Annotated in this window: 91 protein-coding genes; 46 read left to right on the plus strand and 45 right to left on the minus strand. The window is 66.7% G+C overall.

Annotated features, from left to right (window positions below; all coding sequences use genetic code 11):
- Positions 1–604: ATPase, T2SS/T4P/T4SS family (locus tag OM513_RS14420; RefSeq protein WP_264945196.1), on the minus strand; the 604-nt coding region annotated here is incomplete at its 3' end.
- 321 nt (positions 605–925) lie between these two features.
- Here OM513_RS14420 and OM513_RS14425 point away from each other — a divergent pair.
- Positions 926–2911, plus strand: coding sequence for an FTR1 family protein (locus OM513_RS14425; protein WP_264945197.1), 1986 nt, complete (start codon positions 926–928; stop codon positions 2909–2911).
- Between the two features lie 17 nt (positions 2912–2928).
- Here the strand turns inward: OM513_RS14425 and OM513_RS14430 are convergent, their stop codons facing one another.
- A complete protein-coding gene (locus tag OM513_RS14430; RefSeq protein WP_452653677.1) occupies positions 2929–3330 on the minus strand; it encodes a MerR family transcriptional regulator in 402 nt (133 codons plus the stop codon).
- Positions 3331–3405: 75 nt separating this feature from the next.
- Between OM513_RS14430 and OM513_RS14435 the strand changes: the two genes are divergently transcribed.
- The 12 genes from OM513_RS14435 (at position 3406) to OM513_RS14490 (ending at position 17405) form a co-directional block, all read left to right on the plus strand.
- Positions 3406–4056, plus strand: a complete 651-nt coding sequence (locus tag OM513_RS14435; RefSeq protein ID WP_264945321.1) for a cation transporter — start codon at positions 3406–3408, stop codon at positions 4054–4056.
- Between the two features lie 134 nt (positions 4057–4190).
- Complete coding sequence (locus tag OM513_RS14440) at positions 4191–4535, plus strand: hypothetical protein (RefSeq protein ID WP_264945200.1); 345 nt, start codon at positions 4191–4193, stop codon at positions 4533–4535.
- A 62-nt stretch (positions 4536–4597) separates the two neighbouring features.
- On the plus strand, positions 4598–5860 hold the full coding sequence (locus OM513_RS14445) for a TolC family protein (RefSeq protein WP_264945201.1): 1263 nt from the start codon (positions 4598–4600) through the stop codon (positions 5858–5860).
- The gene (locus OM513_RS14450) at positions 5857–7023 is read left to right on the plus strand and encodes an efflux RND transporter periplasmic adaptor subunit (RefSeq protein WP_264945203.1); all 1167 of its coding nucleotides are present in this window, start codon (positions 5857–5859) and stop codon (positions 7021–7023) included. The genes OM513_RS14445 and OM513_RS14450 overlap by 4 nt, the downstream gene beginning before the upstream one ends.
- Positions 7024–7162: 139 nt before the next feature.
- Positions 7163–10468: an efflux RND transporter permease subunit gene (locus OM513_RS14455; protein WP_264945204.1), complete on the plus strand. Its 3306-nt coding sequence runs from the start codon at positions 7163–7165 to the stop codon at positions 10466–10468.
- Positions 10468–11607, plus strand: coding sequence for an IS110 family RNA-guided transposase (locus tag OM513_RS14460; protein WP_264945206.1), 1140 nt, complete (start codon positions 10468–10470; stop codon positions 11605–11607). Before OM513_RS14455 ends, OM513_RS14460 begins: the two co-directional genes overlap by 1 nt.
- A gap of 255 nt (positions 11608–11862) precedes the next feature.
- Positions 11863–12210: a DUF190 domain-containing protein gene (locus tag OM513_RS14465; RefSeq protein WP_264945207.1), complete on the plus strand. Its 348-nt coding sequence runs from the start codon at positions 11863–11865 to the stop codon at positions 12208–12210.
- Between the two features lie 103 nt (positions 12211–12313).
- The gene (locus OM513_RS14470; protein WP_264945208.1) at positions 12314–13000 is read left to right on the plus strand and encodes a ZIP family metal transporter; all 687 of its coding nucleotides are present in this window, start codon (positions 12314–12316) and stop codon (positions 12998–13000) included.
- A 43-nt stretch (positions 13001–13043) separates the two neighbouring features.
- Positions 13044–15584: a heavy metal translocating P-type ATPase gene (locus tag OM513_RS14475; RefSeq protein WP_264945209.1), complete on the plus strand. Its 2541-nt coding sequence runs from the start codon at positions 13044–13046 to the stop codon at positions 15582–15584.
- Positions 15581–16060: an SRPBCC family protein gene (locus tag OM513_RS14480; RefSeq protein WP_264945210.1), complete on the plus strand. Its 480-nt coding sequence runs from the start codon at positions 15581–15583 to the stop codon at positions 16058–16060. Before OM513_RS14475 ends, OM513_RS14480 begins: the two co-directional genes overlap by 4 nt.
- Positions 16057–16332 (plus strand): hypothetical protein, encoded by a 276-nt coding sequence (locus OM513_RS14485; RefSeq protein ID WP_264945211.1) that lies wholly within the window; start codon positions 16057–16059, stop codon positions 16330–16332. The genes OM513_RS14480 and OM513_RS14485 overlap by 4 nt, the downstream gene beginning before the upstream one ends.
- Before the next feature lie 242 nt (positions 16333–16574).
- Complete coding sequence (locus tag OM513_RS14490; protein WP_264945212.1) at positions 16575–17405, plus strand: nucleotidyl transferase AbiEii/AbiGii toxin family protein; 831 nt, start codon at positions 16575–16577, stop codon at positions 17403–17405.
- Positions 17406–17525: 120 nt separating this feature from the next.
- Here the strand turns inward: OM513_RS14490 and OM513_RS20780 are convergent, their stop codons facing one another.
- Entirely contained in the window at positions 17526–17753 is a 228-nt protein-coding gene (locus OM513_RS20780; protein WP_319951619.1) for a GDCCVxC domain-containing (seleno)protein, read from the minus strand.
- A complete protein-coding gene (locus OM513_RS14495) occupies positions 17746–18114 on the minus strand; it encodes a mercuric transporter MerT family protein (protein ID WP_264945214.1) in 369 nt (122 codons plus the stop codon). Before OM513_RS14495 ends, OM513_RS20780 begins: the two co-directional genes overlap by 8 nt.
- A gap of 85 nt (positions 18115–18199) precedes the next feature.
- Here OM513_RS14495 and OM513_RS14500 point away from each other — a divergent pair, with 85 nt between their 5' ends.
- Entirely contained in the window at positions 18200–18607 is a 408-nt protein-coding gene (locus tag OM513_RS14500) for a MerR family transcriptional regulator (RefSeq protein WP_264945216.1), read from the plus strand.
- Between the two features lie 458 nt (positions 18608–19065).
- On the opposite strand, the gene OM513_RS14505 is transcribed toward OM513_RS14500, so the two are convergent.
- Together OM513_RS14505 and OM513_RS14510 are read right to left on the minus strand one after the other, a co-directional pair.
- Positions 19066–19842, minus strand: a complete 777-nt coding sequence (locus tag OM513_RS14505; protein ID WP_264945218.1) for a hypothetical protein — start codon at positions 19840–19842, stop codon at positions 19066–19068.
- A gap of 43 nt (positions 19843–19885) precedes the next feature.
- Positions 19886–20566, minus strand: coding sequence for a type II secretion system protein (locus OM513_RS14510; protein ID WP_264945219.1), 681 nt, complete (start codon positions 20564–20566; stop codon positions 19886–19888).
- A 47-nt stretch (positions 20567–20613) separates the two neighbouring features.
- On the opposite strand from OM513_RS14510, the gene OM513_RS14515 reads away from it, so the two are divergent.
- Both OM513_RS14515 and OM513_RS14520 read left to right on the plus strand, forming a co-directional pair.
- On the plus strand, positions 20614–21381 hold the full coding sequence (locus tag OM513_RS14515) for a hypothetical protein (protein WP_264945220.1): 768 nt from the start codon (positions 20614–20616) through the stop codon (positions 21379–21381).
- The gene (locus tag OM513_RS14520) at positions 21381–21950 is read left to right on the plus strand and encodes a hypothetical protein (RefSeq protein WP_264945222.1); all 570 of its coding nucleotides are present in this window, start codon (positions 21381–21383) and stop codon (positions 21948–21950) included. Before OM513_RS14515 ends, OM513_RS14520 begins: the two co-directional genes overlap by 1 nt.
- Here OM513_RS14520 and OM513_RS14525 read toward each other — a convergent pair.
- Together OM513_RS14525 and OM513_RS14530 are read right to left on the minus strand one after the other, a co-directional pair.
- Positions 21947–22867 (minus strand): HEPN domain-containing protein, encoded by a 921-nt coding sequence (locus tag OM513_RS14525; protein ID WP_264945224.1) that lies wholly within the window; start codon positions 22865–22867, stop codon positions 21947–21949. The genes OM513_RS14520 and OM513_RS14525 overlap by 4 nt on opposite strands.
- 235 nt (positions 22868–23102) lie before the next feature.
- Positions 23103–24392 carry a type II restriction endonuclease gene (locus OM513_RS14530; RefSeq protein ID WP_264945225.1) on the minus strand — a complete coding sequence of 430 codons (1290 nt, stop codon included), beginning with the start codon at positions 24390–24392 and terminating at the stop codon, positions 23103–23105.
- Positions 24393–24598: 206 nt separating this feature from the next.
- On the opposite strand from OM513_RS14530, the gene OM513_RS14535 reads away from it, so the two are divergent.
- The gene (locus OM513_RS14535; RefSeq protein ID WP_264945227.1) at positions 24599–25069 is read left to right on the plus strand and encodes a YybH family protein; all 471 of its coding nucleotides are present in this window, start codon (positions 24599–24601) and stop codon (positions 25067–25069) included.
- Between the two features lie 261 nt (positions 25070–25330).
- Positions 25331–26410, plus strand: a complete 1080-nt coding sequence (locus tag OM513_RS14540; RefSeq protein ID WP_264945229.1) for an acyltransferase family protein — start codon at positions 25331–25333, stop codon at positions 26408–26410.
- A gap of 250 nt (positions 26411–26660) precedes the next feature.
- Here OM513_RS14540 and OM513_RS14545 read toward each other — a convergent pair whose 3' ends face one another.
- The 11 genes from OM513_RS14545 to copC form a co-directional block, all read right to left on the minus strand.
- The gene (locus tag OM513_RS14545; protein ID WP_264945230.1) at positions 26661–27032 is read right to left on the minus strand and encodes a copper-binding protein; all 372 of its coding nucleotides are present in this window, start codon (positions 27030–27032) and stop codon (positions 26661–26663) included.
- Positions 27033–27043: 11 nt separating this feature from the next.
- Entirely contained in the window at positions 27044–30184 is a 3141-nt protein-coding gene (locus OM513_RS14550; RefSeq protein ID WP_264945232.1) for an efflux RND transporter permease subunit, read from the minus strand.
- The gene (locus OM513_RS14555; protein WP_264945234.1) at positions 30181–31410 is read right to left on the minus strand and encodes an efflux RND transporter periplasmic adaptor subunit; all 1230 of its coding nucleotides are present in this window, start codon (positions 31408–31410) and stop codon (positions 30181–30183) included. Before OM513_RS14555 ends, OM513_RS14550 begins: the two co-directional genes overlap by 4 nt.
- Positions 31407–32672, minus strand: coding sequence for a TolC family protein (locus OM513_RS14560; protein ID WP_264945236.1), 1266 nt, complete (start codon positions 32670–32672; stop codon positions 31407–31409). The genes OM513_RS14555 and OM513_RS14560 overlap by 4 nt, the downstream gene beginning before the upstream one ends.
- Before the next feature lie 120 nt (positions 32673–32792).
- Positions 32793–33068: a hypothetical protein gene (locus OM513_RS14565; protein WP_264945237.1), complete on the minus strand. Its 276-nt coding sequence runs from the start codon at positions 33066–33068 to the stop codon at positions 32793–32795.
- A 96-nt stretch (positions 33069–33164) separates the two neighbouring features.
- Positions 33165–33557 (minus strand): hypothetical protein, encoded by a 393-nt coding sequence (locus tag OM513_RS14570; RefSeq protein WP_264945239.1) that lies wholly within the window; start codon positions 33555–33557, stop codon positions 33165–33167.
- Between the two features lie 70 nt (positions 33558–33627).
- Complete coding sequence (cueR, locus tag OM513_RS14575; protein WP_264945241.1) at positions 33628–34014, minus strand: Cu(I)-responsive transcriptional regulator; 387 nt, start codon at positions 34012–34014, stop codon at positions 33628–33630.
- Positions 34011–36359: a heavy metal translocating P-type ATPase gene (locus tag OM513_RS14580; RefSeq protein ID WP_264945242.1), complete on the minus strand. Its 2349-nt coding sequence runs from the start codon at positions 36357–36359 to the stop codon at positions 34011–34013. Before OM513_RS14580 ends, cueR begins: the two co-directional genes overlap by 4 nt.
- A gap of 85 nt (positions 36360–36444) precedes the next feature.
- Complete coding sequence (locus tag OM513_RS14585; RefSeq protein ID WP_264945244.1) at positions 36445–37113, minus strand: class I SAM-dependent methyltransferase; 669 nt, start codon at positions 37111–37113, stop codon at positions 36445–36447.
- Positions 37114–37138: 25 nt separating this feature from the next.
- Positions 37139–38074, minus strand: coding sequence for a copper homeostasis membrane protein CopD (gene copD, locus OM513_RS14590; protein ID WP_264945245.1), 936 nt, complete (start codon positions 38072–38074; stop codon positions 37139–37141).
- The gene (copC, locus tag OM513_RS14595; RefSeq protein ID WP_264945246.1) at positions 38074–38445 is read right to left on the minus strand and encodes a copper homeostasis periplasmic binding protein CopC; all 372 of its coding nucleotides are present in this window, start codon (positions 38443–38445) and stop codon (positions 38074–38076) included. The genes copD and copC overlap by 1 nt, the downstream gene beginning before the upstream one ends.
- Here copC and OM513_RS14600 point away from each other — a divergent pair, their 5' ends adjacent.
- From OM513_RS14600 to OM513_RS14640, 9 genes are all read left to right on the plus strand, one after another.
- Positions 38446–38895, plus strand: coding sequence for a hypothetical protein (locus OM513_RS14600; protein WP_264945247.1), 450 nt, complete (start codon positions 38446–38448; stop codon positions 38893–38895). It begins immediately after the preceding gene.
- Positions 38892–39332: a periplasmic heavy metal sensor gene (locus OM513_RS14605; protein ID WP_264945249.1), complete on the plus strand. Its 441-nt coding sequence runs from the start codon at positions 38892–38894 to the stop codon at positions 39330–39332. Before OM513_RS14600 ends, OM513_RS14605 begins: the two co-directional genes overlap by 4 nt.
- Entirely contained in the window at positions 39329–39898 is a 570-nt protein-coding gene (locus tag OM513_RS14610) for an RNA polymerase sigma factor (RefSeq protein ID WP_264945251.1), read from the plus strand. Before OM513_RS14605 ends, OM513_RS14610 begins: the two co-directional genes overlap by 4 nt.
- Before the next feature lie 126 nt (positions 39899–40024).
- Positions 40025–41965 carry a copper resistance system multicopper oxidase gene (locus OM513_RS14615; protein ID WP_264945252.1) on the plus strand — a complete coding sequence of 647 codons (1941 nt, stop codon included), beginning with the start codon at positions 40025–40027 and terminating at the stop codon, positions 41963–41965.
- A complete protein-coding gene (locus OM513_RS14620) occupies positions 41962–43161 on the plus strand; it encodes a copper resistance protein B (protein ID WP_264945253.1) in 1200 nt (399 codons plus the stop codon). Before OM513_RS14615 ends, OM513_RS14620 begins: the two co-directional genes overlap by 4 nt.
- A gap of 43 nt (positions 43162–43204) precedes the next feature.
- Positions 43205–43813, plus strand: coding sequence for a c-type cytochrome (locus tag OM513_RS14625; RefSeq protein ID WP_264945254.1), 609 nt, complete (start codon positions 43205–43207; stop codon positions 43811–43813).
- Between the two features lie 43 nt (positions 43814–43856).
- Complete coding sequence (locus tag OM513_RS14630; protein ID WP_264945256.1) at positions 43857–44303, plus strand: DUF305 domain-containing protein; 447 nt, start codon at positions 43857–43859, stop codon at positions 44301–44303.
- Positions 44304–44328: 25 nt separating this feature from the next.
- Positions 44329–45054 (plus strand): PepSY domain-containing protein, encoded by a 726-nt coding sequence (locus OM513_RS14635; protein ID WP_264945257.1) that lies wholly within the window; start codon positions 44329–44331, stop codon positions 45052–45054.
- 63 nt (positions 45055–45117) lie between these two features.
- Positions 45118–45561: a DUF411 domain-containing protein gene (locus OM513_RS14640; RefSeq protein WP_264945258.1), complete on the plus strand. Its 444-nt coding sequence runs from the start codon at positions 45118–45120 to the stop codon at positions 45559–45561.
- Between the two features lie 15 nt (positions 45562–45576).
- Here OM513_RS14640 and OM513_RS14645 read toward each other — a convergent pair whose 3' ends face one another.
- Complete coding sequence (locus OM513_RS14645; protein WP_264945259.1) at positions 45577–45813, minus strand: hypothetical protein; 237 nt, start codon at positions 45811–45813, stop codon at positions 45577–45579.
- 220 nt (positions 45814–46033) lie between these two features.
- Here OM513_RS14645 and OM513_RS14650 point away from each other — a divergent pair, with 220 nt between their 5' ends.
- Both OM513_RS14650 and OM513_RS14655 read left to right on the plus strand, forming a co-directional pair.
- Entirely contained in the window at positions 46034–46366 is a 333-nt protein-coding gene (locus tag OM513_RS14650; protein WP_264945261.1) for a hypothetical protein, read from the plus strand.
- A 16-nt stretch (positions 46367–46382) separates the two neighbouring features.
- Positions 46383–46928 (plus strand): SRPBCC family protein, encoded by a 546-nt coding sequence (locus OM513_RS14655; RefSeq protein ID WP_264945262.1) that lies wholly within the window; start codon positions 46383–46385, stop codon positions 46926–46928.
- 194 nt (positions 46929–47122) lie between these two features.
- On the opposite strand, the gene mgtA is transcribed toward OM513_RS14655, so the two are convergent.
- Genes mgtA through OM513_RS14675 form a run of 4 tightly spaced genes read right to left on the minus strand, consistent with a single transcriptional unit; the run spans position 47123 to position 53540 of the window.
- Entirely contained in the window at positions 47123–49699 is a 2577-nt protein-coding gene (gene mgtA, locus OM513_RS14660; RefSeq protein ID WP_264945263.1) for a magnesium-translocating P-type ATPase, read from the minus strand.
- Positions 49700–49741: 42 nt separating this feature from the next.
- Positions 49742–50653, minus strand: coding sequence for a ribose-phosphate diphosphokinase (locus OM513_RS14665; RefSeq protein WP_264945264.1), 912 nt, complete (start codon positions 50651–50653; stop codon positions 49742–49744).
- Complete coding sequence (locus OM513_RS14670) at positions 50650–52179, minus strand: thymidine phosphorylase family protein (protein ID WP_264945266.1); 1530 nt, start codon at positions 52177–52179, stop codon at positions 50650–50652. Before OM513_RS14670 ends, OM513_RS14665 begins: the two co-directional genes overlap by 4 nt.
- Positions 52176–53540 carry an MBL fold metallo-hydrolase RNA specificity domain-containing protein gene (locus OM513_RS14675; protein ID WP_264945268.1) on the minus strand — a complete coding sequence of 455 codons (1365 nt, stop codon included), beginning with the start codon at positions 53538–53540 and terminating at the stop codon, positions 52176–52178. The genes OM513_RS14670 and OM513_RS14675 overlap by 4 nt, the downstream gene beginning before the upstream one ends.
- A gap of 179 nt (positions 53541–53719) precedes the next feature.
- Here OM513_RS14675 and OM513_RS14680 point away from each other — a divergent pair, with 179 nt between their 5' ends.
- From OM513_RS14680 to OM513_RS14725, 10 genes are all read left to right on the plus strand, one after another.
- The gene (locus tag OM513_RS14680; RefSeq protein ID WP_264945270.1) at positions 53720–54727 is read left to right on the plus strand and encodes a hydroxyacid dehydrogenase; all 1008 of its coding nucleotides are present in this window, start codon (positions 53720–53722) and stop codon (positions 54725–54727) included.
- Positions 54728–54901: 174 nt separating this feature from the next.
- On the plus strand, positions 54902–55261 hold the full coding sequence (locus tag OM513_RS14685) for a Rossmann-fold NAD(P)-binding domain-containing protein (RefSeq protein WP_264945271.1): 360 nt from the start codon (positions 54902–54904) through the stop codon (positions 55259–55261).
- A gap of 136 nt (positions 55262–55397) precedes the next feature.
- Positions 55398–57041, plus strand: coding sequence for a PAS domain-containing sensor histidine kinase (locus OM513_RS14690; RefSeq protein WP_264945272.1), 1644 nt, complete (start codon positions 55398–55400; stop codon positions 57039–57041).
- Complete coding sequence (locus OM513_RS14695) at positions 57031–57651, plus strand: response regulator transcription factor (protein WP_264945273.1); 621 nt, start codon at positions 57031–57033, stop codon at positions 57649–57651. Before OM513_RS14690 ends, OM513_RS14695 begins: the two co-directional genes overlap by 11 nt.
- A 102-nt stretch (positions 57652–57753) precedes the next feature.
- The gene (locus OM513_RS14700; protein WP_264945275.1) at positions 57754–58161 is read left to right on the plus strand and encodes a response regulator transcription factor; all 408 of its coding nucleotides are present in this window, start codon (positions 57754–57756) and stop codon (positions 58159–58161) included.
- A 172-nt stretch (positions 58162–58333) separates the two neighbouring features.
- Positions 58334–58999, plus strand: a complete 666-nt coding sequence (locus tag OM513_RS14705) for an RNA polymerase sigma factor (RefSeq protein WP_264945276.1) — start codon at positions 58334–58336, stop codon at positions 58997–58999.
- A 187-nt stretch (positions 59000–59186) separates the two neighbouring features.
- Entirely contained in the window at positions 59187–60137 is a 951-nt protein-coding gene (locus OM513_RS14710; protein WP_264945278.1) for an HlyD family secretion protein, read from the plus strand.
- A 19-nt stretch (positions 60138–60156) separates the two neighbouring features.
- Positions 60157–61836, plus strand: coding sequence for an ATP-binding cassette domain-containing protein (locus tag OM513_RS14715; RefSeq protein ID WP_264945279.1), 1680 nt, complete (start codon positions 60157–60159; stop codon positions 61834–61836).
- The gene (locus OM513_RS14720) at positions 61833–62930 is read left to right on the plus strand and encodes an ABC transporter permease (protein ID WP_264945280.1); all 1098 of its coding nucleotides are present in this window, start codon (positions 61833–61835) and stop codon (positions 62928–62930) included. Before OM513_RS14715 ends, OM513_RS14720 begins: the two co-directional genes overlap by 4 nt.
- Positions 62931–62932: 2 nt before the next feature.
- Positions 62933–64033 carry an ABC transporter permease gene (locus OM513_RS14725; RefSeq protein WP_264945281.1) on the plus strand — a complete coding sequence of 367 codons (1101 nt, stop codon included), beginning with the start codon at positions 62933–62935 and terminating at the stop codon, positions 64031–64033.
- 96 nt (positions 64034–64129) lie between these two features.
- Here the strand turns inward: OM513_RS14725 and OM513_RS14730 are convergent, their stop codons facing one another.
- The 4 genes from OM513_RS14730 to OM513_RS14745 all read right to left on the minus strand — a co-directional run bounded on the left by OM513_RS14730 (position 64130) and on the right by OM513_RS14745 (position 68519).
- Complete coding sequence (locus OM513_RS14730; protein ID WP_264945282.1) at positions 64130–65188, minus strand: type II glyceraldehyde-3-phosphate dehydrogenase; 1059 nt, start codon at positions 65186–65188, stop codon at positions 64130–64132.
- A 26-nt stretch (positions 65189–65214) separates the two neighbouring features.
- Positions 65215–65664 carry a hypothetical protein gene (locus OM513_RS14735; protein ID WP_264945284.1) on the minus strand — a complete coding sequence of 150 codons (450 nt, stop codon included), beginning with the start codon at positions 65662–65664 and terminating at the stop codon, positions 65215–65217.
- 147 nt (positions 65665–65811) lie between these two features.
- Positions 65812–66831, minus strand: coding sequence for a copper resistance protein B (locus tag OM513_RS14740; protein WP_264945285.1), 1020 nt, complete (start codon positions 66829–66831; stop codon positions 65812–65814).
- On the minus strand, positions 66828–68519 hold the full coding sequence (locus OM513_RS14745; protein ID WP_264945286.1) for a copper resistance system multicopper oxidase: 1692 nt from the start codon (positions 68517–68519) through the stop codon (positions 66828–66830). Before OM513_RS14745 ends, OM513_RS14740 begins: the two co-directional genes overlap by 4 nt.
- Before the next feature lie 304 nt (positions 68520–68823).
- Between OM513_RS14745 and OM513_RS14750 the strand changes: the two genes are divergently transcribed.
- Positions 68824–69477: a Bax inhibitor-1/YccA family protein gene (locus OM513_RS14750; protein WP_264945323.1), complete on the plus strand. Its 654-nt coding sequence runs from the start codon at positions 68824–68826 to the stop codon at positions 69475–69477.
- A 120-nt stretch (positions 69478–69597) separates the two neighbouring features.
- On the opposite strand, the gene OM513_RS14755 is transcribed toward OM513_RS14750, so the two are convergent.
- Both OM513_RS14755 and OM513_RS14760 read right to left on the minus strand, forming a co-directional pair.
- A complete protein-coding gene (locus tag OM513_RS14755; protein WP_264945287.1) occupies positions 69598–70896 on the minus strand; it encodes a glycoside hydrolase family 130 protein in 1299 nt (432 codons plus the stop codon).
- Between the two features lie 21 nt (positions 70897–70917).
- Positions 70918–72201 carry a glycosyltransferase family 4 protein gene (locus OM513_RS14760; RefSeq protein WP_264945289.1) on the minus strand — a complete coding sequence of 428 codons (1284 nt, stop codon included), beginning with the start codon at positions 72199–72201 and terminating at the stop codon, positions 70918–70920.
- 269 nt (positions 72202–72470) lie between these two features.
- Here OM513_RS14760 and OM513_RS14765 point away from each other — a divergent pair, with 269 nt between their 5' ends.
- Entirely contained in the window at positions 72471–73715 is a 1245-nt protein-coding gene (locus OM513_RS14765; protein WP_264945290.1) for an SAM-dependent methyltransferase, read from the plus strand.
- Between the two features lie 74 nt (positions 73716–73789).
- Here OM513_RS14765 and OM513_RS14770 read toward each other — a convergent pair whose 3' ends face one another.
- Entirely contained in the window at positions 73790–75358 is a 1569-nt protein-coding gene (locus OM513_RS14770) for an ABC1 kinase family protein (RefSeq protein WP_264945291.1), read from the minus strand.
- A gap of 148 nt (positions 75359–75506) precedes the next feature.
- The gene (locus OM513_RS14775; RefSeq protein ID WP_264945293.1) at positions 75507–76142 is read right to left on the minus strand and encodes an RNA polymerase sigma factor; all 636 of its coding nucleotides are present in this window, start codon (positions 76140–76142) and stop codon (positions 75507–75509) included.
- A 198-nt stretch (positions 76143–76340) separates the two neighbouring features.
- Here OM513_RS14775 and OM513_RS14780 point away from each other — a divergent pair, with 198 nt between their 5' ends.
- From OM513_RS14780 to OM513_RS14795, 4 genes are all read left to right on the plus strand, one after another.
- A complete protein-coding gene (locus OM513_RS14780) occupies positions 76341–76715 on the plus strand; it encodes a hypothetical protein (RefSeq protein ID WP_264945294.1) in 375 nt (124 codons plus the stop codon).
- Between the two features lie 91 nt (positions 76716–76806).
- Positions 76807–79242 (plus strand): phosphoenolpyruvate synthase, encoded by a 2436-nt coding sequence (gene ppsA / locus OM513_RS14785; protein WP_264945324.1) that lies wholly within the window; start codon positions 76807–76809, stop codon positions 79240–79242.
- Between the two features lie 13 nt (positions 79243–79255).
- Positions 79256–79909: an NAD(P)H-dependent oxidoreductase gene (locus OM513_RS14790; protein ID WP_264945295.1), complete on the plus strand. Its 654-nt coding sequence runs from the start codon at positions 79256–79258 to the stop codon at positions 79907–79909.
- A gap of 59 nt (positions 79910–79968) precedes the next feature.
- Complete coding sequence (locus OM513_RS14795; RefSeq protein ID WP_264945325.1) at positions 79969–80730, plus strand: HAD-IIB family hydrolase; 762 nt, start codon at positions 79969–79971, stop codon at positions 80728–80730.
- Between the two features lie 98 nt (positions 80731–80828).
- Here OM513_RS14795 and OM513_RS14800 read toward each other — a convergent pair whose 3' ends face one another.
- The 13 genes from OM513_RS14800 to OM513_RS14860 form a co-directional block, all read right to left on the minus strand.
- Complete coding sequence (locus OM513_RS14800; RefSeq protein WP_264945297.1) at positions 80829–81788, minus strand: 1-phosphofructokinase family hexose kinase; 960 nt, start codon at positions 81786–81788, stop codon at positions 80829–80831.
- Positions 81785–82537: a DUF6629 family protein gene (locus OM513_RS14805; RefSeq protein ID WP_264945298.1), complete on the minus strand. Its 753-nt coding sequence runs from the start codon at positions 82535–82537 to the stop codon at positions 81785–81787. The genes OM513_RS14800 and OM513_RS14805 overlap by 4 nt, the downstream gene beginning before the upstream one ends.
- A gap of 62 nt (positions 82538–82599) precedes the next feature.
- Complete coding sequence (locus OM513_RS14810) at positions 82600–83844, minus strand: NRAMP family divalent metal transporter (RefSeq protein WP_264945299.1); 1245 nt, start codon at positions 83842–83844, stop codon at positions 82600–82602.
- 104 nt (positions 83845–83948) lie between these two features.
- Positions 83949–84719: a polyphosphate kinase 2 gene (ppk2, locus tag OM513_RS14815; RefSeq protein ID WP_264945300.1), complete on the minus strand. Its 771-nt coding sequence runs from the start codon at positions 84717–84719 to the stop codon at positions 83949–83951.
- Between the two features lie 89 nt (positions 84720–84808).
- Complete coding sequence (locus OM513_RS14820; protein WP_264945301.1) at positions 84809–85321, minus strand: DUF1269 domain-containing protein; 513 nt, start codon at positions 85319–85321, stop codon at positions 84809–84811.
- A gap of 33 nt (positions 85322–85354) precedes the next feature.
- Positions 85355–86026, minus strand: coding sequence for a methyltransferase family protein (locus tag OM513_RS14825; RefSeq protein ID WP_264945326.1), 672 nt, complete (start codon positions 86024–86026; stop codon positions 85355–85357).
- 16 nt (positions 86027–86042) lie between these two features.
- Positions 86043–86333, minus strand: coding sequence for a DUF2933 domain-containing protein (locus tag OM513_RS14830; RefSeq protein WP_264945303.1), 291 nt, complete (start codon positions 86331–86333; stop codon positions 86043–86045).
- A 58-nt stretch (positions 86334–86391) separates the two neighbouring features.
- The gene (locus OM513_RS14835; RefSeq protein WP_264945304.1) at positions 86392–87627 is read right to left on the minus strand and encodes an MFS transporter; all 1236 of its coding nucleotides are present in this window, start codon (positions 87625–87627) and stop codon (positions 86392–86394) included.
- The gene (locus OM513_RS14840; RefSeq protein WP_264945328.1) at positions 87624–90008 is read right to left on the minus strand and encodes a heavy metal translocating P-type ATPase; all 2385 of its coding nucleotides are present in this window, start codon (positions 90006–90008) and stop codon (positions 87624–87626) included. Before OM513_RS14840 ends, OM513_RS14835 begins: the two co-directional genes overlap by 4 nt.
- Before the next feature lie 118 nt (positions 90009–90126).
- Positions 90127–90297 (minus strand): hypothetical protein, encoded by a 171-nt coding sequence (locus OM513_RS14845; RefSeq protein WP_264945306.1) that lies wholly within the window; start codon positions 90295–90297, stop codon positions 90127–90129.
- Positions 90298–90399: 102 nt separating this feature from the next.
- Entirely contained in the window at positions 90400–92985 is a 2586-nt protein-coding gene (locus tag OM513_RS14850) for a cation-translocating P-type ATPase (RefSeq protein WP_264945307.1), read from the minus strand.
- An 83-nt stretch (positions 92986–93068) separates the two neighbouring features.
- Positions 93069–94658, minus strand: a complete 1590-nt coding sequence (locus tag OM513_RS14855) for a tyrosine-type recombinase/integrase (RefSeq protein ID WP_264945308.1) — start codon at positions 94656–94658, stop codon at positions 93069–93071.
- A gap of 256 nt (positions 94659–94914) precedes the next feature.
- On the minus strand, positions 94915–95304 hold the full coding sequence (locus OM513_RS14860) for a hypothetical protein (protein WP_264945310.1): 390 nt from the start codon (positions 95302–95304) through the stop codon (positions 94915–94917).
- 130 nt (positions 95305–95434) lie between these two features.
- On the opposite strand from OM513_RS14860, the gene OM513_RS14865 reads away from it, so the two are divergent.
- Positions 95435–96967, plus strand: coding sequence for a sodium:solute symporter family transporter (locus OM513_RS14865; protein ID WP_264945312.1), 1533 nt, complete (start codon positions 95435–95437; stop codon positions 96965–96967).
- Positions 96968–97119: the final 152 nt, after the last annotated feature.

Here is a 97119-nt window from a genome sequence, read left to right on the forward strand (position 1 = left end):
AGCGCAACGACGAGCGCACCAGGTCGGACAGTGTCGCGACCCCTTCCTTGGTTCGCATCGCCACCAGGTTGGGCGCGGTGCATTGCAGCTCGCGCGTGTCCTCGATCAGAACGATGCGGTCGCTGGTGCCGGAGATCTCGGCGAGCAGGGCGTTGGTGAGCGTGGTCTTGCCGGTGCCGGTGCCGCCCGCGACCAGGATATTTTCGCGGCCGACGACGCTGGCGCGAAGCGACGCGCATTGCCCGGGTGAGATGATGCCGGTGGCCACATAGTCATCGAGGGTGAAGACCGCGACTGCGGGCTTGCGGATGGCAAAGGCCGGCGCGGTTACCACCGGCGGGAGCAGGCCTTCGAAGCGTTCGCCGGTTTCTGGAAGTTCGGCCGAAACACGCGGGGAGCGGCCATGGACCTCGCTGCCGACATGGTGTGCGACCAGCCGGATGATCCGCTCGCCATCGGCGGCCGAGACCATTTCTCCCGTGTCGGCGAGCCCGGTGCCGAGGCGATCGACCCAGAGCCGCCCATCCGGATTGAGCATGACCTCGACGATTTCGGGGTCGTCGAGCCAGACGGCGATTGCAGTGCCAAGCGCCGTCCGCAGCATGCGCGCACCTCGGCGCGAGGCTTCGGATCGGGATGGGGCTGCAGTCACTGTTGGGGACCCTGGCTTCGGGCCGGGGCGAGGTTGCTCCGGCGACAGGGCTGACTAAGGAGTGAGGAAAATCGGCAGACGCAACAGCAACTTGCAGTCGTCGTGGTCTAGCGAAGGTTTAGAAACGCTCGGCGGCCCGCCATATCAATTTCTGCCGGGTCTCCGCGTCGTCGAGGGTGAGCAGCACAGCCTCCCGAATCACCAATAAAATTGCTTGACCCTGTAGCGGGTCGAGGGTCGATAACGCGAAGCATTCTTAACTAGAGTATTCCCATGGCCTTGACCGCGGCTGTCCCGACCCATCGCACCTACTCGACTGCAGCGCGTCGGGCTTGGCTTGCCTTCGTAACCGTCCTCACGTTGCTCTGTGCGGGGCCGGTATGGGCGAAGGACGCGGACGTGCAGACCACTTGGCGGCTCCTCGACTATGTCGCCGTCGACTATGGCGGCGCGGTCAGCGGCGGGCGCGTCGTCAGCACGTCAGAATTTGCCGAGATGAACGAGTTCGCGGGCCAGATCGTCTCGCGGCTGGGACAGCTTCCGGACAAGCCGGCGAAGGCAGGCTTGATCCGCAGCGCAAACCAGCTGCGCGCTTCGGTTGCCGCGAAAGCCGAGCCATCCACCGTTGCATTGCAAGCGAGATCTCTCGCCGCGGCGCTGCTTGCCGCCTATCCGGTCCCCCTGGCACCGACATCGATGCCAAACCTCGACCGAGGCGCGGCGCTCTATGCTCAGAATTGCTCCTCCTGTCACGGCGCTGCCGGGGATGGCCACGGGCCGAACGCCGCCAAGCTGAATCCACCTCCAATCGCGTTCACGGACGGGACGCGGGCGCGCCAGCGCAGCCTGTTCGGCCTGTATCAGGTCATCACCCAGGGCCTCGACGGTACCGCGATGGTAAGCTTCGATTCTCTGCCGAGCGACGATCGCTGGGCCTTGGCATTCTATGTCGGCGGCTTTGCCTTTCCCCAGCCGCAGGCCGCCCAGGGCGAATCGATATGGCGCGACGATGCGGCAATTCGTGCGCGCTATCCCAATCTTGCCGCCTTTATCGGCGCAACCCCGGCGTCGCTCGCCGCCGATCTCGGTCCGGGCAAGGGCGACGCGGTCACGGCTTATCTTCGCCGCCATCCCGAAGCGATCGCTGCGGCGCCGACAGGGTCGCTCAGCCTGACCCGCGAACGCCTCGCCGCGAGCCTCAAGGCCTATGCTGCCGGCGACCGGAAAGCGGCCTCCAACCTTGCGCTTTCCGCTTATCTCGACGGGTTCGAACCGGTCGAGCCGATCCTGCGCGCGCGCGACGCCGCCCTGATGGCGCGGATCGAAGGAGCGATGGGCGACCTGCGCGCGGCGATCAGCGCCGGCAGGCCGCTGGCCGAGGTCGAGGCGTCCAACAAGCAGCTCGCCATCCTGTTCGGCGAGGCCGAAGCTGCGCTCTCGCCGGATCGCGCCAGTGCCGCGTCGACCTTCTTCGGTGCGTTCGGCGTACTGCTTCGCGAAGGCCTCGAAGCCTTGCTCATCGTCGTCGCGATGATCGCATTCCTGCGCAAGACCGAGCGGTCCGAGATGGTCGGATTCGTCAATGGCGGCTGGATCGCCGCGTTGGCCGCGGGCGTCCTGACCTGGATCGCCGCGACCTACCTGATCTCCATCAGCGGCGCCTCGCGCGAGTTGACCGAAGGGTTCGGTTCGCTGTTCGCCGCGATCGTCCTGCTGACCGTCGGAATCTGGATGCACGCCAAGAGCAATGCGGAGTCCTGGCAGCGATACATCAAGGAGAAGATGACGAACGCGCTTTCCCGCCGTTCGGGCTGGTTCCTGTTCATCCTCGCCTTCGTCGTCGTGTACCGCGAGGTGTTCGAGACGATCCTCTTCTATGCGGCGCTTTGGGCCGAAGGGAATGGCGGCGCGCTACTCGCCGGCGCCGGTGCCGCGGTCGGGCTCCTTGCCCTGATCGCCTGGGCGATGCTGCGGTTCAGCACTCGCCTGCGGATCACAAAGTTCTTCGCCTGGAGCGCGATCCTGATCGCGGTCCTGACGGTAGTGCTTGCAGGCAAGGGCGTGGCGGGCCTGCAGGAAGCCGGGATCATCGGCGTCCAGCCTTGGGCCTGGGTCCCGCGCATCGAAGTCCTGGGGCTTTTTCCGACAATGCAAACCGTGCTGGCACAGGCGATCGCTGTGGCGATTCTCGTCATCGGCTTTTGGTGGAACGGCCGTGGAAATGCGGAGGGCAGCGAGGCCAGGAAGGTTGCCGCTTAGCCGGAGCCAAGTGACGATCAGTGGGTTGCGGTCGAGGGACCGAGCGCCTCGATGATGCGGCACTCGGAAATGGCGCCGTGGCCGCACTGGCTGATAATGCCGTCGAGTTCGCGCCGGAGCGATTGCAGGTCGGCGATCTTCCGGTCGATCTGCGACAGATGCTCGCGCGCGACGATATCGACCGCGCTGCACGGCTGGTCCCGGTCGTCCGCCAAGGTGAGCAAGGCGCGGACTTGGTCCAGCGTGAAGCCGAGGTCCCGCGCGCGCCGCACGAACGACAGGCGCGCCAGGTGAGGATGCGAATAGTCGCGATAATTGCCTTCGGTCCGCTCGGGCGCCGGCAGCAGGCCGATCTTCTCGTAGAACCGTATCGTCTCGACCTTGGTGCCCGTCGCGCGGGCGAGTTCACCGATTTTCACGATTTCGCGCCTTGACCCTCTAGTGACTTCAAGGTCCATATGGGCCGCCGTACCGCTCCCGTCGAGGTGAACGACATGGTTTGCAGCAGCTGCGCCTCCGAGGCGACCGACCCCCGAGCCGACAAGAGATGGCGGACGGTCCTGTGGATCGCGCTCGCCGTCAATCTGACGATGTTCCTTGGAGAAATCGTCGCGGGCATCGCGTCGGGCTCGCGCGCGCTTCAGGCGGATGCGCTCGACTTTCTTGGCGACAGCGCGAATTACGCCATCAGCCTTGGCGTGGCCGGCATGGCGCTGCGCTGGCGCTCGCGCGCAGCGGTCGTGAAGGGCGCGACCATCTTCGCGTTCGGTGCCTATGTTCTGGTCACGTCGATCGTTGCCGCGCTGGGTGACGGCGTGCCGCGCGCGGAGACGATGGGGATCGTCGGCGCGATCGCCCTGGTGGCCAATGGCGGCGTGGCACTGATGCTGTATCGATACCGCTCGGGTGACGCGAACATGCGGTCGGTGTGGATTTGCTCGCGCAACGACGCGATCGGCAATCTCGCGGTCCTGGCAGCGGCAGTGGGCGTATTCGGCACCGGGTCGCAATGGCCCGATCTTGCAGTCGCAATGGTAATGGCAACTCTCGGGCTATGGGGCGGCGCACAGATCCTGCGTCAGGCAAGTATAGAGCTACGTAATCCCGCAGATCATCAAGTAAAACCTCAAACAATCCCGACTTGATCCTTGGTGATGAAATAACATGTTCCGCCTTGGCCCGAATCAACTTTCGGATCGCAATAAAATGATTGTGACCAGCTAATATCGTGCCGAAAAGGTCTTCCGCACCCTCTCGCGTTCGGCTACAGCGCGGCCCAATGCGCAAACTGCTGGCCTCGATCGCAAGCCTGATGCTGGTCCTGACCCTGTGGTCGGGATTCCAGGCATCGACGGCCTATGCGGCGGAAACCGTTGGCTGCATTACGATCGTCGATGGCGACGCCGCGGGCCATACCCCCGGCGACGCGGATGAGGTGCCCGGCGACAGCGACAAGGCAACGCCGCATCACCACAACGTCAATCACAGCCACGAACTGGGCGTTCCGGTTACCCAGCCGATCGCCATGCCGTTCGTGCGCACGATGATGAAGGCCGGCATTGCGCCGAGCGCGCCTCCGGTCGCCTTCACGCCCAACCGCAACCTGCGGCCTCCGATCGCCTGACTTCGCCGTCCCCCTGCGCCTGATGCGCGGGGATTTTGCGAACGTCAGGGAGAATCCCAATTATGTCTCGTCTCATCGCGGCGCTTCTCGCCGCGGCGTCCTGCGCAAGTGTTGCGCAGGCGCAGACCGCACCGCCCGTAGAGGCGCGTGAGGTCACCACACTCGATCAAGCGCTCACGCTCGCGGGCGTGTCGTCCCCCAATGTCGAAGCCGCCGAAGCCGGTGTCAGCGCAGCCGAGCAAGGCCGCAATGTCGCACGTCTCCGCCCAAATCCGAGCGTCTCGGTCGAAGTGGAGAATGTCGCCGGAACCGGCCCCTATGGGGGCATCGGCGAGTCCGAAACGACGGTCGGCTTCTCCCTTCCGCTCGAACTGGGTGGCAAGCGCGGCGCCCGTGTCGGTGTCGCCAATGCCCGCATCGATCGGGCTCGTCTCGAAACAGCGGTCGTGTCGGCGGATCTGCGGCTGCGCGTCACGCAGCTCTATATCGTCGCGGTCGCCGCCGAGCGCCGCCTGACGGTCGCCCGTGAGCAGCTTCGTATCGCCGAAGAAGCGCTGCGGGTCGCTGCGGATCGGGTCATGGTCGGCGCGACCTCACCGATCGATGAGCAGCGCGCCCAAGTGCAACTCGTCAACGCGCGCACCGAGGTTGAGCGGGCTGAGCGCAATGTCGCGGTCACCCGGAGCAATCTGGAACGCCTGATCGGCCAGCCGATCACCGGCGACCTAGACCAGCCATGGTTCGACCGTACCGGCACCTTTGGACCGACGGCGGCGATCAATATCGAAGGCACGCTCGCCTATGCGGTGGCGACATCGGACTATTCGATCGCCGACGCCAATGTCCGGCTAGCGCAGAGCCAACGCATGCCCGACCTGACGCTCAGCGCCGGCACCCGCCGCATCGAGAGCAGCAACAGTCAGGCGATGGTGTTCGGCGTCTCGGTGCCATTACCTTTCTTCAACAGGGGAACGGCAAGCGTCGCACAGGCGAATGCCGAGCGCGGCCAGGCGGATGCGAGGCGGCGTGGCGTGCGCCTCGATGTCGATACGCAGATCGCCGACGCCATCGCCGACCGCGACAATGCAGCGGCTGCGGTTCGCGCTTCGGGCCCCGCGCTCGAAGCGGCGATCGAATCCGCCCGGATCGCCCGGGTTGGCTACGGTCAGGGCAAGTTCGACCAGCTGATCCTGATCGATGCCGAACGCACCCTCCTCCAGACACGCATCGCCCAGATCGATGCGCTCGCCGCCTATCATGATGCCGAAGCCCGCCTGGCGCGCCTGACGACGCCGGCTCCTTCGATTTCCGGAGACACGCAATGAACTTCAATGACAAGCGCCTCCTCGGCGGCGTGAGCGCGGCCGTGCTCGTCGCCGCTGTCGGCGGCTTCTCGGTTGCCCGCCTGACGGCGCCGTCCGCGCCGGTTACCCAAGAGGCTCCCAAGGCCGAACCTGCCAAGGCGGAAGCGGCGCCCGACAGCGTCACCATGACCGCCGAGGCGATCAAGTCGGCAGGCATCGAGACCGAAACCGTCAACGCTGGTGGCCTCGGCGCCGAGGTCGTCGCACAGGGCACGGTCACTGCATCGCCAAACGGCGAAGCGGTGGTAACCGCCAGGGCGGGCGGCGCGGTCATCCGCGTCTTCAAGCGCCTCGGCGACAGCGTCCGTGCGGGCGAACCGCTCGCGATCGTCGAGAGCCGTGATGCGGCGCAGCTCGCTTCCGAGCGGACGGTTGCCAATGCCCGAGCCGAGCTGGCCCGCAAGAATCTCGAACGCGAGCGGTATCTGGTGCGGCAGCGCGTTTCGGCGCGGGTGGATCTCGAACGTGCCGAGGCGGACTATGCCGCGGCACAGGCCGAGGTGCGTCGCGCCCAGGTTTCCGCTGGCGCGGCCCGTGTCACCAGCGATGGTCGCGGCGTGATCGTCACGAGCCCGATCTCCGGCCGGGTCACGGTTGCCACCGTGACGCTGGGTGCGTTCGTCCAGCCGGAGGCGGAACTGTTCCGTGTCGCCGATCCGCGATTGGTCCAGGTCGAAGCGTCCGTGGGCTCGGTCGATGCAGCCCGCATCGCACCGGGTGATAGTGCAGTCGTGGAAATGCCGAACGGTCGCACAGTCAACGCGCGCGTCCGCGCGGTGACCCCGACGCTGAACGGCGAGACCCGCGCCGCGACTGCGGTGCTCGACGTCGATGGTGGGGAGCTTCAGCCCGGTCTCGCGGTCCGCGTCCGGCTGAAGCCGAGCCGCGGCGAAAGCTCGACGGCGATCGTCGTGCCCGAGGAAGCCGTTCAATCGGTCGAGGGCCGCGACGTCGTGTTCGTTCGCACTGCCGCCGGCTTCAAGGCAGTTCCGGTATCGCTCGGCCGCCGCAGCGCGGGCCGGGTCGAGATCCTGAGCGGCCTGTCGAACGGCCAGACGATCGCGACGCGCCAGGCGTTCCTGCTCAAGGCGGAGCTCGGAAAGGGCGCCGGTGAAGAGGAATGACACTGGCGACAGCGCCCCGAGCGACAGCAGCCGGGCATAGCGCCCGGCCGGCTGCCGGCCTCGACCACGCCGCTCCGTACATCATCGCGTCCTGCGTCGCCTGTGCCGACGCGGTCGACCCGCCATTGGGAACGAACCCATGATCGCAAGTCTAATCGGACTATCCGTCCGCGCGCGCTGGGCAGTGCTTCTGCTCTTCCTAGCCGTCGCCGGCATCGGTGTCTGGCAGCTCACCAAGCTGCCGATCGACGCCGTCCCCGACATCACCAATCGACAAGTCCAGATCAATACCGTCGAACGCGGCCTCTCGCCGATCGAAATCGAGAAACGCGTCACCTTCCCCATCGAGACCGCACTGGCCGGCATTCCCGGCCTCGAGACGACCCGGTCGCTCTCACGCAACGGGTTCAGCCAGGTCACCGCGATCTTCACCGACCAGACCGACCTCTACTTCGCCCGCCAGCAGGTGAGCGAGCGCTTGACCCAGGCCCGGGATTCACTCCCGGATGGCGTGCAGCCGCAGATCGGGCCGGTCACCACCGGCCTTGGCGAAGTGCTGATGTATTCGGTCGACTTCGCCAATCCCGGCGGCAAGGGCGCGACCATCAAGGACGGCCAGCCCGGCTGGCAGCGCGATGGCAGCTTCCTCACCCCTGAGGGCGACAGGCTGGCCGATGACGTTTCGCGCGCCGCGTACCTCAGGACCGTGCAGGACTGGATCATCCGACCCCAGCTGCGCACCGTGCAGGGCGTTGCCGGCATCGACTCGATCGGTGGCTACGCCAAGCAATATGTCGTTGAGCCCGATCCGGTGAAGCTGTCGAACTACGGCATCTCCTTCTCCGAGCTGGCCAAGGCCCTGGAAGCCGCGAACCTCGCGGTCGGCGCCAACTACTTCAACCGCGGCGGCGAGGCGTTCCTCGTCCGCGCCGACGCCCGTATCCGCGATCTCGACGAGATCACCGATGCCATCGTCGCGACGCGCGGTGGCATCCCCGTCGCCATCAAGGACGTCGCCAACGTCCGGATCGGTGGCGAACTCCGGACCGGCGCGGCCAGCATGAACGGCCATGAGGCGGTGATCGGCACCGCGCTGATGCTGATCGGCGAGAACAGCCGTACCGTTGCCGGCGCGGTCCGCGACCGTCTCGATAGCATCGCGAAATCGCTTCCGCCCGGCATCAAGGTCACGCCGGTTCTCGACCGCTCGAAGCTCGTCAACGCGACCGTCTCGACCGTCCAGCGCAACCTGGCCGAAGGCGCTATCCTCGTCGCTGCGGCCCTGTTCCTGCTCCTCGGCAACTGGCGCGCCGCGCTGATCGCCGTGCTCGTCATCCCCTTCTCCTTCCTGATGATGGCGATGGGCATGAACGCCTTCCGGGTCCCCGGAAACCTGATGAGCCTAGGCGCATTGGATTTCGGCCTAATCGTCGACGGCGCCGTCATCATCATCGAGAACTGTCTGTTCAGGCTGGCGCATCGACAGGAACATGAAGGCAGGTTGCTGACACTTCGGGAACGCCTCGAAGAGACGATGCGGGCCAGCCAGGAGATGATAAAGCCGACTGTGTTCGGTCAGGCCATCATCCTCCTCGCCTTCGCGCCTCTGCTGATGTTCACCGGGGTAGAGGGCAAGACCTTCTCGCCGATGGCCATCACCATCATGCTGGCGCTCGTTGCTGCCTTCATCCTCGCGCTCACGCTGGTCCCGGCGCTCGTCGCGCTGCTGATCCGCGGCAAGGTCGCCGAGAAGGAAGTCTGGCTGATCGCCAAGTCGAAGACGCGCTATATCCCACTCCTCGAGCGGGCCGTCGCCAAGCCCTGGCCGTTCATCGGCGCAGGGTTCGCGTTCTTCGCTGCATCGATCTTCGTGTTCGGCTTCCTCGGGCAGGAGTTCATTCCCCAGCTCGACGAGAAGAATGTGGCGCTGGCCTCGACGCGCGTTCCCTCGGTCGCCCTTGAACAATCGCTGATGATGCAGCGGGGTGTCGAGCAGGCGGTATCGAGCCTGCCCGAAGTCGAGCTGATGTTCTCGAAGACGGGTACCGCCGAAGTCGCAACCGACCCGATGCCGCCCAACATTTCGGACGGCTTCGTCATCCTGAAGCCACAAGAGGAATGGCCCGCCGGCGTCAACACCAAGGCCGATGTCCTGGCCCGCATCGAGAAGGTATCGGGCGCCAAGCTCGGCCAGGTCTATGAAGTCAGCCAGCCGATCCAGCTGCGCTTCAACGAGCTGATCGCCGGTGTCCGCGGCGATGTCGCGATCAAGCTCTATGGCGACGATCTCGACAAGATGGGCGCTACCGCGACACGGATCGTCGCTGCGCTCCAGACCATCCCGGGCGCGGCCGACGTGAAGGCCGAGCAGACGAGCGGCTCGCCGACGCTGGAGGTCAATTTCGACCGCGCGGCGATCGCCCGGTTCGGGCTCACCGTCGAGGAGGTCGCCGATACGGTCGCCGCCGCGATGGGCGGGCGCGAAGCGGGACTGGTGTTCGAGGGCGACCGGCGCTTCGAGATCACCGTCCGCGTGCCCGATACGACGCGCCAGAGCCTCGACGCGCTCGCCAACCTGCCGGTCCTGCTTCCCAACGAAGTGAGCGGCAAGCGCGAGTCCGTGCCGCTGTCGCGCGTGGCGCAGTTCCGGTTCAGCGAAGGGCTGAACCAGATCAGCCGCGAGAACGGGAAACGCCGCGTCGTCATCCAGGCCAATGTGCGTGGTCGCGACGTGGGTTCGTTCGTCGCCGAGGCCCAGGCCGCGGTCGACAAGGTGGCGCTTCCGGCGGGCTCCTATCTCGAATGGGGTGGGCAGTTCCAGAACCTGCAGGCGGCGTCGCAGCGCCTGTCGATCGTCGTGCCGCTCTGCTTCGCGGTGATCTTCGGCCTGCTCTACATGGCGCTTGGCGGACTCTCGCGGGCGGCCGCGGTGTTCCTCGCGGTGCCGTTAGGCCTCGCCGGTGGCGTGTTCACCCTCGCAATGACCGGGATCGCCTTCTCGGTATCCGCCGCGGTCGGGTTCATCTGCCTTGCGGGCGTCGCGGTGCTCAACGGTCTCGTCGTCATGACGGCGATCCGCGAGCGGCTCGATGCCGGCGTGGAGCTCAGCCGGGCGATCATCGAGGGCACCACCGAGAAGATGCGTGCGGTGGTGATGACGGGATTCGTGCCGGCAATCGGCTTCGTGCCGATGGCGCTGGCCCACGGCACCGGCGCCGAGGTGCAAAAGCCGCTGGCGACCGTCGTCATCGGCGGCCTCATTGCGGCGACCATCCTGACGCTGCTCGTCCTCCCTGCGATTTCCAAGGTCGTCCTCGGTTGGGGCGAACGCCTGGCGGCGCGGCGTGAGGAGCGCGTGGCGGCGCAGGGCAACACCCAACCCGTAGAGCAAGGAGACGGCATGAAAGCGGTCGAAGCCAATGACGGGACGGGAGGCGCGGGCTGATGTTGGTTGCCGCGCACAAGCATCCGTGGGTCGTTGGCGGCCGGTCGATGGGCTTGGTGCCCGTCGCCGGTCACGGAGGTGTTTTCATGCCCTACGACTATCACGTCGGCGTCGACTATCACAAAGCCTATACCCATCTCGTCGTCCAGGACGGTGCGGGCCAGACGCTGCGCAGCGGGCGAGTGAAGAACGATCCACGGTCGCTTGCCGGCTTTCTGTCGCCCTATCTCGAGAACAGCCATGCGGTGATGGAGGCGACCCGCAACTGGACGGTGATGTACGACTGGCTCGACGAGCTGTGCGACGATGTCGTGCTCGCGCATCCGGCCAAGGTGAAGGCGATCGCGGAAGCGAAGATCAAGACCGACAAGATCGACGCGACCATCCTTGCCCATCTGCTGCGCGCCGACCTGGTGCCCGTAGCCTATGTGCCCGGCGAAGCGGCCCGCACGCTGCGCCAGGCTTTGCGCGAGCGGATGTTTTACGTCCGCCTGCGAACGATGGTGAAGAACCGGGTCGTGACGATCTTCGACCGCTACCCGGAACAGACCCGGGCGCTGCGCGAGGTGACGGACCTGTTCGGCAAGGCCGGCCGAGCGCATCTGGCGGTGCTGAGCGTGTCGGAGATCGACCGCATTCAGATCGATAGGTCGATCGCCTTCATCGACGACATCAACGGCCACATCCGTACGGCCGAGGCGACGATCCGGGCGTTCAGCAAGGGCAACGCCGATGTCCGGCGGCTGAAGACCATACCAGGGTTGGGTGAGTTCTTCGCCCGGCTCGTGGCCGCCGAGATCGATGACATCGGCCGCTTCCGCTCGGCCGCGAAGCTTGCCGCCTATGCCGGGCTGGTGCCATCGACCTATTCGAGCGGCGGCAAGACCTTCCACGGCCGGATCATCAAAGCCGGCAACAAGTGGCTGCGCTGGGCCTTCGTCGAGGCTGTCGCGCCCGCCGTTGCCGCCGATCCGATCCTCAAGTTCGATTACGAGCGCCTGAAGGCGACCAAGGGCGCGAACCGCGCCAAGGTCGCCGTGGCGCGCAAGCTTCTGACGATCGCCTACCAGGTGCTGCGTGACGAACGCGATTACGAGCGCCGTGATGGGCGGCCGTCAAACGAATCTCGGCTGTCCTGATGGTCATTTAGCGGGTCCCGCAATGCGGGGCCGCGCTCCCAAGGAGAGTGGGAAGTCGAGGCCGAACGCCGATTTGTGACCGGAACCCCAGCCGGGGATGCGGGGCACGGATTGGAGATTGGTTGAAGAACCAACGGAGGCGGGCGCCCGTCTCCGAGCAGAGCAACTCGTCCGCTCGGCGCCGACGGACAGCAAACGAACGGATCCACGAGGAAGCGCCACCCGGCTCAACCTCTTGCATCCTTTCATTGGAGAATGACAATGCAGAACCACAGGCTCCTTCGCATCTACACCGACGAAGCCGCCTATTTCGGGGACCGCAAGGTCCTCGAGGTAGTCGCCAGTCGCGCGCGCGATGCGCATCTGGCGGGCGCGACGATCCTGGAGGCGCTGATCGGTTTCGGCCATTCGGCGCACCAGCACCGCCGCCATGTTCTCGAAAGCGATCGCTCGGTCGTCATCGAGATCATCGACGCGGAGGAAAAGCTGCGCAGCTTCGCGGCAACGCTCTCCGACGTGCAGGGCATAGGTCTGATCACGCTCGAAGCGGTCGAAGTGCTGGGTGGCAACACCGCACTCCTGACCGGTACGGACGCGGCATGATGAGGGGACGCGGCACTCGGTCGCGCGGCTCGGTCGAGCCGCGATCGGCGGGTGCTGCGTCCTCGCCCGCCAATTGCGCATTTGACCAGCAAAGGAGGGCCCGGTGCCAGTTCTGAGCTATACCATCATTCCGCTCCTCGCGATCCTGCTCGGGTCGATCGTCGCGGTCATTCGACCGCCAGGTCCACGGGTGGTCAGTGCGATGCAGCACCTCGCCGCGGGTGTGGTGTTCGCTGCCGCGGCGACGGAGATCGTGCCGCAAGTAATGCACGGCGCCTATACGACCGCAACCCTGCTCGGTGGCGCGCTCGGCGTGATGACCATGCTCGGCCTCAAGGCCTTTGAAGGCCAGTTTCGCGGGCCGGCGGCACTGCTCGGCGCCATCGCAATCGATATTGCCCTCGACGGTCTTGTGCTCGGCCTCGCGTTCGTTGTCGGCACCAAGGCCGGCCTGCTCCTCACCATCGCCCTTACTCTTGAAGTGCTCTTCCTCGGTCTCACCCTCACGACCGAGCTTGGCGAGACGATCCGCTCCAAGGCCAAGATCATCTGGATCGTCGGCGCGATCGCGCTGCTCATGCCAGGTGGCGCCGCGCTCGGCCTGTCGGTTGCCGAACTGCCTGCCCCGATCATCGTCGGCTTCCTGAGCTTCGGCCTCATGGCCCTGCTTTACCTCGTCGCCGAGGAGCTGCTCGCCGAAGCCCACACCAAGAAGGACACACCGCTGGTCACCGCGATGTTCTTCGTCGGTTTCCTAGCCCTCCTGCTGATCGAAGAGACGCTCGGATGAGCACGCCACGCGTTCACGAAATTCACCCGGAAGGATCGAATCTATGAGCGCCAAGCTCCGCCTGGATATTCCCGTCATCCTGCCAGAGGTCCCCGACGCCGCCGACGCTTGCGTTGGAAGGTTGATGGGCGAGCTCACCGGCAGGCCCGGCATCGAGCAGGTTCATGTCGTGAAGGGCGAAGCCCCCGAGGCTCCGGCGCAGCTATGCGTTCACTACGACCCGGACACGCTCTCGCTCGCCCGGATCAACGACATTGTCGTCGGCGCCGGCGCCAAGCTCACCGAGGCGTTTGGGCATTTGGCCTTGAATGTCGACGGCATCGGCCATCAGCGCAAAGCGCGCAGCGTCTCGGAGCAGCTCATGCGCGTGAAGGGCGTGCTGGAGGCGGAAGCCAGCGCGGCTGGCATGATCCGGATCGAGTTCGATCGCGACGCGGTCACCGAAGAGGCGCTACGGAGCTTTCTCGGCCAGCTTGGCATCCATGAGCGCCAGGGGCGCGTCGTCAAGCAGCCCTCCGCAGCAAAGGATCATGCCGAGGCGAAGCCAGGTTCGGCGCATGCGCACAAGCCCGGCGAGAAACACGATCATGGCGACCATGACCATGACCATGGCGATGCCGAAGGCGGGCACGACCATTCGCACGGCGGCATCTTCGGGCCGAACAGTGAACTGATCTTCGCGCTGCTGTGCGGTGCCCTGCTCGGTATCGGCTTCGGAATCGAGAAGCTTGTGGCGACGCCGGCATGGGTGCCGCTCGCCTTCTTCATCGGCGCCTACGGGTTCGGCGGCTTCTTCACGCTGCGCGAGGCGATCGACAATCTGAAGCTGAAGCGCTTCGAGATCGACACGCTGATGCTGGTCGCCGCGGCAGGCGCCGCAGCTCTGGGGGCCTGGGCCGAAGGCGCGCTGCTGTTGTTCCTGTTCAGCCTCGGGCATGCGCTCGAACACTACGCGATGGGTCGCGCCAAGCGGGCGATCGAAGCGCTGGCCGAGCTTGCTCCGCAGACCGCCTTGATCCGCCGGGATGGCAAGGAAAACGAGATCCCGGTAGAGGAGCTGGAGATCGGCGACACCGTGATCGTCAAGCCCGACGAGCGGATCGCTGCCGACGGCTTCCTCATCAAGGGCACCAGCAGCGTCAATCAGGCGCCCGTCACCGGTGAGAGCATGCCGGTCGACAAGCGGCCGGTCGTCGACCACGCCGCCGCGACCGCTGCCCCTGAAACCCTCGAGTCCGCCTACCGGGTCTTCGCCGGCACGATAAACGGCAGCGGCCTTATCGAGATCGAGGTCACAAGGAAGTCGAGCGACAGCGCACTCGCCAAGGTGGTCAAGATGGTGAGCGAGGCGGAGACGCAACGCTCCCCGACCCAGCGCTTCACCGACCGCTTCGAGCGCATCTTCGTGCCCTCGGTCCTCGCGCTCACCGTCGCGTTGCTGTTCGCCTGGGTCGTAGTCGACGAGCCGTTCCGCGACAGCTTCTACCGTGCGATGGCGGTGCTGGTCGCCGCCAGCCCCTGCGCGCTCGCGATCGCAACGCCGAGCGCCGTCCTGTCGGGCGTCGCTCGGGCCGCTCGCGGCGGCGTGCTGGTTAAGGGTGGCGGACCACTGGAGAATCTCGGCTCGCTGAACGCCATCGCGTTCGACAAGACCGGGACGCTGACCGAAGGTCGGCCGCGCATCACCGACGTCATCCCGGTCGACGGCGTATCCCAGTCGGACCTGCTGTCCATCGCCGTCGCAGTCGAACGGCTGAGTCATCACCCGCTGGCGCGCGCGATCGCCGAGGACGGGCTCGACCGCGTTGGCGATCTGGCCATTCCGACCGCGAGCGATCTGGAGAGCCTGACCGGTCGCGGCGTCCGCGCGAAACTGGACGGCGCGACGATCCTGATCGGCAAGGCCGAGATGTTCGGCAGCGACGGTGTTGCCCCGCTCTCGGCCGAGATGTCGGACGCGATCGCGAAGCTGCGCTCGGGCGGGCGCACCACGATGATCGTGCGACGCGACGACAAGGATTTGGGCGCCATCGGCCTGATGGATACGCCGCGCAAGTCCGCCAAGGATACCCTCGCTCGCCTCCGCAAGCTCGGCATCACGCGGATGATCATGATCTCAGGAGACAATCAGAAGGTCGCCGAGGCCATCGCCGCCGAAGTCGGGATCGACGAAGCGATCGGCGACCTGATGCCCGAGGACAAGGTCGATGCGATCCGCAAGCTGCGCGACAAGGGCAAGGTCGCGATGGTCGGCGACGGGGTCAATGACGCGCCCGCCATGGCCAACGCCACGGTCGGTATTGCGATGGGAGCCGCGGGCTCGGACGTGGCTCTCGAGACCACGGACGTGGCGTTGATGGCAGACGATCTCGCCCACCTGCCGTTCGCGGTCGGCCTCAGCCGCAGCACGCGCGCAATCATCCGCCAGAATGTGTTCGTCAGTCTCGGCGTCGTGGCCCTGCTCGTCCCGGCGACGATCTTGGGCCTCGGCATCGGCCCGGCGGTGGCAGCGCACGAAGGTTCCACGCTGCTGGTGGTGTTCAACGCGCTTCGGCTGCTGGCATATCGGGACCGCGGCGCGTGATCGCGGTCGAGAACGAGATCGCCGTCGCCGCGCCGCCGGCTAAGGTCTGGCGGATCCTGACGGACTTTCCCGGCTACAAGACTTGGCATCCGTTCATCCGCCTGACGGGCGAGGCCAAGGCCGGGGCGGAGATCGATTATGAGTACACCAGCGACCTGCGCACCGGCCGCAAGCGGCATTCGCCGGGCAAGATCACCCGTCTTGAACGCAATGTCGCATTCGAGTGGGCCATGGGGATCCGCCATTTCTTTGAGCAGGTAGAACGCTACGAGCTGGCGCCGCATCCGCTCGGCACCAGGCTGCACCATCGCGTCGAGTTTCGGGGGATGGTCGGCTTCCTGTTTCGGGGCCGCCCGAGCCGAGCGAGCCACGCCCGCATGTGTAAGGCCGACGATGCGCTTCGCACTCTGCTTGCGGGCAAGAAGCCATCGCCCGCCAAACCACCAGCCCGTAACGGCAGGAAGCAGCGCCGATGACCGGCGATGGCGGAGAAGATCGGCCCACGCCCCCGCGTGCGCGCGCGAACGGCGGCCGGCAGTGGTCCGAAGACGAGGATGCGCAATTGCGCGCGCTCATCGCCGCACGCGAACCCCCGGCCGCGATCGCCCGGCGGATGCAGCGGACGCAGGATGCCATTCGCGGGAGAGCCGGCCAGCTCGGTCTCGCGGTACCCTCACCACTACGGCCCTGGCGCAGGCATTGGGGCCGGGCGCTGCGCGAAGAGCTTGATCGTGAAATCGACAAGTAGATTAGAGATCCGGGGACCCGGCCTCGGCAGACGGCGACCGAGCCGCCGGCGACAGCATACCCGCCAGCAGAAGCGCCACGCTGTCGCATCCGGGACCACATCAGCCGGACGGCTCGCCGGCATCGGCCGAGCCTCGTTCACCGGTCCCATCGACATCCTCCGAAATCTCGTTCCTCAGCCGCGGCCCGAACTCCATGCGCCGGTTGAGGGTTTCGACGAACCGCTCCCAGCGTTCCCTGCCCATGGCCTGGGCCGCGGCAAGCGCGGTGTTTCGCGACGATCTCGGCGAAGCCTATTCGGTCGAGGATTTGCAGGGGATGACCGGCAAGAAGCGGGAAAAGGCGCTCGATGCCATTCGCGAAGCGTGCGAGGCCTTCATCAACGGCAGCATGCTCGACAATCTCACGCGGATCGCAGCCGAGACGTCGGAGCGAAACGGCATCGCCACGGGCCAGCTGACGATCGTGCCCGACGACAAGGACAAGCAGACCCTGCTCGTCCGCTATCCGACCGCCACCGACTATGACGCCTATATCCCCAAGGCCGTGAAGATCGAATCCGGCGCCAAGTCCGCGCTCGACCCGAATTCGATCCGCTCGATCCGCCCCTATCTCGAGCTGGACGCGCCGGGCCTCGATCTGGAAGTCCCCAACGTCACCGTCGTCGATGCCGAGCGGACCTTCTGGGACAAGATCGTCATCCTGCACGGCCTGCGCCACTGGTATGAATCCAAGGATGCGTTGCGCGGCGGCGGCAACCGTATCTCGCGGCACTATTACGACCTCCACGAACTGATGCAGGCGCCGCTGGGCGAGCAGGCGATCGCCGATCCCGCGCTGGGCGCGGACTGCGTCGCGCACGCGCGCATGTTCTTCAATCGCCCGGCATTCGACCTGGCGAGCGCGGTGCCGCCGACCTTCACGCTCATGCCCGAGGGCGAGATGTATGACGCGCTGAAGCTGGACTATGCGGCGATGTCGGGCATGATCTTCGGCCCGGCGCCCAGCTTCGAAGCCGTTTCCGAGAGCATCGCTGAACTGGAACGGCGGGTGAATACGGCGAAGGCGAGCTAAGCCAAAATCGCATCAGTTCCGTGCATGGCCGTAGGTCGCGCGGGCGCAGGCGGTAGCCGCGCCATTTCCAAATCACGCTCCCGACCTCGAGGAACCGGCGGCTTGTTTGGTCATCGACCGTTAGGTGCAACAGGAGGCATCCGGTCCGGCGAGCTGGATAGGCGGGCATGGCACGGTGCCGTATGAACAAAATACACAGCAATCGCCGGCCTTCGGCCGCAGGAGCGCCCCGCAGCCGGTGCAATCATAGAAGAACTGGCAAGCGTTTGTCGGCATCGTCTCCGACTTCACCGCACCGCAAAGTGGACAGGTGAGGATCGATTGGGGAATGAAGGTGCCCTCAGACATAGGCATAGCCAAGGTATAGGAGGGTCGCGCCGACCAAGAGACCGATGAGGAGAATCGCGCGTATGGCGGGCGCTGTGCATACGCCATCGGGTCCGCAGGTCATCGCCACGCGCTGCTGCCGCCAGAGCAGGATCGCGCCGCCGATCAGGAAAAGAGCGCTCAAGCTCAGCAGGAGCGTCCGATAAGGGCTTGCCGCAGAGGCAATGCCACCGAGCCATCCGGCGCCCAGGCCGGCGGTGGCGAGCAAGATGGGCAGCGCGCAGCAAGATGCCACGCCGAAGGCAGCCGCTATTCCACCGACCGTCAGAAACGCAGCGCCTCTCGCTCCAGAAGAATGGCGCAACTCAGGCGGTTCGGACATGATGGGCGGCTCCTTGTGATCGATGGAATCGCATCCTACCGTCTGTAGCGGCTACAGACTCAACCCCCAATATCGAGCGACGGAAATGACCCTATCGGAGACCATTGCGATCGGAGAATTGTCGCGTCGCACGCGATGCAATATCGAGACGATCCGCTATTATGAGCGCATAGGACTCCTGCCCAAAGCCGCGCGTCGGGGGCGGTACCGCAGCTTCGGCCTTGTGGACGTCGAGAGGCTGCATTTCGTCCGGCGCGCAAGGGAACTGGGCTTCACAATCGACGAGATTCGCGCGCTTCTGGGTATTGCCGCCGCCGATGACATTTCATGTGAGAACGCCCGCACAATTGCCGCCTCGCATCTGAACCAGGTTCGCGCGCGAATCGCGGACTTGAGGCGCATGGAGCGAGTGCTTGCCGACACCGTTCGAGCCTGTAGCTCAGGGGAGCATATGGGGTGCCCACTGATCAGCACATTGTCCGCGATTCGCTGAACCGTATCGGATCATTGCCCATAAGCCGCCGCCAATGCCCCCGGTCCGGCGATCGTCTGACGATGCGGCAATCGGCTATGCACTGACGGTCGCACATCCGGATCCTTGCCGTCAGGTCATCGCCTGGGGCTGAGAGATGCCTCGACCGTTCCTCCACGATGGCAAGGTAGCGGGACGCTTTCGCGCATCGCTTCCCCACAGTCGCGGGTCGCTGGCGAGCGACCACCGATCGCCGCCGCCATCATCCCGATCACGATGCTGCTGCGGAGGTTTGGAGTGCTCCGCGTCTCAGGGCTATACCGCCGCGGGTATGCGACAGCGTGACCGCCGCTCCCCCTTCCCGGAGCAGCCCCGGGGGCGTTGCGGGGGCCAGCCCCCGCAGAAGGGGTATGGCGAGACCCAGGCTCGCCATCAGGGGAAAGCCTTCCCCTTTCCGGCATCATGCAAGTCCTGAAGGCTCAGTCCTTGCTCGGGTCGCCGGGCGAACGGTAGCCGAAATCGGTCTTCATCTCGGCATCGAAAGACCAGTTCTGGACATCGAGCGAGTCCATGAAGCCGGGCACCTCCCCGGATGAGAAAAACGCCTTGGGTTCGAAGCGGCAGCCTCCCACGGAATCGGCAAATTCATCATCGTCGAACAGCCGGTTCAATTCCACGTTCAGCCGGTCGGATGCCTTGATATAGGCCCGCTCGGTCAGCGCCTGAGCATGTTCAAGCAGCCGGTGGAGCGCATACGCATCCTCGGCCCGCAGCAAGCGGCGCTCGTTCGGATAGCTGATCCCCATCGTGTCGTCGCCGAGCACCAGCACCACGCGATAATCCTCCCACGCCCCGCCCGAAACATAGTGCGCGAAATGCTGGTCGCGCAGCGCCAGGATCCGCTCATGCTCGGCGCGCAGCTCGACCGGCAGCCCGCCGCGCAGATCGAGCGTGCTGCGGTCGCGTCCCTGGCTGTGAACCGCGCGGGCGTAGAGAAACAGCGCGGTGACAAAGAGCGAGGAGCATAAAAGGCCCTGGGATTCGGTCGCCGGCTCGCCGCGCTCGCGTTGCGCGGCAAGCACCGTCTGCTGGTCAGACAGGAGATGCATCGTGGTGAGCGCGCGATGCAGATCGAAGCGGATCGACACCATCGAATGGGCATTGCGCACCAGCTTGCCGAGCAGCTTGTAACGCGGATCGCCACCATGGGCCTCCACGAAGCTGCGCAGATCGATCAGCAGCGGCGCTTCCGGCATGGCGGATCTCAGCGCCCGCCTGGGCAAATGCAGCCCATGCCCCTCACCGCGGCGCGGCGATCTGCAAGTCGAGCCGGGCGATCTGCGAGCGCAGCGACTGCACCCATTGCTGCTGGGCGCCCCGCAGCACGCGGAGCGCCTGCTCCACCTCGCCGACGCGTTCGGTCGCCTCGACCTTGGCGGCGGCACAGCGCGCCTCGATCTCCGCCCAGGCCTCGTCCGAGAAGTCATGATCCTCGTCATGCTGAAAGTTGTGATCGGCCCAATGCGCTTCGCCGAGCGTGGCGACCAAGCGGTCGAGCACCGTCTTCAGCGCCGTCTTGGCGGCCTCGATATCGGCATGCTCGGTGTCGCGCAGCGTCACGAGATACCAGTCGAGCACGCTGTGCAGCATGCTTTCGAGATGATGCGCGTCCTCGGCTTCGATCTCGACCGGCTCGCCGATCGGATCGCTGGTGACGCGGTCCGCGAACGCCATCGGCTCGCGCACTGCTTTCTCGACCTCGGCGTAGCGCTGGAGCGCATCGCGCAGCAATGTCGCCAGCGTCTCGCGGTGGGAAATGCGCGCCTGAAGGTTGCTGTCCTTCAGCTGCCGCCAGACAGGAATGCCCGCAACCACAGCAACGCCGATGGCGACGATGCCGGTCAGCAGTGTCTGGAAGTCGTAGATGAAACAGCCGATGCTGCTCAAAATACAGTGGCTCGTCTGGCTGCAGATCGTCATGCGGTCTCCTAGCCTAGGCAATACGGCCAATGGTGGGGAGTGAACAGATGGGCGGCAACACCTTCGGCCTGACCGACCGCGACTATGCGGTGTTGCTCCTCGGGGACGCCGATCTCGAAGCGCAACTTCGCGCCATTCGCGGCCAGTTGCACCAGCATGCCCAGGCGGACGCGGCACTTCAGGACGACATCAAGGATCTGGCCGAGCGCGCGAGCAAGGCCTCGGGCGAATATGGCATGCACCTCGAAAATAGCTGGGTCGACGAGATGCACGGCTCCGTGTTCCAGGACGCGGCGCAGTCGGCGTCGGCGATCGGAATGCTCGCGCCGCTCCTCGAATCGCTGTTCGTCGGTATCTTCGGGGGCATTCGGGATATTGAGCCGCCCGTGAGGCCGGTCGCGCTTGCCGGAACGCGGGCGACCCGCGCCAGCGATCCTGACTTCTGGGACCCGCATTTTGTGTTCAGCGCGAAGGGGAAGAAAAGCAAGGATGTGCTCCGCGGAATCGTGCAGCTGATCGAGACCACCGGCCTCGCGCCCCGGATGCCCGCCGACTATGCGCAGATGCTCGGCGCGATCTTCGGCTACCGAAACAAGATGCTCCATCACGGCTTCGAATGGCCTCCGGCCGAGCGAACGAAGTTCGAAGCGACGATCGGGCGGCAAGGATGGCCGAGCAACTGGTTCGACCGTTCGCAGACCAATGGCGAGACCTGGATCATCTACATGAGCGATGTGCTGATCCGCCACACACTGACCCGGATCGACGAGATGCTCGACGGCATCGGCGCCTTCATTCAGGCGCGCTATCCCTGATGACGGACCCGGCCGACATCGTCATGCAATTCCGGCGCGAGCCGCTGCTGCTCCCCTGGCCGGCGGACGGTAATCCCGGCGCCTTCCTGCAATTCGAGACCGGGGCCCAGTGGCGCGACTTCGTCGCCGGGCTGGGCATCGACCCGCGCACCCCCGCCATCGTGCGCGCCAAGTTCGATCGCGCGCAGCGGCTCTATCTGTTCGGCTGGATCGACTTCAACCTGATCAAGGCCGGCGAGCTGGCGGCGCTGATCGCGTTGGAGCTGGCGCTGATGGACCGGTACGGCGGCGCCATTCCCAAGCGAAAACGCAGCTTCTCGACATTGCTCCAGCACATGGCCGAAGTTGACGGGCTAACCGATGCCCAGATCCCGATGTCGGTCAGGTGCGGTGGAAAGGCGATCGGCCAGCTCACCGGCGAAATCCATCCTACCCTGGCCGAACGGCGCAACCTGCTCGCGCATGGCGACCCGTTCGACGGGCTCCCGACCGGCGGTCTTCTCGAGCTGGCGCGCGACCTGATCAACTATGCCTATCGCGGCTATATCGCCGAAGCGCAGGAAGGCTAACCGCCGGATCGCTCTTCCCGGACCTCACTGCGAAGCTGCTCAAGCCGGTCCTGCGAGACCGGCTCGACAATCCCGCGCAGCGTCATCACGCAATCGAGGATGGCGTTGAGATCTTCTACGGTGATCTCATAGGCGGTCGAATAACGCGCTTCCACATAGGCGCGCTTGAGCAGCTCAAAGCGGCGGCGGTCGATCCGCCGATCGCGCGGCCATGCGTCGATCAGCCGGGACTCGCTGTCCTCCGCGAGCGAGCGCAGGAATTTGATGTTGTGCGAGCGCGGGAAATAGAGCGTGCGCACCAGCAGGAAGCAGATGTAGGCGCGCTCGACTGCCTGATGGAGGGTAAAAGCGGCGTCTTTCCGCTTATCCTTCTCGATACAGAATTCGGAGATCTCGATCGCATCATTAACTTTGGTCAGCCATTCCTGAAAATAGCCATTTGCCATCTCATAAGCGTCAGCGGCCGTGAGCGGCATGGGCATCGCGAGCGGGTGGCAGGGCAGCTCGTAGAGAATGATGCCGTCGCGGGCGATATCGACCCAGAAATATTCGCCGCGCTTGAGCGACTGGTTCACCTCGTCGAGCGAATGGACGATGATGTTGACCGGCCGCGCGATCTCGGCATCGCGCAGGATGCGATCCTCGGCGACATACCAATAATGCGCGATATCGGTCAGGTCCTCGTGATTGACCACCACCAGCAGGTCGAAATCAGATTGATAGCCGTTCTCGGGCTCATCGACCCAATCGTCGCGGGCGTAGCTTCCGAACAGGATGATCTTGAGGATCTTGCCGTTCCTGCGGCTGGGCGAGGTCGCCTTGGCGATCGCCTCGGCAAACTCCTCCATCAGCACGGACTGGACGCGCTCCAGTTCGCCCTGCTGGACCGCTGGCAGATGATCGACATCTTTTCTCATTGCCGGGAATCTTCGGCGACCAGTCCGCGCTTGGCAAGCGCCCGTTGTCGAAAGAATATTTGCCGCGCGACTGCCGGCATGTTCGGCGATTCCGGATGGCCGGTGCCGCTGCTCCGAGCGGCAGCGGTTCAGCGCGCTTTGCGAACGCGGTTTTCAACTTCCGGTATCGTCGGACACCATCGGGACGGAGCCAGTCGATGGACAAGCGGATTTGGCCATGCTGCGGCTATCGTTCTTACGGAAGCGGACGGGAAATCGCCTTGATCGCCTTCAGACCCGAGCCGAAGCGCGCGATCGCGTCGCGGTGCTTTTCGAGCTCGGCATAGGGCAGATATGCGAAGTCGAGGTCGGCGACGCGGCTGAAGGCGGGGCGCCTGAGCTGCGCACGAACATCGGTTTCGCGCGCGTCGGGCGCGACGAGGAACAGGCCCGCCGCCGCATGCAGGTCGCCGCCCGACAGTGCGAGGTCGAGCATGCGCACGATCCCAGAATAGATGGAGGTCGAGTGCTCGACTTCGAACGCGGCCGCGACATGCTGGTTCGCGCCCAGCCACAGCACGTCGATCAGCCGGATCGAATCCGCGCCGGGGCTCACCGCTATCGCCTCGGGCAGATGCTCCAGACAGCCTTGCCCGAGCGGTATGTTCCCATGCAGCCGACCGCGATCATTGGCCGCGATCCACACGTCATAGCCCAGCGCTAGCCCCAGATCGCGGAGCCAGGCCTGGATTTCCGCGTGGGTGCGGTCGCTCTCGTTCTGTCGCGAGGCCAGCTTGTCGAGCTTGCGCGCCTCGGCACGCGCCTCTTCGAGCCGCGCCAGCCAGTCCTTGCCACCCGCCAGATCGAGCGGCGGCGCCGGATAGCGCCCCGAACCGATGTCGAACAACAGTCCGCCGATCGCGCCCAGGTCGTTCGAGAGCAGGTCGCGATACTGGTCGTTGAGGTCAAGGATGCCGGCGCGCATCGCCAGGAAATGATCCCATGATCCAAGCTTCACCTTGGCGCCTGTCAACGCATTGTACCCGTTGACGATCGCGGTGTTGAACGGCGGCACCAGCGTCGGGTGGAGAAAATAGAGCAGGTTCGCGACCGCCGGTCCCAGCCCCTTGATCTTGAGTGCATCGATTGCCCGGATATGCGCGATGATCTCCTCGGCCGTGTCGCAGCACGAGCAATTGTCGAGCAGCTGGCCGAACGCACGCTGGTTGTCGGGATTCTCGTAGATGTCGGGAATGCGCAGCTTTGGCTTCCACAGAAAGGCATGGTCCGCGCCCCTGAAGATCTGCCGCTGCTCGGCGACCGAATGGACGACCGTCTCCAGCGATGACCCGCGATAGGCGACGCCGAACGTCCCGGCCCGGATCTCCGCCACGACCTGCCCCAGGCCCCTGCGGATCGATCGGAAGTTCTTGAGCCGCTCGTCCCACAGGAACCAGCTGCGATAGGTGGCGCCCGGATCGTCCCGCCAGCGCCGGATCAGTTCGCGCACGAGATCGGCTTCGGTATCCGCTACGCTCACGTTCATCCCCGCCGCCCCTAGATAATTCGGTTGTGCGTCCGCACGGTAGCGCGGCAACGGCCATCGCGCAGCAAGCAATGACGGTCCGAGACCCTGCCAGCGGCTCCGAAAAATCCCTGGCCGGCAAGGGCCACCCGGAATCCGTGCGTATCCGGTACTGAGGCGCCGCCGCACCGCGATGGCGCCGCAATGATTTTTTCGGGGAGAGAATGATGAAACGCTACGCAATCCTGCTTTTGCCCCTGCTCCTGACGGCGGGGACCGGAAGCCTCCTCGCTCAGTCCACGGTGTCCCCGGACGCAAGGGCTGTCGAGGACGTGCTCGGGCGGTACAAGAGCGCGGTCGAGCGGCTCGATGCGACCGGCACCGAGACTCTGTTCGCGCCTGACTCGCAGATTTTCGAGAGCGGCAGCGCCGAGGGCAGCTACGCCAACTATCTGCAGCACCATCTCGGACCCGAGCTCGCTGAGTTCCGGGCGTTCCGCTTCTCCGACTACAAGCTGTCCGTCCGTTTCGAAGGGCCGGTCGCAATCGCCACCGAAACCTATCGCTTCACCATCACTCCCAAGCAGGGAGAGCCGATCGAGCGGCAGGGCGTCGCCACCAGCGTCCTGGGCAAGCGCGACGGCCGCTGGCAGATCCTGTCGATGCACAATTCCTCGCGGCGTCCCAAACCGGCCTGAGCGCCCGACGCCCGTCGCGCGACTGCACTCAGCAACCTGGAAATTGCGCAGTCTCGCGAGGGGCATGGTCGCCCGATGCGTATCGGCGTCATGGGGAACAGGGGGCCGAAGCGAGTTACAAGGCGAGGACGCCTTCTTTCATGGCGGAGCGATGTTGCCGCTCCGCCTGCCTGCGAGCCTGCGCGGCACGCCGCAGCTCGCCCGGACCCGGGTGATGGCGTCGAAACGCACACCAGCCATCCAACCAATGCCTATGCTTACATGGATGCGCTGCGTTTCGTCCTCGCCGCCGCCGTCGCGTTTGGGCATGCTTGGGCGCTCTTGGTCGAAGACTATCGCGCCACCGGCAACCCGGCCGTCAACACCCTCTATTTCGCCGCCGGGTTCGCGCATGCGAGCGTGATCCTGTTCTTCGTCCTGAGCGGATACTGGATCACCAGGAGCGTCGCCGGCCGTGTCCGCTCAGGCTGGTCGTGGCGCGGCTATCTCGTCGATCGGCTGAGCCGGTTGATGGTCGTCCTGGTTCCGGCGCTGGCGCTGGGCGGCATGCTCGACGCCGTCGCGCTGTACCTGATCGGATCGCCTACGCATCTCGGTGAGACGAACACCTTCGTGCTCAACACCGATGTCGGGGCAAATCTGGCCCCCGAAAATCTGCTCGGCAACCTCGTCTTTCTACAAGAGATCTTCGTCAGGCCCTACGGGTCGAATGGGCCGCTCTGGAGCCTAGCCTATGAGTTCTGGTATTATATCTGGTTCCCGGCGCTGCTGTTGAGCTGGCGCCTCCGGCGGCCCTCGCTCGCCTTGGTCGCGCTTCTCCTCGCCGTGCAGGCACCGGCGCTCGCGTTCGGCTTCCTGTCCTGGCTGTGCGGATCGTTGCTCTACTTCACCGAAGCGCGGCTGACCCGCTCGTCACTTGTCGCGCGTCTACGCGGCAAATTGCCGCTGGCGACGACCGGCCTCGCCTTTGGCGCCGTACTGCTCTGGGGCCGAACGGGCAGCTTCAGCATCGAAGATCCGTTGCTCGCGCTTTCGTTCAGCCTGGTCCTGCTGACCCTGTTGCTTACCAATCCACCACTTGTTCCCGGAATCCAAAGATGCGCGGCTTATGGTGCAGGCGCCAGCTTCTCGCTTTACGCCATTCATTTTCCGTTGATGGCCTTCGCAGCAGCGCTGCTCATTGGCGGACAGCGCATGGCGCCGGGTGTCGCCGCCATTTCGCTCGTGGCATTGACGCTTGCCGCCTCCATTGCGATCGCTTGGCTCTTTGCCCGAGCGACCGAGGCAAGAACGGCGACGCTTAGGAGGACCTTCCGGCGGCTGTTGCGCCGCGCCAGATAAGGAGCGCGCTGGACACGGCGAGCCCAGGCGGAAGTCCTTTGCGGGATCGCTTCGTCGACAGACGATGCGCGGATCGCCCGGTTCGGCTTCCCCTTATCGTTTCAGTTCGAGGCAAGACGAGCATTCGTCGAGCCGAACGGCGTACCAAAGATCACCATTTCGGATTGATCAGGCGCGCGGCGCTGCCAGTTGAGCGCGCGCGCCCGGCATGGCGACTCCGATCGCCATGCCGGTCCGGAAAGGCCCGGATTTACTGCTTGGTCACCGCGGTCACCTCGCCCGCATTGCCCGTGACCGTGACGTCGAACGCCACCTTGTCGCCGACAGCAATGCCGCTCAGAATTTCGGGCTTCGCGCTGAAGGTCATGGTCATTGCCGGCCAGTTCACTTCAGGGATCGCCTGGTGGTCGAGCGTGATCTTGCCCGCCGTCTTGTCGATCGCGGTCACCGTGCCGATGCTCTTCGCCATCTTCGCATCCGCGGGCATCGCCATGTTGCCCATGTCGGTGCCGGCGTTGGTCGCCGCAGGCGTTTCGGCGGTCGCGGCGTTGGTCTCGGCTTTTTGCCCGCAAGCAGACAGCGAGGCGGCGGCAAGCACGGCAGCAAGATACAAGGTCTTCATCTTCTTCTCCTTCAGAGTTGCTCAGGTTGAGGAACAGGTCGGGTGCGCCGCCGCATGAGCAGATAGGCGGCGGGAATGACGAACATTGAAAGCAGCGGCGCGGACAGCATCCCGCCCACCATCGGGGCGGCAATCCGGCTCATCACTTCCGAGCCGGTGCCGGTGCCGAGCAGGATCGGCAGCAGCCCGGCGAGGATCACCGCCACCGTCATCGCCTTGGGGCGCACGCGCAGCAACGCGCCCTCGCGTACCGCGCTTTCCACCTGCCCGGCAGTTGGCTCTCCACCGCGCTCGGCAAGCGCGTGTTTGAGGTAGATCAGCATCACCACCCCGAACTCGGCGGCGACGCCGGCGAGCGCGATGAACCCGACCCCGGTCGCGACCGACTGATTGTAGCCCATCAACCAGAGCAGCCACACGCCGCCGGTGAGCGCGAACGGCAGCGTGGCCATGATCAACACGGCCTCGTCGAGCCGCCGGAACGTCAAATAAAGCAGCAGGAAGATGATCGCGAGCGTCGCCGGAACGACGATCTTCAGGCGCTCCATGGCACGCTCGAGGAACTCGAACTGACCGGTAAAGGCGATGCTGACCCCCGGCGGCAATTGGACCTTGGCCGCGATCGCACGCTGGAGGTCTCCGACGATCGCCGTCATCGCCCGCCCTCGTGCATCGATATAGATCCAGGTCGCCGGGCGGCCATTCTCGCTGCGCAGCATCGGCGGGCCGCTGACGATGCGGATGTCGGCGACGGTCCCGAGTGTGATCTGCTGCCTGGTTGGCGTCAGGATGGTCAGGTTGGCCAGCTTCTCCGGACTGTCGCGCAACTCGCGCGGGTAGCGCACGCTGATCGGATAGCGCGCAAGCCCCTCGACCGTCTCGCCGATCGCGGCGCCGCCGATCGCGCCGGAGACGACATCCTGTACATCGGCCACGTTCATGCCGTAGCGCGCCGCCGCGGCGCGGTTGATCCGGACGTCGATGTAACGCCCCCCGGTCAGCCGCTCGGCCAGTGCAGAGCTCACTCCCGGCACCGTCTTGGCGACGGCTTCGATTTGCCGCGCAACCTGATCGATCTGGCCGAGATCGGACCCCGACACCTTGATCCCGATCGGGCTCTTGATGCCCGTCGCAAGCATGTCGATACGGTTGCGGATCGGCGGGATCCAGAAATTGGCGAGCCCCGGTACCTTCACGCGCGCGTCGAGTTCCTCGATCAATTTTTCCTGCGTCATGCCTGGCCGCCACTGGTCCTTCGGCTTGAAGCGGATCGTCGTCTCGAACATCTCGAGCGGCGCGGGATCGGTCGCGGTGTCGGCGCGGCCGGCCTTGCCGAACACGCTCTCGACTTCGGGGACGGTCTTGATCAGCCGATCGGTCAGCTGGAGCAATTGGCCGGCCTTCGCGGTCGAGATGCCCGGCAAGGCCGAAGGCATGTAGAGCAGGTCACCCTCGTTCATCGCGGGCATGAACTCGCCGCCGGTCCGCGCGATCGGAACGATGCTCGATGCGAACACCAGGCCCGCGATGACGAGCGTTGTCCTGGGCCGCTTGAGCACCCAGTCGAGTGCGGGGCGGTAGGCGCGCGCCAGCCAGCGATTGACCGGGTTGGCTTCCTCGCCCGGAATGCGCCCCCGGATCAGCCAGCCCATCAGCACGGGCACCAAAGTGACCGACAGGATCGCCGCGGCCGCCATCGCGTAGGTCTTGGTGAAGGCGAGCGGTGCGAACAGCCGCCCCTCCTGGCCCTGGAGCGAGAAGATGGGGATGAACGAGAAAGTGATGATGAGGAGGCTCAGGAACAATGCCGGCCCCACTTCGGCGGCGGCCGCCGTGATCACCCGCCAGCGCTCCGTGCCGGCCAGCGTTTCGTCCGGGTGGTCATGTGCCCAGCGTTCGAGATGCTTGTGCGCATTCTCGATCATCACCACCGCGGCATCGACCATCGCCCCGATCGCGATCGCAATCCCGCCCAGCGACATGATGTTGGCATTGACGCCCTGGACGCGCATCACGACGAACGCGGCGAGGATGCCGAGCGGCAGGGTCAGGATCGCGACCAGCGCCGAGCGGACGTGCCAGAGGAACAGCGCGCAGACGAGCGCGACGACGAGAAACTCTTCCATGAGCTTGCCGGTCAGGTTTTCCACCGCGCGGTCGATCAGTCCGGAGCGATCGTAGGTGGTGACGACCTCGACACCGGGCGGCAGGCTCTTGCGGAGCTCATCGAGCTTGGCCTTGACCCCGTCGATCACCTCGCGCGCATTCTTGCCCTGCCGCATGATGATGACGCCGCCGGCGACTTCGCCCTCGCCGTTCAGCTCGGCGACGCCGCGGCGCATATCGGGGCCAACCTGGACGCTTGCGACGTCGCCCAGGGTTACCGGAACTCCGCCGGCCGCGGTGCGGATCGGCACGCTGCGGAAATCGTCTAGCGAGGATAGGTAGCCGGTGGCGCGGACGACATATTCGGCCTCGGCCATCTCGACCACCGACCCGCCAGTCTCCTGGTTTGCGCGCTTGAGCGCGTCGGTCACCTCTGCCTGGGTCACGCCGTAGGAGACCATTCTCTGGGGATCGAGCAGGGCCTGGTATTGCTTGACCATGCCGCCGATGCTGGCGACCTCGGCAACGCCCGGTACCGATTTGAGCTCGTAGCGCAGGAACCAGTCCTGCAGGGAGCGCAGCTGCTGAAGGTCGTGACCACCGGTCTTGTCGACCAGCGCATATTCATAAATCCAGCCGACTCCGGTCGCGTCGGGGCCGATGGATGCAGTTGCTCCTGCGGGCAGGCGCCCCTGCACCTGGCTCAGATATTCAAGAACGCGGCTGCGCGCCCAGTAGAGATCCGTGCCGTCGTCGAACAGCACATAGACGAAGCTGTCGCCCACGAACGAATAGCCGCGCACCACGCGGGCGCCCGGCACCGAAAGCATCGTCGTGGCGAGCGGGTAGGTAACCTGGTTCTCGACGATCTGCGGCGCCTGGCCCGGATAGGAGGTGCGGATGATGACCTGGACGTCGGACAGGTCGGGAAGCGCATCCACAGGGGTGGTGCGCACAGCGCCTATGCCTAGCGCGACCAGCACCAGTGCGGCGAGAATCACGAAGATGCGCGCCTTGATCGAGGCGCGGATTACCGTCGCGATCATTGGCCACCGCCGATCGGTCGCACCGCGATGCCGGTGAGGCTCGCTTCTGAGTCGAGCAGGAACTGGCCCGAGGCGACGACCTTTTCGCCTGGGGATAGTCCGGCCAGGATTTCGGTCTGCCCGGCCGCGTCCCGGCCGATCCGAACCTCGGCGGGATGGTAGCGACCGTCACCGACGGCGAGCATCACCAAGGTGCGCGTGCCGGTGCGGATCACCGCCTCGCTCGGGACAAGGAGGACCGCTGTTGTGTCGCCACCCAGCGCCACGCTCGCGAACATGCCGGGCCGCAGCCGGCCGCCGCGATTGGGCAGCTCTATCCTGACGGTGAGTGTCCGGCTGTCGGCCTGCGCGGTCGGCAGGATCGCGATCACCCGGCCTGCGAACGTCTCGCCGGGAAAGCTGGTCAGCGTAGCGCGGGCGCTTTGTCCGGTCCGGACATCGCCGGCGCGTGCCTCGGGAACGGCGGCGTTGAGCCAGACCGTGCCGAGCCCGTTCACCTGCGCCAGCGTCTGCCCCATGCCGAGCGTGACGCCGGCACGGGCATCCAGCGTCTGTATAACGCCTGAGATCGGCGTGGTGATCGTCACCACGCCATTGGGTCGCCCGGTTCGTTCGACGCTCGCTATCAGGCTCTCAGGCATGCCGAGCAGCCTGAGCCGCTGGCGCGACGCCGCCGTAAGATCCGGCTTGCCCAGGCGCCTGACGCTGAGGAACTCGGTCTGTGCACCGCCCCAATCGGGCAGCAGCAGGTCCGCGATCGGGGCACCGGCACGGACAATGTCGCCGGGCGCGCGCGCATAGACGCGCTGCACGAACCCGCCCGATCGCGCCTGGATAATCGCGACGTCGCGCTGGTTGAAGTCGATCGTGCCAGTCACGTCGAGCGTCGCAGCGAGATTGCCCATCTTCGCCTCGACCACGCGCAGCCCGAGGCTTTGGCGCGCGGCAGGATCGACCGTCACCGCGGGGGCCGCGCTGGCGCCCACGCCATCGGCGTATTTGGGCACCAGCTGCATGTCCATGAACGGCGATTTGCCGGGCTTGTCGAACTTCTGGTTGGGGAACATCGGGTCGTAATAATAGAGGATCTTGCCAGCCCCGGCGGGCGCAGCCGCTTGAGGCTGAGGCGATTGGCGATGTCCCACCCAATAGCCCGCGCCGCCGGCGGCCAGCGCCACGGCAAGGATCGATACCGTCCAGCGCACTGCGCCCGATTTGAGCGTCATGACCGCTCCTCCCCGTAAATGATGTTGATGCGGATCGCGGCGCGCGCGACATCAGCCTCGCGATTGAGGGCCTCGACCTCGGCTTCGGCGAGCGCAAGCGTGGAGAGCAGTGCACTCCCAAGATCGAGCTTGCCCGCCGCGTAGCTGTCGCGGTCGAGCTCGGCTCGGCGCCTGGCAAGCGGGACGAGCACTTCGCGTGCGTTGCGCAGTCGCGCACGATACAGGGTGTAGTCGGCGAGATCCGCCTCGAGCGCGGCCAGCAGTTCGTTACGGAGCGCCTCGCGATCGAACCGGCTTCCCCGGGCGGTGCTTTCGCTCGCATCGATCCGGGGGTTTTGCCGGCGCCCGGCGAACAGCGGCAAGTCGATCGACACGCCGACCGAGGCCATGTCGCCATATCGGGGGTCGCGCCGGCCATAGGACACGCCGACCTTCCAGTCCGGCCGCTTATCAGCGCGCGCCAGCCGCACATCGGCGTCGGCGACGGCGATCCGCGCATCCTGCGCGCGGAGTGCCGGAAGCGCGTCGATGCCGGCCCGGAGGCGCACCGGGTTGACATCGAGCACCGGCGGGTCTCCCGAGACCTGCGGATCCGGGTCGCCGGTATAGCGGGCGAGCCGCGCTCGGGCCTGCGCCACCACGGCGACCATTTCGGCCCGGCGGTCGGCGATCGCGGCACGCAGCTGCTCGGGCTCCAGCGCCTGCGATGGTCGCGCACTGCCGGAGGCGAGCCGCGCGGTCACGGTCTTCTGCAGATCGTCGAGGCTGGCGTCGAGCAGATCGAGCTGCCTGAGCCGTCGCTCGCCATAATAGAGATCGATCCAGGCGAGCGCAGTCTCAAGCCTGACGTTGCGCCCCTCGACCAGTTCGTCAGCCTCGGCGACGCCGATGTCCGCCGTCGCCCGTGCTGCGCGAGCATGCCGCTTGGCCAGGTTCGGAAACATCTGGCTAAACCCGATCGTCGCGGTGGTGAAGTCGTCCCGCGTGAAGCTGCCCGCATTGGGACCCGTCACCGGGAAATTCTGGAAGCCCAGGTCTAGCGTCGGATCGGGAAGGCGATCGGCGGCGATCGCGGACGACCGCGCGCCGGCGGTGGTCGCTGCCCGCGCCTTCAGGCTCGGCGCATTGGCGGCCGCCCTGGCCAGCGCCTGGTCGTAGGTCAGCGGATCGGCCCAGGCCGGCGCCACCGACTCTATCATCAGCGCAGCGGCGCCGATCGCCAGAAACAGGCGCTGTCGGGCGCGCCTTGGCATGATGATCATGGAGATTTCCCCTCATGTAGAAGGGGCGGCGCGTCTGGTGAAAGCCACGCCGCCCCCCGGAACGGACCGACCGGACCGCAGCCCGGACGGTCTCGCTCCGGCGAGTCGCCGACGCGCGCGTCAGCCGTTGTTCGGCTTGACCGCAGCTTTCATGCAGTCGGCGGGGCTCGCGTGCATCATCGCGCAGTCGCAGCTGACCATTTCCCGGGCCTCGGGCACCCACACGCGGACGCGTGTGGGGCCTGTCGCGCGCGGTCCGTATTGCGGGACCGGGCGCCATTCATAATGGCCCCGGGCATTGGTTGCCGACGCATCCTGCGCGAAGGCGGGCAATGCGACGGCGAAAGTGGAAAGCACGGCGGCGATCGCCGCGACCGAGATATTGATCGTCTTCATGATATTGTCCTTGGTCTGAACGTCGTTCTGCGCGGGTCGTTCAGGCGCCCCGTCAGCCATTCACGGCTTCAGGAAGCGCACACCCGCGCGCGAGGGTCAGGCAAGGAAGGTGGGCGGTTCCGGTTCGGGCCCCGTATCGCGGCCAGCAAGGATCGTTGATGCCGGCCAGAAGGCTTCCGCGACCGGGGTCAATTGTGCCGTGGAGGGCGCGTGCGGCGCCTTTACACCGAGCACCGCAGCGCAGCCAGCCATCAGCATGCAGCCGGAGCCCCTGGAGGTCTTGGACCCCCCGTTGCCCTTTGTGTCGCTCTTGTCTGGTTTGGCGGCGCAATCAGTGCAGGCGCTAGCCATCTTGCAATCGGGCATCGCCGAACTCGCGGCGACCTGGTCCTGCTTCATCAGCAGGCATGGCGCGGCAACCGCCACCCCGTTTCCGGCGAGGCCGAACAAGATGCCCAGGCACAAAAGATGGCGCAGCAGCTTCAGCACGGTTTCGAAATGCTCCGTGGCGCGACGGGAGTCAATTCGTCGCGGCGAACGTGACGGGTACCGGCGCGCTTCATTGCGCCAGCCGTTCGATGATCGGGCAGTCGGGACGGGTGTCGCCATGACAGCGCTCGGCAAGATCGATCAGTGTCCGCCGCATCGCCTCCAGCGCCACGCTTTTGCGCTGCAATTCCCCGGCGCGCGCCATCGCCAGCGCCTTGACCTCGGCGCTCGCCCGGCTGCGGTCGTTCCATAGATCGAGCAGCATTCGGATTTCCTCGATCGGAAATCCCAGGTCGCGGGCGTTGGCGATGAAGCGCAGGCGGTTGAGGTCAGCCGGCGAATAGTCGCGATAACCGCTGTCACGGCGCGGCGCCTCGGGGATCAGTCCGATCTTCTCATAATGGCGGATCATCCGCTGCGAGACGCCGCTCGCCTCCGAGGCCTGGCCGATGTTCATAGTTCCACCCGGTTCAGCCGGAGCGCGTTGCCGACGACGCTCACCGACGACAGCGCCATCGCCGCCGCCGCGATGATCGGCGACAAGAGGATGCCGAAGAAGGGATAGAGCACACCCGCCGCGATCGGTACCCCCGCCGCATTGTAGATGAAGGCGAAGAACAGGTTCTGGCGGATGTTCGACATGGTCGCCTCGCTCAGCGCCCTTGCCCGCACGATCCCGGTGAGGTCGCCCTTCAAGAGCGTCACCCCGGCGCTCTCGATCGCGACGTCGGTGCCCGAGCCCATGGCGATGCCGACATCGGCGGCGGCAAGTGCCGGCGCGTCATTGACGCCGTCCCCCGCCATCGCGACCACCTGACCCTCGGCTTTCAATCGCGCGACGACCGCGCTTTTCTGGTCGGGCAGCACTTCGGCCTCTACCGCGTCGATACCGAGCTTGCGCGCCACGGCCTCCGCGGTCGTGCGATTGTCGCCGGTGAGCATGACCACCTTGATGCCGGCGGCACGCAGCCCCGCGAGCGCTTCGGGTGTGCTCGCCTTGATCGGGTCGGCGATCGCGAGCACGCCGGCGATCCGGCCGTCCAGCCCCATGAAGATCGCGGTCGCGCCGTCGCGGCGCAATTCGTCGGCCGTTGCTTCCATCGCGGCAAGATCGATGCCGCTTTCGCGCATGATACGCGCATTGCCCAATATTACCTTCCGGCCATCGACCGTGCCCGTGGCGCCCTTGCCGGTCGGCGCATCAAAGTCGGAGACCGCGGGAATCTCGATGCGCCTCTGCGTCGCGGCCATCACGACCGCCAGCGCGAGGGGATGTTCGGATGCGCGCTCGACCGCAGCGGCGAGGCGCAGCACCTCGGCTTCGTCCAACCCTTCGCCGGCAACGATCCGGGTCACGCTGGGCTTGCCCTCCGTGAGCGTGCCCGTCTTGTCGACGATCAGCGTCTGGACCTTTTCCAGCCGCTCCAGCGCCTCGGCGTTCTTGATCAGCACGCCAAGCCCGGCGCCGCGCCCGACGCCGACCATGATCGACATCGGCGTTGCCAGCCCCAATGCGCAGGGGCAGGCGATGATCAGCACCGCCACCGCCGCGATCAGACCGTGCGCCAGGCGCGGCTCCGGACCCCATACACCCCAGGCGATGAAAGCGAGCACCGCGACCGCCAGCACGGCCGGAACGAACCAGCCAGCGACCTGGTCGGCGAGCCGCTGGATCGGTGCGCGCGATCGCTGCGCCTCGGCCACCATCTGGACGATCCGCGCCAGCATCGTATCGCGACCGATCCGTTCGGCCTTGATGACGAGCGCTCCGCTCTGGTTGAGCGTGCCGCCGATGACGCTGGCGCCGGACGTCTTGGCGACGGGCATGGACTCGCCGGTCACCATCGATTCGTCGATCGCCGAGCGGCCTTCCTCGATGCTTCCATCGACCGGCACCTTTTCGCCCGGGCGGACGCGCAACCGGTCGCCGATCGCGACATCTTCCAGCGGGACTTCCTCCTCCTGTCCATCGGCCGCGATGCGGCGCGCGGTCTTGGGAGCGAGGTTGAGCAGCGCCTTGATCGCACCCGAGGTGCGCTCGCGCGCCCGCAATTCCAGCACCTGTCCGAGCAGCACCAGCACGGTGATGACCGCCGCAGCCTCGAAATAGACCGCGACCGTCCCACCGTCGCGGAAGGCCGCCGGGAAGATGCCCGGCGCGAGCGTCGCCACCACGCTATAGGCCCAGGCAACGCCCGTCCCCATCGCGATCAATGTGAACATGTTGAGGTGGCGGGTCTTGAGCGAGATCCAGCCGCGCTCGAAGAACGGCCAGCCGCCCCACAACACCACGGGTGTCGCCAGTGCCAGCTGGATCCAGGTCGATGCGCGCTCGGAGATGAGATGATGAAGCGCCGGAAACAGATGCCCGCCCATTTCGAGGAACAGCACCGGGATCGCGAGCGCCAGGCTGATCCAGAAACGGCGAGTCATGTCGACGAGTTCGGCGCTTGGCCCTGCATCCGCGGTAGCGATCTCGGGTTCAAGCGCCATCCCGCAGATCGGGCAGGCGCCCGGATGATCCTGGCGGATCTCCGGGTGCATGGGACAGGTCCAGATCGTTCCTGGCGCAACCGACTCGGCCGCTGCCGCGCCCAGATAGCGTTCCGGATCGGCGACGAACTTGGTCCGGCAGCCCGCGCTGCAGAAATGATAGTCATGGCCCTGGTGCGTCGCGTGATGCTGCGTGGTCGCGGGGTCCACGGTCATGCCGCAAACCGGGTCCTTCACCAGGGTTTCGCCCTTGGTGTGCCCGGCGCAGCAGCCGCTGCCGGACTGCGCATGGTGGTCGGCATGGTTCATCTGACAATCCTCCGATGCGCCCGATGTGGGGTTTGACATCATGTCAAGGTCAAGACCCTATTCGTCCCCTATGCGGCCGCGCCGCTCAGCTCTTGTGCGCGGTAAAGATCGCGATGGTGCCGGTCAGCGTGTGGATGCGCTCACGTTCGGTCACGCCGGCAAAACCGGCTTCGGCGATCAGGCCGGGAAGAATGCCGTCGGCATTGGGCTGCGTATCCTCGACGCCGTCGAGCCGCTGGACCGTCAACCGGAACAGCAGCCGCATCAACCCAGCCTGGCGGCAATAGTCGCAAAACACGAGCCGGCCGCCGGGCTTGAGCGCCCGGTACATCGCCGCCATTCCGCTCCGCTTGCCGGCAATCGGGACCTGGTGGAACACCAGGCTCGATGTCACCGCATCCGCGCTGCCCGCGGGAAGCGCGTCGGCGAAACCCTGCCGCCAGTCGATCGCGACCGCAGCGCGCATGGCCTTGTCGCGCGCGATGTCCAGCGCTTGGGCGTCGGGATCGATGCCGATCACATTGGCCTGGGGATAATGCTGCTTGAGCAGGATCGCGAAGCTGCCGGTCCCGCAACCGACATCCGTGATCGTTTCGCCAGGACGGGGCGCGAGCAGGTCCAGCATCGCGCCGCGCCAACGCAGCTCGCGAGTCCAGGCCCGGATCGCGCGGTCATAGTCTGTGGTGTCGCCGGTGCCGAGCGGCGGCGTAAAGGCCCGCGGATCTTCGTCTGTGCCGCGATCAGGCTGCGTCATGGTCATTCCCCTGTTGCACGGACGGCTACATTGCAGAGGCCGAGGGCTCGAGCGTGCCCAGCCAGGCGACCAGTGCCAGCACCGCGATCGCACAGCCGGTCTCGATCGTCAGGCTGCGGCGCAGCGCGCTGAGCGCCCCTACATGATCGTCGGTAGCGAGCGAGCGCTCGAAAGCGGGCACCAGCCGAAACCGGTTCGCCGTGGCAAGCGCGGCCATCGCTCCGAACAGCGCCAGCTTGGCGATCAGCAGCTGCCCATACAGGCTCTCAGGCAGCTTGAGGATGTTCGAAAGTCCGACAAGCAGCCAGCTGTTGATGAGGCCCGATACGATGATCGAGCCGACCGTGATCGTCCCGACCAGCGAGAAGCCGTCGAGCGCGCGGTGCGACAGGATGAGATGGTCGCGGTCGACCAGCTCGCGCCGCCGGAACACGAGCAACAACAGCGCGAGCAGCGCGCCGACCCAGATGCCAGCCGCCCAGAGATGGGCAATGTCGGCGCTCAGGTGAAGCCACCCGACAGCGCCGTCGTCCATCGCGCCGTGCCCACCCCAGGCAAGGCTCGCCAGCGCTACCGCGGCGGCCAGGGTGACCAGCGACAGAGCTGCCACCGGCCATCGCCGAAGCGCGAACGCCACAACCAGTGCGATGAGGAGCGCGGCCATCCGGAACAGCCAGGCAGTGCCGACGCTCGTGCCGCCGACGATCATCTCGATGGAGGCGAGGTCGACCGAGGCCAGCGGCACGCCCGCCATGCTGGCGGCCAGCATGGCGAGGCCGCCGAGCGACAGCGCCGCGCCCAGCGCGGCGCTGCCCCACAGCCATGGGCCGAGCGCGATCGGACCGTCGAAGCGCCGTTCTTCGCCGCGTAGCGCGTAAAGCGCGAACGCGGCGATGCCGAACAACGCCATCAGATCAAGGTAGAGCCCCAATCTGATTGCGACCGCACCCATGTCGGACATTATTTGACCTTGAAGCTGTAATTGCCCTCGACGCGGTGCGTGTCGGTCGACACGACATGGTAGCTGAGCTTGTAGCTACCGGTCGGCAGCGCTCTGGGCAGCGTGACCACCAGGGTCTTGCCGTCTGCACCGAGGGTCGCCTTGGCCGGCATCTTCATCGGCGCGTTCATCTTCATGCCCGGCATTTCGGTCATGACGAGATCCGCGCCCGAGAATTGGGCGACGAGCGCTTCCGAAAAGACCAGCTTGATCTGCGCGGTCGGCGCGGCGACGCTGTTGGGCGCGGGGGTGGCGGATACGAGCTTGGGGTGGGCGTAGGCGGCTACCGGCACGAGAAGCAGCGCGGCGGCGACGATCGGTGCGAAACGCATGTGGTATTCTCCGAGAGCCGGCAAGGCGCCGGCATCGGGGAATACGCGCGTCCCGAAAGCAGCCCTCAACAACGCCGCAATATTTTTCCGATCCCGAAGCCCGAGCGTTTTTTTGAGGGCTTGCGCGATCGCTCGCGTAAGAGTGACAAAGGGGCGAGCGGAGCAATGACTATGGTACAGGATTTGGACGCGGCCCTCCGGCGGCTTTCCGCCGCACCGGCGCACCCTGGACTCGATATGATCGAGGGAACGGTTCTCGGGCGCCTGCATGACCGCGCCGAGACCATGTCGTTCCAAGGCCTCGGTATCGGTGCGACCGCCGCGGTCGCCGCGCTGATGCTGGGAATCGCCACCGGAAGTCCCCAGGCATCCGCGACGCCCAACACATTGTCGCCCTTCGGGCCATCGAGTCCGCTCGCCCCATCCACGCTGTTGACGGCAAGCCGGTGACTCCGTTTCGCTGGACGATCGTCATCGCACTCGTTGCGTTTCTCGCTGGCATTGCCGGGGTGTTTGTAGGGCATGCGTTGATTCCTGCCTCGCAGACGCAGGGCACCGAACTGCACGAAGTGCTCCACCATCAGCTGCAGCTGGATGCCAGCCAGGAAGCCCGCCTCGATGCGCTCGAGCAGCAATTCGCGATCCGCCGCAGGGCGCTCGAGCTCGAGCTGCGAGCCGCCAATGCGCGGCTGGCGGGGGCGATCCAGGCCGAGCATGGCAACGGGCCGCAGGTCACCGCAGCGGTCGATGCCTCGCATGCCGCCATGGGTGAGCTTCAGAAGGAGACGCTCGCGCACATCTTCGCGATGCGGCAGATCCTGAGGCCTGATCAGGCGCAGAAATTCGATCAGGCGGTGGTGAAGGCGCTGACCATCGACGCGCGGTGAGCCTCGACCTCAACAGCCTGAGCGACGGCGAGCTGGCCGCGCTGAGCATAGCGGGACGCGATACGGCCTTCGCCGAAATCATGCGGCGACACCGCGAACCAATCTACCGCATCATCGCCGGCAATATCGGCAACGCCGACGAAGCGCTTGACCTCGTTCAGGAGACCTTCGTGTCGGCCCATCGCGCATTGGGCCGCTACGCAGCCGATCGACCCATGCGCCGCTGGCTCGCGACTATCGCACTCAACAAATGCCGCGACTGGCGCCGAAGGCGTGCGGTGAGGCGGCTGTTCGCCTTCGCGCTACCGCTCGACGATGCCAGCACCCAGGTTGCCGAAGACCGGGTGCTTCCCGACGACGAGGTCGCGGACCGAGAGGAAATGGCGCGGGTCTCGCGCGCAATCGCCGATCTGCCAGCGGCCTTGCGCGAGCCGCTTGTGCTGCACACGCTCCAGGATCTGACTCAGGCTGAGACCGCGGCCATATTGTCGATCAGCGAAAAGGCGGTCGAGACCCGCATTCGCCGAGCTCGAGCAAAGCTCGCCGAGCGGCTGGGCAGGGACTGAACTCCCAACCCTTGACCCTGCCACAGTGTCAAACCCCATTTTGTTTTCACCGAATGTGAGGGGCACGCGCGCGCTCTGCGTATGCCCTTTCAGACGTCCAGCTTGAGACGGAATCCAGGGAACAGCATGACCGACACCATCGACCGCCGCCAATTGCTGCGTGGCGCCACGCTCGCCGGAGGCGGCCTTGCCCTCGCTGCATGGATGCCCGCCTGGGCGCAGACCAACTCGGCAGGGATCGTGCGCCCACTCCCGACGCTGTCGGGCGAGGACATCACGCTTCGGATCGCGCGCCAGACGATGACCATCGACGGCCGAAAGATGCGTGCGATCGGCGTTAACGGCACCGTTCCTGCACCACTGCTCCGGCTGCGGGAGGGCCAGAAGGTCCGCCTCAATGTCGTCAACGACCTCGACGAGGACAGCTCTATCCACTGGCACGGCTTGCTGGTGCCCGCGCAATTCGACGGCGTACCCGGCGTGTCGTTCCCTGGCATAAAGCCCCGATCGAGTTTCCTGTACGAGTTCCCGATCCGGCAGAGCGGGACCTATTGGTATCACAGCCATTCGGGACTTCAGGAGCAACTCGGTCATTATGGGCCGATCGTGATCGACCCGGCCGGGCCCGATCCCGTCCAGTCCGACCGCGAGCATGTGATCGTGCTGGCCGACCATAGCCCCCTGTCGCCAAGCGAGATCTTCCGCCGCATCAAGGTCGATCCGGGCCATTTCAACTTCCAGCGCCAGACGCTCTCCGGCCTGCTCGCCAAGCGCGATCAGCCGCTCAAGGACCGAATGGACTGGGGACGCATGCGCATGGACCCGACCGACGTCCTCGACGTGAGCGGCAGCACCTACACTTACATCGTCAACGGCTTCGGCCCGCAGGACAATTGGACCGCTCTGTTCAAGCCCGGCGAGCGCGTGCGGCTGCGGATCATCAACGCGTCGGCGATGACCAACTTCAACGTGCGCATTCCCGGGCTTACCCTGTCGATCGTCCAGTCGGACGGCCAGAATGTCCACCCGGTCGAGGTCGAGGAGTTCCAGATCGGCGTCGCCGAGACCTATGACGCGATCGTCACGCCGTCGGAAGACAAGGCGTACACGATCGTCGCCGAGGCAATCGACCGGTCGGGGATGGCGCGGGCGACGCTGGCGCCGCGTCCCGGCATGGCAGGCGAAGTGCCGCCGCTCAGGAAGCGCCCGATTGCAAGCATGAAGGACATGGGGATGGACATGTCGAACATGCCTGGAATGGAGGGCATGGACATGTCGGGCGGGATGGCGCCCCAGCGCGGCGTCGATCCTTCCGCCGAGCAGAACCGTTCGGCCAGACTGGCGACCCCGGGCGGTGCGATTCCACAGGGCTCGAGCGCGATGCCCGGGATGGCCTCCGGCGACATGGCCGGAATGGATCACGGCAACATGCCTGGAATGTCGGGCGAGGAAGGCGCCATGCCGGGCATGGACATGGGCTCGATGGACATGGGCTCGATGGACATGGGCTCGATGAAGATGCGCGATTTCTCGAATGCGCCGCAGGTGAAGCGGGGCCCGGGCGTCCAGACGATCGCGCCGATGCCGATGGACCGCACCGGCGAGCCCGGCCAGGGGCTCGAGGACGCCGGCCACAAGGTGCTCGTCTACAAGGATCTGGTGGCGCTCGACCGCAATCCCGACGTGCGTGCGCCAAGCCGCAGCCTCGATATCCATCTGACCGGCAACATGGACCGTTTTATGTGGTCGTTCGACGGCGAGAAGATGTCGGACGTGCATGAGCCGATCCCGTTCATCGAAGGCGAGCGCGTACGGATCAACCTCATCAACGACACGATGATGAGCCACCCGATCCACATCCATGGCCATTTCTTCGAGCTGGTCACGGGCCATGGCGACCACGGCCCGCGCAAGCATACCGTGCTCGTCCAGCCCGGCGGCAAGGTGACCTGGGACTTCACCGCCGACGCGGTCGGCGACTGGGCGTTCCACTGCCACCTTCTCTACCACATGGAAGCCGGGATGATGCGCGTTGTGAGCGTTCGTCCGAAGGGAGAGGCGGCATGACCCGGCTGCTCGCCGCGCTCGCGGCAACCACAGCCCTTGCGCTAGGGTCTCCCGCCGTCGCGCAGACGATGCCGGGGATGGAAATGCCCGGCATGACGATGCCCGCGCAGAGGAAGCCTGCCGCGAAGGCGCCGGCCGCACGCAAGCCGGCTGCCAGGAGGCCCGCGCCGAGAAAACCAGCCGCGCGACGCAAGCCGACGCCACGCGCTACGCCCGCGGCGCCCGCGCCGGCCATGGACAGCTCGATGCCGGGCATGACGATGCCGTCAGCCACGCCTGAACCGCAGACCATGCCCAGGATGCCCGGAATGGCAGCACCGTCGCCAGCCAGCACGCCCGACGCGACCGCCGCGATGCCCGGCATGGACATGCCTGGTGATCACAAGGATCACGACATGGGAGCGATGTCCGGCATGACGATGCCTGGCATGGAGCAGACCGGAACCGCCCTTCCGGCCGGCGACGCACCCGCGCCCAGGCCTCCGATGTATCACTATGCTGACCGCTTCTTCCCGCCGGCGGAAATGGAACGCTCGCGCATGCGCTCGATGCGCGAGCAGGGTGGCACGACCGTGTATCAGGTGGTGCTCAACCTTGCCGAGTATCAAGTGCGCGAGGGCCGCGACGGCTATCGTTGGGACGGCCAGGCCTTTGTCGGCGGCGACATCAACCGGCTATGGATCAAGTCGGAAGGCGAAGGTGCTTTCCGCGAGGGCGTAGACTCTGCCGAGGTCCAGGCTCTCTACAGCCGCGCGATCGACCCCTATTTCAATTTTCAGGCGGGCATCCGTCAGGACTTGGGGCCGGGACCCAACCGCACCTATGCGACCGTCGGGTTCGAAGGGCTCGCCCCCTACATGTTCGAAGTGGGAGGCTCGGCCTATCTCAGCAACAAGGGCGAGGTGTTTGGCCGGCTCGAGGGCTATTACGACCAGCGGATCACCCAGCGCCTGGTTCTGCAGCCGCGCGTCGAATTCAATTTGTCAGCGCAGGACGTGCCCCAGATCCGATTGGGATCGGGTCTGACCGACGCCGAGCTCGGACTCCGGCTGCGCTACGAGATCACCCGCCGGTTCGCGCCCTATGTGGGCGTCTCCTACGAGGCAAAGACAGGCCGCACCGCCGACTATGCGCGCGCCGATGGCAAGGATCCGACCACCACGAGCTTTGTCGTCGGCGTGCGGCTTCAGTTCTGAACCTGATGTCCGGCGAGGCTGCTCGCAAAGAGGGGAGAGGAATATGGACAGGGAAATGATGCGGCGCCACCTGCCGAGCTGGCCGTTCGTCGGTGTGCTGGCGGGGCTGTTGCTGCTCTTCGCGGTCATGTTCGTCTATTTCGGCATCTACAACATCGCTGCCGACGCACCGCATGCCCAGCCCGTCTATTCGCTGCTTCAAAGCCTGCGCGACCGCTCGATCCGGGTCCATGCACGCGGCATCACGCCGCCCGCCGACCTCAATTCGCCGACGCGGATCGCAACCGGGGCCGGCCTTTACGCCGAGATGTGCTCGGGTTGCCATTTGGGCCCAGGCGTCGAGCGCTCCGAGCTCAGCCAGGGTCTCTATCCCCAGGCACCCGAACTCGCCAAGGCACAGGATCTTGGCCCCTCCGAGCAGTTCTGGATCATCAAGCATGGCGTCAAGCTGAGCGCGATGCCCTCTTGGGGCAAAACCCATCCCGATCCGCTGATCTGGGACATGGTCGCGTTCATCCGCAAGCTGCCGGGCATGCCGCCGGATGAATATAGACGCCTGGTCGCGAGCGCGCCGGGCGATCACGACGAGATGATGAAGGACATGCCGGGGATGAAGGATATGCCGGGGATGGGCGCGCCGGAGAAGAAGTGAACGCACCAGCGAGTGTGGCGGAATGCAAGGGAGACAATGAGTGATGATGAAAAATCCCTATGTCAGCCTCGCGCTGCAGACCGTCATCAGCGGCATCGTCATGTATTTGGTGATGTTCGTGATGATCGACAATCTCGGCAGCTTCTACAACAATCTCAACATGTTCTATATGACGCTGATGATGGTCGCGCCGATGGTGGTGCTGATGGTCCTGGCGATGAAGCACATGTTTCCGTCCAGGGCCGCCAACGCTGCGCTGCTGGCAGTATCGCTGGTCGCTTTCCTGGGCAGCTTCGCCCTGATCCGCACGCAGACCACGATCGGCGACGACCAGTTCCTGCGCTCGATGATCCCGCACCATTCGGGCGCAATCCTGATGTGCCGGGAGGCGAAATTGAGCGATCCGGAGATTGTCGCGCTCTGCGAGCGGATCAAGCGATCGCAGGCCGAGGAAATCGACCAGATGAAGGCCATTCTCGCGCGCAAATAGGCGCGCGGGCTCGAGTGGGGGAAGAATGAAAAGTACAAGGTTGCGGCTGCACATTGGCGCCAGCCGCCTGCACCGCTGGCTGGCGCTCGTCATCGGCGTGCAATTGCTGCTGTGGTTTTCGAGCGGCCTGGTGATGAGCCTGTTGCCGATCGACCGCGTGCGCGGCGAGCATCTGGTCGATCGCGAGGCTGCCGCGGCGTTGCCCGCGAGCGCACGCTATGTCTCGCCTCAGGCGATCATCGCTGCGAGCGACGGGCCGGTCCGTGCGCTGCGGCACCGCATGCTGCTCGGCCGTCCGGTCGTCGAGACCGAGACTGGCTCGGGCGCCTTGCAGCTCTACGACGGGGCGACGGGCGTCCGGCTCCCTCCAATTGATGCACGTCAGGCCGAGGCGATCGCGCTCGGCGCATATCGGGGCACACCCGCGCCCGACGCGGCGGTCGAGCGTGTCACGGCCGTGAGCACCGAATATAAGGGACGGGTGCCGGCTTGGCGCGTGGCGCTGGCGGATGCCGACAGCACACGCATCTACGTGACCGACACCGGCACGATCGCCGCGGTCCGCACCGGCACCTGGCGGCTCTACGATTTCTTCTGGGGCCTCCATATCATGGACTGGAGCGAGCATGAGAATTTCAACACGCCCTGGCTGAAGGCGTTCGCATTTGGCGGCCTGGCATTGGCGATCGCCGGCACGATCCTGCTCTATCTGCGGTGGCCGCGCCGGAAGCGACGGCGCGCCGAGGGGTGACCGCCAAGCGTGCGTATAATCAAGGCGCCCCGCCGTGCCGGGGATGAACATGGAGGACCGACGATGATCCGCTTTCGCATCCTGGCCGCGGCGCTTGCGTTCGCGGCACCCGTCGCTGCTGTGGCGGCCGGACCCGTCATCGTCCATCGCGATCCCGGGTGCGGCTGCTGCGAGAAATGGGCCGCGTTGGTGAAGGCGCAGTTCGGACGACAGGTTCAGATCGTCGATGACGCCAAACGGTCGGCCTTCCAGCGCGCGCATGGCGTTCCCGCCGACCTGGCTTCTTGCCACACGGCAGTGATCGACGGCATGACCTTCGAAGGCCATGTGCCGATCGCCGACATGAAGCGCGCGCTCGCCACGCGTCCTAAGGGCGTTTCCGGACTCGCGGTTTCCGGCATGCCGATGGGGTCGCCCGGGATGGAAATGGCGGGAATGCGCGGGCAGGCTTATGACGTCATCGCCTACGGCCCGGGCGGGCGAAAAGTGTTCGCGCACCACGGATGATCGCGCCGCGCGCAATCAGTCGTCGATCGTCAGGATGAGAAGATCGACGAGATTGCCCGGCCTGTCCGAGCAGACATGGTCGAGATGGATGGCATAGCCGTCGCCTTCGTTGCGCCGGACGCGCGCGACCAGGTTCTGGAATGTCTCAAGGTCGGATGGCTTGTCGCTCGCCGGTCTGAGCGTGGCGCCGCCCTCGGTTCGCTCGATGATATAGTGCCCGCCGCCTTCGAACAGATCGTCGATGAATGCCACTTCTGTCTCCCTGTCCGGCCTATCGATCAGGCCGCGGTGCGATGTCCATAGCGGGCGGTTGCCGCCGCTGCGCGCGGCTGGCGTTGGCGGACGAGCGCCAACCGCTAGGGCAATCCGCGCGATCCCCTATGGCACCTTACGTATCGAAGGTGCACCGACTCGGCGGCATCTTCGGGTCCGGATCGGCGGCCGTGCCGCCCCAGACCGAGAGGAAAGCACCATGTCGTTGCTGAAACCCGCCCTTGCCGCCGCCCTGCTTGCCGCGCCCTTGGCTGTCGCGCCTGCGTTCGCGCAGGACCATCAGCACGATGGCCAGACCGCGCCTGCGCCGCAAACGCCCCAGCCGAATGCGCCCTGCCCGATGATGAAGGGGATGATGGGCGGCCAGCCCGGAGGCACCATGCCGATGCCGAAGGACGGTGGCGCAGCTCCCGCGCCGGGCGCGAGCAGCATGCCGATGGCGCCCGACAAGATGGCGAACATGCCGTGCCTGGCCAAGCCGGCGACGGCGCCCGAGCCGCCGCACGACCACGACCATCCGAGCGGTCAGTAAAGCGGGCGATCGGGTGATGACCGCCGGCGCGCAATCGGCCTCCGCACCCGAGGTGCTAGACCGCCATTTCGAGCGCTCGTGCCTGCTCAAGACGACACCCGAGGCGCTGTTCGCGCATTTCGACGACCAGACGCGGCTCGCCGGACACATGACCAGACCCTCGGCGATGATGGGCGGCGGGCGCATGACCTATGACTTCGACAGCCGGCGCGGCATGGCGGTCGGTTCGCGCATCCGCATGGGCGGCTCGGCGTTCGGCATCACCATGTCGGTCGAGGAGGAAGTGACCGAGCGCGATCCGCCGCGCCGCAAAGCCTGGCAGACGATCGGCACGCCGCGGCTGCTCATCGTCGAGGGCTATGCCATGGGGTTCCGGATCGAGGCCGATGGCGGCGCCAGCAGGCTGACCGTGTGGATCGACTATGGGCTGCCGCAAGGCTGGATCGGCCGGCTGCTCGGCTGGCTGTTTGCAGGCTTCTATGCGCGCTGGTGCGTGGGTCGCATGGTCTCGGACGCCGGAAATAGTTTTCCGAGTGCAACCTCCGCGGCGGAACCGGCATAGAGCCTGCCATGCCTCCGACGCCGGCGGCGCCCCGCAGCGTATAATCGGCGACTATCGCAGGATCGGCTGATGCCGGCGCGCCGCGCTGTGGTGACGCGGCCGTCGCGATTCGACGTGCCGCACCAGGCACCCACGATCAGGGCTTTGCTATTGAGAAATCCGTCTGGTGCACCGGCTGTGGAGCGGTCTCGTGTTCAGGTGCGCAAAGCAACGCGCCTGGTGGGCCGCGTTTGCCGGCGATAGTAAAGCTGCTTCGCGAGCTCGGTAGCGACGGCATAGCCGAGGACGATGCCGAGGCTGGCGGCGAGCATCGCGGGCGTAAGCGCTACCAGCCCGAACAAGGGCGCCAGGCCCGGCACCCATGGCAGCAGCAAAGCGACGCCGGTGACCGCGACCGTGCTCCAGAGCAGCAGCCGGCTCGGCCGGCTCCTGAGCGCGGGCCGCCGCGTTCGCATGACCAGCAATACCACCAGTTCTGTCAACAGCGAGACGAGGAACCAGGCGGTCTGGAATAGCGGCGCATCGGCATGAAAGACCAGGAGCAGCAGCGCGAAGGTCATGCCGTCGAAGCACGAACTGACGAGGCCGAACACGATCATGAAGCGCCGGACCTCGCGAACGTCCCAGCGCTGCGGCCGGGCCACATGCTCCGGGTCGACACGGTCGGTCGAGATCGCGATCGACGGCAGGTCGGACAGGAAATTGTTGAGCAGGATTTGCTTCGGCAGCAGTGGCAGGAACGGCAGCAGCGGCGTCATCAGCGCCATGCTGACCATGTTGCCGAAATTCGCGCTGGTGGTGATCGCGATATATTTGAGCGTGTTGGCGAAGGTACGCCGTCCGTCCTCGACGCCCTGGCGAAGCACGTCGAGATCGCGCCGCAGCAGCACGATGTCGGCGCTCGCTCGCGCGACATCGACGGCCTGGTCGACCGAGATGCCGACATCGGCGACATGGAGCGCGGGCGCGTCGTTGATCCCGTCGCCCAGAAAGCCGACCGAGTGCCCCGCCCCTTGCAGCGCGCGCACGATCCGTTCCTTCTGCTGCGGGTCGATCTCGACGAACAGCTGGGTCGCGCGTGCGCGATGCGCGAGCGCTCGGTCGGACATTTTCGCCACTTCGGCGCCGGTCAGCATCGCAGCCGGATCGAGTCCGACGGCGCGCGCGACATAGGCCGTCACATGGCGATTGTCGCCGCTGATCACCTTGACGACGATGCCGAGCGCCTCGAGCGCGGCAATCGCTTTCGCAGCATCAGGCTTGGGCGGATCGACAAAGGCGAGGAAGCCGAGGAAGGTCATCGCGCACTCGTCCTCGCGCGTGACGCGAGCGCCCGCGTCGAGAAGCCGTTCGGCGACGCCGAGCAGCCGCAAGCCCGCTTCCCCCTGCGCGCGGGACAATTCCTCCAGCGCGGCGCGCGCGGCGCCGTCGAGCGGGTGCGCTTCGCCGTCCGGCTGTGCCACGAACGCGCAGACCGCCAGCACGTCTGTCACCGCGCCTTTGGTGACGATGCGCGTCGCTGCCTGCGGCGTCGCGTCGCCCACGATGATGCTGAGGCGGCGGCGTTGGAAGTCATAGGGGATCTCGCCAAGCTTGCGCAGGCCCGCCGCAGTCCAGCCTTCGCTCTTCGCTGCCGCGCAGAGCGCGGTGTCGAGCGGATTTGCGATGCCGGCCTCGAACCACGCGTTCACATAGCCGGCTTCGCGCACGCGCCGGCTTGGCTGGCCGGTACTATCGATCGCCTCGGCGAGTGAGACGGCGCCCAGCGTGAGCGTGCCCGTCTTGTCGGTGCACAGCACGTCCATGCTGCCGAGATTCTCGATCGCTTCGAGCCGCCTCACGATGACGCCGCCGCGGGCGAGATGACGCGCACCGGCAGCAAGCGTGACGCTGACAATTGCCGGCAGCAGCTCGGGCGAAAGGCCGACCGCCAGCGCCACCGCAAACAGGAGCGACTCCGCAATCGGACGGCCGAGCAGCTGGTTCACCGTCAATACGCCGAGCACGATGACGATCATCAGGTTGAGCAGCATCATCCCGAATCGCCGGACGCCGCGCGCAAAATCGGTTTCCGGCTCGCTTCTGCGGAGCCGCGCCGCGACGGCGCCGAACTGGGTGTGGCAGCCGGTCTCGACGATCAGCACGCGCGCCGTGCCGGAGCGCACCGCCGAGCCCATGAACACACAGTTGCTCCGGCCAGAAACCGGCGCGTCGGCGGCAACCTCGCCGGGCGCTTTTTCAACCGGAAGCGATTCACCGGTCAGCGCCGCTTCGGTGACGAGGAAGTCGTTCGCCTCGAGGATCACGCCATCGGCGGGAACCAAGTTGCCGGCGGCGAGCAGCACCACGTCGCCGGGAACCAGCGCGTCGCTCGCGACCGACCGCTCGGCACCGTCGCGGAGCGTCCGCGACGTCAGCGCGAGCCGCTGGCGCAGGGCATCTACTGCATGCGACGCGCGATACTCCTGGACAAAGCTCAGCAGCGCGCTGCCAAGCACGATCGCGAGAATGATCGAAGCATCGACCCATTGGCGCAGGACCAGCGATACGCCCGCGCCGAAGAGGAGGATGAGGACCAGCGGGCTCGCGAACTGCCGGAGCAGCAGGCCGGGGGCGGAGGTCCGATGCTCGCCGCCCACGCTGTTGGGGCCGATCCGACGAAGGCGCGCCGCGACCTCGCCGTCGGCCAGCCCCTGGGCACTCGCCGCCAGGCGAGTGAGGAGCGCGTCGATCGGGACCGCCCAATAGAGGGTTTCGTGCGCCTTGGTCATCGCGCCATCGCGCGGCCGGGAAGCGCGCGCGTCTCTTGGCACCTAGCGTTCCTTTCCGGCGGCCGCAGCGGTCATCGCCAGTCCGACCGCCGCCGCGATCGGCCCGGAGACATCGATCGCGTTGGACGGATGCGCGATGCTATTGCTGCTGACGATTTCCGCCGGCCGCTCCGCCTGCAGCCGCTCGAAGGAATCTCCGGCGAACACCGGGTGCACGGCGACGCAGACCGGCGGACGATGGCCCGCGGCATGCACCAGCCGCACCGCTTCGATCATCGTCCGCGCGCTCGATGCGATATCGTCGATGATCACCGGCGTCGCGCCGGGCGGCAAGTCGAGGCCGTCGCCCGCGATGCTGACATCGCGGTCGCCGCGACGCGTCTTGCGCAGCACGGTGAAGCGCGCCTGTGCGAGCTCGGCGATCCGGCCCACCCATTGCGCGCTTTCTTCATCGGGGCCGATGAGGACGGGGTCCAGCACATGCGTCCGCAACCACTCGGCAATCGGCTCCGCTGCGGTCACCGCGAAGCTCGGTGCGGTATAGATCGCATCGAGCGTCGGGTGGCGATGGAGATGCGGGTCGACGGTGATCAGCCAGTCGATGGCGCCGGAAAGCAGCCGCGCATAGCTGACCGAAGTCACCGCCTCGCCGGGCTGGAACGCCTTGTCCTGCCGCATATAGCCCAGATAGGGCGCGATCAGTCCGACGCTGCGCGCACCCTGTTCCTTCGCCGCCGCAGCCGCGAACAGCAGCGGCAGCGTGCGCAGATCGGGGTGATCGAGCGTGCACAGCAGCACGACGTCGCGGCCCGCGACCGCGCTCAGCAGCCGGAGATAGGTTTCGCCGTCGGGGAATTGCCGCGTTTCGAACGCGCCCGGCTCAAGCCCCAAGCCGTTCGCAAGCGCCTCGGCGAGGCCCGCCGCCCCGTTCAGGGTGAAGAGCAGCGGCTTCATCGCGGCCGCACCAGCAGCATGTCGGGATTGGCGGCGGCGAAGGAGAGCGCATAGTCGAGCTCGCCCGGGCTCTCGCCGTGAAGCGTCAGCAACGGCTGGCCGGGCTCAACCGAATCGCCCGCCTTCGCGTGCAGCATGACGCCCGCCGCTTTCGCCCGGGGTGCGCCGGCCAGCTTGGCGACGCGGGCCAGCAGCCGGTTGTCGATCGCGCGAAGCACGCCGCCGCGTACCGCTTCGATCATGTGGGTAAAGGCAGCGACCGGCGGCTCGCGAAAGCCGCCCTGTGCCTCGCAGATCGCCATGAACTTGGCGAGCGCGCGGCCGTCGTCGAGGATCGCCGCGGCGCTTTCCGCGCCGCTCCCAGGTGCCGCCTTGCCGCCGAGTTCGAGCACGCCACCCGCCAGTTGCACGGCCCGCTCGCGCAGGTCCTGCGGCGCTCCAGCGGCACCGCGCAGGACCGCGAGCACGTCATGCGCTTCGAGCGCGGGACCGATGCCATAACCCACCGGCTGGCTTCCGTCGGTCAGCACCGGCCGCACGATCATCCCGAATTCCGCGGCGACCGCGACGAGCTGATCGGACAGCCGCTCGGCATCCTCGCGGGTCCGCACCTTGGCGGTCGGCCCGACCGGCAGATCGAGCAGGACGTGCGTCGAGCCGGCGGCGAGCTTCTTGGAAAGCACTGAGGCGACCAGTTGCGCCTCGCTGTCGAGATCGAGCGCGCGTTCGACGCGGATGAAGATATCATCGGCGGGGCTCAGCCGGACGCTGCCGCCCCAGACGATGCATCCGCCCTCGCGGTCGACCACCGCGCGCATCGCCGCGAGGTCGAGGTCGACCGGCGCCATCGTCTCCATTGCGTCCGCGGTGCCGGCAGGCGAGGTGATCGCGCGCGATGAGGTCTTGGGAATGACCAGGCCCGCCGCCGCCGCGATCGCCACCACCAGTGGCGTCGTGCGGTTGCCGGGAAGCCCGCCGACGCAATGCTTGTCGGCGACAATCGGGCTCGGCCAGGCGAGCCGGTCGCCCGCCTCGAGCATCGCACGGGTAAGCGCGACCGTCTCGGCGAGCTGGGGCGGCTGCGCCGAAAAGGCAGTGATGAACGCGGCGAGCTGGACGTCGGAATAGCGCTCGGCGACCACGTCGGCGACGATCGCCTTGAGCCGCAGCAGGTCGAGCCGGTGGCCATAGACCTTGGCGCGCACCGCGCTCATCGAATCGAGCGGATTGGGATGCGCGACGTGCAGCGTTGCATCGGGCGCGACGCCCAGCCTTCGCCAGGCGACCTCGGACAAGCCGACTTCGTCGAGCGCCAGCATGTCGCTCGAGACCAGGTATAGCGTCGCGATGATCGACCGCGCGCCGTCGCGCACTTCGATCTGGGTGCGCGCGGTCACGCCCTCCGACCGCCCTACCGGACAGTCGGCGTGCATGAACACCACCGCCTCGCTTTGGGTCTCGACGCCAAGCCGACGCGCGCGCAGGCGATGCGCGGGGGCCGGGTTGGCCGGCACGGGGTGCGTCATGCCAGCTCGACCCGTTCGCCATGCTCGGGGACGCGCGCGGACCATCCCAGCTTTTCCGCAATATCGTGCCGGAACGTATCGGAAGCGCCGGGCTCGCCATGCGTCACGAAGGTTATGCGCGGCGCGGCCTGGAAGCCGCCAAGCCAGCGAATCAGCTCGTCGCGGTCGGCATGCGCGGACATCATGTCAAGGCTCGCGACCTCGGCGCGGACGGGGATATAGTCGCCGTGGATCTTGAGCTCCTGCGCGCCGTCGCGGAGCGCCGCTCCGCGGGTACCGCCCGCCTGGAAGCCGGCGAGCAGGATCGTATTGCGCCGCTCCGGCGCGTAGCGCTTGAGATGATAGAGCACGCGCCCGCCGGTCGCCATGCCGCTCGCCGAGATGATCACCTTCGGCATCATGTCCTCGTCGAGCCGCTTCGATTCATCGACTTCACGGACATAGGTGACCTGGCTGCAAGCCTCCCGGCACTGCTCCGCGGTGAGCCGGTGCTCGCCGACAAAGTCGCAGAAGATCTCGCTCGCGTTCACCGCCATCGGGCTGTCGAGGAAGACCGGCACGTTGGCGAGCCGGCCCTGCTTGCGCAGCTGCGCGAGATGAAAGATCAGCGACTGCGCGCGGCCGACCGCGAACGCCGGGATGACGACCGTGCCGCCGCGCTGAACGGTCCGGCCGATGACCTCCTCGAGAGCGGCTTGCGGCGAGGTGCGGTCGTGCCGGCGGTCGCCATAGGTCGATTCGACGATCAAATAATCCGCCGCGGGTACCGGCTCCGGATCGACCATCGTCGCATCGCCGTAGCGCCCGATATCGCCCGAGAAGACGATGCGCGTGCCGTCGCATTCGACTTCGATGCTTGCCGCGCCCAGGATATGTCCCATCGGTCGGAAAAGCGCGCGGCAACCCTCCACCACCTCGACGCTCTCGTGGAAGTCATGCGTGCGGAACCGCGGCAGCGTCCGCAACGCATCATCCTGAGTGTAGAGCGGCAGCGCCGGCTTGTGCTTGCTGAACCCCCGCATGTTCGCGAAACGCGCATCGCCCTCCATCAGATGCCCGCTGTCGGGAAGCAGCAGCTCGCACAGCTTGTGCGTCGCACGGGTGCTGATGATCGGCCCCTTGAACCCGTCGCGCACCAGCGCGGGCAGGTAGCCAGAATGGTCGAGATGCGCGTGCGTCAGCAGCACGGCATCGACCTCGGCGGGCGGGATCGGAAAATGCGCCCAGTTGCGCTCGCGTAACTGCTTGTAGCCCTGGAACAGCCCGCAATCGATGAGGACACGGTGCCTGCCCGTGTCGAGCAGGTATTTGGAACCGGTGACGGTGCCGGCGGCACCCAGAAACGTGAGGCTTGCGGTCATTGCGATCCTTTCGCCGCCGCCCGCGAGACCTGGCCGGCGGCTGTCGGCTAGGACGCAGCATCGGGCGGCGCATTACAGTCGGGAGCGTTCCGCCTGCCCGCTCGCACGGTTAGGGGATCGCACGCATGTCGCCATATCCGGGGCCTCGGTACATCGGCGGCCTGACGGAGGTAGCGCAGATGGATATCATGGTGTTCGAGGCGGAGGACTGGGAGACGGAAGCCTGCGCGGCGCTCACGCCGGCGCACCATCTCCGATGCACCATCGATCCGCTCAACCAGGCGACCGCTCCCCTGTATGGGGAAGCGGAGATCGTCACGACCTTCGTCGATTCGCGCCTGGACGCCGCGACCCTCTCGCTTTTGCCCAAGCTCAGGATGATCGCCACACGTTCGACCGGCTTCGATCATATCGACCTCGACTATTGCGCCCAGCGGAAGATCGCCGTCAGCAACGTTCCGAGCTATGGCGACGTCACCGTCGCCGAACATGTGTTCACGTTGCTGCTCGCGCTCGCGCGCAACCTGGTCCCGACCGTGGAAGGCGCGCGTAGCGGCCGCTTCGACCAGTCGGACCTGCGCGGGATCGACCTTTACGGCAAGACCATCGGCGTGATCGGCACGGGGCGCATCGGCAGGCGCGTCATCGCCATCGCCAAGGGATTCGGCATGGAGGTCGTCGCGGCCGATCTCGCGCCCGACGCCGCGCTGGGGCGTGAGCTGGGGTTCACCTATGCCGAGCTGTCCGAGCTTCTGCGAACCGCCGACGTGATTTCGCTCAACGTGCCCGCGACCGCGTCCACCCGCAACCTGATCGGCGACACCGAGTTCGCGCTGATGAAGCCCGGGGCGATCCTCATCAACACCGCGCGCGGCAATGTCGTGGAGGTCGACGCGCTCGTGCGGGCTCTCACGAGCGGCCGATTGCGCGCCGCCGGCCTCGACGTGCTCCCCCAGGAGCCGCTGATGCGTGACGAGGCGGAAATCTTCCGCGCGGCGGCGCCCGATGCGGCGAGCGTCCGCGAGTTGCTGGCCAACCATATCCTGATGTCGATGCCCAACGTCCTCGTCACGCCGCACGTCGCGTACAACACCGTCGAAGCGCGCCGGCGCATCGTCGAAACGAGCATCGCCAACATCGTCGCTTTTGCCGAGGGCAAGCCGATCAATCTCGTCGGGGCCGGCTGAGTCGCGCTGGCCACTTCCTTGTCCTGACCGGGCTCTTCGCGATCGTGGATCCAGTCCTCGGCAAACATCCCTCTGTAAATTGCGTCTGGCGCTCGCGTCCCTAGCCGGTAGGAGCAAGGGTCGGGGTGCGGAACCATGAAGGCCGCGCGCGCTTCCTGAAGCTGGGAATGGCGGATGAAACTGGCGGTCTTCGAAACCGGCGCGGACATGGCGCAAGCCTTCGGCAATCTGTGCCCAGCGCTTGAGTGCCGCTGCACGGCTCAGCCACTCGATACCGGAAATGTCGGCGACTATCGCGACGCGGAGATCGTCAGCGTGGGCGAGAGTTCGCGCCTGACCTTCCCGGTGCTGGTCCAGCTTCCCAACGCCGCGCTCATCATCGTGCGATCTTCCGGCAATCCCATGGATCTCGCCTTTTGCGCCAGGGCGGGGATCGCCGTCGTCGAATTGGCGGCCGACAGCGATGCGATGGCGGCCCACCATGTCGACGCCGTACTAAGCGCGGTTCGACAGCTTCGGGGAGCACGCGGCTAGCACGCTTCGGCGGCTGCCGCCGTACCGACATACCGACCGCGGCACACGCGAAGGCGCGCTTGTCGCCGCGCCCATGACCCTTTGCAAAAAAAATCGAACGATCGCGTGAGGGGCGCACGGATCTCCTGCGTAAACGATGCAGAAGCGCCGCCTGCAAGGGATCGGCCCGGTTTGGCGCGTCCGCTTCTTTGGGCGCAAGCCAGCCGAGGGCGGCGGGGGGGAACAGGAGCTGATGGACAGATCCGCGATTGTTGCACCCGGTGCCGCGCAAGCGATCATGGTCGACGGCCTGGGCGACTTGATCGGCCGGATCGAAGGCTCGGCGATCCTGCTGCTCGATCCAGCGGGCACTATCGTCAGCTGGAACGAAGGCGCGGTACGCATCCACGGCTGGGCCGCCGACGAGATGGTGGGCCGGCACTATTCGAAATTGTTTCCGGACGAGGCCGCATCAGGCGGCGTCCCTGCCCGGCTCTGCGAATTGGCAGCTGAGACGGGTCATCACGCGTGCGAGCAGCGGCGCATTCGCAGCGATGGAACCGACTTCCTGGGCGAAGTGGCGATCTATGCCCTTCGCGGCGATGGTGGCGAGATCATCGGCTATGGCGAAGTCGTGCGCGACATCACCGAGCTGCGGCGCGCACGTTCCGCGCTGGAGACGAGCGAGGCGCATCTGCGGTCGATTCTCGACTCCATGCCCGATGCGATGGTGGTGATCGACCAATCCGGACTGATCCGGTCCTTCAGTTCGGCCGCCGAGCGCCTGTTCGGCTATAGCGAAGCCGAGCTTCTCGGCGAGAATGTCAGCGTGCTGGCCCCCTCGCCGCACCGCGAGGCCCATGACGGCTATCTCGCGCGCTATCTGCGCACCGGCGAGCGGCGGATCATCGGGATCGGCCGGATCGTCTCCGGCCGCCGCCGCGACGGCAGCGTTTTCCCGATGGAGCTGGCGATCGGCGAAGTGGTTGCGGAGGACGGCCACCGGCTGTTCACCGGCTTCATCCGCGACCTGACCGCGCGACAGGATATCGAGCGGCGATTGCAGGATCTCCAGGAGGAACTGATTCATGTCGCCCGAGTAAGCGCGATGGGAACGATGGCCTCGACCCTCGCGCACGAGCTCAATCAGCCGCTGACCGCCGTCGCAAGCTATCTCATGGCCGCACGGGCGTTGCTCGCACGCGGCGAGCCCGACGCCCTCGGTGACGCGCGGGAAGCGATCGGGGACGGGATCGCCGAAGCGGTGCGCGCCGGACAAATCGTTCGGCGGCTGCGCGATTTCGTGGCCCGCGGCGACACCGAGCGCGAGATCGTCAGCCTGACCAAGCTGATCGAGGAGGCGAGCGCGCTGGCGCTTGCCGGCGTCAGCCAGCGCGGCATCACGGTCCGGGTCGATCTCGATCCGGCGGTGACGCGCGTCCTGGTCGACCGCATCCAGATCCAGCAGGTGCTGCTCAACCTGATCCGCAACGCGATCGAGGCGATGGAAGGCTGTCCGCGGCGCGAGCTTGCCATTTCGACGCGCGCGCTCGGCAGCGACGACGTCGAGCTTGCGGTCGCCGATACCGGAACGGGCCTAGCGCCGGAGGCGCTGGATCATCTCTTCGAGCCCTTCACCAGCACCAAGGCGCAGGGGCTCGGCGTAGGGCTTTCAATCTGCAAGACGATCGTCGAGGCGCATGGCGGCCGGCTTTGGGCCGAACCGCGCCCGGACGGCGGAATGATCTTCCGCTTCACGCTTGCGCGTATCGAAACAAGCGAGGCGGCCGATGACGACTGAACGACTGGTGCATATTGTCGATGACGACGCCTCGGTACGTCGCGCCGCGGCGCTCCTGCTGCGCACGCAAGGCTATCTGGTCGAAAGCCACGCCTCAGGCGTCGCCTTCCTCGACAAGGTGAAGGACTCGCGTCCCGGATGCGTGCTGCTCGACGTGCGGATGCCCGAGGTCGACGGCATCGGCGTGCTCGAACAATTGGGGAAAACGGAATTCGACTGGCCGGTCATCATCATGACCGCGCATGGCGACATCGCGACTGCGGTCGCCGCGATGCGGCTCGGTGCGCGCAACTTCATCGAGAAGCCGTTCGAGGAGGACACGCTCCTGCTCGCGCTCGACGATGGCTTCGCCTTGTTGAGCCGCAAGGACGAACTCGACCTGACGGTGGCGGCCGCCATGGCACGCCTGGAATGCCTGACGCCGCGCGAACGCGAGGTTCTCGACGGGCTCGCGGCCGGCCAGACCAACAAGATGATCGCGCTCGATCTCGGAATCAGTCCGCGCACGGTCGAGATCCATCGCGCCAATTTGATGGACAAGCTGGGCGTGCAAACACTGCCGCAGGCGCTGCGCATCGCGCTGGTGGTCGAACTCGGCGGCCATTCCTGACGACGGGCGGTTGCCCCGGTATCGTACCTATTCAGCCTTGCCCCCGGCATGGCTAGCGCCAATGAACCGCGGCCGATCCGGCCGTCGGCATGGAGCGCTATTGTGGATCGCAGAGGGACCTCCGACACGCAGCTGCCGTGCGTCCTGCTGGTCGACGACGACCCGGCGGTCCGCCGCGCGATCACGTTGCTGCTCAAGACGAGCGGATATGCGGTTCACGGCTATGATCGCGCAGCCGACCTGCTGGGCGATCCGAGAGCGCGCGCTGCCCAATGCCTGATCACCGATTATGCCATGCCCGCGATCGATGGCGTCACGCTGTTGCGAACGCTGCGGGCACAGGGCTGGACCGCGCCGGCAATCCTGATCACCGGCCTGTACAAGAGCGCGATCGAGCAGATGGCGCGTGAGGCCGGATTCAGTGCGATGCTCGAAAAGCCGCTCACCGACGAGCGACTGCTCGATCTGCTCGCCGCCTGCCTGAATGATCGCGCCCGCCCGGCAGCCTAGCCAAAGCGTCATCGTGCCACCGCGTGTCGCGCGCCAGCCACCACGCTGGCCGCCGCTGACCCCGCGCGCGCAACCCCTCGCGAATAGGGAAACGCGCGTAGGTAACCGCGCGTAGTTTCTGAGCCGTTCGGCGGTGATAGCCCCTCTGACAAGGAAGCAGAGCGAGGGCATCATGCTAGAAACGATAGCGAAAAGCGGCGCGGCGCCAGTAGTTGCGCCCAACTCGAATGATCGCGGTCCCTGCGTCTTCGTCACTGATACTGCGGCTGGTGAAGATGCGGCGCCCGCCGCTGCGCTGCGCTTGATCCGAGCCGAACTGGCAAACGGCTATGCGCGGTATCGCGCCATCGCCGCGAAGCGTCTGCGCGACGGCAATGCGGCCGACGACGTGGTCCAGGCGTTCGCGTTGAAGGCGCTCGAACGCGCCGGACAATTGCGCGACCCCCAGGCAGTGCACGGCTGGCTTCGCCGGCTGTTCGAAACGACGCTGATCGACTTCTGCCGCCGCCGCACGACCAGGGGCCAGCGCGAGGTCGCCTTCGACCTGGATCACCACGACCGCGCCGACGAGACCATTGCCGATCTCGCACCGGATCCTTCGAAGACCGTGATCGCGACGCTGGCGCAGCTCAAGCCGGAATATGCCGACACCATCTACCGGCTCGATCTGCTCGATCAGCCGAAACAGGCGGTGGCCGACCAGCTCGGCATCACCGTCAACAACCTCGCAGTCCGCGCGCATCGGGCGCGCCGCGCGCTGCGCGATGCGCTCGAGGCAATGCCTATCTCCGGGATCGCCACGGGCCGCGCTCCTGCTTTCGCCCAGGCCTACGCCTGAGACACCCGGTTCCGGCTTCATGGCCGTGCCGGCTGTGTGTGCGAGGCCATCGGCGGCGCCGGAAAATGCGCCCGCGTAATATCCGGCCGGAGGCCGCGTCTACTGTTGGGCAGCGTCGTGAACAGCGGCACCGCAGCTGTCACTGGCCGATCAACCGGAGGCTCTTTTGACGTTACCAGCCCGACGCGTGCCTCTTCTGGTCGGCCTGGGGCTCATCGTCCTGATGATCGCCTCGGCGACCCTCTATTGGGCGCTCCAGCCGCGTCCTCAGGCCACGCAGCTGATCTACGGCAGTGGGCGCATCGAGGCCGACGAAGTGCGGCTGAGCTCCGAAGTACCCGGCCGAGTGCTCGAGAATCGGGCGATCGAGGGATCCAGCGTCTCCTCGGGCACGCTCGTGGTTCGGATCGATCCGGCCGACTACGCGCTACAGGCGGATCGCGCCGAAGCCCAGCGAACTGCGGCGCGCATGGCCGCGATACAGATCGACGGACAGATCGCGCTCGCAGCGCATCACGCGATGACCGCCAAGACGGACCTGGGCCGTTACGAGGAGCTCAGCCGGCGCGGCTGGGTCTCGGCGCAGCGCCTCGACGTGCAGCGCAACGTCTATGTCGCCGCGGCCGAGCAAGTCGGCGTCTTCCGGGAGCAACGTGCGGGCGCCATGGCGCAGGCCGAGGCCGCGCGTAAGACGCTGGCACTGGCGCAGTCGCAGATCGGAAAGACGCGCGTCTATGCGCCGCTCTCCGCCGCGGTGCTCGAGCGGCTGGTCGAGCCCGGGGAGGTTGTCGCCGCCGGCCAGCCGCTCGCAGTGCTGGCCGATCTCACGACGGTCCGGCTCAAGATCTTCATCAGCGAAGCCGATCTCGGGCGCGTCCGCCTCGGCGCTGCCGCGCGAATCCGCGTCGACGCCTTTCCGGGCCGCGATTTCATCGCGCGCGTGACGCGCGTCGACGCGCAGGCGCAGTTCACGCCGCGCGACGTGCATATGAAGGACGAGCGCAGCCGCACGGTCTATGGCGTGACGCTCGAAGCGGCCAATCCCGAGGGCCTGCTCAAGCCGGGGATGCCGGCCGACGCCTGGATCCTCTGGGACGCCAGGGCAGGCTGGCCCGCCAAGCTCAGCATCCCGGAATAGGCGCGTGACGGCGCCCCCGATGATCGAAGTGCGCGGGCTTGGCCGCCGTTACGGCGCGCGCACCGTCCTCCAGGACATCGCGTTCGACGTCGCGCCGGGGGAAGCCTTCGGCGTGGTGGGGCCCGATGGTGCCGGCAAGTCCACCTTGCTGCAGATGCTGGCCGGCATCCTGCGGCCGAGCTTCGGTACTGGCCGCGTGCTCGGCGAGGATCTGCGCAAGCATCCCGACCGGGTGCAGGCGCGGATCGGCTATATGTCGCAGGGCTTCTCGCTCTACGACCGGCTGAGCGTTGCCGAAAATATCGCCTTCGCCGCTGCGATCCGCGACGTGCCCAGGCAAGCCTATGCCGCGCGCAAGGCGAAACTGGTGGCGATGGCGGGCCTGGAGCGGTTCGAAGGCCGGCGCGAAGGCGCACTGTCGGGCGGCATGCGCAAGAAGCTCGCGCTGTGCGCCAATCTCATCCACGAGCCGCCGCTCCTGATCCTCGACGAGCCGAGCCTTGGCGTCGACCCGCTTTCCAGGCGCGAACTGTGGCGGATCCTCGAAGCGGCGCGCGGCGAAGGACGCTCGATCGTGTTCGCGACCTCTTATATGGACGAGGCGGACGCGAGCGACCGCGTGCTGCTGTTGCGCGACGGTCGCCCGCTGGCGCTCGGCACGCCGACGGAGCTCCGCGCATCGGCGCGGCGGCGCGTCTATCGGGTCGCGACCGCCGAGCCCGACGCACTCGAAGGCCAACTCGCGGCGTCGAGCGCGGTGCTCAGCTTTCAGAAGCACAGCCGCACTGACTATCGCGTCCAGACCGCCGAGGCGTCGCCCCCCGCCTTCGCAGCGGCGACGGCGATCGAGGCCGCCGAGCCCGATATGGAGGACGTGTTCACCGTCGCCTCGGCGGAGCCTGGAGCGGGCGCGGCGCCGGCGCTCGCGCAGCGACGTTCGGGGCCCGCCGATATCGTCGTGGCCGCCGAGGCCGTAACCCAAAGATTCGGGGCCTTCGTTGCGGTCGACCACGTCGACCTCGAGATAAGGGCGGGCGAGGTTCTCGGCCTGCTCGGCCCCAACGGCGCGGGCAAGACCACGCTGATTCGCATCCTGTGCGGCCTGCTCGCCCCGAGCGAGGGGACCGCGCGCGTCGCCGGCTTCGACGTCGCCCGGCAGAGCGAGCAGGTGCGCAGCCGGATCGGCTATGTCTCGCAGAAATTCTCGCTGTTCCCCGACCTGACCGCTGGAGGGAATCTCGGCTTCTTCGCGCGCGCCTATGGCGTGCCGCCGAGCGCGATGGCGGAGCGCATCGCCTGGGCGAGCGAGCGGGCCGGTTTCCCGATAGCGGAAGATGCGCTGGTCCGCAGCCTGTCCAGCGCCACGCGCCAGCGGCTCGCGCTGGCCTGCGCGATCGTCCACCGGCCGAAGGTGCTGTTCCTCGACGAGCCGACTTCGGGCGTCGATCCCCTGTCCCGCTTCCGCTTCTGGCGCCTGATCGCGGCGGTCGCGGCCGAGGGCGTCGCGGTCATCGTCTCGACCCATTATCTCGAGGAAGCGACCTATTGCGACCGGCTCGGGATGATGATGGACGGCCGCATGATCGGGCTTGGTCCGCTTGAAGCGCTCCAGCGCGAGCTCGGCCTTGCCGATGCCCGTGTCGAGGACGTCTTCCTCGGCCTGATCGCACGTGAGCGTAGCAAGGCGGTCGCGGCATGAAGCCCTCGCGCATCCTCGCCTTCTCGCGCAAGGAAGTGCTCGAGATCGTCCGCGATCCGGTCACGATCTGGCTGTCGCTGTTCATGCCGGTCGTGATGCTGTTCCTGTTCGGCTATGCGCTGTCGTTCGACGTCGAGAACGCGCCGCTGGTCGTCGTCGACCATGACAAGAGTGTCGCCAGCCGGTCGCTCACCGCGCAGTTCCTCAACACGCCCTATTTCCGGCTCGCGGGCACGCCCGAGGACGAGCGCATGGCCGAGCATGCGCTGATGGAGGGCCGCGCCCGCGCCGTCCTCTCGATCCCGCCCGGCTTCGGCCGCAGGCTCGCGCAGGGCCGAGATGCGCCCGTCGAGTTTCTCGTCGACGGCACCTATTCGAGCACGGCGGCGATCGTCTCGGCCTATGGCCGCGCGATCCTCTATGCGTTTCCGAGCGGCTCGCTCCAGCTGCCCGTCCAGCCCGAGGTGCGCGTCTGGTACAATCCACAGCTGCGCAGCCGCGACTTCCTCCTGCCGGGGCTGTTCGCCGTCATCATGATGACCTTCCCGCCGCTGCTGACCGCGCTCGCGGTCGCGCGCGAGAAGGAACTGGGCACGATCGCCCAGATCTTTGCCTCGCCGCTCACCAAGGCCGAGTTCATCGTCGCCAAGCTGCTGCCCTATGCCGCGATCGCCGCCGGGCAGCTCGCGATCGTGCTCGCGGCCGGATTCCTGTGGTTCAAGCTGCCGATGCACGGCAGCCTGGCGCTGCTCGCCGCTTTGGGGCTCGTCTATGTCGTCACCACGGTCTCGATCGGGCTGCTGATCTCGACGCTCGTCCGCACCCAGATCGCGGCGATGCTGATCACGATGATCGCGACGCTGATGCCGTCGTTCCTCTTTTCGGGGTTCATCTACCCGGTGTTCACGATGCCTGCCTTCTTCCAGGGCTATGCGGCGCGGATTCCCACCATGTATTTCGTCAACATCTCGCGCGGCATCGTCATGCGCGACGCCGGGCTCGGCGAGCTCTGGCTGAACGCGGTCGTGCTCCTCGTCTATGGCATCGTCGTGCTCACGCTCGCGACCCTCCTCTTCAAGAAGCGGATCGCCTGATCATGTGGGGGCGGCTGCACGGTCTCATCGGCAAGGAGTTCGCGCAGATGCTGCGCGATCCGGTCGTCTTGTTCCTGATCCTGTTCCTCGCGACCGTCGAGCTGGCGATGTGCGCGATGGCGCTCGGGTTCGACGTCAAGAATCTGAAGCTCGGCGTAATCGACCATGACCGCTCGGCCGCGAGCCGCAGGCTGGTCCAGGAACTGACGTCGGCCGACACCTTCGTCCTGCGCAACCAGTTCGCGTCGATGCGCGACGCCGAGGGCCATCTGCGCGCGGGCGCGCTCGACGTCGTCATCGAGGTGCCTGCCAACTTCGGGGCACGGATCGCGGCGGGACGCCAGGCCTCGGTCGGCGTGGTCGTGGACGGCTCGAACGCCGATGTCGCCGCGCGTGCCCGCGCCTATATCATCGAGATGACCGCGCGCTTCGCGCAACAACGGATGACGGCGATGCCCATGCCCGGCGGCGTACAGCCCGCGGTGCATGTCTGGTACAATCCCGATCTAACCAACACGCGCCTGAATGCGCTGGCGATGCTGACCCAGGCCGGCTTCATGCTCGCGATCATCCTCCCCGCCGCGGGGCTCGTGCGCGAGAAGCAGAGCGGGACGCTCGAGCAGATCCGCGTGACACCGATCCGCGCGCACGAGCTGTTCATCGGCAAGATCGTGCCGCCGGTCGTCTTCGTGCTGGGATCGCTGTTTCCGTCGCTGCTTGTCATCCGCCTGCTCGGCGTGCCCTTGAACGGCAGCCTCGCGACCTTCGTCGCGCTCGACCTGATCTTCCTGATGAGCGCGGTGTCGATCGGCATCTTCATCGCGACGATCTCCACGACGCTGCAGCAGGCGCTGCTGACGAGTTTTTTCGGGTTGTTCCCCCTGCTGTTCCTCTCCGGCGGCATCGCTCCCATCGAAAGCATGCCTTACTGGCTGCAGGTCGGGATCGAGATCAGCCCGCTGCGCCATTTCATCGAGATCACGACGGGGCTCTTTCTCAAGGGCGCCGGCATCGCCGAGCTTTGGCCGCATGGTCTTGCGCTGGTCGCGATCGGGCTGCCGCTCTTCTCGGCCAGCTGGCTCCTGTTCAAGCGGCAATGGTGAGGGCCGCGGTCCGACAATGCCCTGCGGGAGGACGGACCGGAGCCCGCGCGGCTGAGCCCCGATGGGAGCAACGGGCACCCGAAGGCGCCCGGTCGGTCACGCTACGGGAGCGTGCGGGATTTGCAGCGCGCCGATGCCTAGCGTGCGGTTGGTCAGCGCGATCGACGAGGCGGCGTCGGGCGTGCTGCCGGCAAGCGCGCGGATTGCGTCGATCGTCTCGGGAATCACGATCGCCTGATTGTCCACCATATAGGTGTAATAAAGTTCGCGGCCCTCGACGGTGAGCAGGTCGCTCCACAGCGCGACCTCATAGAGGTTCGCGTGCGACCGGCCCGCGTCGGCCATCCATTCCTTGATCGCGTTGAGCGCCGATAGTCCGGTGCGGCTGTCGACCGGCAGGATGCGCGACGAGCCGGCGAACGCGGCGAGGATCTCGTCCTTGCCGGCCGGCCGCGTGAGCTCGACGTTCCAGGCATGGAGATGGCCGAGCGTCTCGGGCACCTGGATGGCGATCGTAACGACATCGAGGTCGGGATCGACCGAGCGTGCGTCCGGCCCCTGGTGGCTGGGGAGTTGCGCCTCGGGCACCAGCGTGTTGACGATGCCGCCCAAATGGCTTTCCCAGGGGTCGGTGGTCCGCCTGAGCAGCGTGCCGCGTGCCTTGACCAGCAGCCCGGCGCGCTTGAGCGCGCCCAGCGTGCGCACGATCGACGTCGTGTTGCACGAGACGACGCGTGTCGCCTCCCGCCCGAGCGCGCCGGCATAACTCGACTCCGCGACGAACGAATGGCCGGCGACTTCATGCTTCTCGCCGCCCTGAACGATGAATGCGCGGCCGATCCGCCGATAGAGCTCGGCATTGGCGGCGCCGTGGCGCTTGGGGGTGCAGTCGACGATCACATCCGCGACTTCGGCGAGTTCGGCCAGCGTTCCCGCAACCCCGAGCCCGGCCGCGACCATCGCCTGACGGCCTTCGGGGGTCGCCGCGAAGAGCGGCGTGCCGTCCTGGGCGACCCGGGCGATGCGCCAGTCGGCGGCCACGTCGGCGATGCCGGCAAGCCGCATGTCCGGCTGGAGCCGGACCGCCTCGGTGACGCGGCGTCCGATGACGCCATATCCGACGATGGCGACCTTGATCCCGTTTTCACTGTGCATCGTTCGCTCCTTCGATCTCGCGCGGGTCAATCGTGACTGTAGGTGAAGCGCGCGGTCAGCGGATTGGCACGCCTGGCCCTATAGGGTTCCTGGGTCTTCTGGGGCCGGGTCACCACGATATCGATGTGATAGTCGTTGACGCCCCTGAGGTTCGCATAGCCCCCATAGGTCAGCGCCCCGTTGATGGTCATCGGTGCGAGCGGAATCGTCCAGGATGCGCCCCGATCCTCGCTGATCCGGGCCACGACAGCGGCATCGGTCACCCGCCGGCCACCCGCCGTCTGGAAGACCGCGACCACGAGATGGACGGCGTGGCTGCCCGGGCCGGGTACGCCGCCGTGCATCCTGGCTTCGGGATGGTCTGCGACATGCCCGCGGACGATCGAGGCCGGCACCGCTCCGAGATAGACGGTGATGTCGCCCACGGTGCGGACGCCATCCACGACGCCCGCGCTGGCAGGGGCGGCGAATAGCACGGAGAGGGCAACAGCCGCTGCGCGCCATCCACCCGGCTGTCGATCGAATGGTCCGATCATGGTGAACCCTCCTGTCCTGGGCAGCTCATAGGACGCGCCAGCCGCCCGAAGCTTACAGCGGCGCGTCCCTGGCCTGCGGTGCGCGGCTCACCACCAGAGCCGCAGGCCCGCGACGAAGCGCCCTTCCGATACCCGCTCCCCCCGCGCGCGCCGCAGATCCGCGGTGCTGCCGAAGGAAGGCTCCCACACATAGCCGATATAGGGAGCGACCTTGCGCGCCACCTCGTAGCGCAGGCGCACTCCCAGCTCGGCACTGGTGAAGCCACTGCCGAGCGAGCGCTCGACATTGCTGGTGCTGTACGCATTCACCTCGGCCTGCGGCGTCAGGATCAACCGGTTCGTGAGCCGAAGATCGAAGGACGCCTTTGCCCGCGCAGCGACGCGACCGTCGTCTCCGAGATAGCCGGTAAGCTCGATGTCGAACCAATAAGGCGCCAGCCCCTCGATGCCGGCGGCAAGCCAGCTGTGCGCGCCTGGCCCTACATCCTGGCGCACCCCGAGCATACGGCCCCAAAAGGGTCCGGTCGCGTGCCACCAGAAGGCTTCCACGCTCGTGTCCGAGTCGACGGGCTCATGGGCCAGCTTGACGCCCTGGCTTCGAATCCAGAGCTTGTCGCTGTCGCCGCCCTGGGTGATCTGCGCCGACCAGGCGATGCCGTTTTGGCCCTGGCTGCGCACGAACTCGAGCTCGTCGATCAGCACCTTGCCGACACTGATCTGATCGGCCCTTTCGAAGCCGGGAAGCGTCGAATTCTCATAGCCGTCGGCATGTGCATTGGGGTCGCGCGCGTCCGCAGGCGCTCTTCCGCCCTGCATCGCGCCCATGCGCATCGTCGCTCCCCCGGATTGGCCGCTCATGTCCATGCCGGCCATCGACTGGTCGGGCGATGGGCCGGCGGCAGCGGGGTGTGCGCCACGGTCCATGCCTTCCATCGGCGGCGCACCGGGAGACGAGGGATCGGCAGGCGATGGAGAGGGGCTCTCCTGGGGCGCCGGTTCGTGCTGGTGCTGCGCATGGGCGGGGATCGCGCCCAGCGGCGCCATGCCCAGCAGCAGTGCGGCACCCGAGGTGCGAAGCGTGTGGCGACGAGGAAAAAGCGTGCTCATGCAACCACCACCTCGCGGAACATGCCCGCCGCCATGTGATAGAGAAGATGGCAATGGAACGCCCAGCGGCCGGGGGCATCGGCGTTGACGGCGAAGCTCACGCGCTGCGCCGGCTGCACCAGCACCGTGTGCTTGCGCACCAGAAACCCTCCCCCAGGGTCCTCGAGATCGCTCCACATTCCGTGCAGATGCATCGGATGCGCCATCATCGTGTCGTTGACGAAGATGATCCGGAGCCGTTCGTCCTTGCGGAAATGGATCGGCCTGGAATCGTTCAGCTTCACCCCGTCGATCGACCAGATGAAGCGCTCCATGTTGCCCGTCAGGTGCAGCTCGATCTCGCGAGCGGGAACGCGCGGATCCGGCGCGCCACCCGGCCTCCTCAGATCGGCATAGGCCAGCACGCGCCTGCCATTGTCGCGCAGCCCCGCGCCCGGATCGTCGAGATTGGTGCGCGGATAGTCGACGCGCATGTCGGTCGTCGGCCCATATTCGGTCCGGGCATGGCGCGCCGGGGGCGCCATGTCGGACATGTCGCCCGACATGCTCGCCATCGCGCCCATCATGTCGACAGGATCGAGCCACACGCGGCGGTCGGGGCGGGGAACCTGCGCGCTCATACCGGCCGCGGGCGCGAGCGTCCCTCGGGCATAGCCGGTCCGGTCCATCGACTGGGCGAAGATCGTGTACGCGCGATCCTCGGGCATGGTGACGAGGACGTCATAGGTCTCGCCCGGCGCGATCCGGAACTCGTCGACTTCGACCGGCTCGACGGGCTGGCCGTCGGTCGAGATCACGGTCAGCTTGAGCCCCGGGATCCGCACGTCGAAGATCGTCGCGGTGCCCGCGCCGATGAACCGCAGCCGGACGCGCTCGCCCGCCCGGGCGATCGCCGTCCAATTGCCCGCCGGAGCGGTACCGTTCATCAGATAGGTGTAGGTCGTGCCCGATACATCGCTGTAATCGGTCGGATTCATACGCGCGGCGTTCCACATCCGGCGCTTCGCGATCGCGCTCGACAGCCCCAGCTGCCCGACGTCCCTGAAGAAGTCGCCGACGGTCGGCTGACCGAAATTATAGTAGCCGCTCATCTTCTTGAGATTGAGATAGACCTGGAGCGGGGGTTCGTCGGTCCAGTCGCTCAGCATGACCACATAATCGCGGTCGACCGACGCCGGCTCGGGGACCCGGGGTTCGACGATCATCGCCCCGAACAGTCCGGTCTGCTCGGCAAGCGTGTGCGCATGATACCAGTATGTGCCGGTCTGGCGGAGGGTGAAGCGGTACGTGAAGGTCTCGCCCGGGGCGATACCGCCGAAGCTGATTCCCGGCACGCCGTCCATGTCGGCCGGCACCTCCAGGCCGTGCCAGTGGATGCTGGTCATCTCCTGAAGCCGGTTCATCACGCGCAGCGTCACCGTATCGCCCTCGCGCATGCGCAGAAGCGGACCGGGCACGCTCCCGTTGACCGCAGTCGCCATGCGCCGCTTCCCCGCGTAGTTCACCGGCAATGCGTCGATCACGAGGTCGAACTCCGTCCCGCCGAGCTCCGGCATCCGCCCGGGCGCGACTGAAGCCCGGCCAGCCTCCGCCCGGGCACCGATCGCGGCGAGCGCGGCCGCGGTGGACAGGCCTTGAACGAAGCGGCGCCGGTTGAGTGCGGGGCGCCCAAGGAGAGCCTGGTGCATCGGTGAAGATCGTCCTTGTCGTTGGTTCGCCGCGGCCGCGTGCCGGCCCTTGACCCATCAGACGTTGCCCGCGCTCGAGAATTACGCGCGGCGATGCGCGCCGGGGAAATTACGTAGACGAACCCGCAGCTGTAATGCCCTCGCCCCGCGCGCGTCTTGAGCAATTGCCGAGGCCACATCGATTCGGGCGCTCGGCAACCATTCAGGAGGATTCGATATGGCAGATCCGCTCAACACGGCGGTGCCGTCCGCCCAGCGCAGCGAAGCCGACGCCGGCCTCGTCGATGCCGGGCTGCGGTCGCATATGCTTTCCGTCTACAATTACATGGTCAGCGGCGTGCTGCTGTCCGGCGTCGTCGCGTTTCTGGTCGCGGGCAATGAGGCCGCGAGGTCGCTGTTCTTCCTGCCCACCGGCGCGCCGACCGGGCTCGGCTGGGTTGCGGTGTTCGCGCCGTTAGCGTTGGTCCTGGTCTTCAGCTTCGGGCTGAACCGGCTCTCCACGGGTGCCGCCCGGGCGATCTTCTGGGCCTATGCCGCCCTGATGGGCATCTCGCTTTCAACCGTCCTGCTCGCCTATACTGGCGTCAGCGTCGCGCAGACCTTCTTCATCTCCGCCGCGGCCTTCGCCGGCCTCAGCCTCTGGGGCTATCTCACCAGGAAGGACCTTTCCGGCTTCGGCACCTTTCTGGTCATGGGCGTGTTCGGGCTGCTCGTCGCGATGGTGGTGAACATGTTCCTTCGCTCCTCGGCGATGGACCTCGTCGTCAGCGTGGTCGGCGTGCTGCTCTTCGCGGGGCTCACCGCCTACGACACCCAGCGGATCAAGAACCTCTACTTCGAGGTTCGCGACAGCGGGTTCCGCGGCAAGGCCGAGGTTCTGGGCGCGCTCACGCTCTACCTCGACTTCATCAACCTGTTCCTCTTCCTGCTACGGCTGTTCGGCGATCGGCGCCAATAGGCCGTCCGGCGGAACGGCGCCGGCACAGGCTCGGCGCCGCGGGGCGCAATTCCGGTTGCGCCCCGAAGCGCGGGGAAGTCAGGGAAGGGCGGCTGGCGCCGAGGAGCCGGCGCTTGCGCGTCAGCTCATTTCGGCGAGCAGCGCGTCGAGCGGAACCGTCGCAAATGTCGTGAAGCTGTCCGCGATCGCATAGGGCAGGACCAGCACGCGCCCGTGGACCATCGCTCCGCAACTATAGGTCACGTTGGGCACATAGCCCTCGCGCTCGCCGCCATCGGCCCGGACGAGCGGCCGGCTCATTCGCGCCAGCAGCTTGGATGGGTCGTCGCGATCGAGCAGGCAGGCGCCGATCCCGTAGTTGCGCATCACACCCACGCCATGGGTGACCACGAGCCATCCCTCCTCGATCTCGATCGGTGAGCCGCAATTGCCGACCTGCACGAATTCCCATGGCCAGCGGGGCGCGACGGCCCGAACGCCCCCGCTCCATTGGTGCAGGCTATCCGAGGTCAGAAACCACAAATTCTCGTGATCGTGCCGGGAAAGCATCGCATACCGGCCGCCGACGCGGCGCGGGAACAGCGCCATCCCCTTCCCCGACGCTGCACTCCCCGTGAGAGGCCGCAGCTCGAAATCGCGGAAGTCGACGGTGCGGAGCACCTCCTGCCGGATCGCCTGTCCGCTATAGGCAGTATAGGTGCCGAGATAGGTGCTGCTGCCGTCGTCATCCACGAACCGGACCAGCCGCAGGTCTTCGATGCCGTGACGCTGGCTGGGCGTCGAGGGAACGATCACGCACTCGGAGAGCGGGTGCGTCCCGTCGCACAGGATTCGCACGCCGGCGTCGGGTGATTGCCCGTCGAGGAACTCGACGCGCGGCACGATCGAGCGCGCGACCGGTGGATCGACGATGGGCGCGCCGCCCGGGCCGCAGGTTCCCGTCCGGAACGCGATCGACGAGACATGGCCTTCGCCGACACCCCGCAGCGACATGACGAAGCGGATCGTGTCCGGCGGCAGGCCGGATTGATCGGGATGCGGCACGATGCTCGGATTGAACAGCGCCGCGGCCTCGTAGGAATATTCGTGGCAGAAATAGGCGCCGATCAGCAGCGACTGCTCGTGGCTCGCGCCGGCCGCCTGGATCAGCTGACCCTCGACTTCGTGAAAGCGTCGCAAGAAGGCGCAGGCGGCATTTTGATGCCTGGTGGCGAACTCCGCCATGAGCCGGGTGAACTCATCCTCCAGCGCCGCTCCTTCCAGGGTCAGGACGCGGTCGGCGATGCGCTGCGCGCGCGAATGCGGCTGCGTCGAGAACTCCGGCGGGTCGTCCGCCGGCACATAGGGCCGAATGACGACCCGCGCCGGATCGGGATGGAGCTGGAGCGAAAGCCGCGTAACGAAGGCGGGAGAGGACATGGGCGGGCGATTGCTGACTGCCTAGCCGACAGCGGCGCCCGCGACGACCACGCCGTCGCTGCGACCATCGCGCCGTGTCGTACCATATCGACGCGGTGCCTCGGGCTGGAGCTGAGCACGCGCGACGGCGGGCACCGGATTTCGCGCGTGGTCCAGGAGCCCAAGGTGACGACGGCCGACCACCGGCCAGGCCATCGTCGCGCCCAACGCCGCCGACCGCTCCTGCAGCCGGTCCCGCAACATTGGCCTTGCGAGCAGGCTGCTGATCGCGTCGCCCATGGCGCCGATATCGGCGAAAGGAACGAGAACGCCGCGACCTTCCGCCAGCAGCTCGCGAGCGTACCAATAGGGTGTCGACACGACTGCCTTGCCCAGGCCCACGGCATAGGCGAGCGTCCCCGAAGTGATCTGCGCCTCGTTGAGATAGGGAGTCACGTAGATGTCGGCGGCGGCGATGTGCGCCAGCAGTTCGGGCAGGTCGAGAAACCCGTCGATGAAGCGGATATTGCGCTCGACGCCGAGCGCCGCCGCGCGTTCACGCAGGCTCTCGCGGTAGCGCTCACCCTCATGGCGCTGCAGATTCGGATGCGTCGCGCCGACCACCAGGTAAAGCACGTCCGGCTCCGTTCGCACGATCGCCGGCAGCGCCTCGATCACGATCTCGATGCCCTTGTTGGGCGAGAGCAGGCCGAAGGTAAGCAGGACCTGGCGGCCTGCCGCATCGAACCGCGCCTTGGCTCGCTCGCTCGACACCAGCGGTCGATCGGGGATGCCGTGCGGCACGACGGCGATCTTGTCGGCCGCCACACCGTACGTGTCGAGGAGGATTTCCCGACCCTTGCCGGCCATGACCACGAGGCGCGCCGAGCGCGCGATCAGGCGCTCCATGACGCGTCGCTGCTCGGGATCAGGATGGGTGAGAACGGTGTGAAGCGTTGTCACAACCGACGCGCGCAGACGGTCGAGAAAGGGAAGAACATGGCTCCCCGCCGGGCCGCCATAGATGCCGAACTCATGCTGCAGGCTGACCGCGGCGATCCCTGCCCTGTTCAGCCGTTCGGCAGCGGCTGCATAGGAAGAGATGTCGTCCTGATCGATCTCGATCGAAACCTCTGCCGGATATGGATAGGGGCCATGCGCATCGCTCACGGCCACCGCAAGGCAAGCGCGATCCGGCGCCGCCAATTGCAGCGCCCGATGCAGATCCTGGGTGAAGGTCGCGATCCCGCAGCGCCGCGGTGGGTAATTGCCCACGATGGCGAGCGGCGCGGTTCCTTTCGAGGGAAAATCAAACACGACATCCATGCGAACCCCCATCGGCTCCACGCCGCTGCGGTGCAACGTGGCTTCAGGTCTTCAGACGTGGCGCGTCGCGGAATCTTACATCGAAAAGCACGCGTCCCGCACCCGGCGGTCACCCGCTCCGCCCGGGATGCGCGGAAAGCCAATTCCCGGGCCGCTCCGCACCGCGACTGTAAGCGCGGGCGGTCGAGCACGTCCCTTAGGCACATTCGTCAACAGGGAGCAAACGAATGCGCCAGGCAAACACTTCGCGTCCGCGCCGGAAACTGCCCATGATTTCCGGCCTCCTGCACAAGCTCGTCCATGAAGGTCGCCTCACCATCATCGACACCACGGGCCGTGCGCACCAGTTCGGCGGCGAAGATGCGAGCGATCACGTGACCTTGCGCTTCCACGACAAGGCGCTTCCGCTGAAGCTGGCCGTATCGCCCACGCTCGCTCTCGGAGAGGCCTATATGGAAGGCCGGCTCACCATCGAGAGCGGCACGATCCGGGATCTCCTCCGGATCGTGACCTCGAACCTGCAGGCGCTGGACGATCATCCCCTGATGGCGGTGAAGGCCAGACTCGCGACCATGAAGCCGTTTCGCGTGGGCAGGAACCACAGGACGCGGTCGCGCGCCAATGTCGCGCATCATTATGATCTTTCTGGCGCGCTCTACGAGCTGTTCCTCGATGCGGACCGCCAATATTCCTGCGGCTATTTCGCCCGCGGAAACGAGACGCTCGAAGAGGCCCAGGCGGCAAAGAAGCGCCATCTCGCCGCAAAGCTGCTGCTGGAACCCGGGCAACGCGTCCTGGACATCGGATGCGGCTGGGGCGGCCTCGCCCTCCAGCTCGCGCGGGACCATGGCGTCTCCGCGCTCGGCGTCACCTTGTCGCGCGAGCAGCTCGAGGTGGCGTCCGCACGCGCCGAGCAGGCAAGGCTTGCCCACCGCGTCCGGTTCGACATGCTCGACTATCGCGATATCGACGAGCGCTTCGACCGGATCGTTTCGGTCGGGATGTTCGAGCATGTCGGTCCCCCGCATTACGACACCTTCTTCTCGATGATCAATCGGACGCTGGCGCCTGGCGGCGTCGCCGTCGTGCATTCGATCGGACGTCGGACGCCGCCGGGGGGCGACGATCCCTGGATATCGAAATACATCTTCCCGGGGGGATACATCCCCGCCTTGTCGGAGGTCACGGCGGCGGTGGAGCGGTCCGGCCTGTGGGTTACCGACGTGGAGATCCTGCGGCTCCATTATGCGGACACGCTGCTGCACTGGTACGACCGATTTCAGCAAAATCGCGACCGCGTGCGGCGGCTCTACGACGAGCGCTTCTGCAGGATGTGGGAATTCTATCTCGCCGCCTGCGAGATGTCGTTCCGTCAGGGCGACCTCATGGTCTTCCAGCTCCAGCTCGCACGCGAACGCGATGCCGCACCGCGCACGCGCGATTATATGTTCGAGGAGGAACGGCGCGATCCCTCCCAGGCGCCCAGGGTGCAGCTGGCGGTACAAGCGCGTTAGCGAGGCGCGGGATCGATACGAACGGCCGACGAGGCGCCCGGGCACCGTGCGGTGCCCGGGCGCGCAACGAGCGGCTATAGCTGCCCCGAACGCCCGATCGCGCGGGCCAGGCGCAAGGCGAACCAGATGCCCAGCAGATAGCCCGCCAGCGCGAGGACGGGCACGCCGAACAGCCTCGGGCCGATGCTATGCTGCATCAGAAGCGAGGAGCCAACGAACAGGCCCAGGATCACGATCGCCATCGCCAGCCTGTTGCCCGTGTGCTCGATCGCGGTGCGCAGCTTCGCCACCTCCGGCAATTCAATCGGCACGCGTATCTTCAGCCCCGCTTGCCGGTCCCGCGAAACGGTCGAAGCGACCGCGGCCGGCAGCATCTGCGCGGCGACGCCAATCTCGGAGCGCAGTCGCTCGAGCCCGCCCCTCGCACCGTCGCGCAGCATCGCTGCGATCGTGGACTGTCCTCGCGACGCCAATGTCTCGGCGAGCTTCATTTCGGGATCGAGCCTGCGCAGCGCGCTTTCGAGCAGAAACGCCGCTCGCATCAGGACGAGCAAGCCATAGGGAATCCTGACCGAACCCGGCGCTCCCAGACGCGAAACACGCAGCAGGATATCTGCAATCGACCACTGGCCGATCGGCAAGGCGGCATAATCCGCAAGAATCTCCTCGATGCCGGCGACAAAGGGGCCACGGCGATCGCCCGGGGCAAGCAAGCCGAGAGCGATGGCCGAATCCAGCATCCAGACAGCGTCCTGGTGCGCGAAAGCCTGAAGGAACATGGCGAGGTCGCGGCGAATGCCCTGGTCCAGGCGCGCCACGAGACCGAAATCGTGAAAGCAGATCGCGCCGCGGTGCGTGAAGAACAGGTTGCCCGGGTGCGGATCGCCGTGGAAGAAGCCGAGCACGAAGATCTGACGCAGATATGCGCCGATCAGCAGATCGGCGAGCTTTCGTGCCTCCGTGGGACTGCACGGATCGCCCAGGAGATGCCCTTGCTTGCGCTCCTGCACAAGAACACGTTCTGCAATGAGCGCATCGATCGGAGCCGGCGCTTCGATTGCCGGATCGTCCTTGAACGCCGTCGCGAACTGCCGCATCGCGCGCGCTTCGAGGCGGAAGTCGGTCTCGCGGCGAAGATTGTTCCAGATCTCCTTCGCGAGCGAGGCCGGCTGCAGCCGCGCGAGCCGCGATGACAAGGCCTCGCAAAGCCTGAGCACGCGCATCAGCGAGCGCATGTCGCGGTCGATCCGCCGCTTGATGCCGGGTCGCCGGACCTTGACGATCACCCTGCGTCCATCGGCCATGGTGGCGGCATGCACCTGCGCGATCGAAGCCGCTGCCATCGGCAGATCCTCGAAGGTCGCGAAGAGTTCCTCCACCGATGCGTCAAACGCCCTGGCGATCTCGCGCCTCGCTTCTTCCGCAGGAAATGGCGCGACATCCGCCTGGAGCTTCTCGAGCTCGACCAGATAGGCTTGCGGGACGATATCCTGTCTGAGGCTGAGCGCCTGCCCGGCCTTGACGAAGGTGGGCCCCAGGCGTTCAAGCGTGCGCCGCAGGCGTGAAGGCATTGCGGAGCGCTCGAGAGGAACGCGGCGCACGCGTTCCAGGAGGAAGAGAGTCAGCAGGTCGCTCGCCGCCACGCCGACACGCAATGCACGCAAGCCTAACATTGGCGTGGCTCCCGATTTTCGTTGAGGCCAGGATGGGTGGCCGAATGGCCGCGAGCGCTCCGGTGAAGACGCATGGCGCACACGGGGGCGCGGTTCGCCCGCACGGGCGCGCGACGCCTCAGGGAGCATCCCTGAGCTTGCGCAGGCGCTCGGCGTCCTCGCATTGGCAATCGAGGAACCCGTGCGCCACGCACATGTGGCACATCTGCTCGAGGCGGATCTTGAGGGCACGGCGGGCGCGGTGCAGCCTGACCGTGACATTGTTGACCGTCGTGCCGAGGCTGACCGCCACGCGCTCACGCGGCTCGCCGAGCAGATCGGCGCGCCATAGCACCTCGCTATATTCGGGCTTGAGGGTCGGCAGCAGCTTGTAGAGGCATTGACAGACTGCCTCGTCGATCTCCGCGTCCGCTTCGATCAAGGCGTCCGGCAGATTGGCCAGCGTGTCGGGATCGACGGCCTGCTCGCGCTTGCGCCGCGTCGCGGCAGCGCGCTGATGATCGACGATCGTGGTGGCGAGCACTCGCCCTAGCCAGCCTCGAACCGTGCGGACGTCGCGCAGGTCGTTGGAACGCTCGAGCGCCTTCAGCATGAAGCGCTGGAGAACCTCTTCGGCTTCGTCCTTCCTGCCGAGGCGGCGAGTCAGGAATCGCAGCAGGTCGCGATGGCTCTCGACCAGGGCACGACGCACCGCGGCATCCATCGGCGATGGCCCGGTGCTGTCCGCTTCGCCTGGTTCTGCTTCGTCGGTCATGCTCGTCGTCCTCAGCCGTAAAGGACGCCGTGACCGTTGTCCGATTACAGCCCCGGGCGATTCGGCGCCGGGTGTAATCTTCCCCGCGGCGCGCCGTCCTAACGCTTGCCCGTCCAATGGTTCGAATTCGGTCGGGCGCGGGACACGTCGCCGGATATGTTTCCCGCGGGATTCTCGCATCCGGCTCTGGAGGTCCCGATGAAGTTCAAGCCCATGCTCGTATCGGCGGCGCTGCTCGCCACCGTCCCCGCCGCGACGTTCGCCCAGGAGACGCCGCGGCCGCATTCTCCCGGCATCGGTCACACCTTCTTCATGCGCGGCAGCGTCGTTCATGCCGATGGCACGCAGGTCATCGTCTGCATCGGCCGGGCCGACGGCGCCCAGCCAGGCCAGGAACTCGTCGTGCTGCGCGTGACCGAGCACCCGCATGGTCCGAAGGGCCCGCCCACCTTCCAGCGCAATCGCGTCGGCAGCGTGCGGATCGACGCGATCATCGATGACCATTTCGCGCGGGCCACCATCGTTTCGGGCGCGATCCGCAAGAACGACCTGGTCGAGCTTCAGCGTTCCTGAGCCCGCCGCGGCGCCGTCACCGCGTGCGCGACGGCGCCGCGGTGACGCGCAGAACGTCATCCAGGCATCGATCCTTGCAGGAGCAGGAAAAATGCGCGAGCAAACAGCCTATGTTCTGGGCTTCGAGGCCACCGAGGCCGGCGAGGTCGCTCTCGTCGGCGGCAAGAACGCCTCGCTGTCGATCATGGTGCGGACCTTGCGCGGTGCCGGGCTCGCGGTGCCCGACGGGTTCGCCACCACCGCCGCCGCGTACCGCGTCTATATCGAGCATAATGCGATAAAGCCGCGGCTGCGCGCCTCGCTTGCCGCCTTCTCGGCCGGGAAGGCCACGCTCCAGGAAGCCGGGGCGGAGATCAGGGGCCTGTTCCTCGATGGCGAGTTCCCGCCGGACATGGCGGACGCGATCCTGGAGGCCTATCGTGACCTGTCCCGCGCTGCGGGCGTCCGCGCGCTCGGCGTGGCGGTCCGTTCCAGCGCCACTGCCGAGGACTTGCCCGACGCGAGCTTCGCGGGCCAGCAGGAGAGCTTCCTGAACGTGCGCGGCGAGCGCGAGCTGCTCGATGCATGCCGACGTTGCTTCGCATCGCTCTTCACCGATCGCGCGATCAGCTACCGCGAGACCAAGGGGTTCGACCATCTGAAGGTCGCGCTTTCGATCGGCGTGCAGCGCATGGTGCGGTCAGACCTTGCGGGCTCGGGGGTGATGTTCTCGATCGACACCGAAACGGGGTTTCCGCGGGCGGTGGTGATCAGCGCCGCCTGGGGTCTCGGCGAGACGGTTGTCCAAGGCACCGTCAACCCGGACAAGCACCTGGTTTTCAAGCCATTGCTCGACCGCCCGGGCACCTGTCCCGTCATCGAGCAGACGCTGGGGGAGAAGGAGCGCAAGCTCGTCTATGCCCATGGCGGCAGCGCGCGAACCGCGCTGCGCGACACGACCCGGCGCGAACGTGCCGCGTTCGTGCTCACCGAGTCCGAGGTTCTTCAGCTCGCACGCTGGGCCGTCCTGATCGAAGCCCATTACGGACGGCCGATGGACATGGAGTGGGCGAAGGACGGCGAAACCGGCGAGCTCTTCATCGTGCAGGCGCGGCCCGAAACGGTGCAGTCCGCGCGGCGCGATGCCACCATCAAGACCTATCGGCTGAAGGAAGCCGCCGACCCCATTCTGAGCGGCGCCGCCGTCGGCGAGGCGATCGTCGCCGGCGAGGCCTGCGTCATCCGCAATCCCTCCGATATCGCCCGATTCCGCGAAGGTGCGATCCTGGTCACAGAAATGACCGATCCCGACTGGGTGCCCGTGATGAAGCGCGCCGCCGGCATCGTCACCGATCATGGGGGTTCGACGAGCCACGCCGCCATCGTCAGCCGGGAGCTTGGCGTGCCCGCGATCGTGGGAACCGGAAATGCCACCGAGCGCCTCCGGGACGGGCAGATCATCACCTTGTCCTGCGCCGAGGGCGAGCGGGGGAACGTCTATGACGGCGCGCTCGCGTTCGAGGCCGAACAGATCGATTTCGCGGACATCCCCGCGACGCGCACGGCCGTGATGGTCAATCTCGCGAACCCGGCTGCGGCGCTCCACTGGTGGCGATTGCCCGCAAAGGGCGTGGGCCTCGCGCGCATGGAATTCATCATCAGCAATGCGATCAAGGCGCATCCGATGGCGCTGCTCCACCCGGAGCGAGTCGACGATGCCGCCGCCGTTCGCGAGATCCGCAAGCTGACTGCAGGCTTCGACGATCCGGCCGACTTCTTCGTCAGGACGCTTGCATTGGGCATCGCGAGGATCGCTGCCGTCTACCATCCGCAGCCGGTGATCGTTCGCCTCAGCGACTTCAAGACGAACGAATATGCACATTTGCTCGGAGGCACGGCCTTCGAGCCGAGCGAGGAAAATCCGATGCTGGGGTTCCGCGGCGCGTCGCGCTATTATGATGCGCGTTACCGCGAGGGCTTCGCGCTCGAATGCCGCGCGCTCAAGCGCGTCCGCGAAGAGATCGGGTTCGACAATGTCGTGGTCATGGTCCCGTTCTGCCGCACGCCCGCCGAAGCCGACCAGGTGCTGCAGGCGATGGCCGAAAACGGTCTCGCGCGCGGCGACGCGGGCCTCCAAATCTACATGATGTGCGAGATCCCCTCCAATGTCGTTCTCGCCGAACAATTCGCACAACGCTTCGACGGCTTCTCGATCGGGAGCAACGACCTGACCCAGCTCGCGCTCGGCGTCGATCGCGACTCCGGCGATCTCGCGCCCTTGTTCGACGAGCGCAGCGAGGCGGTTACCCGCCTCATCCATCAGGCAATCGTGGAAGCGCACAAGGCCGGCATCAAGGTCGGCATATGCGGTCAGGCGCCGAGCAACTACCCGGAATTCGCGGGCTTTCTCGTGCGCGAGGGCATCGACTCGATCTCGCTCAATCCGGACAGCTTCATAGCGACCATCCGTCATATCGCCGATGTCGAGCGATCGCTCACCGAGCCGGCCGGGGGCGAGCCCGCGCAAGACGCCACTGCGACCACATGACTGGAAGGCCGAAATGAGCGAGCGTCCAGCGGCGGCCGACCCCAGCCATCTCGTGATCGCCTGCCATCCCGAGCCCCACAGCTTCACGATGGCGGTCGCGAACACCTATTGCGAAGCGGTCGAGGCGTGCGGCCATCGGGCGGAGTTCCGCGACCTCTATCGCATGCAGTTCGACCCTGTGCTGAAGGCTTCGGAGCGGCCCGGCGCGCCGGGCTTCTCGGTCGCGCCGGACGTCGCGGCCGAGCTCGCCCTGCTCGCTGACGCTGCCGTCATCGTGCTCGTCTATCCGATCTGGTTCGGTACGCCGCCGGCGATGCTCAAGGGCTATGTCGAGCGGGTGCTGGGATCCGGCATGACCTATCGCGCGATCCGCGGCGGAGAGGGAACGCCGCTTGTCGCGGGCAAGCAGCTGCTGAGCATCACCTCGTCGGGAACGACAAGCCAATGGCTGGAGGAGAAGGGCGCGTGGCTCTCGCTGCGCAACGTCTTCGATCATTATCTGCGCGATGCGTTCGCGCTTGCAAGTGACGAGCATCTTCACTTCTCCGCGATCGTCGAGGGGCTCGCCGAGCGCTTCGTCAACGAAAACCTGGAGGATGTGCGCCAGCAGGCGCGCAAGACCTGCAGCCGTGTCCGGCGCCGCTATCCCACCCATCGGCTGGAATAGCAGATGCCGACGCAATTCGGTTCGCCTGGCGCTATCCATGCTGAACACGAGGGCGCATCCTGATCGCATTGGTCGCCTTTGATCTCGACGGGACGCTGGCCGAAAGCAAGCAGCCGATGGATCCGGTCATGGCCGGGCTGTTGCGCGATCTGCTCGCGGTTGTCCGCGTCGCCATTATCTCGGGGGGCGGCTGGGGGCAGTTCGAGCATCAGATGCTGGAGGAGCTCCCCGGCGACGCCGACCGCACGCGCCTCTATCTGATGCCGACCTCGGGCACACAATTGTATCGCTTCGAGGGAGATTGGCGCAAAGTCTATGCCGAGGATTTCACGCAGGGCGAGCGCGTCCATATTCTCCGGGCGTTGCATGACGCGGTGGACGAGGCCGGGTTTTCCGATCCGCGGCTTTGGGGCGACCGAATCGAGGATCGCGGAAGCCAGATCACCTTTTCTGGACTCGGCCAGAAGGCTCCTCCGGAGGCCAAGTCGATCTGGGATCCCGACGGCCGCAAGCGGGCTCGGCTGCAAGCGCTGCTCGCGCCGATGCTGCCGGGCTTTGCGGTTCGCATAGGCGGATCGACGTCGGTCGACATCACTCGCCAGGGCATCGACAAGGCCTATGGGATCCTGAAGCTCCTGGACTTGGTCGGCATCGCCGCCGCCGATGCCCTGTTTGTCGGCGACGCGCTGTATCCGGGCGGCAACGATGCACCTGTCCAGCGCGCCGGGATTGCGTCGATCGCCGTGCGCGGCGTCGGGGACACGCGGCGCGTGATCGAGACGATCCTCGGTTCCAGCGCTGAACGGGGTTCGGTTCGGTAGATCGGCGAACCACCCATGGCCGCGCGGCTCGCGGTCGACTGACGATAGCGATCAGCATCGCTTGGTCCTCACGCGGCGCGAACCGCGCAGGACCGGGCCTAAGCGCTGCTCGAACTGGCCTCGCCGGCGCCGGCAGCGGATTGAAGCCCCGCATAGATCTGCTCGACGTCGTCCGCACTTGCGAGATCGTTTCCAGGCGACAACACCGCGGCTGCGCCCGCCGCGACGCCGTACGCGAGCGTGGCTGCAAGCGACCGGCGCTCGGACAGCGCGACCACCGCCGCGGCGAGAAAACTGTCGCCGGCCCCGACCGCGCTGCGCGCCGTGACCGGCGGCGCGGCCAGATGCCATGTTTCTTCCGCACTGACGATCATCGCGCCGTCGCGCCCGAGCGTCACGGCGACGATATGGGCGCAGCCCCTGTCGACGAGATCGCGTGCTGCCGATGCCTGCGCGTGCGCATCGGGCAACGCATGACCCACCAGCGACTCGAGCTCGCCAAGGCTCGGCTTCACGAAATAGACGCCTCGCTCCAATGCCGCGCGCAAAGCCGGTCCCGACGTGTCGAGGATCACTCGGGCACCTTTGGCGCGGGCGACATCGATCACGCGATGATAGGCCTCCGGTTCCAGTCCACGAGCGAGGCTGCCGCTCGCCACGATATACTCCCAGTCAACTTGCGCGAGCGCGGCAATGCAACGATCCCATTCGCCGGCGCTTAGCAGCGGGCCCTCGGGCACGAACCGATATTCGAGGCCGCTCGAGCGCTCGAAGACCGTATGCGCGATACGGGTGTAGCCGGCGATCGCGATTCGTCTCGTCTCCAGCCGCGCCGTGGCGAGAAGCTCGTCGAGGATCGCGCCGGTCGGCCCTCCCGCGGGATAAACGGCAAGCGCCGGCTTGCCGAGAGCATGGATCACCCGAGCGACATTGATGCCGCCGCCGCCTGGATGATAGCGCTCGTCGCTCGTGCGGATCTTGTGCAGCGGTCGAATCACCTCGGCCGAGGCGGCGCCGTCGATCGTCGGATTCGGCGTCAGCGTGACAATCGGCTTCATCGGGGGAGATCTCCCGGAGCATGTGCTGTAGCCGAGCCGGCCGGATCGGAGGCGATCGCGTCCTCGCCGCGTTCGAGCTCTCGGCCTTGCGCGGACCGTCGCCCCTTCCAGAAGATCATGCCGACGAGATAGATCGACACGAGCGCGCCGCCGAAACAGAAAGCCGAGACATAGGCGAACCGGAAGAACAGATAGGTGATCGCAAGCACAGTGGCGACCAGGACGCCGAACACCCTAATCTCGGGCCTGGACGCGACCAGGAGCGGCACGACCACGGCGAGGACATAGATGCTGTAGGTCCATTCGCGCGCGAGAAGGAAATCGAAGAGCTCGATGCCGCCATAGGCAATCGCATGTGGAAGGAACGTCACGGTGAGCCATTCCTGATGGACCGCATAGGGCAGGTACTGGCCTCCGCCGAAGATGGCGCCGAGGATGACAAATCCGAGATAGAGCGGCTTGCGCCGTACAGGCTCGAGAAACCAGACCGCCATCGGCACCCAGACCGGCCAGGCGAGCCACGAGAAGAACATGTACGCGAGGGAATAGCGGCTTATGGCGGTGAGATCGCCGGCCTCGCCGCTCGTCCAGACGAGACCCTCGAACAGCTGCTGCACGCCGAACAGAAAGGGTAGAGCGCATATGGGGACATAGCGCCAATCGGTTCGCGCCGCCTTGTACGTGCTCACGACGCCCGTCGGCACGAGGATCGCCGCGGCGGCAAAGCTGACTTCAGCCGACAGGCACATGATCCGTCTCCTTTCGTTTGACGAAGCGGCGCGTGCAGAAGCGCCGCTTCGCCATTGCCTGCTCAGGCGATCGCAACGAGGGCGGCGGCGATGCCGGCGGCCGCCATCGCGGCGGCCGTGATCCAGCCGAGCCAAAGCATCGCACCTTCCACCCGGTAGGATCCCATCACGCGCCTGTCCGCCGCGATCACCAGCAATGCCACCAGAATGGGGATAACGATGACCCCGTTGATCACTGCGCTCAGGAACAGTGCACGCATCGGCGGAATCGGGGTGAAGTGCAGCCCCACGCCAATAAGCGTCGACAAGGCGATGATGGCGTAGAAGGACCGGGCCTCGCCGGGGCGGCGTCCAAGCCCGACCGGCCGGCCGAATGCTTCGCCCACCGCATAGGCCGCGGATCCGGCGAGCACCGGCACCGCGAGCAAGCCGGTGCCGATGATGCCCGCGGCGAAGGCGCCGGCCGCGAACGCGCCGGCGATCGGTCTCAGCGCCTGCGCGGCCTGCTCGGCAGATGCGATGTCGGTCACGCCGGCGACATGCAGCGTGGCGGCCGTCGCGATGATGATGAACAGCCCGACGATGTTGGAGAACCCGATCCCGAGCCAGGTGTCGAAGCGAATGCGCCGCAGCTCGAGGCTGGCCGGCCAGGTACCGTCGATCAAGGGCGCCTCGCCCGCCAGCTCCAGATCCTCGACTTCCTCGGCTGCCTGCCAGAAGATCAGGTAGGGCGCGATGGTCGTGCCGAGGATCGCGACCACTGCCAGAAGATATTGGGGCGTGGTGCCGAAAGCGGGAACCACCGTCCTCTTCAGCACCTCGCCCCAGGGGATCGCGACCGCGAGCGCCGTGCCGACATAGGCGAAGAGCGAGAGCGTGAGCCAACGCAGCAAGCGCACATAGCGCCCGTAGCTCACGAAGATCTGCGCGATGGCGCAGAATGCGCCAAAGGCGAGCACATAGGGGTGCGGGGCACCGCCCGCGACCATCGCCGCGACCTCGCCCATTGCGCCGAGGTCGGCGCCGAGATTGATCGCATTGGCGACCGCCAGAAGCAGGACGATGGCGAGAAGGATCGAACGCGGCACCCGATCGCGCAGATTGGCGACCACGCCGCGCCCGGTGACGCGTCCGACCCGCGCGGCGATCTGCTGGACCGCGGCAAGCAGCGGCAGGGTGGCCAGCATCGTCCAGTTGAGCTGATAGCCGAACTGGGCGCCCGCCTGGCTGTAGGTGACGATGCCGCTCGGGTCGTCGTCCGCCGCGCCGGTGATCAGCCCGGCGCCGATCAGCCGCGACAGGCCCATGCCGTGAGGCCTGGGCATGGCGAGCGCGCGAGGTACGTCCGCGGGAGCCGCCGTGGCGTCGAATTGGTCGCGCGGGCCCGGCGCGGGCGCATGCCCGGGCCCGATCATCGCGCGATCAGGCCCTTCTCGTGCGCGGCATCGTCGTAGAGGAACACGGTGCCCGGGTCCGGAAGCTGCTGGTCGTCGCGCTCCGGCTCGCCCAGCCGGACAAGCAGGTCGCGGATCAGCGCGAGACGCGCTTGCCGCTTGTCGTCGGCGCGCACGACGATCCAGGGTGCCGCCACGCTGTGCGTGCGCGCCAGCATGGCGTCGCGCGCCGCGCTATACGCCTTCCACCGCTTCCCGGCTTCCTGATCGATCGGGCTCAGCTTCCATTGCTTGAGCGGATTCTTCGCACGCGCTGCGAGGCGACGGCGCTGCTCTCCTTTCGAGATGTCGAGATAATATTTGACGAGGGTGACGCCGCAATGCGCGAGCAGCTGCTCGAACATCGGCACCGTCGCCATGAACTCCGCATATTCGGCATCGGTGCAATACCCCATGACGCGCTCGACGCCGGCACGGTTGTACCAGCTGCGATTGAACAGCGCGATCTCGCCCGAACCGGGGAGGTGGCCGCTCCAGCGCTGGAAGTACCAGGCGCGCCGGTCACGATCTGACGGGGGGCCGAGCGCTACCACGCGCGTGTCACGCGGGCTCAGATGCTCGACGATCCGCTTGATCATCCCGTCCTTGCCCGCGGCGTCGCGCCCTTCGACGATGATCAGCAGCTTGGTGCCATCGGCGATGATGCGCCGCTGCAGGGCGCTCAGCCCGATCTGCAGCTCATGCAACGCGTCCGCGTAGCCGTCGGCCTCCTTGCGCTTCTTTGCCACTGCTTACCTCGCTCTTGGTTCGATGAAGCCGGCGCCTCGCGCGGGAGCGAGGCGCCGGCCCCTTCCCCGGGGGCAGGGAAGTCGAAATTCTATGCCGGCTGGGCGGCCTCCTGGCGCAGCGCGCCGGCCAGCGCCTCGCGCAATTGCTCTTCCTTGGTGTGGTCGAGCGAGGTGCGCAGCACCTTGCCGCCGACTCCCTTGAGCTCGTCGAGCAGCTTGTCCTCGGTCATCTTCTGGATGAGCACGAACAGTGCCGCCGAGCCGGGCTGCAGCACATCGGCCACTTCGCGCATGAAATCGTCGTCGACGCCGACATCGGTCAGCGCGCCGGCCAGGCCGCCGCTCGCGGCGCCGACGAGCAGACCGATATGCGGCGCCAGGAACAGCGCGCCGATCAGGAGGCCCCAGAAGCCGCCGCTGATCGCGCCGGACGTGGCGGGGCTCACGAGCTGGCTGAGCCGGATGCTGCCGTTCGACCGCTTGGTGGCGACGACGGCGTCGGCCAGCGCGACGATGTGCGAGCGCTGGAGGTTCACCAGTCGATCGCGGATTTCCTCGGCCTTCTCTTCGTTGTCGAAGGCAATGACGACGAGTTCACTCATGACGTTTCTCCGATTGGGAAGGCTTTTTGGGGCTCAGAACGACCGGCGGCGGGCAGGATCGTGCGGCGGCGCTGGCCGCAGGCGGGGAATGAAGCCGGGGACGCGCTCCATATAGGCGCGATAGTCCTCGCCGAATGTCGCGAGCGCCTCGCGCTCCTCGCTGCGGGCGAGCCGGACGTACATGAACACCAGCACCGGAAACATCGCGAGCGTCAGGATCGTCGGCCACTGGAACAGGAAGCCCAGCATGACCAGGATGAAGCCGTCATATTGCGGGTGCCGTATCCGGGCGTAGATGCCGTCGATCGCGAGCATGCGACTGCGCTGGGCGCGATAGAGCTTGGTCCATCCGCTCGAGATCAGCCAGAAGCCGGCTCCGATCAGCACGAAGCTCAGGATGTGGAACGGCCCGAAATGCGGGTTCACGCGCCACCCGAACATCATCTCGAGCAAATGGCCGGCATCGTGCGAGAACCAGTCGACACCGGGAAAACGGCTCTGCAGCCAGCCCGAGAGGAGATAGATGGTGAGCGGAAAGCCGTACATTTCGGCGAACAGCGCCACGAGGAACGCACTGAAAGCGCTGAACGAGCGCCAGTCGCGCGAGGTGGCGGGCTTGTAGAAGCTGTAGGCGAAGAAAATGAAGATCGCCGAATTGAGGATCACCAATCCCCAAAGGCCATAAGCCGGCGCGTCGCTGTGCATCGCTCGATCCTCCCGCTCAGTGGTGATGGGTGCCGGAATCGGCGGCGTCGCTGTTCGACCGGCCGCCGCCGCCATGTCCGCCATGGCTCCCGTGCATGAAGAAGTGCATCAGCGGGCAAGCGAGCAGGATCAGGATCCAGGGCAGCGCGCTCAGCGCATGCAGCCGATGCTCGGACAGCAGGAAATAGGCCGCGATCGCGGCGAAGCCGAGGAAGACCAGCGGCGCGCGCCAGCTTCGATTGCCCGTTCCTTGATGCGCGTCATGGTCCATGTCCGCCTCCACGGCTGCCTGCGATCGAAGGCGCATGACGTGCCTTCGCAGCCTAGGACGCGCGAGCGCCGGCTTCCTTACACTGGCCCTGCGTTTATCGTTTCGGACGGTTTGTGGCCGGTTCGCGCACCGCCAGCGGCGCGAGCCGGCCGGGAAGGCGCAGCGCGAGTGCGAGCCCGACGAGCGCGGCCGCCGCCGCGGTGAGGAACGGCAATCCAGGGAGCGACGATCCTATTCCGAACAACAGCCCGCCCAGCGCGGATCCGATTGCCTGGCCGAGGCTCGCCGCAGCGGTCTGGCGGCCGAGCGCGCCGCCCTGCGCCCTGCCTGCGGCGAGCGATACCCAAAGCGCCAGGATCGGCGACAGGATGCCGGCGCCTGCCGCGATCAGCCCGACGGCGACATAGAGCCTGCCCGGCGTTTCCATCCAGGGCGCGAGCGCCAGCGCACCCGCGAGCGCGGCAAAGGCCGGCGCCAGCAGCCAGCGCGTGGCGCGCGCCGGGAACCAGGGATTGAACACCAGGGCCTGGGCTATGACCATCACCAGGCTGCACTCGGTGAACATCAGGCCGATTTCGCCGGGGCTGAGGCCGAGGGCCTGTTGTGCGCGCAGTGCGAGCGCAACTTCGAAGATGCCGATCCCGGCCGCGACGATTCCCGAGAGCGCCAGCAGTCGCGGGACCAGCCGGGCGCTCTCATGGGCGATTGGGCCGCCTGCCGCCGCGTTGGAGGGCGGCGTGCGGCCAGGCAGCGTCAGCCAGAGCGCGAGCGTACCGCCCGCGCCTGCCGCGGCGGAGACGAGGAAGGGCGCGCCCGAAAGTGGCATGCCCTCACGCCACATCCCGGCGACAAGGCCGCCGATCATCGGACCCACCAGGAACCCGCCCACGCCCGCGATCGACAGCCAGGCGAAGCGCCGCGCCCGCCAGTTCTCGTCCGGCGCCCAGTCGCCGATCAGCGCCATCGATACCGGGATGACCGCCGCGGAGAATCCGCCGGTCAGGAACCGGCCAAGGTAGAGCGCGACCAGGCTGTCGACAAAGGCGAACAGGAGCAGGCTGAGCGTGAACCCGGCCATGCCCGCCAGGATCACGCTGCGTCGCCGCTGGCGGCGGTCCGAGAGACGGCCCCACAAAGGCGCGAACAGGAACAGGGCGAGCGTGTATGTGCCGGTAAGGAGGCCGGTGTGCCAGGCCACGTCCGGGCCCGCGCCAAGCCGCAGCTCGAGGAGGAACGGCAGCACGGGAAGCGCGATGCCGTAAGCGAGCGACACGCAGAACGCAGCGAGCAGTAGCGCCGCGAATGCCCCGGCCGGCAATCCGGGCTTCACACGGCGGCCGCGGCCGGACGTTGCGCCGCCTCCCGACCGATGCCCGCAAGCCTGGTCCGCTTGAGCATCAGCGCGTTGATCGCGACCAAGGCCGAGCTGCCCGACATCGCGAGCGCCGCGATCTCGGGGCTGAGCAGCATCGGGTAAAGCACGCCGGCCGCGAGCGGAAAGGCGATGAGGTTGTAGCCGACCGCCCACCAGAGATTCTGGTGCATCTTGCGCAGCGTCGCCCGCGACAGCGCGAGCGCGCCCACGACGTCATACGGATCGCTCCGCATCAGCACCACGTCCGCGCTTTCGATCGCGACGTCGGTGCCGGCGCCGATCGCGAAGCCGACATCGGCCTGGGTCAGCGCGGGCGCGTCATTGACTCCGTCGCCGACCATCCCGACGCGCTGGCCCTGCGCCTGGAGCTCCTTGACCTTGCCGGCCTTGTCGCCCGGCAGCACGTCGGCGAGCACGATCTCGACCCCGAGTTCCTGGGCGATGCGCCTGGCGGTACCTTCATTGTCGCCGGTGAGCATCGCGACCTTGACCCCGCGCGCGCGGAGCGCCGCGACGGTGGCCCTGGCGCTCGGCCGGGGCGCGTCGGCGATGGCGATCAGGCCGAGGAGTTCGCCACCGCGCGCGACATGGACGACCGTGCGGCCGGCGCCCTTGAGCCGCTCGGCAGTCGCCTCGAGCGCGCCGAGCGCGACCTTCTCCTCGTCCATCGCGAGGCGGTTGCCCACCACCACGGTCGCGCCCTCGACCTCGGCGCTCGCGCCCCTGCCTTCGCGATTGGCGAAGCCGGTTGCCGCCGGGAGCGTGATGCCGTCGGCGCGCTCGAGGACGGCCAGCGCCAGCGGATGCTCCGAATTGCGCTCGATCGCACCTGCGACGCGCAAAACCTCGTCCTCGGTATAGTCCGGAGCGGCGACCAACTCGACGACCTTGGGCTGCCCCATGGTCAGCGTGCCGGTCTTGTCGAAGATGATCACGTCGAGCTTGGTCGCCTCCTCCAAGGCGCCTGCGTTCTTGAACAATATGCCATGCATCGCGCCCAGCCCCGTGCCCACCATCACTGCCATCGGCGTGGCGAGCCCGAGCGCGTCCGGGCAGGCGATCACGAACACGGTGATAGTGAGCGTGAGCGCGAACAAGAGCGATTGGCCGACGATCCAATACCAGATCGCGAAGGTCGCGAGCCCGATTAGGATCGCCGCCAGCACCAGCCATTGCGAGGCGCGGTCGGCGAGCAGTTGTGCGGGCGCCTTGGAATTCTGGGCCTCCTGCACGAGCTTGACGATCTGCGCGAGCGCGGTGTCGGCACCGATCTTGGTCGCGCGGTAGCGGAAGCTGCCGCTGCGGTTGATCGTCGCCCCGATCACATTGTCGCCGGCGCGCTTGGACACTGGCATCGACTCGCCGGTCAGCATCGATTCGTCGACTTGCGAGGTGCCTTCGAGGATCTCGCCGTCCACGGGAATCTTGTCGCCCGGCCGGATCAGCACCACGTCGCCGAGCCGCACCTCGGCGGTCGGCACTTCGATCTCCTTGCCCTCGCGCAGCACGGTCGCCTTGGGCGGTGCCAGGTCCATCAGCGCCCGGATCGCCGCCGACGCGCCGGCGCGCGCGCGCATCTCGAGCCAATGGCCGAGCAGGATGAACACCAGCAGGACCGCCGAGGCCTCGTAGAATTGCTGGCCGTCGAACAGGAAGGTCGCGCCGACGCTGAACAGATAGCCGGTGCCGACGCTCAGCAGCACCAGCACGGCCATGTTGAGCACGCCGTTGCGCAGCGCGCGGACCGCGGCGACCGCGAACGGCCAGGCCGGATAAAGGATCGCGGCGGACGCCAGCAGGAACAGGGTCGTGTTGAGGCTCAGGCCGAACATCGGCTTGAGCAGTGGTTCGCCCATTCCCATCGGCGAGAGCGCGAAGATCGGCAGCGAGAAGAGGAGCGCGACGAAGAAGCGATTGCGCATGTCGCGCGCCATTTCGCCCATGTCCATGCCGGCGCCATGCCCCATCTCATGCGCCATGGCGTCGTGCGCCATCGCATGCGGCGCGGGCACGGCTCCCGCTTCGACGGAGGAACCGTGCCCATGCGGGTGATGCGCGCCCGCATGGGCGGCTTCGTGACGCTCCCCGCCCGAAGGCATTTCTGCCGCCGGCGCGCAAATATGCGCGGGAAGCACGCGTCCTCGGCAATGGAAGCCGCAATCGCCGATCGTGCGGCGCAGATCGGCCTCAGCCGTTCGCGCCGCGTCGAAATCGACGGTCACGCTTTCCGAACCAGGATTGGCCTCGGCCCGTAGGACCCCCGGATTCTGCAAGAGCAGCCGCTCGATCGCGAGATGATCGAGCACTTCGAAGAGGCCGCGCGCCTCAAGCGTCACAGTCTGCAAGGCAAGCTCCGATATCTCGCGCGTCGGTCCTGGCGCGGCCCGACCGGCGAAGCGAAATGCTATCCGTTCCTGCGGCACGCGTCACGTGTCGCACGATCCCCTGCGCGGGTCAGGGCTTCGATCCGCAGCAACCGCCGCCCGATGCCGGCCGCGCTTCTTCCGGACGCGGCTGCTTTGCCTGGCCCGCGCCCGGACGGCCGGCGTCCGCCTTGCCACCGCAGCATCCCGACTTGCGGCCGCCGTCGCCCTGGTGACTGCTATGATCGGTATGGCTCGCCATGTCCTGTCTCCTTCGCTGGCGGACTTCGGTCCGCCCTGATCGAAGGACGCGCTCGGAGCATGAATCTTACAGCGGCGCGCGATCGCTCGGCCCGCTCGATTCTCATGGCTGCGTCGGTCGCCTGGCCGCGCCACGGGGCGACGGGAACTGCTTGGTGGCCTCGAGCAGCACCAGCAGGAGGGCTGCGGATCCGCCGGCCACACCAATGTCGATCCCATGGAGCGGACCGAACTTCAGCATGGCCCGGATCGGGGCGACGGTGAGGATGAGTGTCGTGATCGCGACCACCGCGCCGAACACATAGCGCAGCGCGACATTGCCGCGCACGAGCGCATGCAGCAGCGACGTATCGAACGATCGGTTGACCAGAATCAGCGCCAGGATCGCGCCGACCAGCGCGAAGAAGGTGAGCGCACGCACTTCCGCTTCCGGCATGCCCAGATGGCTCGCCAGGAGAAAGATCGCCGCGAGCATCGCGAAGGCAAGGCTGCCCTGGAATACGCTCCAGCCGATCATGCGGATCGAGAACAGGCGCTCGTCGGGATCGCGCGGCTTGCGCCGCATGAGGTCCGCCTCCTCGCGCTCGGCTTCGAACACCAATGCGCAGACCGGATCGATGATCATCTCAAGCAGCGCGATATGGATCGGGCCGAACAGGATCGGCAGGCCGGTGACCAGCGGCAGCAGCGCCAGCCCGGCGATCGGGACATGGACCGCGAAGATGAACGCCATCGCCTCGCGGATATTGTCGTAAATGCGCCGCCCGAGCCGTACCGCATTGACGATCGAACCGAAATCGTCGTCGAGCAGCACGATCGCCGAGGCCTCGCGCGCGACGTCAGTGCCGCGCTTGCCCATGGCGACGCCGATATGCGCGGCCTTGAGCGAAGGCGCATCATTGACCCCGTCGCCGGTCATCGCGACGATCTCGCCATCGGCCTTAAACGCGGACACGATACGCAGCTTCTGCTCGGGCATGATCCGCGCGAACACCGTCACCGTCTTGAGCCGCTCGGCGAGCTGGGCGTCGTCGAGCACCGCGAGTTCGGCTCCGGTCAGCACGTCGCCGTCGACGATTCCGGCCTGGATGGCGATCGCGCGCGCGGTGGCGGCATAGTCGCCGGTGATCATCACCACCTTGATGCCCGCTGCGCGGCATTCCGCGACCGCTGCCGGCACGCTTGTCCGCAGCGGGTCGGCGAGACCGATCAGACCGGTCAGGGTGAACGCATGATCGAGCTGGGACTCGGGCCAGGCTCCGTCCGCCGAAGTCGACGCGCTGGCGACGCCGAGCACGCGCATGCCGCGTTCCGCCATGGCGTCGACCGCGGCGGTCAACCGCGCGCGCGCATCGGGGGTCAGCCTGCACAAGGTTGCGATCGCTTCGGGCGCACCCTTTGCCGCAACCCTGCAGTCGGTGTCGTTGCCCGCATCGCGCCAGATGTTCGACATGGCGAGCAGGTCGGCGCGCAGGCCATAGCCATGCGCGAGCACCAGCCCCGCGCGGCGCTCCTTGAGCGCCGCAATGCCCGCGCCCGCGTCATGGAACGCAACCTCCATCGGGTCGACCGGCACCGCCGCGCTCGCCAGGATGCTCGTATCGATCAGTTTGTGGAATTGCGGGGCGGCTTCGGTATCGCCGCCAATCGCCGCAGTCTCGCCCGAAGGAATCCAAAGGCTCGCCACCGCCATGCGGTTCTCGGTAAGCGTGCCGGTCTTGTCGGTGCACAGCACGGTCGCCGAGCCCAGCGTCTCGATCGCAGCCGCGCGGCGCGTGAGCACCCCGGCCTGCGCGATCCGCCACGCGCCCATCGCGAGGAAGATCGTGAGCACGACCGGAAACTCTTCGGGCAGCATCGACATGCCGATCGCAATTCCGGCAAGCACCGCGTCGAGCCAACCGCCGCGCAGCAGCCCGAACAGCAGCACGACGAGCAGGGCGACCCCGCCGCCGCCCAAAGCGCACAGGCGCACGATCCGCGCGGTCTCGCGCCGCAAGCGCGGCGGCTCGGTGTCGAGCGTCGCGAGCGACTGACCGATCCTGCCGATTTCGCTGCGCGGCCCCGTCGCAGTCACCCAGGCCAGGCCGGCACCCCGTGTGACGAGCGATCCCGAATAGACCAGCGGCTGGTCCTCCCCACCGGGCCGGTGCCCGCTTTCGAGCGTGTCGTCATCGCCTGCAGCGCGCTTGCGCACCGGCACGGATTCGCCGGTCAGAAGCGATTCGTCTACCTGGAGGTCGTCTGCGGTCGCCAGCGCCGCATCCGCGGCGATCCGGTCGCCCTGTTCGAGCACGAGCAGGTCGCCGCGCACTACCTCGCGTCCGGATACGCGGACGCGCATGCCGTCGCGGATCACCAGCGCTCGCGGAGCCGAGAGATCGCGCAGCGCCTCGAGCACATGTTCGGTCCGCGTTTCCTGGATCACCGTGACCGCGATCGAAAAGGTCGCGAAGCCGAGCAGGATGAGCGCCTCGCCGAGGTCGCCGAGGAGCAGATAGGCGCCGCCGCCCGCCAGCAGCAGTGCCAGCATCGGCTCGCGGATCACTTCGCCGAGGATCCTGAGCACCGAACGCCGATCGGCGCGCGGGAGCTCGTTCGGCCCCTCGCGGGCGAGGCGATCGAGCGCTTCGCCGGAGGTCAGCCCGCTGCGGTCTTCGCTTTGCCTGGCAGGCGATTGGGCGGTCAAATGCGTGCTTCTCTTTTGCTTCGCGCGTCACTGGTCAAGGCGTAAGCCGGAAGATAGCCCGCGCACGACTTGCCACCAACCAGTCACACTCGCATCAGCATCGGCCCTCGCATGTCCGCTTGAGGCATTTGCCCATTCGACGTCGCCGGGTTCGTTCCCCGCAAACCTTCGCACGCTTGCGCTGCGCGCCACGCGGTCAAAGCCTCGGCGGAGTAGACGACGCGCCGCCCGATCTTCCGGAACGCCGGGCCGGTGCCCATCCAGCGATAGGTCTGCATCGTGCCGACCGTGAAGCCGAGCATCGATGCGGCGGCGCGGGTGTCGAGCCACTGCGTCCGGATGACCGCCCCGAGCACCGGGTCAGGCTTCGGCGCTTCCGCCTCGCATTGTGCTGCCCAGAAGGCCATGAACGGGTCTTCCTCCTCGACGTCGTTGGCCGCGGTGACTGCGAAGTTCTCGTCGAGGTGGCGGGCGATCTCGTCGGAGATGCGGTCGACCGCGGATTTGAGCGGATGGTCCGACAGATGCGTGTAGCGTTCGGTCGTCTTCGCGCTCTTGTGCCCGAGCAGCGCGCCGATGATCAGCATGCTGTCGCCGGTCGATGCGCCGATCGAGGCAAAGCTGTGCCTCAGGTCGTGAATGCGCACGTCTTCGAGCCCCGCGGTCTTGCGGATGCGCGCCCAGCAAGCTTGGAGGTCAGTCACATGCGTGCCGTCCTTCTTGCCGGGGAGCAGATAGGGATTGCCGACGACCTGCGGGACCGCGGCGATCACCTTCATTGCCGGGGCGCCAAGATGCACCACCTTCGCCCCGGTCTTGCTGTCCGGGAGCCGCAGGCAGCGGTGGAACGGGTCGATATAGCTGCGCTTGAGCGTGAGGATTTCTCCCCTTCGGCAGCCGGTCAGCACCAGCAGCCGGAGCGCGGCGATCGCATAGGGGCTTTCCACCCCGAGCGACGCCGCCGCGGCCAGCGCTTCGCCGAGCCGGGCGAGCTCCGCCGGCGAGAGGAAGCGCTCCATCTTCTTGCCCGGAAATTTGCGGACGCCGATTGCGGGATTGTCGAGCCGCAAGCCCCGCACCACGGAAAAGCCCATGACTGCGCTCAGGGTCGTAACCGCTTGGTTGGCCGCGCCCTTGCCGCCACGCACGCGCGATAGTCCGCGATGCCCCGTCTTCTTCCTTCGCGCGGTCTTTCCCGCCGCAATGTCGCGGAGCAGCTGCTCGACATCGGCGCGCACGATCTTGGACGCGCGCCGCATGCCCAGGAGCGGCTTGATGTGGTTCTCGATGTTGTTGCGAGCGGCGCGGATCGAGCTCTCTTTTGCGGTTATCAGTGCTTCCACGAGATAGACATCGCAAAGCTCGCCGAGCATGAGTTCTCTGCGTTCATTTATGCGCTCCTGCTGCGGGTCGACGCCGTCTATGATTTTTCCCAATAGACTTTGCGCTTCCTGGCGTGCCGCTTCCGGCGTCCAGGGCGACCCGTGCGTCCCGATCTTGAAGCGGCGCTGCCGCCCCTCGAACCGGTACTGGAGGACATAGGTGAGCGCACCGGCGGGTGAGATTCTCAGCCCAAATCCATGGACATCCGTGTCCCACAGGACCCGGTCCTTGCCATCCGCCTCAAGCTTGTCCACTACTCGCTTGGTCAAGCGAACCCGCGCCTCTGCCATACGAACTCCCGGAACCCGACCTCAGACTTGCCGCTGGGGCCCGCAAACTGGAAGCACAGCGGAAGCTAGCGGCATAAATTGATGGGTCAGAGTGTCGTATTTTGGCAAAGATCGGTCAAGCAAAAATGGCGGAAATCGTAGGTTTGGATAGTATAGCGCAAGTAACAAAGTCGGTTGGTAAGGCTGAGGTCGTGAGTTCAATCCTCACCGGCAGCACCATTTTTTCAATGACAAGGCCTCGTCAGACTCCTCACCCTCAGCGCCGGGTCAGGCCTGGGCGCCAGGCGGTGCCGGCGGGGCGGTAGCGGTCCATTACGCGGAAGCCGGGGTCCATTCCCTGGGCGCGGTCGCGGGTCACGCGCGCCGGGGCGATCGGGCCGTCGAAGCGCAGGCCGAAGCGCGTGCCGTCCGCCCAGGCGACCACCGCCGCCACCGCGCCGATGCCGGGCAGCATCGCCTCCACCGGTTCGCCGGGGCACAGCCAGATGCGCGTGCTGCCGCCCAGCCCGCCCGCCGATATGTTGCGCACCACCGCCTCCGCGCTGCCGAAGCGCGGCGCGCGGAGCGTGGCGTTGAGGATGCGGCGTTCGCGCGGGGGCGCGCTGCGGGCGTCGTGCCCCGGCGGGATGCGCGTGCGATCGTCCATCTCCGGTCTCCCGGTCCCTCGACGATTTCCTCCGCGGCCACGATGCCCCGGGCCGGCTGAACCGCGGCTGAGCGGCGTCGCCGCTCTGCACAGGTGACGGCGGCCGAACAGCCGTTACAAGGGGCCGGGCATGGACACGCAATTCGCCGCGCTCGATTGGCTGGTGGTGGGGCTCTACCTGCTGGTGATGCTGGGCGGCGGCTGGGCTTTCGCGCGGCTGCGGCGCGAGGAGCTGGGCGAATATTTCCTGGCCGGGCGCAGCGTGCCGGCGTGGCTGGCGGCGGTATCGGTGCTGGCGGCGACCCAGTCCGCCGCGACCTTCCTGGGCGTGCCGGACCAGAGCTTTCGCGGCGACCTGGCCTATCTGGGCGCGGTGATCAGCCCGTGCATCGCGGCGCTGTTCGTGGCGCATGTGCTGATCCCGCGCTTCTACGCGATGCGCGCGACCACCGTGTACGAGCTGCTGGAGCGGCGGTTCGACGCGCGGGCAATGCGCTGGGCGGGGGGCATGTTCCTGGTGGGGCGGGTGCTGGCGGGGGGGGCGCGCGTCTATCTGGCGGCGATCGCGCTGGCGATGGTAGCCTTTTCCAGCGTCAGCGCGCCGGCGATCCTGTCGGCGGCGGCCATGGTGATGGCGGCGGCGTTCCTGTTCACCTTCCACGGCGGGCTGAAGGCGGTGATCTGGAACGACCTGATCCAGTTCACCGTCTATACCGGATCGGCGGTGGCGGTGCTGGCGTTCCTCTATCTGTCGATCCCCGCGAGCAACGCGGAGATACTGGCCGCGCTGTCCGCTGCGCCCGGGGGCGTGGACAAACTGCGGCTGCTCGACTGGAGCCTGGACCTCTCGCATCCCTTTTCGGTGCTGGCGATGATGACCGGGCTGTTCCTGCTCAACGTCGCCAATTTCGGGCTGGACCAGGACACCACCCAACGCCTGCTCGCCAGCCCGGATGCGCGGACGGGCGCGCGCGGGCTGATACTGTCGGCGCTGGGCGCGATCCCGATCATCGCGGTGTTCATGGCCGTGGGGCTGCTGCTCCACATCTTCTACCAGCGGCCCGAGCTGATGGGGGAGAGCCACCGCGTGGCCAGCAGCTTCTCGGGCGAGAAGGTGACGGTGTTCGTCCACTATATCCTGACGCAGGTGCCGCCGGGGCTGCGCGGGCTGGTGACCGTGGGGGTGACGGCGGCGGCCGTGGCGACCACCAATTCGGCGCTGAACGCGATGAGCTCGGTGATGATCACAGACTTCTACCGCCCCTGGAAGGAGGCGCGCGGCGGGGCCGGAGGGCCGCACTATGTCCGCGCCGGGCGCTGGGGGATGGGGATCGTGGCGGTGGCGATGTTCGGCACGGCGGCGCTCAGCTTCTACTGGCAGCGCTATACCGATATGCCGCTGCTGGAGTTCGCGCTGCAGGTGATGGTGTTCGCCTATGCCGGGCTGCTGGGCGTCTATCTGGTCGCGGTGTTCACAGGGCGGGGCAACACGTTGTCGGTGATCGCGGCGCTGCTGGGCGGGTTCGTCACGGTGCTGCTGCTGCAGCCCTTCATGATCGGCCCCGCCGGCCTGGCCTTTCCATACCAGCTTTGCATCGGCACCGCTGTGGCGGCGCTGATCTGCGCGATCCCGCCGGGAAGCGGACAAGCGCTCCGCCGCTGAGCGATTCTGCGCCCCGCGCCCTTGCAACCCGCGCGCAATCCCGGCATCCGGCGCGCGAGCCGTTCGGGAGGATCAGCATGAAGACGCGGGCCGCGGTGGCATTTGAGGCGAAGAAGCCGCTGGAGATCGTGGAGGTGGACCTTGAGGGTCCG

This window comes from Sphingomonas canadensis (assembly GCF_026013525.1).
Lineage (GTDB): Bacteria > Pseudomonadota > Alphaproteobacteria > Sphingomonadales > Sphingomonadaceae > Sphingomonas > Sphingomonas canadensis.

Excerpts from the sequence above, each read along its gene's own strand:
- OM513_RS14535 (WP_264945227.1), top strand. The coding sequence starts at position 24,599 with ATGAAACGCTACGCAATCCTGCTTTTGCCCCTGCTCCTGACGGCGGGG.
- OM513_RS14810 (WP_264945299.1), bottom strand. The coding sequence starts at position 83,844 with ATGGGCCTGTCGCGGCTGATCGGCGCCGGGCTGATCACCGGCGCGGCG.
- OM513_RS14455 (WP_264945204.1), top strand. The coding sequence starts at position 7,163 with ATGATCGCAAGTCTAATCGGACTATCCGTCCGCGCGCGCTGGGCAGTG.
- OM513_RS14540 (WP_264945229.1), top strand. The coding sequence starts at position 25,331 with ATGGATGCGCTGCGTTTCGTCCTCGCCGCCGCCGTCGCGTTTGGGCAT.
- OM513_RS14505 (WP_264945218.1), bottom strand. The coding sequence starts at position 19,842 with ATGCCGGAAGCGCCGCTGCTGATCGATCTGCGCAGCTTCGTGGAGGCC.
- OM513_RS14830 (WP_264945303.1), bottom strand. The coding sequence starts at position 86,333 with ATGCGCCTTCGATCGCAGGCAGCCGTGGAGGCGGACATGGACCATGAC.
- OM513_RS20780 (WP_319951619.1), bottom strand. The coding sequence starts at position 17,753 with ATGTCTGAGGGCACCTTCATTCCCCAATCGATCCTCACCTGTCCACTT.
- OM513_RS14655 (WP_264945262.1), top strand. The coding sequence starts at position 46,383 with ATGACCGCCGGCGCGCAATCGGCCTCCGCACCCGAGGTGCTAGACCGC.
- OM513_RS14665 (WP_264945264.1), bottom strand. The coding sequence starts at position 50,653 with ATGAAGCCGCTGCTCTTCACCCTGAACGGGGCGGCGGGCCTCGCCGAG.
- OM513_RS14720 (WP_264945280.1), top strand. The coding sequence starts at position 61,833 with ATGAAGCCCTCGCGCATCCTCGCCTTCTCGCGCAAGGAAGTGCTCGAG.
- OM513_RS14620 (WP_264945253.1), top strand. The coding sequence starts at position 41,962 with ATGACCCGGCTGCTCGCCGCGCTCGCGGCAACCACAGCCCTTGCGCTA.
- OM513_RS14855 (WP_264945308.1), bottom strand. The coding sequence starts at position 94,658 with ATGGCAGAGGCGCGGGTTCGCTTGACCAAGCGAGTAGTGGACAAGCTT.
- OM513_RS14435 (WP_264945321.1), top strand. The coding sequence starts at position 3,406 with ATGGTTTGCAGCAGCTGCGCCTCCGAGGCGACCGACCCCCGAGCCGAC.
- OM513_RS14730 (WP_264945282.1), bottom strand. The coding sequence starts at position 65,188 with ATGCACAGTGAAAACGGGATCAAGGTCGCCATCGTCGGATATGGCGTC.
- OM513_RS14440 (WP_264945200.1), top strand. The coding sequence starts at position 4,191 with ATGCGCAAACTGCTGGCCTCGATCGCAAGCCTGATGCTGGTCCTGACC.
- OM513_RS14640 (WP_264945258.1), top strand. The coding sequence starts at position 45,118 with ATGATCCGCTTTCGCATCCTGGCCGCGGCGCTTGCGTTCGCGGCACCC.
- OM513_RS14465 (WP_264945207.1), top strand. The coding sequence starts at position 11,863 with ATGACAATGCAGAACCACAGGCTCCTTCGCATCTACACCGACGAAGCC.
- OM513_RS14680 (WP_264945270.1), top strand. The coding sequence starts at position 53,720 with ATGGATATCATGGTGTTCGAGGCGGAGGACTGGGAGACGGAAGCCTGC.
- OM513_RS14775 (WP_264945293.1), bottom strand. The coding sequence starts at position 76,142 with ATGACCGACGAAGCAGAACCAGGCGAAGCGGACAGCACCGGGCCATCG.
- copD (WP_264945245.1), bottom strand. The coding sequence starts at position 38,074 with ATGTCCGACATGGGTGCGGTCGCAATCAGATTGGGGCTCTACCTTGAT.
- OM513_RS14740 (WP_264945285.1), bottom strand. The coding sequence starts at position 66,831 with ATGAGCACGCTTTTTCCTCGTCGCCACACGCTTCGCACCTCGGGTGCC.
- OM513_RS14845 (WP_264945306.1), bottom strand. The coding sequence starts at position 90,297 with ATGGCGAGCCATACCGATCATAGCAGTCACCAGGGCGACGGCGGCCGC.
- OM513_RS14520 (WP_264945222.1), top strand. The coding sequence starts at position 21,381 with ATGACGGACCCGGCCGACATCGTCATGCAATTCCGGCGCGAGCCGCTG.
- OM513_RS14630 (WP_264945256.1), top strand. The coding sequence starts at position 43,857 with ATGATGAAAAATCCCTATGTCAGCCTCGCGCTGCAGACCGTCATCAGC.
- OM513_RS14635 (WP_264945257.1), top strand. The coding sequence starts at position 44,329 with ATGAAAAGTACAAGGTTGCGGCTGCACATTGGCGCCAGCCGCCTGCAC.
- OM513_RS14445 (WP_264945201.1), top strand. The coding sequence starts at position 4,598 with ATGTCTCGTCTCATCGCGGCGCTTCTCGCCGCGGCGTCCTGCGCAAGT.
- OM513_RS14500 (WP_264945216.1), top strand. The coding sequence starts at position 18,200 with ATGACCCTATCGGAGACCATTGCGATCGGAGAATTGTCGCGTCGCACG.
- OM513_RS14530 (WP_264945225.1), bottom strand. The coding sequence starts at position 24,392 with ATGAACGTGAGCGTAGCGGATACCGAAGCCGATCTCGTGCGCGAACTG.
- OM513_RS14475 (WP_264945209.1), top strand. The coding sequence starts at position 13,044 with ATGAGCGCCAAGCTCCGCCTGGATATTCCCGTCATCCTGCCAGAGGTC.
- OM513_RS14585 (WP_264945244.1), bottom strand. The coding sequence starts at position 37,113 with ATGACGCAGCCTGATCGCGGCACAGACGAAGATCCGCGGGCCTTTACG.
- OM513_RS14495 (WP_264945214.1), bottom strand. The coding sequence starts at position 18,114 with ATGTCCGAACCGCCTGAGTTGCGCCATTCTTCTGGAGCGAGAGGCGCT.
- OM513_RS14865 (WP_264945312.1), top strand. The coding sequence starts at position 95,435 with ATGGACACGCAATTCGCCGCGCTCGATTGGCTGGTGGTGGGGCTCTAC.
- OM513_RS14780 (WP_264945294.1), top strand. The coding sequence starts at position 76,341 with ATGAAGTTCAAGCCCATGCTCGTATCGGCGGCGCTGCTCGCCACCGTC.
- copC (WP_264945246.1), bottom strand. The coding sequence starts at position 38,445 with ATGCGTTTCGCACCGATCGTCGCCGCCGCGCTGCTTCTCGTGCCGGTA.
- OM513_RS14790 (WP_264945295.1), top strand. The coding sequence starts at position 79,256 with ATGAGCGAGCGTCCAGCGGCGGCCGACCCCAGCCATCTCGTGATCGCC.
- OM513_RS14760 (WP_264945289.1), bottom strand. The coding sequence starts at position 72,201 with ATGGATGTCGTGTTTGATTTTCCCTCGAAAGGAACCGCGCCGCTCGCC.
- OM513_RS14750 (WP_264945323.1), top strand. The coding sequence starts at position 68,824 with ATGCTTTCCGTCTACAATTACATGGTCAGCGGCGTGCTGCTGTCCGGC.
- OM513_RS14450 (WP_264945203.1), top strand. The coding sequence starts at position 5,857 with ATGAACTTCAATGACAAGCGCCTCCTCGGCGGCGTGAGCGCGGCCGTG.
- OM513_RS14675 (WP_264945268.1), bottom strand. The coding sequence starts at position 53,540 with ATGACCGCAAGCCTCACGTTTCTGGGTGCCGCCGGCACCGTCACCGGT.
- OM513_RS14460 (WP_264945206.1), top strand. The coding sequence starts at position 10,468 with ATGTTGGTTGCCGCGCACAAGCATCCGTGGGTCGTTGGCGGCCGGTCG.
- OM513_RS14825 (WP_264945326.1), bottom strand. The coding sequence starts at position 86,026 with ATGCACAGCGACGCGCCGGCTTATGGCCTTTGGGGATTGGTGATCCTC.
- OM513_RS14690 (WP_264945272.1), top strand. The coding sequence starts at position 55,398 with ATGCAGAAGCGCCGCCTGCAAGGGATCGGCCCGGTTTGGCGCGTCCGC.
- cueR (WP_264945241.1), bottom strand. The coding sequence starts at position 34,014 with ATGAACATCGGCCAGGCCTCGGAGGCGAGCGGCGTCTCGCAGCGGATG.
- OM513_RS14550 (WP_264945232.1), bottom strand. The coding sequence starts at position 30,184 with ATGATCGCGACGGTAATCCGCGCCTCGATCAAGGCGCGCATCTTCGTG.
- OM513_RS14650 (WP_264945261.1), top strand. The coding sequence starts at position 46,034 with ATGTCGTTGCTGAAACCCGCCCTTGCCGCCGCCCTGCTTGCCGCGCCC.
- OM513_RS14705 (WP_264945276.1), top strand. The coding sequence starts at position 58,334 with ATGCTAGAAACGATAGCGAAAAGCGGCGCGGCGCCAGTAGTTGCGCCC.
- OM513_RS14560 (WP_264945236.1), bottom strand. The coding sequence starts at position 32,672 with ATGATCATCATGCCAAGGCGCGCCCGACAGCGCCTGTTTCTGGCGATC.
- mgtA (WP_264945263.1), bottom strand. The coding sequence starts at position 49,699 with ATGACCAAGGCGCACGAAACCCTCTATTGGGCGGTCCCGATCGACGCG.
- OM513_RS14525 (WP_264945224.1), bottom strand. The coding sequence starts at position 22,867 with ATGAGAAAAGATGTCGATCATCTGCCAGCGGTCCAGCAGGGCGAACTG.
- OM513_RS14485 (WP_264945211.1), top strand. The coding sequence starts at position 16,057 with ATGACCGGCGATGGCGGAGAAGATCGGCCCACGCCCCCGCGTGCGCGC.
- OM513_RS14515 (WP_264945220.1), top strand. The coding sequence starts at position 20,614 with ATGGGCGGCAACACCTTCGGCCTGACCGACCGCGACTATGCGGTGTTG.
- OM513_RS14625 (WP_264945254.1), top strand. The coding sequence starts at position 43,205 with ATGGACAGGGAAATGATGCGGCGCCACCTGCCGAGCTGGCCGTTCGTC.
- OM513_RS14490 (WP_264945212.1), top strand. The coding sequence starts at position 16,575 with ATGGCCTGGGCCGCGGCAAGCGCGGTGTTTCGCGACGATCTCGGCGAA.
- OM513_RS14725 (WP_264945281.1), top strand. The coding sequence starts at position 62,933 with ATGTGGGGGCGGCTGCACGGTCTCATCGGCAAGGAGTTCGCGCAGATG.
- OM513_RS14545 (WP_264945230.1), bottom strand. The coding sequence starts at position 27,032 with ATGAAGACCTTGTATCTTGCTGCCGTGCTTGCCGCCGCCTCGCTGTCT.
- OM513_RS14685 (WP_264945271.1), top strand. The coding sequence starts at position 54,902 with ATGAAACTGGCGGTCTTCGAAACCGGCGCGGACATGGCGCAAGCCTTC.
- OM513_RS14425 (WP_264945197.1), top strand. The coding sequence starts at position 926 with ATGGCCTTGACCGCGGCTGTCCCGACCCATCGCACCTACTCGACTGCA.
- OM513_RS14805 (WP_264945298.1), bottom strand. The coding sequence starts at position 82,537 with ATGTGCCTGTCGGCTGAAGTCAGCTTTGCCGCCGCGGCGATCCTCGTG.
- OM513_RS14670 (WP_264945266.1), bottom strand. The coding sequence starts at position 52,179 with ATGACGCACCCCGTGCCGGCCAACCCGGCCCCCGCGCATCGCCTGCGC.
- OM513_RS14555 (WP_264945234.1), bottom strand. The coding sequence starts at position 31,410 with ATGACGCTCAAATCGGGCGCAGTGCGCTGGACGGTATCGATCCTTGCC.
- OM513_RS14755 (WP_264945287.1), bottom strand. The coding sequence starts at position 70,896 with ATGTCCTCTCCCGCCTTCGTTACGCGGCTTTCGCTCCAGCTCCATCCC.
- OM513_RS14765 (WP_264945290.1), top strand. The coding sequence starts at position 72,471 with ATGATTTCCGGCCTCCTGCACAAGCTCGTCCATGAAGGTCGCCTCACC.
- OM513_RS14800 (WP_264945297.1), bottom strand. The coding sequence starts at position 81,788 with ATGAAGCCGATTGTCACGCTGACGCCGAATCCGACGATCGACGGCGCC.
- OM513_RS14860 (WP_264945310.1), bottom strand. The coding sequence starts at position 95,304 with ATGGACGATCGCACGCGCATCCCGCCGGGGCACGACGCCCGCAGCGCG.
- OM513_RS14695 (WP_264945273.1), top strand. The coding sequence starts at position 57,031 with ATGACGACTGAACGACTGGTGCATATTGTCGATGACGACGCCTCGGTA.
- OM513_RS14565 (WP_264945237.1), bottom strand. The coding sequence starts at position 33,068 with ATGAAGACGATCAATATCTCGGTCGCGGCGATCGCCGCCGTGCTTTCC.
- OM513_RS14510 (WP_264945219.1), bottom strand. The coding sequence starts at position 20,566 with ATGACGATCTGCAGCCAGACGAGCCACTGTATTTTGAGCAGCATCGGC.
- ppsA (WP_264945324.1), top strand. The coding sequence starts at position 76,807 with ATGCGCGAGCAAACAGCCTATGTTCTGGGCTTCGAGGCCACCGAGGCC.
- OM513_RS14820 (WP_264945301.1), bottom strand. The coding sequence starts at position 85,321 with ATGAGTGAACTCGTCGTCATTGCCTTCGACAACGAAGAGAAGGCCGAG.
- OM513_RS14580 (WP_264945242.1), bottom strand. The coding sequence starts at position 36,359 with ATGAACCATGCCGACCACCATGCGCAGTCCGGCAGCGGCTGCTGCGCC.
- OM513_RS14615 (WP_264945252.1), top strand. The coding sequence starts at position 40,025 with ATGACCGACACCATCGACCGCCGCCAATTGCTGCGTGGCGCCACGCTC.
- OM513_RS14715 (WP_264945279.1), top strand. The coding sequence starts at position 60,157 with ATGATCGAAGTGCGCGGGCTTGGCCGCCGTTACGGCGCGCGCACCGTC.
- OM513_RS14745 (WP_264945286.1), bottom strand. The coding sequence starts at position 68,519 with ATGCACCAGGCTCTCCTTGGGCGCCCCGCACTCAACCGGCGCCGCTTC.